A 115,343-nucleotide genomic window follows, 5' to 3' on the forward strand; every position below is an offset into this window, starting at 1 on the left:
ATCTTCATCATATTCGTCAATGACTTTTTCATCATCGATATCCTCATCAAAGTCCTCATCTTCGTCGTCATCATCTCCGTAGGGATCTTGCGCTACCGGACGGGTCTTTTTTGTGCTCCCTTGGTAGTCAGGGAAAACAGCTGGTTCTAAAATCGCCTCGCTGATATCAGCAAAGGCCAGTTCTCCACTTTCGCGTATCATGACAGTGTTCTGTTGTTAAATGGTTTCAATTTTAAACGTACGACCTAAATTATTAAAATATTCCGCTACCCTATTCTCTTTCCTGTCGAAAGATTTCATCAATAATTGACACTACAAAAATAATGATTTGGTAAAATGTAAAAACCTCTTGAAATTGCCAGAGTGAAAAAAAAATCGTCGCGTGCTGCACCGGAATGCCTGCATCGCCGGATAACGATCTGCCCATCTGACTGCAAATGAACGCACTTGACCGTACCTGAACCAGTTTCCCAATCCTAACCCTTTTTATTGAATGTTGAAAAAAATTGTTCTCATGGGACTGCTCGCCTGCGGCCTCATGTGCCGGGGACAGGCAGCCAACGCTGTTCCCGACTCTTCCCTGACGGTCAGGAAAACGACCGACTTCAAAGTAAACGGCGAAGGTACCGCCTCCAACTGGTCAGCCGCGCAATGGTTTAACCTCACCGTTCAGAAAGGCCCCAACCAGTCCACGCCCGGCAAACAGTTTCCTACCCGCGTCAAAATCCTCTATTCCGACAAGGGCATGTACTTCCTGTTCGACTGTAGCGACCAGAAACTAACCTCCACCATCATGGAAGATTTCGGCGCGTTGTTCAAAGAGGATGTGGTGGAAGTGTTTCTCTGGCCTGACACCTCGGTACCCATTTACCTCGAATATGAAGTTTCGCCATTGAATTATGAGCTCGCGATCCTCGTCCCGAACATCAAGGGTCGCGCACAAGGCTGGAAACCCTGGCATTATAACGAGCGCAACCGCGTACAGCACGAAACCAGCGCCCAGGGCGGACAGAAGAAGAGTATGGCAGCCGTAGAAGGCTGGAAAGCCGAGTTCTTCATTCCGTTCGCTTTGATGAACCCCATTGCCAATGCGGCACCTAAGCCGGGCGACAAATGGCGCGGCAATTTCTACCGCATCGACTACGACAGCGAAACAGCCTATTATTCCTGGCAAAAAACCGGGGGCAGCTTCCACGAATTCAACAAATTCGGCACGTTAGTGTTTGAATAACAGCATTATAATCTATCTCAATCTTTTCCTGAATCATGAAACGAACCATTCTTTCATTCATCCTTTTATTGTCGGCTATGGCAGCTTTTGCGCAGAAACCCAAAAAGGAAATACTGTACCTCGGTACCTATACGCAGAAGGGCGAGGGTATTTATGTATATGAATTCGACCGCAGCAACTATTCCTTCAAGGAGTTGCAGGTATTGACGAGCAAAACAAGCCCCTCATTCCTCGAATTCCATCCCAACAAAAAGTATCTCTACGCGGCCAATGAGGGGAATAGCACGGTATCTGCCTATGCCATTGACCAGGCTTCCGGCAAACTGACCGCATTGAATACCCAGCCTGCACAAGGCCGCGGTCCGTGCCACGTCAGCGTTGATCCAAAGGGGCGCTTTATTTACCTGTCGAACTACGGAAGCGGCGACCTGGCGGTATACAAACTGAACCCGGATGGCAGTATTGGTGCATTGGCCGATACCATTCAGGATAAAGGCCGTGCTGATCAGAAGCCGCATATGCACTCGATTATCCCTTCGACGGACGGCAAATACATTTATGCTTCCGACCTCGGCATCGACAAGATTATGGTGTATGCCGTTGATCCGAAGACCGGTAAACTTACTCCTGGCGCCGTACCTTATGCGGAGGTGAAAGCTGGCGACGGTCCACGGCACTTCGCGATCCATCCCAACGGCAACTTCGGCTATTCTGCATGCGAGCTGGCCTCTGTCGTGAATTCTTTTAAGATCGTGAAGGGTAGCGGTGCATTGGTGCCCTTCGAGCGCGTGACCATGCTGCCTTCGGATTTCACGGGTAAAAGCTACGCTGCGGATATTCATTTCTCGCCCGATGGCAAGTTTCTATACGCGTCCAACCGCGGCCACGAAAGCCTGGCCATTTACGCCGTAGACGCCAAAACCGGCAAGCTGACGATAGCGGGCCACGCGGATACCCACGGCAAGCACCCACGCAATTTCCTGATCGACGCGAAGGGTGAATTTGCGATTGTAACCAACCGCGACAACGACAATGCCGTGTTCTTCAAGCGCGACGTGGCAACCGGTCAATTGACTTATACCGGGAAAGAGATCAGCACGCCTACGCCCGTATGCGTGAAGCAACTGTTCCTCAACTAGTTCCCGAACCGACATCGCCTCTTTGAGAAATAGGCGCCAGTAGCTGAAAAAACAATATCGAATAAATTTTTCAGCGATTGGCGCTTATTTTCTAGCAACTTTTTTAATTTTAGAAATCCTAATGCTATTCTTCGTTATTATTTAAAATACACCAAAGAAAATATTATTATTTTGATGTCTGGCACAAAAATTGACTTGTACAGATTCTAAATAAGCTGACATTAGCCGATCACTCCGGACGCCCCGACAAGGTCATTGAATAAAGTTTTGGAATTACCTGATACCCAATTTAGCCACAGTTTATGATGAACGGCCAGGATGATTTGCTTCTTATTTCCCTGATCAAGCAAGGAGATAACCGGGCGCTGGATTGCCTCTTCCGGAAATACTATTACTCACTATGCCGTTTTGCCACTTACCTGAACAATCGTAAGGACCTCGCAGAAGAAATCGTAGCCGATGTGTTTTTCCGGATCTGGGAAAAACGCGACAGCCTGACGGTCGAAAAGAATGTCCGTTCCTACCTCTTCACCGCCACGCGGCACACCTGCATCAACTACATGAAGCAGGAAAAACACATTATGGAAGAGCTCAGCGACGATATTATCGAAGAAACGCCCGGTCCGGACGATGAACTGATGTATCACGAGCTCGAAACCCGCATTACCGACCTCATTAATTATCTCCCGCAAAAAAGAAAAGCGATCTTCCAGCTCAACCGCTTCGAAGGATTTACCTACAACGAAATCGCCGAAATCCTCTCCCTTTCCGCCAAAACAGTAGAAAACCAAATGGGTAAGGCTATCAAACAGCTGAAACTTCTGCAAAAAACCTATCACATTTAAAAAAAATTCTGGAAGGATGGGGGTGCCCCCATTTTTTATTTGTCCTAACGTTAGAAAGCTCTGAATTTGATGTCCGATCACACACCATGGCCCCTTATCGCCAAGTATCTGGCTGGCGAATGCAGCCCGGAAGAAAAACTGGCTATGGAATGGTGGCTTGAAGAATATGATAACCTGCTGTTGTTCCGACAGATAGAAGCAGCGTGGAAGCAGGAAAAAGGACCGGAAAACGATCCGGCATTCAGCCTGGACAACGGGCTTGCGAAGCTGCACGCAAAGATGGCGGAGCAGGAAAGCCGGCCCGAAGAAGAAATTCAGGAGCGACCTCGGTGTTTCAAGCTGAGCTCGTGGATGGCCGCCGCAGGGGTTTTACTTGCAACAGGGCTAGGGTATTTCCTGGTAAGCAGGCAGCATGATTCGCGAAACATCGCCCGCGCGCCCATGGAAACCCGCACCAGCGGCACCAAAGACATTGTGAGCATAGAACTGCCCGACGGGACCCAGGTATGGCTCAACAAAAACAGTAAACTCGAATACCCTAAGGCATTCGACGGGGATGAAAGGCTGGTTTACCTGCAGGGAGAAGCGTTTTTCGAGGTAGTACCTAATCCGGAGAAACCTTTTATCGTGAAGAGTGAGAAGGTGTCGACGAGGGTTTTGGGAACATCGTTCGATGTAAAAGCTTATAAAGGCGATGAAACAGCTTCTGTTTCCGTAGCCACGGGTAAAGTGGAGGTTAGCAAAGAAATCGAGAAGGGTTCGCCCATCCGCATTACACAGCTCACCCCGCAGCAGGAACTGGTAATTAACACAGAAAAAGATGAAACGTATATAGACATCGTCAGCACGTACGACATTGGTGCGTGGCGTAAAGACCAACTTGTTTTCAGGAACAACACATATAGTGAAGTAATCGTCAGACTCGAAGAGCACTACGGTGTAGAAATCACTCTGACGGATAAAAACTTAAACAATTGTCGTGTTATGGCCAACTTCAATGAAGGTGCTACATTAAAGGATGTGCTCAAACTGTTAAGCATTTCGAATTCGTTCCGCTACAACGTTGTGGGTAACCAGGTTACCATTCGCGGCGGCACTTGCAGATAAACCCAAAATAGACATATACAGACCCAGGCTACCTGCCTTCACGCGTAAATATCCATTTACCGATCAGTATTATCATGTGCAGTTTTATATAATCCCTCAATTCCTAATTTAACCTTTTCTACCCAATCGTATGAGCAAATTATTACCAGTACAAAATCACCATGCCGCCAACCGGTATTGGAAGTTATTCGTGCTGATGATCATGACCCTGTCGATCGTCAGACCGGTCTTCGCGGTGAATCCGGGCTCCGTGCAGAGCATCGAGGAAGTAAAGATTTCGCTTTACCTGAAAGATGTTACTTTACAGAAAGCTTTTTTAGCCATTGAGAAAAAAAGTGATTTCAAATTTGTCACCAGCATTGAAAGAATCGACAAAAAGAAACGCATTTCAGTTTCTCTGGAAAGCAGAACTGTGAAAGAGGTATTGGAAACTATATTGGCCGGTACGGGGCTTGGTTATACCCAGATTAACAATAATATCGTAATCAACGACAAACCGGTATCCCGTGCCGCAGTTACCGAAACCCCTGTTTCAACTACGTCAGCCAGAACACTCGCCAAAGAAGTAACCGGAACAATCAAAGACGCCAAAGGCGCAGGTGTTCCCGGTACCAACATCCTTGTAAAGGGAACGACTACAGGTACGACCACCGATATCAACGGCAAGTTTTCGATCAACGTGCCCGACGACAATTCGGTACTCATCATTTCTTCTATCGGTTATACCAGTCAGGAGATCACCGTCGGCGGCCGCTCGGTGATCGACATTGTTTTATTGGACGATGTAAAGCAATTGGGCGAAGTTGTCGTAACTGCGCTTGGTATTGAGAAAGACGCTAAAAGCATGACCTACGCCCAACAGAATGTCGGCGGTGAAGAGCTTACCCGCGTGAAAGATCCCAACATGGTGAACTCACTCGCTGGAAAAGCGGCCGGGGTGGTAATCACAAAAGGGACCGGCGGACCGGGCTCATCTTCCAAAGTGCTTCTCCGCGGTAACAAATCTATCACCGGCAACAACCAGCCTCTGTATGTGATCGACGGTATCCCCATGAACAATGCAAATGGTGCACAAGGAAGCACTCTGTTCGATACGCGAGATGCTGGTGATGCAATTTCAAACCTCAACCCGGAGGATATCGAGAACATTTCGATTCTTAAGGGAGCTTCTGCGGCTGCTTTGTACGGTAGCCAGGCAGCCAACGGGGTAATCCTCGTAACCACCAAAAGAGGCCGGAAAGGACACGCATCAATCAATTTCTCTTCCACTGCCAATTTTGAAAACCCGATTGCATTACCGCAGGTACAAACTTCATACGGACAAGGCTACGGCGGTGTAGCCAATACCGCGGTGAATGACAGCTGGGGACCTAAAATCACTAACGGCAGCGATAAGCACTTGAAAGATTTCTTCGAGACCGGCAAAACTTTTGTAAACAGCCTTTCCATCACCAACGGTAATGACATTGGCCAATTCTATGTATCTTACGCCAATACCAAAGCGAACGGGATTGTTCCGGAAAACGACTATAACCGTCACAACGTAAACCTTCGCGGGACGACACAACTCTTCAACAACAAACTGTCTCTTGACGCATCGGTTAATTATATCGAACAAAAGGTATACAATCGCCCGCAGTCCGGGTTCTATTACAGCCCTATTTTCAGCCTTTACCTGTTTCCAACCGGTGATGATTTTTCAAAATACAGTGGCAACAATTTCGAAAAGTGGGATCCCAACCGTTTGATGAATGTTCAAAACTGGCCATACATTAAAAACGAAGCCAGCTCCAACCAGAACCCATACTGGCTTGCCAAACGCAACCAGACCGATCAGTTCCGGAACCGCACTATTTATGCGTTCTCTGCTAAATGGGCTATCACCGACTGGCTGAACCTGCAAGGACGCGCCACCTACGACAAAGTACAGGACACCTACGAGCTGCGCCAGTACGCGTCATCCGACCCGACACTCGTAGGAAGCAATGGCGGATACCGCAAAAACCTCACCAATACCGACCAGCTTTACTCAGATCTTTTGCTTAGCGGGACCAAAGCATTCGGCAAGGATCTGTTCCTTTCTGCCACTTTGGGTTTCAGCAACACGCAGAATACGTTTTACGACATGAACGTGGGTAACAACGGGGCAACCAACACGCTCTCCTACCCCAATTATTTCTCCGTATATGCATTGCAAAGTCTTACTGGTCAAGGCTTCTTCAATGCTACCGAAAGCTTGCAGAAAAGACTTTCACAGGCCCTTTTCGGGACCGCCACTGTGGGCTACAAGGAGACTTTCTTTGTTGACCTGACGGCAAGAAAGGAATGGTCTTCGACGGTGAACCAATCGTTCTTCTACCCTTCAGTGGGTCTCTCTTATGTGTTGACCGAACATTTAAAACCCAGCGACATTCTGTCATTTGCAAAAGTCCGTGCTTCTTATGCAGAAGTGGGGAATGCATTGCCATTCGGGGTCGCCAACTGGACACCGCCTTATTCATTGTCGAACGACGAAAACGTGAATGGTCGTGGCACGCTACCGTTTTTCAGTGGAACTGATACTACGAGTCTTAAACCGGAGCGCACTCGTTCCTACGAAATCGGTACTGAGTTGCGTTTCTTCAAAGATAAGCTGAGCTTCAACCTCACTTATTACAATGCAACAACCTATGACCAAGTATTTCAGATCCAGGCACCGGCTGGTGCGGGCGCGTCGAACTTCTGGATCAATGGGGGTACCATACGCAACAAAGGTTTCGAGTCAACATTGAGCTACAAGGCAGACCTTGGCGGTGGCCTTAGCTGGACTCCCGCATTAAATTTCTCGCGAAATGTGAACCAGATAAGAGAGCTCAGTAGTTTGCTCAAATCCGACTGGTTTGTTTTGCAGGCCGGCGGAAGTACGAGGATGCTGCAACTGTTCCTGACCCGGCCAGGTATTCCGAACCTCGGCGGACGTGAATACGGTTCATACGGTGATCTTTTTGGGAAAACCTACCAAAGAGATGCAAACGGGAATATCAAATACAATGAGACCACCGGCCTTCCCCTGCTATCAGCCGGAACCGACCAATACCTTGGCAATGCCAACCCCAAGTTTTTGTTGGGTTTCAACAACCAGTTTAAATACAAGAATGCAACGCTTTCATTCCTGGTAGACGGCCGTTTCGGGGGCAAAATCGCTTCCATGACAGAGCAATGGCTGGACTTCAAAGGGCTGTCGAAAAGATCCGGTGAGGCGCGCGACGCAGGAGGCGTAAACGTCAACGGCAAAACGATCCCGGCCGAAACATACTATAACTTCATTTCAGGCAAAGGTGACGTAGCAGCTGCCGCGGAAGAATACATGTTCAGCGCAACAAACGTACGTATGCGCGAGCTCGCGATCGGCTATACATTCCCCAAGGTATCGAAAGCGATCAAGGACATCAGCGTTTCTTTTATCAGCAGAAACTTATTCTTCTTCTATAAAGACGCTCCGTTTGATCCCGAAGTCAGCATTACTACCGCAAACGCTATGCAGGGAATCGAAGGGTTCAGCATTCCTGCAACCCGTTCCTATGGTGTAACAGTTCGTGCAACCTTCTAATAACTATCGTTCTCATGAAATTCTTTGTAGAAAAACATAAATACAGCGTACTGGCCCTCGGATGCCTGCTTTCCGTATCGTCGTGCACAGACTATATGCAAACTCTGAACCAGGATGAAAAGCTCATTACCGATGAGCAGCTCGTTCAGGATGCCAATGAAGGAGGTATCTTGCTCCCCTTGATGATGAACCGCATCGTTGCTACCACTACGGCGGTACAAACCCAGCAAAACCTGCAAGCCGAATCTTACGCAGGTTATCTGGAAACGCCTACGCCCTTCCTGAACAATGAGAACACGACCACCTATTTCATGGTGGACGGGTGGAACAATACTGCCTGGAATACTTCCACTCAGAACGTAATGGACCAGTGGCTCCAAATGTGGAAGAAAGGGTATGAAACCAAATATCCCGACTTATACGCGATCTCGCTGATTATCAAGGTAGCAGCTGCGCACCGCCTGGTAGACACATTCGGTCCTTACCCATACACCAAATATGGCACCGCCGCACAAGTAGCATTTGACTCGGAGGAAGAGGCTTATACTGCATTCTTCGCTGAGCTGGACAAAGCGGTGACGGCGCTCAAAGCAGCCGAAGCAGCTAACCCTAATGCAGACAAAACACGTTTCGCGAAATGGGACAAATCGTCTTTACTCGGCGAATATACCAACTGGATCAAGCTCGCTAACACCTTGCGCCTTCGCCTGGCTATCCGCATTTCAAAAGTAAAACCTGATGTAGCCAAAACCGAAGGCGAAAAAGCAGTCGCAGCTGAAAGCGGTGGCTTGCTTACCGACATAGGGTTCTCCGTCACACCTACTACGACCAACCCATACTACACCATGGCCAATGCTTGGTCAGATACGCGGTTGTCGGCAACCATCGAAACGTTTCTGACCGGTTTCAACGATCCACGCCTTCCGCTTTATGCCGTACCGGCAACCGACAAGGAGGCAGGCGGTAAAATCAAGGGCATTCGTGCCGGTTCCGACCGCCCTGAAAAGAGTCGCTACCAGTTCTATTCACTTCCAAATGTTTCAACCACTTCTCCCGTAAAGCAGGTGGATGTCGCAGAAAGCTATTTCTTGAAAGCCGAAGGCGCGTTACGCGGCTGGAATATGGGTGGTACCGCGCAGAAGTTCTATGAAGACGGTATCCGAACATCGTTCAAAGCAAATGGTGCAAGCGGTGCAGAAGAATATCTGCTAAGCACAGGCACACAGATTGCTTACGTGGATCCTAAAAATACCGCGAACAATCTTCCGCCACAGACCAAAGTGACCGTCAAATGGAGCGATGCCGATAATTTCGAAACAAAGCTCGAAAAGATTATCACACAGAAATGGATTGCGCTCTATCCCGAAGGTACCGAGGCATGGTCGGAGTTTAGAAGAACGGGGTACCCTAAACTTTATCCCGTAGCTGTCACCAAAAACCCTGACCTTCCAGCCGGCACATTCATTAAAAGACTGACTTACCCTTCGGCTGTAACCAATTCCAGCGGTGACGCCGTCAAGGCCGCCGTGGCAACGCACCTTGGCGGAAAAGATAGTGCAGCGACCCCTATCTGGTGGGATGTAGATTAAAGTAGACGAGTAGTAAGAAGTGCCTTCCGAAACAATTTTAACGGAAGGCACTTTCAAAAAACACTCAATCGGAATAAAAAGGCATCGAAACAGGTATTGACCAAAGTTTATTTTTAAATTTTTTAATTATTAAAAAAATAATCCTACAAAACAGAGTATCGGGCCCTATAAAACGCATCCTTGCTCTGCATACTGTCTGAACCTCTTTGTCAAGCCTTTAACCAATCTATTCAGTCCCTTAACCATTATGATAAACCGCAGAGATTTAATCAAGCATCTGTCCACAGTTCCCCTCCTGGGCGGATTCCTGGGCAATGGCACCGCCGAAGCGGCTGGCCTCCTGGCCAAGGCTCCCGTCCGCAACCTTGCCAAAGAACTCGGCATTCGTACTTTTATTAATGCAGCGGGTACCTACACAATGATGACCGGTTCCCTCATGCAGGACGATGTGGTGGCGACGATCCAGGGCGCGGCGAAGGAGTTTATGATGCTAGATGAAGTCCAAACGAAAGTAGGTGAGAAAATCGCCGCTATTACGCATGCCGAATCGGCTGTGGTTACTGCCGGCTGCTTCTCGGCACTGACGCTCGGCCTCGCGGGCGTGCTCACCGGCATGGATCAAAAGAAAGTGGAGGCGCTTCCGCATCTGGAAGGTACCGGAATGAAGTCCGAGGTGATCATTCAGAAGGGCCATAACATCGGTTATTCGCATGCATTGACTAACACCGGCTGTAAAATCGTACAGGTTGAAACTGTGGAAGAGTTACAGAAAGCCATTAATGAAAAGACCGCGTTGATGTGGTTTCTCCATATTCAATCCGATAAAGGGTTGATCAAACACGAACAGTGGATCGAAATCGCCAAAAAGAACGGCATTCCTACCATGATCGACATGGCTGCCGACGTACCGCCAGTTGAGAACCTCTGGCGTTTCAACGACCTGGGCTTCGACCTCGTGTGTGTATCAGGCGGCAAAGCGATGCGCGGGCCGCAAAGCGCGGGTATCCTTATGGGTAAAAAGCAATATATCGATGCAGCCCGCCTCAGCATGCCGCCGCGCGGCTCAACCATCGGACGCGGCATGAAAGTGAATAAAGAAGAGATCCTCGGCATGTACGTCGCGCTCGACAATTTCGTGAAGATGGATCACAAAAAAGAATGGAAAATATGGGAGGACCGCGTCGCGACCATTGAGAACGCTGTAAAAGGCGTGAAAGGTGTCGTTACCGAAGTAACCGTCCCTGAATTAGGTAACCATACCCCCACATTGAAAGTGTCGTGGGATGCCGCCAAAGTGAGCCTGCCTGTGAAAGCATTACAGGAGAGCTTGCGCAAAGGCAACCCGTCGATTGAGGTAATGCCCGGCGAAAACAATTCGCTGACCATTACCACCTGGATGCTCAAACCGGGCGAGGAGAAAATCGTGGCATCCAGACTGAAAGAAGAACTGTCGAAAGCAGTTGTTTAAATATGTACAGTACCATTTAACTCTTCCTAAACCCAAACCTTTTTCAAGAAGTAAAATGCAACACAGGTCCATCCTTTTCACTCTTCTGGCATGTCTGCTTGGTGTGGCTTCTCATGCCCAGACGTACAGCATACTGATCAAAGGCGGCACGGTGATCGACCCGAAGAACAATATCAATCAGGTGATGGATGTCGGTATTTTCGAAGGGAAGATCAAAAAAGTGGCGAAGGATATCGATCCCAAGGAGGCCCGCCAGGTGGTGGATGCCAAAGGGATGTATGTTACACCCGGATTGATCGATATCCATGGACACGTGTTTTTCGGTACCGAGCCAAACCATTACCTCAGCAATGGTTTGGTGGCGTTACCACCCGACGGCTTCACCTTCCGCGTTGGCGTGACAACGATCGTCGACGCGGGCGGTGCCGGCTGGGATTCATTTTCCGAGTTTAAGAATAATGTAATTTTCAATTCTAAAACCCGCGTACTCTCGTTCCTGAACATCGTGGGACAAGGCATGCGCGGCGGTGCATGGGAGCAGGACACCGCCGATATGGACCCGAACCTGGCCGCTGGCGTCGCCATCAGAAACCGAAACGACATAGTCGGTTTCAAGGTGGCCCATTTCCAAGGTAAGGATTGGAAACCGGTGGATAATGCGGTGAAAGCCGGTAAATTAGCCAATATGCCCGTCATGGTGGATTTCGGAGGCAGCACTCCTCCCCTTCCCCTCGAAGAGCTGTTTATGAAGCATCTTCGCCCGGGCGACATTTATACACACGCATACACATTGCTCGAGGGCAATATCAGAGAAACCATTGTGGACGAAGCGACGCAAAAAGTGAAACCGTTCGCAATCGAAGCCCGAAAGAAAGGCATTGTATTCGATGTAGGCTATGGCGGCGCAAGCTTCAACTATTCACAGGCGATCCCGGCGATGAAAGCCGGTTTTTATCCTACTACCATTAGTACCGACCTTCATACCGGTAGCATGAACGGCTCGATGAAGGACATGCTGAGCATTATGTCGAAATTCTATAATATGGGCATGGATTTGCCGGCGATCATCAAAGCCAGCACCTGGGAGCCCGCGAAAGTGATCCACCGCGAACAGCTCGGCCACATTTCCGAAGGCGCCATCGCCGACGTAGCCGTTTTTTCAATGCGAAAAGGGAATTTCGGCTTTTATGACAAAACCGGCTACAAAGTAGAAGGCAAGGAAAAGCTGGAATGCGAACTCACTGTCATGGGCGGAAAAATAGTTTATGATTTGAACGGCATTACGACGCCGATATATTTGAAGTAGTACTTCGGCAGTCGGCTGTCGGCTATCAAACCAAAAAGCCGACTGTCAATAGCCGAAGTTCATAAACTCTCTTAGTTGAACTTTGTTTTTGAAATAGTACTTCGGCTGCCAACCAACGAACAAAAAAAGCCGATTGCCGACAGCCGATTGCCGAAGTCCCTAAACCCCTCTTAATTGACCTATGTTTAAGAAACGCTTGAAACTGTCTGCTTCCCTCCTGATGCTGCTGGCGCTCGGGTTTACGCAGCATTCCGACCGGGATTTGCCGGTGGTTAATACCAAAAATGGTGGCTTGTTTTTGCCGGACGGATTTGAGGCTACGGTGGTAGTCGACAGCCTTCCGGGCCGCGCAAGGCACATTGCCGTGAATGATAATGGGGATATTTATGTGAAAGCACGGTTTGCGGACAAAGGCGAATCCGTTATCGCGCTCCGCGACACCAACAACGACGGACGGGCTGACGTTATCAAACGGTTCGGCGGCGCTGCGAGAGAGCGTGCCTATGGTACCGCGATGCGTATTTATAAGGGTTACCTGTATTTCAGCTCCGAACTGGTTGTGTACCGCTACAAACTCACTCCCGGCAAGCTGGTTCCCGAAAGCCCGGAAGAAGTGATATTGACCGACGATCACCCCCACGGAATGCATGAGCACATTGCGAAGCCGATCACCTTTGACGACAAGGGTTTTATGTACGTGCCTTTCGGTGCGAATTCCAATGCCTGCCAGGAGCAAAACCGTACGCCCGGCTCCAAAGGTATGGACCCGTGCCCGATCCTGGAAGACCACGGCGGCATCTGGAAATTTGATGCGAACAAAACGGGTCAGTTGCAGAAAGACGGTACCAAATTCGCTACCGGCCTGAGAAGTGTCGTGGCATTGGATTGGAATTTCCAGGACAACAATTTATATGCAGTGCAACACGGCCGCGATGACCTTTTGCGCCTTTGGCCGCAGCTCTATAATGGCTGGCAGAGTGCTATGCTGCCGTCCGAGGAGTTTTTAAGAATTAAAGAAGGCACCCACGCAGGCTGGCCCTATTGCTACTGGGACCAGATGCAAGCCAAAAAAGTACTGAACCCGGAATATGGCGGTGACGGTAAAATTGTAGGTCAATGCGACCAGTACGAGAAACCTTTGATCGGTTTCCCTGGTCACTGGGCGCCTAACGACATCCTTTTCTATCAGGGCAATCAATTTCCAGAGCATTATAAAAATGGATCATTCATCGCATTCCACGGCTCTACCAACCGCGCTCCGTATCCGCAGTCGAGCTACTTTATTGGGTTTGTGCCTTTTAAGAATGGTCAGGTAGCAGGCGAATATGAGATTTTTGCAGACGGTTTTGCCGGCCTTGATCCCATCGTGAACGTAAGCGATGCGGTTTACCGCCCGATGGGTATCGCCATGGGTCCCGATGGCTCGATCTACCTCGCCGAAACCGAGAAAGGCAAGATCTGGAAAGTGACCTACAAGGGCAACAAAAAGAAATTCACGAAAACGGCGTTGGCAAAAATGGAGCAACGCAAGACAATGACCCATATCCGCACACCCGATTTTGTGAACGACAACCTGGACAAAGACAAACCCGTTGCAGGCGGAAAAGTTTACAGTGTGTATTGCAGCGCTTGCCACCAACGCAACGGTATGGGCGACTCGCAGCGTTTTCCACCGCTGGGAGGTGCCGAATGGGTTACCGGTGACAAAGAGCGGCTGATTAAGGTGTTGTTGAATGGTTTGGAAGGCCCTATCGAGGTAAAAGGACAAGCCTACAACAACGTAATGCCCCAGCACAGCTTTTTGAAAGACGAGGAAATTTCAGAGGTATTGACCCACATCCGGAGCAATTTCGGAAACAATGCAAGCCCGGTCACAACCGAAGAAGTGGCCAAAGTACGGGCGTCGATCAAGTAAAGAGATATTACGCCATTCATCTTCCAACCCCGTTTAAGCGGATATTACTCTCCGGCAATTGAGTGTTCCTTTGAAGGGGTTGGAGGAAGAATGGCGAAAGTAACTAATTCACCATTTCTGTATATTCATGTTGAAAAACAACATTATAGCCGCAAGCTTTATCATGCTTTCCGGAATAGGCCTCGCGGGGTTTTCTTCCGAGAAGAACACTTTCACACGCAACTCCCAGGAGCCCTGGAAGGCGCCGGCCTGGGCTGACACGCTGAAAAACCCCTACCACGAAGAGCCGCTCACGCTCGCACAAGGCGAAGAATTATTTACCTTATACTGCTCTTCCTGCCACGGCGAAGGCGGTTACGGCGACGGCGCGGCAGGCGGCGCATTGGGCCAGAAACCAGCCAACTTTCACGATACGCTGGTAAAAGCGCAAAGCGATGGCTCACTGTTTTGGAAGATGTCCAACGGCCGCGGTAACATGCCGCCATTCCAGGATGTGTTCACGGCCGAGCAGCGCTGGCAGCTTGTAGCGTACATCCGGCACTTGGGCAAACAAGAGTGATGTAGTACGTCGGCTTTCGGCAGTCGGCTATCAAACCTAAAAAAAGCCGATAGCCGACTGCCGATAGCCAAGTCAAAGTCCCCTAAACCCCATAAAAAACACTATGTTACATTACAGCCGCATTATCAAATCCGGATTCACGTCGGCGCTCGCCCTGGGCATGACGTTCCATGTTTTCGGACAACAGCGGGAGGTCACAACCTCCGTCCCCAAAGCACTTCGCGACGACATTACCATTGAAGAGTACATGAAAGTAGAACCGGAAGCGGTGCGCCTGATTCAGCACCCTATAACCGGCGAAATGTATTACACCACGTTTTTCGGTGATGTGGTTAAAATCGTCATCGAGGATGGCAAACCTGTGAGCAAAAAGCTGTTATCCGTCGAAGATCACGGTATTCCACGTCTGCAAGGAGCGGCTTTCCACGGCAATACCCTCTTTCTCGCCGGAAATGTGAGCGTCAACAACAACAAAGGCAACAAAGGCCGGATGGTCCGCTACGAAATGACGAAGGGTGCCGACAAACCGGAAATGACGGTAGTTTTCAATACAGTCGAATACGGCGCTAACAAAACCACCTTCGACCACGGCTGGAACGCGTTGGAAATCAGTCCGGACGGCAAATACATTTACGTCAATACAGGCGCCCGCACCGACCACGGCGAGGTACAGGACAATGGTGGCGAATATCCCAATGCGCGTGACAACGCACTCACTGCGAATATTTTCCGTTTCCCGATCAACTCCAAAGATCTGTTGCTGTCCACGGATCTCGCCAAGCTGAAAGCCGACGGCTACATCTTTGCGGAAGGCATCAGAAATGCCTACGACATGGCTTTCGACGCAAAAGGCAATCTTTTTGCCGTCTCCAACTCCGGCGACTACGACCATCCCGAGGACATGTTCTGGGTACGAAAGGGCCACCACTACGGTTTCCCCTGGGTAATGGGAGGTATTGAAAATCCACAGCAATTCCCTGATTTCAATCCCGACCCTGAAAAAGACCCTTTCCTGAGCAAGTTTGCATTTGCATTCCTCATGAAATATTTCCACAACGATCCCGACTTTCCGAAACGGCCTGCCGGCGTGAAGTTCTCGCCTTCGGTACAGAACATGGGCCCGGATGCCAACGAGTACCGCGACCGTAAAACCGGTGTGGTCATGGACGGCGACACCACCGGCGTTACGGTGGGCACATTCAACGCGCACTCGTCGCCACTTGGCCTTTTCTTTGATACACATAATGCATTGGGCAAAGAGTTCACCGGTGACGGCTTCGTGATCCGCTATACCGGCGGTCCGCGTAATGGTGTCGTCAACCCGAACCCGCTGCGCCGGTATGGTAAAGACCTGCTGCACCTGGAAATGGTTTATGACAAAAAGACCGACAATTACAAAACCAGAACCACCAGCATTATCAACAACTTCACAGCCCCTACCGATGCCCTCCTGGTTGGTAACACACTGTATGTCATCGAGTACGGAGGCAAACAAGGAGGCAACAAAGCCGGCGGAAGTCTTTGGAAAATAACATTCCCTGCCAATGACAAACTGGTGAAAAAAGCCAAAAAGAAAAACTCGTAATACATCTCGTTCTACATATAACTTTAATTAATCTGTTATGAAATCTGAAAGAAGATCTCTTATCAAAAAACTTTTTGCATCGGTTGCCGGCATCGCGGGCATCGGCGCTGTATCGAAAGTCCAGGCAGCTGTACCAGCGCCGGCCCCTGAAAAAGAAGTGGGCGATGTGGAAATGTATCAGGACGTGCCTCTCTTCTCGGGCCATACCAAGTTCAATAACCTCGTTTTCGTGGCCGGTAAGGGTGCACATTTCGACGGCGATATTACTGCTCACACCAAGCACGTACTCGATGAATTGGAAAAAGAGCTGATCAAAGCAGGTTCTTCGATGGAAAAAGTACTGAAATGCTCCGTATTTCTCCATGACCTGAACGACTACAAAGCCATGAACGAAGCTTACAAAGGCCGTTTCGGCAGCAAACCACCATGCCGCACCACCGTAGCGGTATACGGCGGTGTTCCAGGCGACTCGCTCGTTGAAATCGATTGTATCGCTTACGTCTAGAATGGGGAGAATGGGAGGAGGGAGAAAGGAGGAAAGGGAGAAAGTCATCGTCTTATTTTCTTCCCTTCATCCTTCATCCTCCATTCTCTGTCCTCCCCTTCCTCCTTTTCCTCCTACTTCTTAAAGTAACTATTTCACTCCTATCAATTACTTACCGAATTTTTGACAAACTTTTATTTCGGAATAATACAATTAACCAGGATTAAATTCGCTCACAAAAAATAAAGTCGGACTTATATTTTAGATTATGACGATTTAACGGTTAATTTGTTTAACTGACCCAATAAGAATTGAACAAGAAACAACGCATCGCTGAGGAGAATGAAATTCTTTTAAATCTCTGGCACCAAAGCCAGACCGGGGACAGTCTGGCGTTTTGCCAGCTAGCCGACAAACAATACCGCACACTTTTCAATTACGCCTGCAATTTCACCACTGACAGGGAGTTCATTAAAGACGCGATCCAAGACTTGATGATTCACATCTGGGAAAGGAGACAGAACATCCAAATCCAGTTCGTTACCATTTACTTCCTGCGTGCTTTGCGCAACCAGCTCATGCAGGAATTCCGGCGCCACAATGGCTCTCATCCCTTCCTCGACATCGACGAAGCTCACCAGGTTTCCGACTATCAGACAGTCGAAACCGAAATTGAAAGAAAAGAACTGCTGAACGAAAGCCAGGTCAAAGTGCGGTGCGCCATCGAAGAGCTTCCCCGTCGCCAAAAGGAGGCCGTTTTTCTCAAATATTTCGAAGGAATGGACAACGAGCAGATCGCCGACCTCATGCAGGTAAATCGGCAATCGGTCGCCAACCTTCTTTTTAAAGCGATCACCGCGCTCAAACAGCACATTCATCCGATCAGTAATCTGCTGTTCCTTTGCTTCGCGTTGCAATTCTAGCCGAATTCCCTTCGCTACTCCCGAATCCATTACCAAATTTTTGCGCGATGTTGCGCCTGCATGCAACCGGGCGTTCGTTTAATGCATCCTTCCGGTAACAACCCCTAGCCCATGCAACAAACCTCCGGCCGAACCCTCTGGATCGATTACCTCCGCTCATTTCTGACCGTCCTGGTGGTTGCTCACCACTCCTCTCTTGCCTATACCACCTTTGCGAGCTTTGACAAGGCTGCATACATCCGGTCTACTCACCCGGTGGTCGACACACAGCGCTGGATTGGACTGGACATTTTTGAAAACTTCAACGATGTGTTCTTCATGTCGCTGATGTTCCTCATTGCGGGATTATTCGTCATCAAGAGCATTCAGCGTAAAGGCCCAGGCGCATTTGTCCGCGACAGGTTCTACCGGTTATTTATTCCATTCCTGATCGGTGGTACCATTCTGAACCTTATCGCTCATTACCCTTCCTACATGCTCGCTCACGGGCGCTTGAGCCTGCTCGCATACGTGAAAGATTTCTTCATCGTCGAGCAATGGCCTGTCGGGCCACCGTGGTTTATATGGGTACTGTTTGTGTTCAATATCATATTCGCGTTTATTTACGTGGCTTGCAGATCAAAATTCGGAATCACCAAAAACACGGAACCACGAAGCTACCAACCAGCCTCTCTGGTCCTTTGCGCGTTCCTGCTCACGTTTGCATTGTACGTTCCATTCGCATTCTGGCTGGGGCCTTACACATGGACCGGTTTCGGACCGTTCGATTTCCAAGTCAGCCGTGCTGCTTTGTATTTCGGCTACTTCCTGATAGGAACCTGGCTTGGGCATGTGCATTTCAACGAAACGATGTTCGGCCCTTCTGCTCCGCTCGTCCGTCGCTGGCCGCTCTGGCTTGTCGCGTGCGGACTAGTCTATACGTTACTCACCATCGCGTCGCCATACCTGACCACGCTCGTCAAAACCGGAGTATTCACTGAATTCCAGGGATACCTCATTTATTTCACGATTTACGTTTTGTCCTGCATATTCAGCTGCATTGCCTTCATGACCACATTCCGCGCGTTGGTCAAAAGGCATCACAGAGCCTGGGACTCCCTTTCCGAACATGCCTATCTCATCTACCTGCTGCACTACCCGTTTGTGCTCTGGACGCAGTATGCATTGCTTGACGCACCCTTTTCTGCGTTCGGCAAGTTTCTGATTACATTGCTTGTCGCATTTTTTGGAAGTTGGGCCGTCAGCATCCCTCTGAGGAAAATTACATGGATAGCAAAATACATTTAGAGTCCTGAAAGAAAATCACTGCTTTCTGGAACCAAGGGCACCTCGTCCAAACAAATATCCCAATGAAGTACCCGCAAATGCCAGCGCCTTCAAACCAGCATCGGACCAGAAATGTGCGTCGGCGGGCTTTTTGTATGCGGCAGCCAAACAAGTTCCAAAAATTGCAAGGCCTGAGAGGACGCCAATCAATGCGACGAATGTCTGTGTATTTCGCCCATCGCCGAAGAACCAACCCAGAAAGCCAAGGTCTGTACTTCGCATATCCTTTTCATGCCGATTTTGCTCTTTGGCAATTTCGAATTCCATCTGTCGAGCAGCAAGTTGCTTCTCCCCTAGCTCCACGTCTGTCTGCTCGGCCTTTACAATTCCCCTTTTAGCCTGAATCCTTTTAGACTCCATATTCGAAAGAGATCCGGTTCCTGATCACCGGCACAGATACCACGAACAATTCCGAAAGTTGGGTGGCAGAAAACTCTTCCCAATATTTATTGAGCATAAACCGTGGCACCAACAGATTCGCGGCAAACGTGTTAGCTTCTGCCTCCTTCGGATCGTCCGTACGGACATCACCTCGCATAAGCACTTTATAATCAGAGGATTTCGCCCATTCAGCGTGCAATATTCTATGGCCCAGCTCATGCGCGATCGTGAAAGTCTTCCTCAGGGGATATTCGTCCTTGTTCACGAATATGGTATCCTCCTCGAAATCGTAAAAACCCGATATGTTGTTAAGATCTTTCTCAAATTCGACAACGGAGACCTTTACACCAAGAGCCTTCGCAATGTCCATCGGATTGACGGGCGGCTTCTCCAATCCAAACTGTTGTAATAGACGAATGGCCTCTCCTTTCGCTCTTTGATAGTCCGGCGTCATATAATATCTCATATCAGTTCCTCTACGTAGGTTAACAATTTATTTTCCAGATTTATCTTCGATTTGTTTCATAAAACACAAGTAGGTCCCAGGATTATCAAATTTATGATACCCAAAAAATCAATCAATGAATATTCGGTAGATATCTGTAAACCAACGGCCAGTTGCCAAGATTTTCATCAGCCGCTCCGCATTTTTATTCGCCCTTCCCAAATTTTTCAAAAATTAATTTCCGAAAAGAGAGTATCGGCCCAATGTTCGTGCATCCTTATTAAAATTAGCCATATTATTATTTGCCCAATATGCTTCATTACCGCAATTTTCTTCCGGAGGAACTGGCCGCCGATCCATCTTTCAGACGCTGGGTGTTGTTCAATAACCCTGCCGATGGAGCCCTGTGGACCGAATGGCTCGAAGACAATCCGGACAAACAGGACCTGGTCAATCACGCCCGGAATTTCCTGGTGTCGACGGAAGCGGCATTCGATCGTATTTCGGATGAGGAAGTGGCTAATGAAATTTACAGGCTCTCGCACGCCATTGGGGAGAACCATGCCAAAAAATCATCGATATGGCTGCGTTTCAGACCCAACTGGTACCATATGGCGGCTTCGGTACTGATCCTGATGTTCGCAGGATGGTGGTACAACAAGCAAACCCTTTCCCAAAAGCAGTCCGATCAGTATAAGGTGATTCTGAGCCAGATCAAGGAGCCCTTGATCGAGACGGTGAATTCCGGGAAAGAGGCCAGGCTGGTCATCCTGGAAGACGGCAGCTCGGTGCTCCTGCAACCCGACAGCCGCATTACCTACCCGCGCCGGTTCGAGGGCCGCAAACGGGAAGTGTTCCTGAGAGGGGAAGCGTTCTTTGAAGTGGCTAAGAATCCCGACAAACCTTTCTACGTGTATGCACATACGCTTGCCACGAAAGTACTGGGAACGAGCTTCAAAGTGAGCGCATTCGACGACCAGGAGGTGAAAGTGGTTGTAAAAACGGGCAAAGTATCGGTATTCCCGATGACAAAAGAAGCGATTGCAAGCCAGCATGCCGATGACAAGCTCGGTGGAATGGTGCTGACCCCCAACCAGCAGATCACATTCGCACCCAATGAGTTACGACTCACCAGAAGCCTGATCCCAGACCCCAAGCTCCTGGAATTACCGATACAGAGACAGTCATTCGAATTCAAGGGAACGCCAATCGCCGAAGTGTTTGCGGCCTTGGAAAAATCATACGGTGTGAAGATCGTATTCGATGCGGAAGTGATGCAGAACTGTTACCTCACCGCCTCGCTCTCCGATGAGCCGCTGTTCGAGAAGATCAATCTGATTTGCAGGACGATCGGCGCACAGTATGAACAGCTCGACGCAAGTATCATCATCAACAGCAAAGGATGTTATTGAAAATACCTTTCTCTCAATACTTTATGACAAATTCACCCGTGCCTATGACCCAAAAACACTACTAATTGCTATTCTACCAAAAAGGTCGATGATGCTGCAACACCACCGACCCGATTAATCCCCCGCTTGTGTACGCTTAACAGCATCTGAATGAGGCTGCTGTGGGAATCATTATGCCGAATTTCAACCCGACAAAAATCAAAATTATGTCAAAAAGAGTACAATTTCACCATGCTTTACAGAAAATCATGCGTATTACTCTGTATCAAGCCCTGCTCTCCATCGCGTTCAGCACTTTCGTCCATGCGAACGACGTGCGTGGACAGCGTGTGCTGGAACAAAAAGTGACTTTGCGTTTAGCCAATTCCGAGATTGACAAGGCATTGGAAAAGATCGAGAATGTGACAAAGGTTAAGTTCATGTACAACCCTCAGATCTTCAACAATCAGAAAGTATCCTATAAATTTCAGGACGAATCGTTATCCGAAGTTCTCAGTAAAATTCTGACTCCGTATAAAGTCATTTACGAAGTGGTTCAGGACCGTATTATCCTGCGCCGCGAACAGGCACCTGTTGAAGAAAATACCATTAAGGCATCGCCGAAACGCAACGTTACGGGAACCGTGAAGGATGAAACCGGCGCAGGCCTCCCGGGCGTAAGCGTGCTCGTAAAAGGTACACAAAGAGGAACGTCCAGTGATGCGGAAGGTAAATTTTTCCTGGATATTCCCGACGGCGAGGTTGCAACTGCCGTTCTGGTTTTCAGTTTTGTAGGTTATACTACGCAGGAAGTTACGGTGGGCAGTCAAACCAGCGTGGACGTACAGCTGGCGCCCGAGGCCAAAGCGTTGAACGAGGTAGTTGTAACGGCTTTGGGTATTTCCAAAGAGAAAAAGGCACTTGCCTATGCAGTGACCGAGGTGAAAGGAAGCGAGTTCACACAAGCCCGTGAAAATAACGTTGCGAATGCCTTGACCGGTAAGATTGCGGGCGTTAACGCCACCGGTATGTCGACAGGCCCCGGCGGTTCCAGCCGCATTATCATCCGTGGTAACGGATCTTTGAGCGGTAACAACCAACCTTTGTATGTAATCAATGGTATGCCTATGGACAATAGCGTTCCGGGTGGTGGCAATGCTTCGGATGGTAATGGTAACAACACCGACCGCGGTGATGGTATCGGCGGTATCAACCCCGACGACATCGAGTCGATCAGCGTTTTGAAAGGCGGTCCTGCGGCTGCGCTTTACGGTGCCCGTGCTTCCAACGGTGTGATTTTGATTACCACCAAAAAAGGCCGTGCACAAAAAGGCATCGGCGTGGAATACAATGGCAACTTCTCGGTGGACAACCTTTCGATCATTCCCGACTGGCAATATGAATACGGCCAGGGTGTGGATGGTGTAAAACCGGCAGACAAGGATAAGGCGAAGAGCTCAGGCCGCTTGTCGTACGGTGCGAAAATGGATGGTACGCCGGTAATCCAGTTCGATGGTGTGGAACGTCCCTATTCGCCTCAGAAAAACAACCTGAAAAACTTCTACCGCACGGGAACCAACTACATCAACTCCCTTTCGTTTACGGGAGGTAACGAACACGTGAATTTCCGTTTCGGTCTGAACAACACCAGCTCGAACAGCATTGTCCCCAATTCTTCCTTTACCAGAAGAATCGCGAACCTGAACCTGAATGCATTTCTGGGAAAAAAGTTGAGCATTGAGACGGTTGTTCAGTACAATATCGAGAACGGCCACAACCGTCCGAAAGTTGGTTATGCTGATTACAACCCGCACTGGGCCACTTACCTGGTTGCAAACACCGTGGATATCAGAAGCCTCGCCCCGGGCTACGACGCGGTTACCGGCAAAGAGGTTGAATGGAACCCCGTACCGGCCGCACCGAATCCTTATTTCGTGATCAACAAGTTTGTCAATGAAGATCAGAAAAACCGTTTCCTCGGTCAGGCCAACATTAAATATGACATCCTCGACAACCTGTTCATTAAAGGAAGCGTAAGCCGCGATTACTACAACTTCAACTATGAGTTCGTAGTACCTACCAACAACGCCTACCAGCCGCTGGGGACCTACGAAGCGAAGAAAGTAACCTCGTCGGAAACCAACGGAATGCTGACGCTGAATTACTCCAAGGACTTCTCCGAAGACCTGAACTTCTCCGCATTGGTGGGTGGCAATATGCAAAGAAGCATTTATGACCAGACCGCCTTCAACGGTTCGGAATTCACGATTCCTGGATTTTACAGCTTCACGAACCTCGCAACATCGACCGTGGTGCCTACTTACAACAAAAGCGCCATCAACTCTATCTTCGGATCCGCCGATTTGGGTTACAAAGGCTTTGCGTACCTGACTTTGTCGGGCCGTCAGGACTGGTTCTCGGTGTTGAACAGCAAAAGCAATAGCATTTTCTACCCTGCCGTTGGTGGTTCACTGATCCTCTCCGAAGCTTTCAACCTGCCAACAGTGGTAAGCTTCGCGAAACTACGTGGTTCGTGGGCACAAGTGGGCGGCGCGAATGTACTTCCCTACCAGATCTACCAAAGCTATGCGATGGCAGTAGGTGGCCACAACGGACGTCCGGTTCAGCAGCTATCTTCGGCGGTGGTACCAAACCCCGATCTGAAACCACTTACTTCCACTACCTATGAAGCAGGTATCGAAGCGAAATTCCTGCAAAACCGTCTGGGAATCGATCTTACGCTGTATAACCGCAAGACCACTAACGACATCGTACAAAGCAATATCGCCGCGACCTCGGGTTACACTTCCGCTTTGTTGAATGTGGGTGAGCTGAGCAACAAGGGTATCGAGTTGTTGCTGACAGGAACTGCGGTCAAGCAAAATAATTTCATGTGGGACATCAGCTACAACATGGCTTACAACAAAAGCGAGATCATCAAACTGGCCGATAACCTTCCTTCCCTGAGCATCGGAACGGGCGTAGGCGGTGGTTTGATCAACAACGTAGTGGGCGGTACGTATGGTGAGGTTTGGGGTTACAACAAATTGAAAGATACAAACGGGAATACCGTATTCAACACTGCCAGCGGTTACGCGGTACGTGGTAACCTCGAAAAACTGGGTAATGGTACTCCTCCGCTGACCATGGGTATCACCAACAATTTCAAATACAAAAACTTCTCGCTGAACATCCTCATCGACGGCAAGTTCGGAAGCGTAGTATATTCGAACATGTACCAGTATGCATACCGCTTCGGCTTGCCTAAGGAAACACTTCCCGGCCGTGAAACCGGCCTGACGGTAACCGGTGTAACACCCGAAGGAGCACCTTTCTCCAAAACATGGGAGAAGAAAGACATTGATACTTACTATGACAATGACAAGAACTACACGGGCATTTTCACGTTCAACAACGATTTCGTGAAACTGCGCCAGATTATCTTGAGCTACAACCTGCCCGTCGCGAAAATATTGGGAGGTAAACTGCAATCGGCTTCTGTTTCGATCGTGGGACGTAACCTTGCCTTGCTTTACAAAGACAAGCGCAACAAATATTTCGATCCTGAATCGAGCTATACAAACGGTAATGCGCAAGGGCTGGAAGCATTTGGTGTACCCAGGACCAGAAACATCGGCGTGAACCTGACAGTGAAGTTTTAATCATTCAAAATTACAGTGACGATGAACAAATTCCTGAAACTATCATATATGGCCATGGTGGCCGCCTTCATCTCCTCTTGCGACAATAATTTCGAGGAAATGAATGTAAACCCGAATGCGTCCAGGGATGTCGTGCCCGGCTTCCTGTTTACCCGGGCGCAGCTGACGACCGTGAGCAACAACTATACCGGCGGTGCTTATCTGACGATCGGACAGTCGATGCAGCATTTCGCGACTTACAAGGAGGTGCCTGCGGCAGGTGACAAGTATTTCAATTATACCTACTCAACCGGCAACTGGGCATTGTTTGGCGGCGACCCTGCGACGGCAGGAGCCGTAATCGATCTCGCCCAGGTAATCGACGCGCTGAAAACCTCGCCGGACAATGTAAACAAAATGTCGGTTTCGCGGATATGGAAGGCTTACCTCTACCACCGCCTCACTGATCTTTATGGTGACATCCCATACACGGACGCCGGAAAGGCCCTTACGGACAAAAACTTCACTCCCAAGTATGACACGCAGGCCTTTATCTATGCCGACATGCTCAAAGAGATCGAAGAATCCATTGCCGCATTCGACGCCAGTAAGCCTACCTTCGGCACTGCAGACCTGATTTACGGCGGAAATGTGACGCAATGGAAGAAGTTTGGCTATTCGCTCATGCTGCGCCTCGGTATGCACCTTACCGAAGTGGACCCTGCCATGGCTGAAACCTGGGTAAAGAAAGCGATCGCCGGCGGCGTAATCACCGCTGACGCGGATCTGGCGAAGATCGACTATGTGGACGGCTCCATCACCGCGAGCCGCAATTTCATCTCCGCCGGATTAATGAGCACCGACTACGTATCTCCCGGTGGCGATAACGTAGAAGGCGGCAAGTTTGCAAAAACGCTGATCGACCATCTGAAAACCACAAGCGATCCGCGCCTGAATGTGATTTCAGTGGTATGGACCAAAGCATCCGATAAAGCCCCTTACGTGGCCGACACGGCTACCGCACTGCAAAAAGGGATGCAAAATGCCGCTTTCAACGGCCTGCCTGCCAATTTCGATCAATACTCGGAGCCTAACCCTGCGACGATCTTGAAATACAATGCACCGTTGCTCGTTATGACCCCTGCCGAAATACACCTGTTGCTCGCAGAGGCCAACCTGAGAGGTTGGTACAGCGGCGCTACCGCCGAGGCATCCTACAACGCCGCAGTTACTTCCGGTCTGAAACAATGGGCATTATTTGGCACGGCAGGTATCATCTCCGATGCTAAAATCGCCGCTTACCTGAAAGCGAACCCTTTCAATGCAACCGGAACGACAGCACAGAAAATGGAGCAGATCGGTACGCAGAAATGGGTATCCCTCCTGTTGGAAGACGAATACGAGATCTTCGCCAACTGGCGCCGCACAGGCTATCCCAAGCTGACGCCGACCAACTATCCCGGTAACCTCACCGGCGGCCAGATCCCGACCCGCTTCGTGATCCCCGATACGGAGGAGCAATACAATAAAGAGAATTTTTACGAAGCGCGTACCCGCCAGGGCGGCACCAACACGCTTTCGAGCAAAGTTTGGTGGGATAAATAAGCGGAATTTATGCGCTGTTTGCCTGTGAAGTGAATGACCGATACGGATTGCCGACCAAAATCGGCAGTCCGTATCGCTTTTTAAGCCTGAAATTTTTCGATCCGTGAATGAGGTATTTCAATGCGTTTCCTTGTCTTAACCATAATAGTTCTTTCCTAAACCAAAACCCATGATCAAAAAAGTATTCATTGCCGCCGCCCTCTTCTGTTCTGCCGGTTTTGCCGCACAGGCTCAGAAGTATTCGATCGTCATCAAAGGCGGTCATGTGATTGACCCTAAAAACAATATCAACAGCATTATGGACGTCGCGCTGAAAGGCGACACGGTAATGCTCGTTGCCCAAAACATCGACGCCAGGGAAGGCGTACAGGTAGTGAACGCGAAAGGTCTTTTCGTAACGCCGGGCCTGATCGACATGCACTCGCACAACTTCTTCGGCACCAAAATGGACCAGACTTACAGCAACGGTCCTAATGCCCTCCCACCCGACGGTTTCACCTTCCGCACAGGGGTTACCACGGTGGTGGACGCTGGCTGCGCCGGCTGGAAGTCGTTCCCCGATTTTAAGAAGCAAACCATTGATGCCTCACGCACTCGTGTACTCTCGTTCCTGAACATCGTGGGCGAAGGCATGCGCGGCGGCACGTACGAGCAGAATGTCGAGGACATGGATGCTGCCGCTACTGCCAAAGTCGCGAAAGAATATCCTGAATACATTGTGGGTATTAAACTTGCCCACTTCAACGGTTACAACTGGACGCCTACCGACCGTGCCGTGGAAGCCGGCAAGTTGGCTAACATCCCGGTCATGATCGATTTTGGCGGCAGCCAGCCGGTATTGCCCATCGAAGAGCTTTTCATGAAACACCTCCGCCCCGGCGACATTTTCACGCATTGCTTCGGCCAGCTTGCCAGCCGCGAGCCGATCGTGGACGTGAAAGCCGGTAAAGTGAAGCCATTCGTGTATGAAGCACGCAAAAAAGGCATCATTTTCGATGTGGGTTACGGAGGTATCAGCTTCGCATTCTCGCAGGCGATCCCGGCGATCAAAACCGGTTTTTATCCCAACACTATCAGCACGGACATCCATACCGGCAGTATGAACAATGCCATGAAGGACATGCTGAATGTGATGTCCAAATTCTTAGCCATGGGTATGGATCTGCCGGCGGTGATCAAAGCCAGCACCTGGGCTCCGGCACAAGCCATTCACCGCGAAGAGCTGGGTAATCTTTCGGTCGGTTCACGTGCGGACGTATCCGTATTACGCGTGCTCGACGGCAAGTTCCAGATGAATGACACCGGTACCTTCGGTTTCTTCGATTACACCGGCGCCAAAGTGCAGGGCAAGCAGAAACTGGAAGCCGAAGTGACGATCCGCGCAGGTAAGGTGGTGTACGACCTGAATGGCCTGACCAACCCTATCGTGGTTTCAAAAAGATAATCTGAACGGGAGCTCTGGATGATGTAACCAGACAGGGCCCCGATTGATATTTTACCTAATTTTACCTACTCAGTATATTCCTGCCGCACATTTTCTTGTCTTATGAAACTACCAATTCTCTCTTTAACGACGATCCTGACCCTAACCCTTGGAGGCCTGCAAACCGCGAAGGCGCAGACTATGCCAAAAGAAGAACTGATTTTCCTGACCTCCGAATGGAAAGGTGAACGCTTCCCTGACGGCCGCCCGAAAATCTCCGACGACCTCGTCCGCCGAGCAAAGGACATCAATATCGAAGAAGCCTGGGTAGTGCTCAAAAACGAAGGCTATAACTGCCAGTTTGAAGGCAACTGGAAAATCGTGCACGACGACGTGGTGATCGCCGGCCGTGCACTGACGGCGCAGTTCATGCCTTCACGCCCGGATATCGAAAAGAATATCAAAGACCGCGGTGCCAAACAAGGCCGCATCGGCAATACCAACTCCTGGCCGATCGACATGCTCAGCAAAGGCGACGTATACGTAGCCGACGGTATGGGCAAAATAGTGGAAGGTACGCTGATCGGCGATAACCTGGCCAATTCTATTTTTGCCAAAACCGGCAATGGTGTGGTATTCGACGCCTCCGTGCGCGACCTCGACGGCCTCTCCAAAATCCCCGGTTTCAATGCATTCGTCCGTGATTTCGATCCTTCGTATCTCAAAGACGCGGTGGTCACCGGCATCAATACCCCTATTCGCATCGGCCGCGCGGTAGTACTTCCCGGCGATCTGGTTTTGGCCAAAAAAGAAGGGGTAATCTTCGTCCCGTCGCACATGGTCGAGAAAGTGGTGCAAACCGCCGAATTCATCGCACTGCGTGACAAATTCGGCATTCAAATGCTGAAAGAAGGCAAATACACCCCAGGCCAGATTGACAGCCAATGGACCGACGCTCTGAAAACAGACTTCCTGAAATGGCTCGACAAAAACCCGAACGAAATCCCTATGAAACGTTCGGAGCTCGACGAATACATGAAAAAAAGAACCTGGTAGGCGAGTAACCGGGACTGGTTTTCAGCATTTCCTGTCTGGTGAAACAGACAGGAATTTTCTTTCCCTTTTTCAAAATTGCATTTTAAATACATTAATATGAATATTTACAAGCTCATATCCGCCGTCGCCACGGTTTGCCTGCTGATAGCGCTCTACCTCGCTTTCACGGGGAGCCTCCCTTCGGCCGGCCCCTTCTTCATTGCATTCTTCCTGTCGCTGGCCATCAGTTTCAGGGGATATGAAAAACTAAAAGGTTTCACTTACACCACCGTGATTTTCGCGGCGGTAACCACCGCATTATACTACCCTCAGCATTTCCTCACGGTGGGCGACTTTAAACTTTCAACGCTGATCACTCCACTCATCCAGATCATCATGTTCGGGATGGGTACTTCCATGAGTTTCGGCGACTTTGTGGGGGTGGTTAAAATGCCCAAAGGTGTACTGATCGGCGTAGTGAGCCACTTTATCATCATGCCGACGATCGGTTATACGCTTGCGAACATCAGCGGCTTCCCGCCTGAAATCGCTGCTGGGATCATTCTCATCGGCTGCTCACCGAACGGCATGGCTTCCAATGTGATCTCTTACCTGGCGAAAGCGAACCTGGCTTTGTCCATTACCATTACCGCCATTTCCACCATGCTCGCGCCTATCGTAACGCCGGTCCTCATGAGCATGCTCGCAGGCGCGTTCGTGAAAATCGACACGCTGCATATGATGTGGGATATCATTAAAATGGTGATCATCCCGATCGGCGCCGGGCTTATCTTCAATAAGCTGTTCAGCGGAAAAGTAAAATGGCTGGATGCCGCTATGCCATTGGTATCGATGGGCGGTATCGCGTTCATTATCGTAATCATCACGGCTGCCGGCCGCGACAGCCTGCTTTCCATCGGGCCTGCATTGCTGCTCCTCGTGTTAATCCACAATCTCTCGGGTTACACGCTCGGTTACTGGTCGGGGCGCCTGTTCCGCATGAGTGAGCGCGACTGCCGTACGATTGCCATTGAAGTAGGCATGCAAAATGGCGGTTTGGCTTCCGGTATTGCCAAGGAAATGGGTAAAATGGCCACCGTAGGCCTCGCCCCCGCAATCTTCGGACCACTGATGAACATTACCGGTTCCATCCTCGCCTCCTGGTGGCAAGGCAAACCCACCGGCGATGAAGATACTTATGTAGAAACGGGCAGAGCCCATTAAAATGAACGAGGCGCAGTTATTAGCTGCGCCTCGTTTTTTGTCAAGTGTTGACAGGAGTTGTCATTCGTTGTCAGGTATTGTCAATTTTGTTGGATAAATTCTTAACTAATCCTGACCATTCCTGACCACCCTTGACCATTTCTGACTTCCTCCCTTTCGACCTTCGTCCTTCCTCCCAAAAATATCAATCCTCTTCCAGCAACAGCTGCATATAAACCAAATCCAGCCACTGGTCGAATTTATAAGCTACTTCTTTGAGGTAACCCTTCTCCACAAACCCATATTTCTTGTGAAATTCAATGCTTGCGCGGTTCGAGGCATCAATGCAGCCTATCATCGTATGCAGGCCCGACTCCTTCGCACGTTGGATGAGGCTCCCTAGCAATTTACCACCTACGCCCATGCCACGCGACTTTTCGTCGAGGTAAATGGAATGCTCCACACTGAATTTGTACCCGATTTTCGGACGGAAAATATTATAGGAACCATAACCGATCACTTCGCCTTCCAGCTCTGCCACAATCACCGGCATACCGTCATAGAACATCTGTTCAAACCAGGCTTTTTGTTGTTCCATGGTCCGGGCTTCGTAATCATAAATAGCCGTGGTGTTCAGAATAGCGTGGTTGATAATTTCCAACAGCGAAGGCAGATCCTTAGGAGCGGCACTTCTGATGATCAAATCCATCAAAATAAAGCAGGTCGTTATACAGGTTTCAATATTAGGGTCAAAAATACCTTATTATTTTAAAAAATTTCACGTCTTATCCACGTTCTGTTTTACGTTTTTTTCTAATTCTTTTGAAAATCCTGAATTTCGAATAGCTTTGCCTCAACTTTAGGGGTGTCCCAACATGCGGACTGAGATCATACCCTTTGAACCTGATGCAGCTAGTACTGCCGAAGGGAAAAGCAGGTGTTACTGTGCACGTAGCTCCGTCTATTCTTTCTTCATAGGTCCATCCCTGAGTTTTTTGTATTTAAAACTGAATCAGGAATGGAAATCATCCTAAACGGTCAGACAAAGCAAATAGCCGTCACTTACACGGTAGGGCAACTCGTATCCGAGCTGTTTCCCTCCGGCAAAGGCATCGCAGTAGCCATCAACCAATCGGTAGTCCCGAAATCCGACTGGCCCACGCGCCAATTCTCCCCCAACGACCAGATTACGCTCATTACCGCCACCCAGGGCGGCTAGCATTGCATTGTCCTGTATCCACCATTTAACCAGAAAAACAGCATCATGAAGACAGAAAAAACGCCGGAAACCATCACCCGAGACCCGTTTCCCAATTCGAAGAAAATATATGTGAAAGGGCAAATCCACGACATTTCCGTGGCCATGCGCGAGATTTCACTGAACGATACGCGCATACATGGCGGCCCGCATTCAGGTCGCCTCGGAGCCAGCGAGCCCAATGAGCCGGTAACCGTGTACGACACCAGCGGCCCTTATACCGATCCCAACATTGAAATAGACGTCAAAAAAGGCCTTCCTGCATTACGTGCGGAATGGGTACGCTCGCGCGGGGACGTGGAGGAACTGGAAACGATTTCCTCTGAATACGGCCGGATGCGCCTCGCCGACGCGAAGCTCGACTATTTGCGGTTCGCACATAATGCAAAGCCGTTACGCGCCAAAGCCGGGCAGAACGTTTCTCAGCTGCATTATGCTAAAAAGGGTATTATCACGCCGGAAATGGAATACATCGCCATCCGCGAAAATCAGCGCATTGACGCGCATTTGCAGTCGCTGAATGGTAAAGCTGGCGCACTGGCGCACCAGCACGCCGGACATAGTTTTGGGGCAAATACGCCGAAAAGCCACATTACCGCCGAGTTTGTAAGACAGGAAGTAGCGGCCGGAAGAGCGGTAATCCCTTCGAATATCAACCACCCGGAGAGCGAACCGATGATTATCGGCCGGAATTTTCTGGTGAAAATCAATGCCAATATCGGCAACTCGGCCGTTTCGTCGAGCATTGAAGAAGAGGTCGAAAAAGCCGTCTGGGCATGCCGCTGGGGTGCCGACACCATTATGGACCTGTCCACCGGCAAGAACATCCACGAGACCCGCGAGTGGATCATCCGCAATACGCCGGTGCCCATTGGTACCGTACCTATTTACCAGGCTTTGGAGAAAGTAAATGGCAAAGCCGAAGACCTGACCTGGGAGCTTTTCCGCGATACGCTCATCGAGCAGGCCGAACAGGGTGTGGACTATTTCACAATTCATGCGGGCGTCCTGCTGCGCTACATACCGCTGACTGCCAAACGCATCACCGGCATTGTTTCGCGTGGCGGGTCGATCATGGCGAAATGGTGCCTGGCGCATCACAAAGAAAACTTCCTGTACACGCATTTCGAGGAGATCTGCGAAATCATGAAGGCTTACGATGTGGCATTCTCTTTGGGCGACGGCCTACGCCCCGGCAGCATTGCCGATGCTAACGATGCCGCACAGTTCGCGGAGCTCGAAACGCTGGGCGAATTGACCAAAATCGCCTGGAAGCACGATGTGCAGACGATCATCGAGGGCCCCGGCCACGTACCGATGCATTTGATCAAAGAGAATATGGAGAAGCAGTTGAAACACTGCCATGAAGCGCCATTCTACACATTAGGCCCATTGACAACCGACATCGCGCCCGGTTACGACCACATTACCTCGGCCATCGGCGCGGCCATGATCGGCTGGTTCGGCACGGCTATGCTTTGCTACGTAACCCCGAAGGAGCATTTGGGATTACCCAATAAAAAAGATGTAAAAGACGGTGTGATCACCTACAAAATCGCCGCCCATGCCGCCGACCTCGCCAAAGGCCATCCCGGCGCACAGTACCGCGACAATGCATTGAGTAAAGCCCGCTTCGAGTTCCGCTGGGAAGATCAGTTCAACCTTTCGCTGGACCCCGACACCGCACGTGAGTTTCACGATGAAACGCTTCCGGCCGAAGGGGCCAAGATCGCCCACTTCTGCTCGATGTGTGGTCCGAACTTCTGTTCGATGAAAATCACGCAGGACGTACGCGACTATGCGGAGGAAAACGGACTGATGGCCGAAGACGCCGTGGCCGAAGGCATGCAGCAGAAAGCGCGGGAATTTGCAGAAAAAGGCAGCGAGATTTATCTGTAATGGAGCTCATCGTCATAACTCACCCGGAAATACTGTCCGAAGAAGCCGGTATCGTCAACCGGCTCTTCGCACACGGACTTGCACGCCTGCATGTGCGCAAGCCCAAAGCCACGGAAACCGAGCTGCGAATATGGCTGGAACAGATCGATCCGCAATTCCGAGGACGCATTGCACTGCACCAGCATCATGAGCTTGCCCATGAGTTTGGCATTACCGGGTTGCATTTCACTGAGAAAAACAGGCTGACGCAGAGCGAGGAAACATTGGAAATATTGAAAAGCGATGGATTCACAATCAGCACCTCGACACATGATCCGGAAGAACTTGAAAGACTTTCGCACCGCTTTGATTATGCATTCCTGGGGCCGGTTTTTGATAGTATTTCAAAGGCTGGTTATTCGGCGAAGGTCCCTTCTGATTTCAGATTAAGGAAATATAGTTTTCCGGGCAAAGTCATTGCATTAGGAGGCATTCATGCAGAAAATTTGAGATCTGCATTAAAAATGGGCTTTAATGGAGCAGCAGTGCTTGGCAGCATCTGGCAAAATCCCGACAATGCTGTTGCTCAGTTTGAAAATCTAAAATCATTACAATTATCTCTAAAATCATCTCAGCATCCTTCATCTCAACAATCATCATTTCAGCAGTCATCCTGCATCCCCAGGTTAAAACCCGGGGCAATAGATTTGGCATTGGAGATCGATGTATTTGAACAAAAACAAATCGGCTCAAAAGCAAAAGCAGTCCATTGCCCCGGGTTTCAACCCGGGGATAAGAAGCAAAAGGATGCAGCTGATTTTATAGACAAATTGCATTTTATCTCCAATGAAACCGGTACCATGTCGCATATCGACAGCATTCGCCTGGCTCTGGAAGCGGGCTGCCGGTGGATTCAGTTGCGGGTGAAGAACCGGCCGGAGGAAGAGGTGCTGCCTATTGCCTGGGAAGCTACGCAGTTGTGTGACCGCTATGAGGCGAAGCTTATTATTAATGATTTTCCACGCGTTGCCCTTGCCGTGGAAGCCCATGGGCTGCACCTCGGGCTCACGGACATGCCTATACCCGAGGCGCGCGCATTCGTGGGCGAGAAAATGGTGATCGGTGGCACGGCTAATACCTGGGACGATATTGTTCGCCGGATCGGTGAAGGGGCGGATTACATCGGCCTCGGGCCGTTCCGGTTTACCAATACCAAGCAAAACCTGAGTCCTATTCTGGGCATAGGTGGCTACTCCGCTTTGATGCACCAGATGCGGCAGGCCGGTCATTCCATACCCATTATCGCCATCGGTGGCATTACATCCGACGATATCCGCGGGCTTCGCGAGGCAGGCCTTTATGGTGTGGCAATGTCCGGCGCGTTGATTGCCGCGGACGATCCGCAAAAAACATTTTACCAAATCCAACAAGCATTATGCTGACCATTGCAGATAAAACATTTCAATCCAGGCTCTTCACCGGCACCGGCAAATTCAGTTCGGCAGCAGTAATGGAAGATGCGTTGCTGGCTTCCGGCTCCGAACTGGTGACGGTAGCCCTGCGCCGAGTGGATGTACACGACGCAGGCGACGATATCTTAAGCCACCTGACGCACGATCACATTCATTTGTTACCCAATACCTCCGGCGTGCGCACGGCTAAAGAAGCGGTTTTCGCCGCGCAGCTCGCGCGCGAGGCATTGGAAACCAACTGGCTAAAACTCGAAATTCACCCCGACCCGAAGTACCTCATGCCGGATCCGATCGAGACTCTGAAGGCAACCGAGGAACTCACCAAACTGGGTTTTGTGATCCTGCCTTACATTCACGCCGATCCTGTGCTTTCCAAAAGGCTGGAAGAAGCAGGGGCATCAGCGGTCATGCCGCTCGGCTCGCCGATCGGCAGTAACAAAGGTTTAAAAACCATTGATTTTCTTGAAATTATCATCGAGCAGAGCAAGGTTCCGGTGGTAGTAGACGCGGGTATCGGCGCGCCGTCGGATGCCGCGAAAGCAATGGAGATCGGGGCTGACGCGGTATTGGTTAATACCGCCATTGCGGTGGCCGGGGATCCCGTCGCCATGGCGGAGGCTTTCAAACTCGCCGTGCAATCGGGAAGAATGGCCTATGAAGCCAAATTAGGATCGAAGGGGAGACTGGCAGTGGCCAGCAGCCCGTTAACCGCATTTCTGGATGAGCTTTAAAGAAGAATTTGCCCGGTATTCCTGGGATACGGTTAAGGAGACCATTTATACCAAAACCGCCGCCGACGTGGAACGGGCATTGACCGCTCCCAAAAGAACATTGGACGATTTCATGGCGTTGATTTCCCCTGTCGCTATCGCCTACCTGGAACCGATGGCCAGGTTAAGCCGGCAGCTGACCCGGAAGCGCTTTGGAAATACCATTCAAATGTACGTGCCGCTGTATTTGTCCAATGAGTGTACCAATATATGTACCTACTGCGGGTTTAGTCTGGATAATAAAGTACGCCGGCGAACCTTGACCGACAGTGAAATCCTGCGGGAAGTCGAAGTGATCAAAAATATGGGCTACGAACACGTGCTGCTTGTTACCGGCGAAGCGAACCAGACCGTGCATGTGGAGTATTTTAAAAAGGTATTGAAGCTGATCCGCCCGCATTTCGCGCAGGTATCTATGGAAGTACAGCCGCTCGACCGCGATGAATACAAGAAGCTGATCCCGCTTGGCCTGCATTCGGTACTGGTTTACCAGGAAACCTATCATCAGGAAGATTACCGGAAGCATCATCCGAAAGGTAAAAAAGCCAATTTCAATTACCGGCTCGAAACACCCGACCGGCTCGGCCAGGCAGGTATTCACAAGATGGGCTTGGGGGTATTGATCGGTTTGGAAGACTGGCGCACCGACAGTTTCTTCACCGCCCTGCATTTGAATTACCTTGAAAAAACCTACTGGCAAACGCGGTACAGCCTCTCATTCCCACGCCTGCGACCCTTCTCCGGCGGCCTGGAACCGAAGGTGGAGATGAGTGACCGGGAACTGGTACAACTGATTTGTGCCTACCGGATTTTCAACGAGGAAGTCGAACTGTCGCTCTCCACGCGTGAATCCGAGAAATTCAGGAACCATTGCATTCAGTTGGGTGTAACATCCATCAGCGCCGGCTCCAAAACCAACCCGGGCGGCTACGCAGTCGAGCCGGAATCACTCGAACAATTCGAAATCTCGGACGAGCGAAGCCCTGCTGAGATCGCCCGGATGATCCGCAACGCAGGCTACGAGCCGGTTTGGAAGGATTGGGACGCTTCTTTAATTTTGAATGATTGAATGATTGAATAAAACAAATTCAGTCATTCAGTCATTCAGTCATTCGGTCATTCAATTATTATGTTCACACCCATCGAACGAAAACGCTACGCGCGCCAGATCATCATGCCGGAAATGGGGCTGGAAGGTCAGGAGAAGCTGAGTGCCGGCAAAGTGGCCGTGATAGGCGCAGGCGGGCTCGGCTGCCCGGTCCTGCAATACCTGGTGGCTGCGGGTGTAGGGGAGATCGGTATTATCGACGACGACACTGTGGACCTTACCAACCTGCACCGGCAAATACTGTATTCCGCCGATGATATTGGTAAAAACAAGGCCATTACCGCAGTCGAAAAACTCTCGGTACTCAACCCATTTGTGCACCTTACCGCCTATCCCGATCGGCTGACTGCCGAAAACGCGGCAGATTTACTTCATAGTTATGATCTGGTCATCGACGGTTCCGACAATTTCGAAACCCGTTACCTCGTCAACGATTTTTGTGTGGAATTGAACAAACCCTTTGTTTTCGGCTCTATTCTGCGTTTCGAAGGACAGGTTTCGGTGTTCAACTACCAGGGAGGGCCTACCTACCGGTGCCTTTTTCCCGACGCCGAGGAAGGCGATAATTGTGCGGAAGCGGGGGTAATGGGCGTATTGCCCGGCATTATCGGCACATATATGGCCAATGAGGCGATCAAGATAATGGCAGGCATTGGCGAACCATTGTCAGGCAAATTACTGGTTATCAACACACTTTCAAATACCCAATCCGTCTTTGAGTTTTCTAGATCAGCGTCCGCGGTTCCTGCAAAGTCTCCGGAACCAGCTGTCAAACAACCTGCTGAGGGAAATACACGCGAAATGTCTTACGACGAGTTCGAGGCATTGCGGGAAGCGGATCCCGGACAGATTTTGCTTGTAGATGTACGCGAATATTATGAATTTGAGGCGGATAACTTCGGCGGGGAGAATATCCCGCTCTCCGAAATCCCCGAAAGTATCCAGACATTCCCTTCGGGCAAAAAAGTCGTTTTTTACTGTACTAGCGGCAAACGAAGCTTGCAGGCAGCGAAGCTCCTGACGCAAAGCGGTTACGAAGGACAGAGCTTCTGGGCACAGCACTGGTAATTGATTATGCAAGTCAAACCGACACACCTTCTTTCCGGCGTTGTGCGGCATTTTCTGGTCATAGAAAGTGATACACAATCAGCTATGCGGATCTTTTCGGATGGCAATACAGGGGTGGTGTTCAACTACGGCGACCCGCTTTTTTATCAAAATGAAACGCATTCCGCCCCCGCGCCCCTTCCTGCAAGTTTTTATATGGCCAACTCGATACATACAGGAATGTCTGGGTGGAGGGGAAAATCCGCCTGCTTATCGCGGTCCTGTTTCCGTTCGGAGCGACTGCGTTGTTTAAAATACCTGCACCGGAACTGAGAAATCAAATTGTCGGGTGTGTAGATTGTTTTGGAACCAACGTTGAGTGGATAAGCGATCAAATTGCCGCCTCGCCTGCGATTCATGACAAAATCAGGTTAGCAGAGCATTTTTTGCTAACCCATTTACAAAATCCGGGGCAAAATAGCGCACTGGTAACCAATGCCATTAACATTATCCATTCACAAAATGGCCTAATTTCGGTTGCACAGCTTACCAGGCTGACCGGCGCAGCAGAGCGCCAGCTTCAACGCAAATTTGAAGAGCAGATCGGCATTTCACCGAAACGTTACGCCGGCATCACCCGCATGCAATACGCACTCAGAATGCTGCGAAAAAGGTCCAGCTGTTTATCATTGGCCGGCATTGCCTGCGAAGCGGGCTTCTTCGACCAGGCCCACCTGATCCGCGAAATGAAGAACCTGTCGGGACTTACGCCCGGCCAGTACCTCAGCCCGCAAAACGTCCTGGCTGCGAATTTGATCCGGCTCGTTCATTAGTTTCTGCTGCTTGTCGGGTTTGTACAATACATGCCTTGTCTGTGCATGTACTTTTGGATAAAAAAGACAGCTATGAAACCGATCAAAATCGCAACGGCCCAGTTTGAAAACAAAAGCGGCGACAAAGAGTATAACCTTGGTGTAATTCGTCAGCTCGCCGGCGATGCCTCAAAAGCAGGTGCGCAGGTCATCGCATTTCACGAATGCTCTGTTACCGGCTACACTTTCGCACGAAACCTATCACGGGAGCAACTGCTCGCAATCGCCGAACCGATTCCGGATGGCCCGAGTATTCGCGCTTTGCAAGCCATTGCGGCAGAGCATAACATTGTAGTCCTGGCCGGCCTGTTCGAGAAAGATGCGGATGATAAAATGTACAAGGCCTACGTGTGCGTTGATCAAAACGGCCTCATTGCCAAATACCGCAAGTTGCACCCTTTCATTAACCCGAACCTTACGCCGGGCGATCGATATGTGATTTTCGATTTGTTAGGGTGGAAATGCGGGATACTTATTTGCTACGATAACAACATTATAGAGAATGTAAGGGCCACGAAACTGCTGGGAGCCGACATCATTTTCATGCCGCACGTAACGATGTGTACACCTTCCACCCGCCCGGGTGCGGGGTTTGTAGATCCGGCCCTCTGGCAAAACCGAGAAGCCGACCCAACCTCTCTCCGCCAGGAATTCGACGGGCTCAAAGGCCGCGCCTGGCTCATGAAATGGCTCCCCGCACGCGCCTACGACAATGCTGTGTACGCGATATTCTCCAACCCGATCGGCATGGACGACGACCAGCTCAAAAACGGCTGCTCCATGATCCTCGACCCTTTCGGCGACATCATCGCCGAATGTCGCAAACTCGACAACGACTTCACCATCGCCACACTCACCCCGGAAAAGCTGCAACAAGCCGGTGGGCACCGTTACATACAGGCCCGCCGACCGGAATTATACCGGGATGTGATCGGGCAAGGTCACGTCTCCGAGCAACGCGTGATTTGGCTGTAAAGCCTAAACTCCTTGAATTCGCTCAATGAATTTAGCTAAATTGATTGAATTGAGCCTCGCATTTTGGTCATTTAGCGGGCAAATGAGCCAAACGTACTTACCGGCAATTTTGAGTTTAAGCAAAATTTAATAATCTATCAATTACGTAGATTAAATAGTTTTGCTATTTTTGTAACTCTATATTCCAAAATTCTAAAATTCACGGTAATGCTTGCCAAAGTGCTCTCGCTCAAACTGCCCTCGTCACCGACCTGGTATATCGTTCCGATTGCAGCCATCCTTCTGTTACTGGGGCTTCTCCTGACAAATGGTGTCATCAGCGTCAGCACCGAACAGGTTACAGATTTCCTTACGGGCGATTTCGCATTGTATGTACTGGTAGGTCTGGCAGCACAGCTTGTGGACGGCGCGTTGGGAATGGCTTACGGCGTTACTTCCAACTCGTTTTTGCTGAGCCTTGGCGTCACGCCCGCGGTAAGCAGCGCCAGCGTGCATTTTGCCGAAATGTTCACTACCGGCGCTTCGGCGATCTCGCATTTCCGTTTTAAGAATATCAATAAAAAACTTTTCAAGAGCCTACTCATACCAGGCGTATTAGGCTCAATTACAGGTGCATATATACTGTCGGATGTCATAGACGGCAATGCCATCAAACCGTTCATCGCCTTTTACATGCTGATATTGGGCGTGATTATCATCCGTAAGGCACTGCAAAAAACTTTTATCAAAAATAAAACCAGGCGCATCAGCATGCTCGCAGCGGCGGGAGGCTTTCTGGATTCAATCGGCGGTGGCGGCTGGGGACCCATCGTCACTTCTACCCTGCTCGGACAAGGCCGCGATCCCCGCTACACCATCGGGTCGGTGAATGCCGCAGAATTTGCCGTGGCATTCGCAAGCGGTATTACTTTTATGCTTTTTACAGGGGTTGACAGCTGGAAAGTCGTTCTCGGGTTGATTGTCGGCGGCGTCATGGCCGCTCCTTTCGGCGCCATACTTGTGGGTAAGATCAAACGCAAGCCGCTGATGCTCCTCGTGGGTGTACTGGTAATCGGCCTGAGCATCCGGACTATCCTACTCAGCATTTAACAGACCATTTCCCACCATATCCGACGCATTTTGCCTAGTTTTGTACAAAACAGGCACATTACCATGCTCACCGATTTCGGTTATATACTGCTCTTCATTATCGCCGCGCTGATATTGCTCGGCCTGATGCTCACCATTGCGAAATTCCTCCGCCCGCATAATCCCAACGAAGAGAAGCTGTCTACCTACGAGTCCGGCGAAGAGCCGCTGGGGAATGCCAATATCCAGTTCAATGTCCGGTTCTACGTCGTTGCATTGATTTTCGTACTGTTTGAAGTGGAGTTGCTGTTTCTTTTCCCCTGGTCGGTAGTATTTGGAAGCGAAGAGCTCATCGCGCAAACGAACGGCCAATGGGGCTGGTTTGCCATGGCAGAAATGACCGTTTTCATAGGTATCCTCATTTTCGGCCTCGCCTACGCCTGGGCCAAAGGTTACCTCGACTGGGTCCTGCCCAAGCCGCAGATTCCGGAAGTCAAATCCCCGGTTCCGGCAGATTTGTATGCTAAAGTCAACGAACGGTACAAGAAATAGTACTTCTAGTCGATCCAGTTTTCTAACTTTAGATTGTCTAGATTCTTGAAATCCTTCGTGTTGCGCGTTACCAACGTTAGGCGATGCGCGATAGCTGTGGATCCGATCAGTAGATCAAATTCACCAGTCGGTAAGCCGGCCTGCCGCAAAGCTGCCTTTTGCCGAGCGTATTCGTCAAAGCTCTCCCCTATCAGCAATATGCGGCCGGAAAAAGCAGCACGCAACCAATTCAAATTTTGACGGTTTGCAGGACGACGGTTCATTGCGCTATTTTCCACTCCAAACATCAATTCCAAAATCGTGATTTCTGATAAGTGGCAGGAATTTAGCCCGACTGCTTCGAGCCTGTTAGCAAGACCTTCATGTCCCTTGAACAAGTGAATGCAAATATTAGTATCCAGCAAGTAGCTCATAGGTTTACCTCACGCGAGCGGTCGCTGCGTGCATTGTAGATCATCGATTCCAGCTCCTCGGCGGTCTCCTCTCCCCGCCAACTACCAATAAATTTTTTCATTGCAGCCTCTTGGTCGGTATTCCGCATCGAATAGTCGCCGTGAGTTTCCTTTACCAGCAGGCCCAGCCGCTCGGCCAGCCCTTTTAACAGAGCAAAATCAATATCGCTTTCTGTCTCAATAGTGATTGTATGTGCCATATATCGCTTTTTCAAGAAAAACTCCGTTCCTAAGACCACGGTTCCAATTTACAGAAATCTCCGGGTTGTTCAAAACCCACGCCTTTTGTTATCTTAGATATATAACTTTCTGATAAACAACTCCATAAATTATCGAAAGGAGTGGTTGATTTATCGAATTATATTGACAGTTACTTAAAAAATACCGATTTTTCGGGCTTAGTACCCATTCTGTCATCATCAACAAAATACTATGGAGGCTTTCACAAAGAATTTACACGCCGGGCGTGAACGAAAAGGATTTTCCGTCGCTCAAATGGCGTCATCACTCCAAATGAGCGAAGAACAATATAACGAGCTGGAAAGCGGGCAGGTAGCTCCTTCGGTTGACATCCTTAAACAACTCTCCAAAGTCCTTAACTGCACTGTGCCTGAACTGATCACCGACCGCCCTGTGCAGCAAATCGTTCGCGACATTCCCCTTGGGCAATTTTCGCCCGAGTCGCTGAGCGAAATGGACAAGGATACCTATATTAAAATCCTCGAAAACCAGCTGCGCACGCTGCTCGCCGAGAAAAAAGGGGCCTGACCTAGTGCATTCCGCCCCATTTTTTCATATGCGGACGCGGAAAGAACACAAACCCCAATTGCAGGTAAAGCTGGTTTACCTTTAAACGGGACAGATCATCGACCGTTACATTGTCGCCCTTCCATTTACGCCTTCCAAGAACAGGCTGATGGTAGGTCAGCTTGCCGCTCAGGTACACTTTTTCGTGAATTTTGGGCAGAAAATTCATTTTGTAATCCACCCCGATACCTCCATGCAGATTGATATTGGCGGTATACAGCTTCACGGCCTGGTAAGCCGAGGGGTTGTTCAGCAACTGCTGGGCAGATACGGACGCATTGCTTTTGATATTGAGCCTGTACAACATGAAATCGGCACCTAACGGTATCGTCACGTTCCAGCGCGCATTATTTACGAGTTTGGGTCCGCCGTCGGTGCCAATGCCGAATCCGTTCAGATATGCCTTGCGCGTATCGCGGTCGGAGGTGTAGTTGGTGCTATTCATGACGATAATCCTGGCCTCAGAGAACCACCGCTCCGATTCGGTGCGACGAGCGAGCACGAGATTCCCCATAAAAGATGTGAACGGTTTTACCTGCAGACGGGCAAGCTGGTCGCGCAGGGATTTGTTGTTCGGCAGCATTCCAAGCTCCGCATAAACGGCCATTCCACTTTTGAATATCCTGACGGTGGAGTCCGATTGGGCCGACGCTGCGCCGATACAAAAGGCCGAAAGCAGGAAACAGATGAGTAATTTTCGTTCCATATAGTTGATGGTTTGTGTTTGTTTTGTAACGCCGCCTGAAACGGTTTCTTGCCAAATATGGTTAGTTTTGCAGACGAACAATGTATTTTAAAGCAATATCCGTACCAAAATCCGGCATCTTCAAATATTCATGAGTGAACGAATCAAAACCGGCGACGGCGGTATTATCCTGACCAATGCAGAGGACCTGATGAACTGGGCTCGCCTGTCGTCGCTATGGCCAATGGGCTTCGGTTTGGCGTGCTGCGCGATAGAGATGATGGCAACCTACGCGGCCAACTACGATCTCGAACGCTTCGGTATTATGCCGCGGCCTTCGCCCCGGCAGTCGGACGTGATGATTGTGGCCGGGACGGTTACTTTCAAAATGGCCGACCGTATCCGGCGGCTGTACGAACAAATGCCGGAACCGCGCTATGTGATCTCGATGGGCAGCTGCTCCAACTGCGGTGGCCCTTACTGGGAGCATGGGTACCACGTCGTGAAGGGCGTCGACCGCATTATCCCGGTGGATGTATACGTACCCGGATGCCCGCCCCGGCCCGAGGCGCTTATCGGAGGCTTTATGAAGTTACAGGAAAAAATCCGCGGCAAACAGGAGGCCGTCCCGGGCCTCTTCCTTGAAATGGAAGCCGCAGGGTCACAAGCTGTTTTATCCTAATCCTACCTATGACTTTTCAGGAAATCGTCGATATTATTGCCGCCCAGTTTCCGGAATACGCCATCATGGCCGAAACCAGGAACCTGCAATCTGCGCTGAATGTCCCCGCGCAAGGTATCGCATCCATCTGCCGTTTTTTACATGAAGACGAAAGGCTGTATTTCGACTACCTGGCCTGCATTACAGCCATCGATAACGGTGCCGCAGCCGATACGATGGAACTGATTTATAACCTCACATCCATTCCCTACGGCCGGGACCTGACCCTGAGAACCGTTTTTCCAAGAAATACGACCAAGACGACCTTGCCGTCCGTGCCCACTGTGAGCCACATCTGGCGCACAGCAGACTGGCATGAGCGCGAAGCGTTCGACCTGATGGGCATTACCTTTGAAGGTCACCCGGATCTCCGGCGTATCCTGCTTCCCGAAGACTGGGAAGGCCACCCGCTTCGCAAGGACTACAATGCCCAGGAAAGGTACCATGGCATTTATGTTCGCTACGAAGATGGTAAGGCCCTGGAACCGTCCACTGATCCGGATAGGGCATAGCATATGTTTTGCGTGCATTCGGGCAAATAATCACGCATATTTGGTAGCATGAAAAAGCCTCGTTATTTTTCGTTACTAAATTTTAATGATCACCCGCATGCGCTTCATCATACTGACGGCCCTCTTTCTCGGCTCTTTGCAATCAGCACTCGCAGTCACCGACTCACTTATTATCAAGGGTCGGATCAATAACCTCAACGGACGGCTTTACCGTCAGGCTCCGTTTATCACCTTTTCACGAAACAATATCCTGCAACCCCAATCGGAACTGAGCAAACAGGCCGATTTACAGGCTGACGGGACTTTCCGCGTTTCTCTTCCTATGCTTTTCCCGCAGGAAGAAATTTATATGGATTACGGTGGAAAAGCGTTCACTACTTTTCTCGGATCGCCCGGGACCGTCGAAATTACTTTCGATGGAGATTCTATTGGCAGAGCTAAAAAGCTGTTCTATTTCGCAGGAGCCAATGCAGACGCCAACAATCAATATCCTTTATATCTGGCCGCGGAAAACCAGCGTTTGAACAGCAGCAGGACACTGGGGACCGATTTTTTCAAAACATTTTGGGAGAAAAGCCCGTCCGACGCCCGCTTTATCGCCGAGAGCCGCGGTGAACTGCGGCTCGGATCAGTCAAAGCGGCTACGCAAAGTACAGTAACATCGCCTGTTTTGTATAATTGGGTCAAATCGGTTACGGACGAGGAACAGTTGCAGATTTTGTATGAACACGCATTGAGCAATCAGTATCAGGTCAGCAAGGCGCTGCTCGACAGCCTTAAACGCCTCGACCGGGCACCGTTGACCGGACAGCGGGTGATTTGGGCCAACCGGTTCGGCAACTACGCCGACCAGTTGGTAGAAGGAAAAAAATTCGACAACCCCAGCAGAACCAATTCATTGCCGGTGAAATTAATGGCAGCGCTGATCCGCGACAACTCCAAAAGCCTTTCTGCGGACGACCGCCAGCACCTGAACCAGATCGCATCGAACGGCCTGGCCGAAAAAGGTGAGCTCGATTTCATGAACAAGCTTTTCGCTCGCAATGAAATGGTGTTGAACCTGCTTTTCAACTACGAGCGAGAGAGCCGCATTTACGGGGATTTGTTCGACAGCACCGCCACCGAGTTTCTCAAAGTACGCTACCTCGCCAAAAACCTTTACAAATACACCTATCAGCAGCAGTTGTTACTCAATAAGCACATTCAATCCCGGACCGGCATACCGCAGTTCAGGCAATCGCTCGACGAGATCGTTCAGCTCGAAGTGAAGGACAGCGCAGATATCCGCAAGCTGGTGGATTTCAAAAATGCACGTACCGCACCGGTCGAGGCATTGCCCGGCTATTACCTCAGCGCTTCCAACGACCGCGGTACTTCCTGGTTCAACGGGATTGTCGATGGACTGAAAGGGAAAACAATCTACCTCGTCAAGTGGAATATCGAGGATGCCAAGAGCCGCGAGGAACTGGATTTCATCCCGACGTTGCAAGCCAGGCTGCCGGAAGATATCGTCTTCCTGTTCGTGCACTTTTCAACCGAAAATTATACGGTTTCGGATGCTTTGCTGCGGCAATACATTGTGCGGCACAGGTTAAAAGGCATTCACATGTCGGTAAACGATAGTCAGGCGATGGACCTGCTGTTCCGTCTCAATCCGCTGGATTTCGCGACATTTTCCATTATCCGGCCAAACGGCAAATTCGCCACCAAAAATGCCCCGGCACCAAGCGAAACGGAAAAGACGGCCAAGGCGCTGATCGAGGTCAACAGCCAGTAGTTTTATACCTCGCATTGGTGCGTTTGCGTTAAGAAACAGTTGATTTGGAATCCGGATAGCCCATGTGCAAATATTTGCTGTTGTTTCTGATGCTTTCCTTCTGCGCGTCGGCACAAAACCCCGACAGCCTGGAAGTGCACAGCCGCGACAGTATCCGGTACACCAATCTCAAAGCCCGGATGTCCAAAACCAAGTTCTCGCGGGCGGTTTACCGGCTGCTATTCAGGGATGTGTACAACCAGGGCAAGGTAACCGAGGTCAAGGAGATTGAAACTAACCCGTTCACGCCCTACGAAGGCATGGTAATCCGGAAAATCTACATCCGACAGCTGAATATCCTGGGCGAATCGGTTTATGATACCACCCGGAAAGGCAACCAGCTTGAAAGGTTTTTAAGTAAAAGTGTCCATACCAACACACGGGAAGGTATTATCCGGAAATCTTTCCTGCTGTTTTCGGAGGGCGACGATATCCAGGCGCATGTGCTGAAAGATACCGAACGTCTTTTACGCTCCAACCGGATGTTCGTCGATGCTCGTATCATTGTCATTCCCCGAAAGGATGTGACCTGGATGGCGGACATTATCGTGCTCATTCAGGATTCGTGGTCGCTCAATTTCTCGGGGAGCTTCAGTTCGTTCAATAAATTCGGCATAGGACTTGAAAACATCAACGTGCGGGGAACGACGCATTCCCAGCGAACGGCTATTCGCTGGGATTCGAGGGACTCCGTGCGAAAGTTTCAGTTCCGTGCCATTTACACAGTCCCTTATATTGGTAAAACTTTCATCACTGCCCAAGCCAGCCTGATCTTCGAGCGCGACCTGCAAGAACAATCCATCCGGTTCAACCGCCGGTTTATTACAACCGAGACAAAGTACGCGGGTGCTTTGGAAATAGGTCATTACAATACAAGGCAGATCAAGCGGGAATTGCAATCGAAAGACTCGCTTACCCTCCTGCTGACCGATTACAAATACTACGATTTCTGGATCGGGCGGGCATTCAAATTCCCCTTTCCCGACAGTAAGCTGGCCCAGAACTCCCGGATCGTGACGGCATTCAGGCACAACAAATACAATTACGACGAACGCCCTGAGGTAGCCCCGAATCTCAATAAGAATTACTGGAACCGCACTGCGACGCTCGTCAGCCTGGGCTTCTCCAACCGGAACTATAAGCGCGACGTTTTGATTTACGGCTTCGGACGGACAGAGGACGTTCCGGTGGGTAGCTTGTTCGCGCTCACGATCGGGCGCGAGAACACGGAGTACGGCGCGCGTGGCTACGGCGGCCTTCAATTCGCGACAGGCAAATACCTGCCTCATAACCTGGGCTATTTCTACGGGCTGGCCAATTTGGGCACCTATTCCAAAAACGGTGTGGCCCAGCAGGGGGTTATCAATGGAGAGGTTACCTACATCAGCAATTTGATCCCATTCCGGTACAGCTTTTTCCGGCAGTTTGTCAACATCAGGTTTGCGAAAGGCATCAACAGGGACCCGCTGGATTATCTTAATATCAGCGGCGACAGAGGCATCCGCGGCATTAACAATGACCGGCTGATCGGTACCAAGAAGCTGACCATCGGAACGGAAACCGTATTCTTCTCCGACAAGAGTCTTTTGGGATTCCGTATCGCCTATTTTGTGTTCGCGGATTTAGGTCTCGTCAATGGCGTGCCGCATCTCTGGAAAAGCCCGCTATACCAGGGTTATGGGCTGGGCTTGCGGCTCCGGAACGAAAATCTTACCTTCAACACCCTTCAAATACGCTTCGGGTATTACGTCAATATTCCCGAGCTTTCCTCACCTACCCGTTTTGCTGCTTCGGGCAACGTTCCCCTGCGCCTGCGCGACTTCGACATCTCCGCACCGGCCATTGCGCCGTTTCAGTAGCGAACAAATCACTTCCACAACTATCTGATTACTTGGTCATTAATGATCTGATTTCAAAATTTTACAGTTATTTCAACCCACTTCCTGTCCTTTTTCGGATATGAGAATTAACTTTGTGGAATTTTTGGACGTACCCCTGCTCAAAATCGTCAGGCAACTGCCAAAAGTTGTTCAAGTATTTCCTTCATTTCTACAAATTACCATTTACTGTGCCCAAAAATACGAGTATCAAATCCGTTCTGATTATCGGTTCAGGCCCCATCGTCATCGGTCAAGCGTGCGAGTTTGACTATTCTGGCTCTCAGGCAGCCCGTTCACTACGCGAAGAGGGGATTGAGGTAGTTCTGATCAACTCCAATCCTGCAACCATCATGACTGACCCTATCAGCGCAGATCATGTGTACCTGTTGCCACTCGAAAAAAAGTACATCGTTGAGATTCTGGAAAAACACAAGGCGATGGGCAGGCCCATCGATGCGGTACTTCCCACCATGGGAGGCCAAACGGCGCTGAACCTGGCGATCGATTGCGATAAGGCAGGTATCTGGAAAAAGTATGACGTGGATATTATCGGGGTGGATATCAAAGCGATTGAAACGACCGAGGACCGGGAGAAATTCCGTCTGAAAATGCTCGAACTAGGCGTAAACGTGTGCCAGGGCCGCACAGCCCGCTCTTTCCTCGAAGGAAAAGAAATCGCACAGGAGATCGGCTTCCCGTTGGTAATCCGTCCTTCATTTACCCTCGGGGGTACTGGCGGTGGATTTGTGGAGAAAGAAGAGGATTTCGACAAAGCGCTCAACTACGGCTTGCACGCATCGCCTGTACATGAAGTATTGGTGGAGCAAAGTGTAATGGGCTGGAAAGAATACGAACTTGAATTGCTTCGCGACAGCAAGGGTAACTTCATCATCATCTGTTCGATCGAGAACTTTGACCCGATGGGTGTGCACACCGGCGATAGTATCACCGTGGCACCTGCGATGACACTTCCGGACACATTATACCAGCAAATGCGCGACCTTTCGATCAAAATGATGAATGGTATCGGCAAGTTTGCGGGTGGCTGTAATGTACAGTTCTCGGTGAACCCCGCGGACGACAAGATCATCGCGATCGAAATTAACCCGCGTGTATCCCGTTCATCGGCATTGGCTTCGAAAGCGACGGGTTACCCTATCGCGAAAATTGCCGCGAAAATGGCGATCGGTTACGATCTCGATGAGCTCATCAACCCGATCACCGGCAGCACTTCCGCATTCTTCGAGCCTTCGATCGACTACGTGATCGTGAAAGTTCCGCGCTGGAACTTCGATAAATTCAAAGGCGCCGATCGCTCACTGGGACTTCAGATGAAGTCGGTGGGAGAAGCGATGGGTATCGGACGTAACTTCCAGGAGGCATTGCAAAAGGCTTGTCAATCGCTGGAAATCCGCCGCAACGGCCTGGGCGCCGACGGTCGCGAGCTCCGCGACCAGGAAGCTATCAAGCACAGCCTGGCACATCCGAGCTGGGACCGCCTGTTCCACATTTATGATGCATTCAAAATAGGTCTGTCGTTCAAAACGATCCAGAACCTGACTAAAATAGATGCGTGGTTCCTCCGTCAGATCGAAGAGTTGATCGAACTGGAACACGAAATCGAGAAATACGACCTGGAAGACCTGCCGAAAGAACTCCTTTTGACAGCAAAACAGAAAGGTTACGCCGACCGTCAGATTGCACATTTGCTTGGTACTAAGGAAAGCAAAGTCTACGATCGTCGGAAAGCACTGGGTATCAAGCGTGTATACAAATGCGTTGACACTTGTGCGGCCGAGTTCGAAGCTAAAACGCCTTACTACTACTCTACTTTCAATACCTCCCAGGAATTCCCTGATAACGAGTCGATTGTCAGCAACCGCAAGAAAGTGATGGTACTGGGCTCAGGACCTAACCGTATCGGCCAGGGTATCGAGTTCGACTACTCCTGCGTACACGGGGTACTGGCCGCGAAAGAGGCAGGTTACGAAACGATCATGGTGAACTGTAACCCTGAAACCGTTTCGACCGACCCGGATATTTCCGACAAACTGTACTTCGAACCTGTTTTCTGGGAGCACGTTTTCGACATTATCGAGCACGAAAAACCTGAGGGTGTGATCGTTCAGCTGGGTGGTCAAACTGCCCTGAAAATGGCTGAGAAACTGGAAAAATACGGTGTAAAAATCATCGGTACCGACTTCCATTCCCTCGACTGGGCGGAAGACCGCGGACGGTTCTCGTCACTGCTCGAAGAACTGGGCATTCCTTATCCGAAATTCGGAACCGTACGGACTTCCGACGCTGCCGTTGAACTTTCACGCACGCTGGGCTTCCCGCTGTTGGTTCGTCCAAGCTACGTTTTGGGTGGACAGAGCATGAAAATTGTGATCAACGAGAAGGAGCTGGAACAACATGTGGTGAAAATCCTGCAAGATATTCCGGACAACAACATTCTCCTCGACCACTTCCTCGAAGGCGCATTGGAAGCAGAAGCCGATGCAATCTGCGACGGCGAGGACTCTTACATCATCGGTGTCATGGAGCATATCGAGCCTGCGGGTATCCACTCGGGCGACTCTCACGCTGCATTGCCGCCATTCGACCTTACTGCCGACGAAATCCGTCAGATCGAAGAACATACCCGCAAAATCGCGAAAGCGATGAATGTAAAAGGATTGATTAATGTTCAATTCGCGGTGAAAGACGGCGTCGTGTACGTGATCGAGGCTAACCCTCGCGCTTCCCGCACGGTACCATTCATTTGCAAGGCCTATGAAGAGCCTTATGTGAACTACGCAACCAAGCTGATGCTTGGCGACAAGAAGGTGAAAGACTTCAACTTCAACCCGAAGAAAAACGGCTGGGCGATCAAGATTCCTGTATTCTCATTCAACAAATTCCCGAATGTGAACAAGGAGCTCGGCCCTGAAATGAAATCGACCGGTGAAGCGATTTACTTCATTAAGGACTTGGAAGATGAGTTCTTTCAGAGAATTTATGGCGAAAGAAATCTGTACCTGAGCCGGTAAGAATAACATTTACAAGGTGATCAAGCAGTAAAACACTTTCATACCAAAACAAATAAGCCCGGATCGCTCCGGGCTTATTGCATTATATCTATTTCTATATCTTCTACTTCACTTCTTCATAATCCACATACTCCCCCCCTTTGAACCTCGATGACTCGCCGTTGTTTTGCGGAGCACTGTCAACCCGGATGCCCCCTGGTTTGGTGCGGGCGCGCTCGGCCTGCTGTTGTGCACGGTATGCTTTCTCCTGTTGCTTGATCAGCTGCCTGCCCACAAGCAGGTGGAAAAGGAAGCGCCGAAAAAACGGCACAAATGCGATCAGGAGCAGGAATATGAATAATATATTAAATAGCACTTTCATCTTTCGACAATGTTTTTTACCTCAATCAATAACGTAAACCTAACATAATTAGCACACGAATATAAGGAAAACCGCATGAAAGACGAAACCGCAAACTGAGCGGCGCTATCCGTTTACCAACGGTTGCCTATGCAAGATCGACCGCTTTGCTGTTCTCCACGACGCGTTCGTAATAGGCTTCGTAATGCGGCAGGATCTTCGCCACATCGAATTCGCGAGCCCTTGCCAATGCATTCGCTTTAAAGGTAGGCAGGTTGGCATCGTCGAGAATGTAGGCAGCGTGTTTTACCATGTCTTCTACATCGCCCACGTCGCTCAGGAAGCCGGTTACGCCGTGCACGTTCAGCTCGGGCAAACCACCTGCATTGGAGGTGATGATGGGCACTTCGCAGGCCAATGCTTCCAGGGCAGCCAACCCGAAGCTTTCAGATTCGGAAGGCATCAGAAACAGGTCGGCTACGGAAAGTACCTCTTCGATTGCATCGAGTTTACCCAGGAAACGAACGTCCGAAAGCATATCCAGATCTTTACAAAGGCGTTCGATGCGCATCCGGTCGGGGCCGTCGCCTACGAGGAGCAACTTGCTCGGCAGCAATTTGCGCAGCTTTTCGAAAATCATGATCACATCGTCGATCCTTTTGACCTTCCTGAAATTGGAGGTATGGACGATCAGTTTCTCGTTATTAGGACAAATGGCGAGTTTGAAGTGATCTTTCTTCTGCCTGTTGAAACGGTCGAGGTCGATAAAATTGGGGATTACCTCAATATCCTTGGTGATCTTGAAATGATCGTAGGTATCCTTTCTGAGCGAGTCGGAAACCGCAGTAATACCATCCGACTGGTTGATACTGAACGTTACCACTGGCTCGTACGAAGGATCTTTTCCAACGAGGGTAATGTCGGTGCCGTGCAAGGTGGTGATCACCGGAATATGAATGCCCTGCGCAGCGAGGATCTGCTTTGCAAGGTACGCCGACGACGCGTGCGGGATCGCATAATGTACGTGAAGTAAGTCAAGGCCCGCATTGGCCACTACATGCACCATTTCGCTTGACAGCGCCGACTCGTAAGGCGGGTACTGGAACAATGGATACGCAGGTATATTTACTTCATGATAATAGAGGTTCTCATTAAAAAAGTCCAGTCGTTGAGGCTGGGAATAGGTAATGAAATGAACCTGGTGGCCCGCTTTCGCAAGCGCTTTCCCAAGCTCGGTAGCTACCACACCGCTTCCTCCGAAGGTAGGATAGCATACGATACCAATTTTCATATTAGGTCAGCAAATGGTTGAATGTCCGGTATGAACAACCGTCCGGACAACGGTACAAATTAGCTAACAACAAATGCGCGTTTTTTATCCCACAAATGGATAAAGAAGTGAAGAATTGTCGTTAATGGTATAAAATGAATAATTTTATTGCCTAAACCTTCTTTTTCCAGCGTCAAACTTCATGAATGTGTCGGCCAGACCCAAGATTACAGCGTGGGATTATGTAACCGGGAGTGCGCGTCTTGTGCGCATGACCAACCTCGTCATTGTAGCTCTGACACAGTACCTTACACGCATCCTACTCATCGGTCCGAGGCATGAATGGAAATCGATCGTGTCGGACATTGATATGTTCGTTCTTTCGCTGTCAACGGTTTGCATTGCCGCTGCCGGATACATTATCAACGATTATTTCGACGTCAAGATCGACATCGTCAACAAGCCTGAAAGAGTGGTGGTGGGCCGTTACCTGAAACGCCGCTGGGCTATGGGTGCACACCAGGTCCTGAATGTTGTCGGTGCGATACTGGGCCTGGTGGTCAGCCCGTACGTGTTCATTATCAACGTATTCTCGATCACGTTGCTCTGGTTCTACTCTGAGCGTTACAAGCGGCTGCCGTTCATCGGGAACTTCATTGTTTCGCTGCTCACGGGGCTTACATTGCTCATACTCACCGTGCACTACCCCGCCAACAGGCATTTGGTGTTCATTTACGCGGTATTTTCCTTTTTCATTTCACTGATCCGCGAGGTAGTGAAAGACATGGAAGACATTCGCGGCGATGAAGCGCACGGTTGCCGTACGCTACCGATTATCTGGGGCATCCGCCGGACCAAAACATTCCTCTATTCGGTTATTATCATTTTTGTACTGACGCTCTTCGTCATGGCGCGTGCATTGCAAAACAACTTGCTCACCCTCCTCTTCCTACTGCTCCTGATCCCGATCGCATTGCTCGTGCTTCGCCTGTACCAGGCCGACACGCGTCGTGATTTCAAGGATATCAGCAGCCTTTGCAAGATCATTATGCTGCTCGGGCTGATTACCATGATCTGGACCTGACACACCGATTAATTTAACATTCCATGCCGCTTGATTAACCGGTTGAAAAGTTATATTTGGTCACCCCAAACTAAATCGCTATTACCAATATGAAAAAGTTCATCCTATGGAGCATCGCGTGCATGATGATGCTCAGTCTGAGGGCCTATGCCCAGGAATGCGCCGGTTTTGCCTTTAAAGAAGGAGGAGGATTCGAAATGAACAACTATGACGGCAAAGGCAAGGCGCTCGGCAAGCTCACCTATAAAATTGCCAAAGTAGCCAAAGAAGGCAGCAACACTGTCGCAACGATTGACATGGAATCTTTCAATACGAAAGGTAAATCCGAGCTAAAAAACACTTACCAGATAAAATGCGACGGGAATGTACTCACGCTTGATGCGGCTTCGATGATCAACCAGGAGCAGATGAAATCGTTTCAGAATATGGAAATGAAGTTTACCTACGACAACATCGAGATCCCGTCCAAACTTTCGGTTGGCGACAAGTTGAAAGACGCGGCTGTGAAAGGCGAAGGAAAGTCAGGGCCGATGCCTGTAGTTTTCAATATGTTTATTAAAAACCGCACGGTGGCGGGCCAGGAAAAGCTTACCGTCGCGGCGGGAAGCTATGATGTTTACAAGATCAATTCGGATATGAATATGGAAATGGTGATGGGCTTTCCCGTGAAAATGGAGATGCAAACCGTTTCGTATCGCGCTCCCGGAGTGGTGTGGGACCTGAAAACCGAGACGTACCGCAAGGGGAAACTGATGGGATATAGCGAACTCTCCAAAATCTATTGATATCAGACAACTCTATATTAACATTTCCTTAAAGAACGGCTTCCGGTTCGTCGGCAAGCCGTTCTTTTATAGCTTTGCCCGGATATTTTCCCGAAGAAACTTCTTATCTATTATATATCAACTACGCTTAATAATGAAGAGAATTGCCATTTTTGCCTCCGGTTCGGGGTCCAATGCCGAAAAGATCTGCGAGCATTTCGCGGGCCGCGACGACGTGGATGTGTCGCTGATTTTCACTAACAACCCCATGGCCGGAGTGATCAAAAGGGCACTTAAATTACAGGTTCCGGTTGTGTTTTTTGACCGGAAAACCTTTTACCAAACCGGAAAAATCCCCCAAATCCTCCAAAACGAAGGGATCGACCTCGTTGTACTCGCAGGCTTTATGATGCTTGTACCACCGGTGCTGGTGGAAGCATTTCCCAATAAAATGATCAATATCCACCCGGCATTGTTGCCGAAATACGGCGGAAAAGGTATGTACGGGCATTTCGTTCATGAGGCCGTGGTGAATGCGGGAGATACCGAATCGGGCATTACGATCCATTATGTGAACGAGCATTACGACGAGGGCGACATTATTTTCCAGGCTACGTGCGATGTCGCGCCCGGCGACACGCCCGAGGACGTCGCACGCAAAGTGCACGCACTCGAATATGCGCATTACCCGCGCGTGATCGACGAAATCCTTACAGGAAGATAAGCGCCATGCTGTTCTTCCTGCTAGCGGTTGTTTTTACGGTGATGCTCTACCTGATCATGCGCGCTTATCCGCGCTATCGGGTAGACTCGTTCCACGCCGTGGTTTTTAACTATTACTCCTGCGTGCTTACCGGCCTGGTTCTGACGCCCGACCTAGGCCTGTTCACGAAAGTGCAGTGGGCATCGGAGGGAACGATCCTTACTATGGCACTTGGAGCGATGTTTGTCATAGCATTTATGCTCATCGGGCTTACTGCGCAAAAAGTGAGTGTGACAGCCACGTCGCTGGCAGGTAATATGTCGTTGGTGATCCCGGTGCTGTTCGGGCTTTTTGTTTTCAGGAATAACAACAAGGACTTTACCCCGCTCAACTACCTCGGGCTCGTGCTTGCGCTGGTGGCACTGGCGTTAGGGGCGATCCAGCGTTCGCCCAGATCGTCCGATGCTGCCAATACGGGACAAGCCGCGAAGCAGGCATTATGGATTTTACCGATATTGACATTCTTTGCAACCGGCACCAACAATACACTGATCAACTTCTTGTCCTCCAAGTACTATCCTGCCGGGCAAATCACTGTTTTTATGATCATCGCATGCTTTGGCGCGGTAGTGATCGGCACTTCGATCCTCGTTTACCGCATCATTGCGCATGGTCATTCACTAAAACTCCGCAGCGTCGTCGGCGGGCTTCTACTCGGCGTACCCAACTTTTTATCACTCTATTTCCTTTTACTCGCACTTGCCGCGTTCGGAAATAGCGCAGCTTATGTTTTCCCGATCTATAATATCCTGACCATGCTCGTCTCAGCCCTTGCCGCCTGGGCATTGTACAAGGAGCGCCTCAATACACTGAATAAGTGGGGGCTGATACTTGCAGTGGCGGCCATTGTGCTCATTTCCTACCAGGAACTGAACCTGTAATCCCGCGAGCGCTGTTTACCGATCATGACTGACACCGCCATTCTGCATATTCCCGAGCAAGACAAGCCACTCAACAAGAAACAAAAGGAGTTTAACCTGCTTTCCGACACCATCGAGGCGCTCGACCGCCAGATTGCCGACCTTCGACAGGCGTATGACGAAATGCTGCGGCGAATGCCATCCGACCTGGATCCGCTCGTGCGGGAATACCAGGGCTATCGGGCCGATATTGTCAACCTGTGGGACCGGACCTACGAGGCGGAGCATTTCCGGAAAGCCTATCAAACCAAACTGGCCTTCCTGATTACCGAGAATGCCTACGACCTCATCAAAAACCACGCACTGTCCGAGCTGAAACCTGTTTTTAACAAATACAGCCCGGTGAACATCGACGTATTGCTCGAAGAAGAGCGAATGAGAGAAGTCTCCCGCATCAAAGACCCTGCTTTTTTACTTGAAAGCGAGTATGAACCAGAGCCGGAAGTATCGTTTCACGAACTGCCGGAAGAAGAACAGCAACGCATTAAGGCGGAAAAAAGGGAGCAACGTATGAACCAGCGCACACGGGAAGCGCAGCAGGCAAAGACCACGAAATCGGTGCGGAGCGTCTACATGGAACTCGTAAAAACCTTCCATCCCGATCGGGAAACCGACGAAGCCGAAAAGCTGCGTAAAACTGAGACTATGCAGCGCATTACGAAGGCCTATCAGGCCAACAATCTGCTCGACCTGCTGAAACTGCAAATGGAACTCGAACAAACCGACCGAACCGGCCTTGAAAATCTCAACAAAGATCAACTGAGCTATTACAACAAAATTCTGCGGCAGCAGATAGAAGAGCTGAATCAGCAGAAAATTGCGATCCAGCAGAGGATATCGGCCATTTGCGGCCTCCCCTATCAGCACGCCAATTCCCGGATCACCGTTATTGCGAAATTCAATGCCAATATCAACGAGTTGAAGGCTGAAATCAAGAATATTAAGCGGGTGTACAGGCACTGGCTCGTTCCATCGCAGCTCAAAGCTTATCTCAAACCCTTCCAAATCCCCAATCAGCCGGAAAAAGATTCGGATGAATAGCCGGAAAACGCCCGTTCTTTGCGGGAAACGTATACAATGCGTAGATGTTTTTCCACGATATTCACCATTCGGATAAATGTGATTTTATAAATATGGCTGTACACAATGCTAGTGTTTAGCTGGTTAAGCGAAAGGAGGCGCAAAATGCACCAGTGGCATATAATTTGTGTTTAGCGGGATTGACGCACCCAAACTCACATTTAGATGAAAAATTGCATTTTTTTGCTGCTCGCAGTCGTGTTTTGTAGCTCGCGGGCACAAGCTCAGGAAAACGTTTCCATCGGCCCGCTGGTAGGCTTATCGATTGCCAATTTCCGCGGCGATGTTTCGAACACCGACTGGAAACCCGGATTGACCATTGGCGGCTTCTACAATTACAGCTCCGAATCAGGCTTCGGTTTCAGCGGACAGCTGCTTTTTACACAGCTCGGCGCGCAAATCAACAACAAAACCAATGAAATTAACCTAAACTACATCCAGGCCCCATTATTGGCTACTTTCTTTTTCGGGCGTTACGGCGACCGTTTACGCCCTAAGATTTTTCTTGGTCCCAACCTCAACTTCCTGGTTGGTGCAAGGGATAAGAACGGGAACAACATCAATGGAGATTCCAACAACCGAATTTACGCTCCGTTCGACCTTGGCCTTACCTTTGGCGGTGGATTGAACTACCGCCTGCAAGAGAAGATATGGCTGAATTTCGATGTACGGTATGGCGTAGGGTTGCTCGATGTAACCAGACTCGACAATTCTAAGGTTCGCAACAACAACTGGGGAATCAATGTGGGGCTGAGCTTCCCGCTCGGCACCTACAACAAACATACCGGAAGGCTACGTACGCGCTGACACACTATAATCCATGAACAGAAGGGCATCCAAATTTGAGTGCCCTTCTTTACTTTCCCTACCGGTAAGTTTTAACGCACACTGCCTATGCTTCAAAAGGATTTGCTGAAAATTACCAAATGGGGCCTGGGAACCGCCTTGCTGATCTGGATGATCGGCTGGCTGATGCTGATTCCCGAAGATTTATCTGCCCAAATAGCCGCAATCTCTGCCGAAGCGGTAAAGAATGGCCGTTTAAACGAACAGACGGGCATCTCAACGCCCGTCATTTCATTCTCCGTAGCCGCCATGCGACTTTTCGGGATCAATCAGTTATCGCTGCACATTCCCGGCTTTCTGGCTATCCTTTTCAGCCTTTTTTGTGTTTACCGTTTCACCCGTGCGCTTGCGGGTGCGGAGCCGGCCACCCTTTCCGTGCTGATATTGGGTACGTCGCAAGCCACATTCCTGGTCAATAATGAACTAGGCGATTCCAGTTACCTGGCGGCGTGCTTTGTTTTTGCAATTTGGCAACTCACCGCCTACCTCGAAAACCGAAAAATGATCAGCCTGCTGCTTTCCCTCATCGGTACCGCGGGTTTAGTATGGGTTAAAAATACGTTCCCCGACAGCACCAACGAATGGCCTGTCGACCCACTGTTGACGTTGCTGGTAACATTCTCCCCATGGACGATCTTCTTCATCCTGGCAATGATCGACCTCACCCAGAGGGTTATTTTCCCCGATCAGGGTAAGGACGAAAGGCATCAACTGATTTGCCTTCTCGCAATCATCATGCCTTTTATTTTCAGCTATCTCAACCCATTCAGGGCCACTTTTGACGTGTATATGGCCTATCCCGTAGCAGCGGTGGTTACGGCAATCTATATCATCCGTCGCCTCCAAAATGCCCCGGAAATATTCTCGGGCCTCCTGGCATATGTACACGCTGTGGCCGCATATGCCGCGCTCGCGCTGCTGTTTTGCCTGGTGTGGTTCACATTCCCGGCTGATAATTATTATGGTCTGGTCCATTTCATGGCACTCCTCAGTATCCTTACCTGGCTGATCTTCTTCTCTTCAGTCCGTAACAAGCTCATTGTCGGTTGTGTGGTATTCGCGATCGGGGCTAACATCGTGCTGACTACCTATTTTTATCCTAACATCTACGAGTACCAGGCCCCCGCCAAGCTCGGCATTATCGCCAGGGCCAATGGCGCCTCACAGGAACGGCTGTTCAGTTACCAGGCAGGGACACCTTACAGCCTGCGCTTTTACTCGGGTACGCAGGTGACCGAAATGGATGATTTTGGAAAACTTGTCGGCATGAAGAATTGCCTGGTTTACACGCACCAGAACTTCGTGGGAGAATTCAAAGCCATCCGCCCTGATCTGCAAATCCTGGGAAGCTGCGAGGAATATCCCAGAAGAATCCTCGATTTCCGCTTTCTGGATCCCAATACCAGGGCTTCGTATGTACAATCCAAAGTGTTGATCAAATTGTAAACTAAGCGATAAAAAGAATAGTCATATATTCCTGGTCAATTTCACTTTGAAATACAAAGTACTTTCATATATTTGAATTCAAAAACTTAAACGATCACTTGTCCTATGCAAACTATCAACACCAGATTATCGCCCTGGCATGTCGTTGCCGTCATTTTGCTCGTCCCCCTACTCTTGACATCCCTCGCCTTGTGGCACTGGAAACCGGGGATTTTCGTGCTCACAGCTGCGCTTATACTTGGAGGCACACGTATCGCATACGAACTCATTATTATGAAAAAAATAGGTAACCGCGCCTACCAGCTGGCCTTCGGACTGGCCATTACCGCCGTCCTGCTGCTGGGTTGGATGAACGTAGCCGTCAGAGGTATTCTGGGCGACAATCCTGCCAATATGATGTATTTCGGCGTGTTGCTGGTGGGTATGACGGGCGCGATCATCGCCCGCCTCGACCCAATGGGTATGTCGCACACATTGTCTGCGACGGCATTTGCCATGTTATTAGTACCGCTGGTCGCCTGGCTGATCGGAGTACCTGCATTCGCCAATGGCCTGGCGGCCGTTTTCGCATTACATGCCTGTTTCGCGTGGCTGTTTGCCGGGTCTGCATTGCTATTTCGTCGCGCGGCCCATTCCACGCATGAATAGATAAAACCGGCTGGCATAATGCGTTCATAGCGATTAGCCGTACCTTTGTAGTCTTTTACGAAATGCATTATGACTTTTGAAGATTTAAATCTCTCTAAACCGCTTCTGAAAGCGCTTTCAGAAGCGGGCTATACCACCCCTACCACGATCCAGCACAAGGTCTTTTCGGTTATGATGTCCGGAAAGGATGTATGCGGCATCGCCCAAACCGGTACCGGCAAGACTTTCGCCTATTTGTTACCTACACTCCGGCAGATTGAATATGCCAAAGATCGCCTTCCGCAGCTATTGATCCTCGTGCCTACACGCGAGCTCGTGGTGCAAGTGTTGGAGGAAGTCCGAAAGCTAGCGGCTTACACGACATTGCAAGCCGTGGGCGTGTACGGAGGAGGAAATATCAAAGTGCAAATGGCGGAGCTTCATGAAGGTGCCGATATAGTGGTGGCCACACCGGGCCGCTTGTACGATCTGGCACTGAATGGCTCTTTGAAAAGCAAAAACATTAAAAAGCTGGTGATCGACGAGGTGGATGAAATGCTGAACCTCGGTTTTCGTCCGCAACTGAAAAATATCCTCGATTTGCTGCCTCAACGGCGCCAGAACCTGCTTTTTTCAGCGACCATCACCCAGGAAGTGGAAGCGCTGATGAAGACCTATTTCAATGATCCGGTACGCATTGAAGCCGCCCCGGTGGGTACGCCGCTCGAAAATATCGAGCAGCAGGCATACGAGGTACCTAATTTTTACACCAAAGTAAACTTGCTCGACCTCCTGCTTGACCGGCACGAGGAAATGAATAAAGTCCTGATTTTTGTGGCCACCAAAAAGCTCGCCGACCAGCTCTACGGTCAGCTTGAACTCGGTTATATGAACAAAATCGGGGTGATCCATTCCAACAAGGACCAAAACCACCGCTTCAACACGATCCGACAGTTCCATGCCGGTAATTACCGCATCCTGATCGCAACCGACATTATCGCCCGCGGGCTCGATGTGGCCGAAGTATCGCACGTATTCAATTTCGACATTCCCGAAGTTCCTGAAAACTATATTCACCGGATAGGTCGCACCGGCAGGGCTGACCAGAAAGGTATTGCCATTTCCTTCATTACGGAGCGAGAGAAGCCATTTCAAGAACAGATCGAAGAATTAATGGATTTTGAAATACCTATTCTTCCATTGCCCGAAGGTTTGAAGATTTCGGAGGTACTGACGCCCGACGAAGAGCCCAAAGTTTTCATGAAAAACATCGAGCTGAAACGTCCTAAACGCGAGGATGTCGGCCCGGCATTTCACGAAAAGAAGGCTAAAAATCAGAAGGTTAATATCCGCCGCGATCATGCGAAGGAAAAAATGGCCAAATACGGCCGGCCTATCAAACGTTCGGGCAAAAAACCCAGGAAATAGTCAAGCGCCAGATATTCAAATCATTTTGCAGGATTTCGTGTTGATCCTGCATGAATATCTGGCAAATTTTTCAAAGACTGCGTCCTTTCGTACAGCCGTACCACCGGCAAATTGCGTTCGCATTATTCCTTACCCTACTCGGTGCCATCACCGCACAGGTAAACCCCTGGGTGCTCCGCTATACTGTTGACACGGTGCAATCGATGCTCGACAAGCATTGGGGCATCCTGCAAGGCAAGGAGCTGCTGTTACAAATCACGGCGATACTGTTCGTGAAAGAAATTGTGAATACTTTCATCGTTTTCGGACAGCGGTATTTTGGTGAAAAAATCCGTATTAAAGTCTCCAGCGATCTGGCTCAGAATGCCGTCAACCGCATTCTGACTTACAATCTTGCGTTTTTCAGCGACAACGATAATCAGAAAGGCAAGCTGCAAACCCGCATTGATCGTGGTGCGGAAAGTCTTACAAAACTGATCCAGAACTTTTTTATCGACATTCTGCCATTATTTGCCAATGCGGTTGTCGCGCTGGGCATTATGTTCTCGGCCAATTTCTATGTCGGCTGCATTGCATTGGCCATTCTGCCGGTTTATTTCTGGGTAAGCTACAAGCAGGCCGGTCAGTTGCAGGGCGTTCGCCGCAAATTGAAACGGCAGCGTGAGAACAAAAGCAACGGGCTGATCAACCTGATCGAGTCGGTGATTGTGATCAAATCCTTTGTGCGCGAGAAGCTGGAAGGTGAAAAACAGTATCGGCTACAAATGGAGTTAATGGATTCTCAGCTCAAAACGCGGAAGACTAACTTCACTTACGACGGCATCAAGAGCTTTATCGAGCAAATCGGCGTAGTATTGATCATTATTCTGACGGCCTACCTGGTGCTCGACCAGCAAATGTCCATCGGCGCGATCATGTTCCATATTTTGCTGTTCAATAACGTCTCCGCCCCTATTCGTCAGCTGCACCGCATTTACGACGAGATGAACGACGCACTTACCTATTCCGAAGGCTTCTTCGATATTCTCGACGCGAACGACTCCGTGGAAACAAGTGGCAAAACAGTGAAAGCACAGTTTCACGGCGATTACCAGCTCCGCAACGTTTCATTTGCCTATCCTAATGGAACGAAAGCATTATCAGGTATCGATATGGAGATCAAATCGGGGCAGACCACCGCATTGGTGGGCCTGTCAGGTGCCGGCAAAAGTACGCTCATCAACCTGCTCGTAGGCTTCTATGCACAAGATACGGGCGAGATCCTGCTCGACGGGCAGCCATTGAAATCCTACGACCTGTCCTCACTCCGAAATGCGATTGGTATGGTGCTTCAAAAGAACCACATTTTCAAAGGCTCCATTGCGGAAAACATCTGGTACGGCAAGCCCGACGCCTCTTGGAACGAGCTCGTGGAAGCGTCCAAAAGTGCCTATTTGCATGAACAGATTATGGAACTGCCCGGCGGATATGAAACGGACGCGCAACTGCTTTCGGGAGGCCAGCAGCAACGCATTGCCATTGCGCGCCTTTTTCTCAAAAATCCACCCATTATTTTCCTCGACGAGCCTACCGCCAGTCTCGACGCCATTGCCACCGAGCAGATCAAAAATAGCCTCGACGCGATCAAGAGAAACCGGACGGTCGTCATCATTTCACACAGCCTCGCACAAATTCTCGATTCCGATCAGATTTATGTCATGAAAAAGGGGCAGATCGTCGAATCCGGCAAACATGAGGATTTGTATGAGCAGAATGGTGTTTACAGACAGATTTTTAATGCTTCCGCCCGAAGCCTGAACCTCGGAAAGATGCTCGAAACCATGAGCCGCGACCAGGATTGAAAATTTTTAAAAATATTTTCTGGGATCAGTGATCTAAAGACATCCTTCCAATCGTATGTCGTTTCATACCGAGGAACAATCAATCCAAAACCGTTCAGTACAACGTTCGACGCCGGTGCGGATTTGAAGATACAATTTAATTATTGTGGAGGGTAAGGTAATACATAGAGAGGGTGGCAAATGTCACCCTCTCTTTTTTTGAACATAAAAAAATCCCGGAGTGTGGTCCGGGAGTATGATATTGGAAGAGGTCTATGTGATATTAATGGCTTTCTTTCTCTTTTTCCAGATTGAACAGGTCGTTCAATACGTCGATCAGCGTTTCGGCTTCTCCTCTTTTGCAAGCGGCTTTCAATTGAAGTACCGGCAGTTTGAGTATTTTCTGCATCATGCTGGTGGTAATGCGTTCCACTTTTTCCAGCTCCGATTCAGTGAGGTTCTTCGTAAAGCGCCCCAACTCCTCTTTGCGGATCTGTTCGAGTGCCCCTTTCAGTTTCTGGATTGTCGGAGAAACGATCATCTCGCGGGACCAGTCATTGAATTCCAACACCGCTTCGTTGATGATCTCCTCCACATGCGGAACAGAATCCAGGCGGCGCTGCAATGCTTCGTCGGCTTTCGAGCGAATCGAATCGATCGTGTAAAGCATCACCCCCGGCACTTCTTCCACCTCCGGCGATACGCTGCGTGGTACCGAAAGGTCGATAAAATATTTGAATGACATGCCACGAAGACGCACCATCATTTCCTTCGTGAAGAATGGCTCTTCGCGCTGGATGGACGATACGATAATGTCGGCATTGGAAATTTCGGTTTCAATATCTGCAAAATCCGCTACCCGGAAGCCCAGCTCTGCACCGAGTGCTTCGGCCTTGCTGCGGGTTCTGTTGAGGAGCGTTACTTCCGCATTAGTATTCTGCGAAAGGTTGCGGCACACATCCGTTCCGATCTCGCCCAATCCTACTACGAGAATCTTGGGGTTTGGCATCAGCCCTTCGAGCAATTCTACGGCTGCATAGGAAACAGAAGCAGCGCCATCGCGGAAAAATGTTTCCTGCGCTACGCGTTTGTTAGCAAAAAATATCGTGTGCAGCAGGCGGTGCAAAAACGGCCCGGCCATATTGAGGTCGGCCGACCATTGATATGCATGCTTGATCTGGTTCGGGATCTGCATATCTCCTACCACTTGTGACTGTAAGCCCGTGGCTACGTGGAACAGGTGCTGCACCGCAGCGTCACCTTCCGAAAACTGCTCAAAATAGGCTTTGAAACTTTCTACATCTTCAACCCCTTTTTCGATCAACAAAAGCTTGATAATGTCTTCGTTAAGGTCGTTGGCGGAGGAGTAATATATTTCAGTGCGATTGCAGGTGGAGACGGCAAGAACGTCGGAGATATCGAAAAAATCTTTAAGACGAAGCATCATGCTCTTTGCTTCCGCCTCATTCAATGCAAGCTGTTCCCTGATAGCAAGAGGAGCATTCCGATGTGATAAACTGACTGATTTGAACTGGTTATACATCACTTGGTCTAATTCGATTCACAAAAATACTGTACAAAAATCATAATATAAATGTGGAACTATGACCGTTCACTTATTTAGAAAGCATTTAAATAAAACTGCCATAAGTCATACAAATTTCACCCCTGGAACGGTCGGAAAACATGATCCTCGTCATATTCACAACTGACCCGTGAGGGTGATGAAAAACGGTTGTGAAGCCACTAAGCTTAAATTATTTGCGTTATTTGTAAACTATAACATTAACATCGGGATTATTGTGCCCGACCCGGAATGATCAGCGAAACCCCAAAAGAAAAACCACGTTTCAAGCTGCACCCTGTAGCCATCCTGAACAGCCAGCGCCTGCGCCGTTCGTTGATGGATACTTATGACCAGAAAAGCTTTTATAAATACGTGATCGGGATTATCCTGCTCATTCTGAGTATTGGTTCGTTGTTTTACACCGACAAACTGGTAGAGGAGCTGGAAGAGCGCGAGGAAAGGGAAGTTCAACTTTATGCAGAAGGGCTGCGCTATGTCGTGAACAGCCCGCTTGACGAGAATTTCAACGTGATTTACCAGGTCATCGAGGATGCCGTGAATTTCTACCAGATCCCGGCCATTTACGTGGATGAGAACAACATCCCGAACCCCAACAAGAACATTAAATTCCCTGCCAAGGTTAGTCGCCAGGAGCGCGAACGCATTATCCAGGAAAAGCTGGAAGAAATGAAACTCGAACATCCGCCCATTCCGGTGGAGCTGGGTAAAGGCCGGGCGGGGAAAATCTATTACAGCAACTCGTTTTTGCTTACTCAGCTTCGTTACTACCCATTTTTACAGCTTTCCGTCATGCTCCTGATCGGCTATCTGGCATATCTCGCATTCAGTTCGGCACGGAAAGCCGAACAGAACCGGGTTTGGGTGGGCCTGGCGAAAGAAACGGCCCACCAGTTGGGCACGCCGCTTTCCTCGCTCATGGCCTGGGTGGAGTACTTCCGCAGTGATCCTACGATAGATCCGTCCATTGCCGAAGAAATTGAAAAGGACGTAATACGGCTTGAAATGATCACGACCCGCTTTTCAAACATCGGGTCCATTCCAACCCTCCGGCAGGAGCCTATCGCTGATATTGTGACCCATTTTATCAACTACCTCGAAAAACGGGTTTCTTCCAAAGTAAAATTCGAAGTCCATAACCAGCTTGCCGAAGAGCAAACTACCCTGCTGAACAAGAACCTGTTTGAGTGGGTGATCGAGAATATCTGCAAGAATGCGGTGGATGCGATGAGCGGCGTAGGCGAGATCCACGTTACACTCCAGGCGCCTCCGCGCGCGAAGGAAATCTGGATCGACATTGCCGATACCGGCAAGGGTATGACCAAAGCGCAGGCCAGCAAAATCTTCAATCCCGGTTTCAGCACCAAGAAACGTGGCTGGGGTTTGGGACTAACACTTGCCAAGAGGATTATCGAAAACTACCACGCCGGCAAGCTCTTCGTCAAAAGCTCTGAGGTAGGAAAAGGAACGACATTCAGGATCATCCTGAATGCCGATATTGTGGAAGAATCTTAGATGATTATGGCAGAAGCGGTACTACCACGGTGTCTGTCGTGATCTGGTTGCTGACCCTAAGTGCACGATCGATAATCCTGACTTTGTACTTCACTGTGGTGGGCACGGTGCTACGCGACTTGAGGAAACGGGCATTCAGGTCGAGCTTCCCCTTGATCGGGCCCGCCTTTCCATCCAGTTTCAACCTGGGAAAAAATTTGAATTTATCTCCGTCGAGAATACTTTCGGACCAGGAACCGTTTTTTTGCTTAATCATCGTTATCAACTCGTAGTTACCTTCCAGATTCCAGCCGGGTGCATTCTTATATTGCTTGGTAAAACTCACAGTATCCTGTACTTCCGCATTGGTAGCCCCCAGGTCTCCATCGCCATCTTCAAAATCAATCGTTATGGTTACAACTTCCGTTTCCCCCGACGGAGCACCATTGACACTGTCGATCTGCGTATCCTGTGAAATGCCGTTATAGTAAATCACCGGCGTATCACTGAAATCGGGGATATCGACGCATCTTGCTGATGCAAACGCCAATAGTATGAACAGGGAAACTTGCAGCTTCATATGAGTTCTATTTTTAACTTTGCTTTTTTAGTATCTACGAAAGTAAGAGGATTGGAACTTCAAAACAATAAATCGATTGCCGAAATACGGGCAGGGCTCCGGGAGCAGATCGTGACCTTCGAACCGGCCGATTTTGAGTCGCTTGCGCTCAGGGTTTTCCGCTTTCAGGCTGAGTATAATCCCGTTTACAGGGAATATATCCGGCACCTGGGCGTTGAGCCGGCACGTATCACCGATTTGACCCAAATTCCTTTCCTTCCAATTCAGTTTTTCAAGAATCATCGCGTCGCTACGGGGCAATCTTTCGACGCGTCAGTTATTTTCCAGAGCAGCGGAACAACCGGTCAGACTACCAGCCATCATCATCTTTACGACGAGCCGCTTTACAAAGCAGTTTCCTATCGTATTTTTCAGCATAACTATGGCGATTTGAACCGCTTTCACATCCTGGCACTGCTACCGTCATACCTTGAACGAAACAATTCTTCACTCGTGTATATGATGCAGCATTTTATTGAGGAGAGCGAATCCGAGTATTCGGGCTTTTACCTTAATAACACGGGCGAAATGCTGCATGTGCTACGCCACCTCGCCGACAATCCCGATGGCAAAGGCGTTCTGCTGCTGGGCGTTACGTTCGCATTGCTGGACCTCGCAGAAAGCAGTTTTGACCTTTCATTTTTGCAAAATATCGAACATTTCACGGTTATGGATACAGGAGGGATGAAGGGCCGGCGGAAAGAACTGCTCAGGGAAGAGGTCCACGATATCCTTACCGCCAGCTTCGGCGTGCCGGCAATCCATTCCGAATATGGTATGACCGAACTCCTTTCACAAGGCTACTCGCATGGCGGGGGCTTGTTCGTGCCGGGATACACGATGCGCGTGCTGTTGCGGGACATCAACGATCCGTTTGCGATCAGCGACCACAACCTCGGTTCTTCGAAAACCGGCGGCATCAATGTCATCGACCTGGCCAACCTGGATACATGCTCTTTCATCGAAACCCAGGATCTTGGGCGCTTCGGGGAAAAAGCAGGGACCTTCTACGTCATGGGCCGCTTCGACAACTCGGACATCCGGGGCTGCAATTTAATGGTACTCTGAATCGTTAAAATGACCGTGCTGCGCATAGCCTCGCGGTTACATTTTAATATAAATTTAATCCCTCCGACTACCCTCTAAAATAGCCTGATACAGCCCTGGTACCTATATAGAATCATTCTAACCAACATATGAGTCAGAATATTTCATAAATTAGCAGGCTGTTCAAAATTGCATTTATCGAATGCGGAATTTCACTTTGGATTGTTAACCTATATTAGTATATAAGATGAAAAGACGTGATGCCCTTGGTCGTGTGGCACTATTAATGGGTGGCACACTCTCCGCGCCCACCATGCTGGCTTTTCTGGAAGGCTGTAAATCTTCCACGGAGACCGCCTCTGCAATGACTTTCCCGTTCTCCACGGACCGTAAGGCGCTTGTTTCGGAGGTGGCTGAAATTATCATTCCCAAAACGGACACCCCGGGGGCAAAAGATGCCAAAGTGGGCGAGTTTATTGAAATGATGCTGAAAGACTGCTACGCGGCGAAAGATCAGGAAAGCTTTAACAAGGGCCTGGCAGAGTTGGAGAAAAAGGATTTTCTGAAAGCAAAACCGGAAGAACAAACCAAAATCCTGAAAGAAATGGAAGCCAGCGCGAAAGATGAGCTCGCGAAGGCAGGGGAGGAAAAGAAAAAATATACCGAAGCAGGGAAGGAATACACCGACGCCGGTGTGCCCTTCTTCCGCCTGATGAAAGAGTTGACACTTCTGGGCTACTTCACATCCGAACCGGGCGCTACCCAGGCGCTCGAATACGTTGCCGTTCCGGGTCGTTACGACGGCTGCATCGACCTGAAACCAGGCCAGAAAAACTGGGCAATGTAATCCCAAACAATCATGTAAGGGCCGCCACGGCCATATTCTAAAATTTTTTGAAGCATATTCATCATGAATCTGAACATAAAAGCAACAAAACAAGCCACTTACGACGCAATTGTGGTGGGTTCGGGTATAAGCGGCGGATGGGCCGCAAAAGAACTGACCGAGAAGGGTTTGAAAGTACTGATGCTCGAACGGGGCCGGGACATTAAGCATATTGTAGATTATAAAACTGCTACTCTCGCACCGTGGGAGCTCGAACACCGCGGCAGGGTTACTACCGTGGCGAAAGAGGAATACTGGGCAGGTATCCGTACAGGCTACACTGCCAACGAAGAGCACCGTTACCTCTTCGAAAACGACAAAGAAAATCCTTACCTGGAAACCCGTAAATTCGACTGGATCCGTGCATACCACGTTGGTGGCCGCTCCTTGCTGTGGGGCCGTCAGAGCTACCGTCTCAACCCGGTTGATTTTGAAGCGAATGCCAAAGAAGGCATTGGTGTAGACTGGCCGATCCGTTACGCCGACATCGCACCATGGTATGATTACGTGGAGAAATTCGCGGGTATCAGCGGTGCCAAAGATGGTCTCGACGTACTTCCAGACGGCCATTACCTGCCCCCGATGCAGATGAACTGTGTGGAAAAGCACGTCAAAGGCGAAGTAGAGAAGAAATTTGCCGGCCGCCACATCATCATGGGCCGTGCCGCGCACCTTACGCAGCCGCAAGCATTCCATACCGAGCTCGGCCGCGCGGCGTGCCAATTCCGTAACATGTGTATGCGCGGATGTCCGTATGGCGGCTATTTCAGCACGCAAGCGGCTACATTGCCCGCAGCGCAGAAAACAGGCAACCTCACATTGCTCCCGGATTCGATCGTTTCAGAAGTCATTTTCGATGATAAGCTGAATAAGGCGACCGGTGTACGCGTGATCAACCAGAATACCCTTGAAACCAAGGAGTATTTTGCTAAAATCATCTTCCTGAATGCGTCGGCAATCGCTTCGACGTCGATTATGATGAACTCGAAATCAAAACGCTTCCCGAACGGATTAGGTAACGACAGCGATCAACTAGGCCGTAACATCATGGACCACCACCTGGCTGTCGGTGCGCGAGGAGATGTGGAAGGTTTCGAAGACAAATACTATTTCGGACGCCGCGCGAACGGTATCTATATTCCGCGCTACCGTAACTGGGGCAACGACAAGCGTGATTACGTGCGCGGGTTTGGCTACCAGGGTGGTGCAAGCCGCGAAAGCTGGGGCCGTGGCGTAGGAACCGACGGTTTCGGTGCTGATTTCAAAAAACAAATGTCGCAGCCCGGCGGATGGACGATGAATATCGGTGGTTTCGGTGAAATGATCCCTGACGAGAAAAACCGCTTCACGCTGCACGCCACGGAAAAAGATAAATGGGGGCTTCCGCTAGTCGTTTTTGATGCGGCTTATGGCGAAAACGAGAAGAAAATGCGTCAGGACATGATGAACGATGCTGCTGAAATGCTCGAAGCGGCGGGTCTGAAAAACGTGACGCCGTACAACGACGAATCGAAACACCCGGGTATCGGTATCCACGAAATGGGTACGGCACGCATGGGTAACGACCCTAAAACCTCCGTTCTGAACAAGTACAACCAGGTTTGGGGCGCCGAGAACGTTTATGTTACCGACGGATCGTTCATGACTTCTGCATCCTGCGTGAACCCGTCGCTGACCTACATGGCGATGACCGCGCGTGCAGCCGACCACGCTGTGAAGGAGCTCAAAAAGATGAATGTATAACGGGCGCTGATCCGCATCGCTATAAAAACCTCGCAGGTAAATCCTGTGAGGTTTTTTCTTTTTGGGTGTAACCCTTTCCGCCCATTTATCAGTATTGCCTGTAAAACGTTCCCTAAACCGCATTGCTTTGAAAGAAACCGCTACCCTGCCGCCCCAACGTGTTTCGTCGGTCGACGCCTACCGTGGATTTGTAATGTTCCTCATGATGGCCGAAGTGCTGCGGCTTGGCAAAGTGGCCGAGGCATTTCCTGAAAGTGCATTCTGGGCATTTCTGGATTTCCACCAGAGCCACGTTCCCTGGGTAGGATGCTCACTGCACGACCTGATACAGCCCTCCTTCTCGTTCCTCGTCGGGGTGGCGCTCCCCTATTCTATGGCCAGCCGCGCGAGCAAGAATCAATCGGTGACGATGATGTGGGCACACACGATCCGGCGGTCGCTGGTACTGATATTGCTGGGCATTTTCCTGCGTTCGATGCATTCGGAGCAAACCAACTTTACATTTGAAGATACGTTGACACAAATAGGTCTCGGATACCCCATTCTCTTTGCATTAGGATTCGGTTCAGAAAAGATTCAACGGAACGCTCTGGTCTGGGGGGCATTAGCGGTGATTTTAGTGGGTTATGCAGCCTTCTTTGCATTATATCCGCTTCCGGGCCCCGATTTCGACTGGTCGCAAACCGGTACCACGGCCGACTGGGAACATAACCTCAAAGGCTTCGCAGCGCATTGGAACAAAAATACCAATGCGGCCTGGGCATTCGACCGGTGGTTCCTGAACCTCTTCCCGCGCGAAAAACCGTTCGAGTTCAACCGCGGCGGTTACAGCACGCTAAGCTTCATTCCCACATTGGGAACTATGACATTAGGTTTGATCGCCGGCAAATGGCTCAAATCGGCAACGTCGTCGACGTTGCTGTTAAAACGCTTCCTGATTACAGCCGCAGTGCTTCTGGTACTCGCCCTGGCATTTCATTTCACAGGCCTTAACCCGATCGTGAAGCGCATCTGGACACCCGCCTGGACGCTGTTCAGCGGCGGTTGTGCGTTTTTGCTCCTTTCTGCATTCTATTTTGTGGTGGACGTGAAAGATTTGAAGTCATGGTTTTTCCCACTGATCGTGATCGGTACCAATTCGATTGCTGCATATGTGATCGCCGATGGGCTTGGTAGTTTTATCCGAGAGTCATTCAAAATCCATTTGGGGCAGCATTACGACGCCGTTTTTGGGGAAGGTTATGCTTCGCTCGTGAGTGGGACATTGATCCTTCTGACAGAATGGTTGATCCTCCGGTGGATGTACAAAAAGAAGATTTTCATCAAGATCTGAGCTACGCCCCTATCTTTGGGGTTATTCTCAACTATTTTTCACATGCTGAAACTTCAAGCCGTACACCATATCGCAATCATTTGTTCCGACTATCGAAAGTCGAAACAGTTTTACACAGAGGTACTTGGGTTTACCATCGACCGGGAAGTCTTCCGCAAGGCACGCGACTCCTACAAGCTCGATCTTTCGCTGAATGGTCAGTACATTATCGAATTGTTCTCCTTTCCGTCACCGCCCGCGCGAGTTTCCCGCCCGGAGGCTTGCGGGCTCAGGCACATTGCTTTCAAAGTGGAAAACGTGGAAGAGGCTATCGCCGATTTGAATGCAAAGGGCATTTTTCCGGAACCGGTCCGGATTGACGAGTTTACAGGAAAAAAATTCACGTTCTTCGCAGACCCCGACGATCTGCCCATTGAGTTGTATGAAATTTAACGGATGAGAACAAGATCAGGCAGCTGCCGTGAGACCATAGCTGCGTTGGTTGCCTGATTCCAGTTTGCAAAGCATTTCATAGAATTCCGAAGTGCGCGTAAGGTGCTCGTCCATCAGGCGTTGCGCCTCAGGTTCGCGGTCAAGATAATGCCGGAGCGATTTGTAGAGTTGAATAGTAGCCGCTTCAATCCTTTTGAGGCAGGAAGCTACTTCCTCTCTGCCTTTTGCATTTTCCAGCAGTTGCATGGAGGTATGGGAAGTGAACTGGTTCTGATCTGCCAGCTCCTTATCGGTGAGGAAACACTTGAAATAATCGTATACAGCACGGATTTCTTTCTGAAACAAAACGGCACTGAGATGTCCCTGGCTTAGCACCCGCCTGAACGGGCCCATACCGTCCATTTTCAATGCTTCCAGATACAGGACCTCCCTCTTCTTCTGCTCATTCCATAATGCCCTGATCATCTGAATGAACTCTTTACCTTTGCTCTCCTCCATATGCTGTAAACGTTAAAGCGTTGTAGAAGAAATTCTTAAAAAATTGTACCCGAATTAGTTCCTGATTCGTGATTTACCGGTATTTAAACAGTATTTCCCATTTAAGTCATAAAATCGGTTTAATAAACTTTTTTCAAAATACCAGGTACAAAATCAGCACTGTTTTGTGGGCAAATTTTGCCATAGCTGTCGCCTGTGAAATGGGGAAATGGGGAGCGTGCAAACCACATACCGGAGTGCATTTTTTTGTCCTGACCAGAAAGCCGCTAACTTTGCTGGCTTTACAATATTTGAGCGCTATCGCGGTTTTTATTGAGCAGCGAAAGCCTAATACAAATTTCTGAATATGTCCAAAATCAAATTTCATATTGGTCTCATTACGATTTCTCTTGTCAGCGCGTGTAAAACTACGGCCCCACCGAAGCAAGTAGTAGCCGAAACTCAGCCGCTTCTTGAAATTGGAAAAGAGCAATTCTCCCTCGATGATTACCAGGATTCTTACAATAAAAACAAGTTCGCATCCGATTCGACCAAGGCATTAACCCCGGAAGAATACCTTCCGCTTTATACCGATCTGAAAATCAAAGTACTTCAAGCAAAATCGGAAGGAAAAGATACCACACTCGATTACCGCGAGGAAATAGCCTCCTATCGCGACCAATTGGCAAAAAACCACCTTGTGGATAAAGAATTGGTCGAAAAGCTAACCAACGAGGCCTACAACCGCCTGAAACAGGAAGTGCGGGCGTCGCATATCCTGATCGGTGTCTCTGAGGACGCTTCACCTGCGGACACGCTCGAAGCCTACCGCGCCGCGATTGCCCTCCGCGGCCGCCTCGAAGAAGGTTCGGATTTCGCCGATATGGCTGCCCGCTTCTCCAAAGATCCTGCCGCAAAGACTACCAAGGGCGATTTGGGCTACTTCACGGCTTTCCAGACGCTTTACCCGATCGAAACCGCAGCTTACACATTGCCCGTTGGCAAAATATCACAACCGGTTCGGACAAAAGCGGGTTACCACCTTATTAAAGTCAACGATCGTCGGACCAACCGCGGCATGGTGCGCGTGGCGCATATCATGGTAAAGGTAGATACGGCAGGCACGGCGGCTCAGAAAGAATCGGCCAAAGCCCGGATCGAGGAGGCATATACGCAACTACAAAACGGTACCGAATGGAATACGGTAGTCGATAAGTATTCCGACGACCGCGAATCCAGAAAAAATGGCGGGCTGCTACCGTTGTTTGGCACCGGCCAGATGGTGCCGGAGATCGAAGAGGCCGCATTTGCGCTGACCCGCATACAATCCTACTCGAAACCAGTGCTGACGATGTACGGCTGGCACATTATCCGTCTGGTCGAAAAACGCCCGATTGAAACGCTGGCTAATATGGCACCGTCGCTCCGTAAGAAAGTCGTAACCGATTCGCGCGGCAAGGTGATCGAGCAGGCCAATGCAAAACGGCTGCGCGAGAAATATGCCGTGCAGGAAGCCGCAGATCAGTTGCAGCAGGTTGCAGCATTGGCGGATAGTACATTGCGGGTGGGCAAATGGGATTACCAACGCGCCGTTTCTGCCGATTGGTCGACTGTTACCCTGTTCCGCATTGAACAGCGGCCTTACGACGCATTGTCGTTCCTGAACTACGTGAAACGCAAGCAGGCACCTCGTCCGAAAGACGCCTCTCCGGCGATTGTCTTCCGTCGCTATTACAATGATTACCTCACCGAATCGCTCGTGGAATATGAAAAAGAGCATTTGGAAGAAACCAATCCCGAATTCCGCAGCCTGATGAACGAAATCCGCGAAGGTGTATTGCTTTCGCAAATTATGGAAGAACAGGTTTGGCAGCGCTCGCTCTCAGACTCCACCGGACAGCGTAGTTTTTATGAGCGGAACAAGGCGCGCTATAACTATCCCGAACGCGCATTCGCGACCATCGTAACGGCGAAAGACACGCAAACTTTGAACAGCGTGAAAAAAACCTTAGCTACCAGTCCCTACAAGCTGGAAAGAAAGTCGAAGGAACTGTTATTCCCCGTCAATTCCGCCGAAATCGGCAATCAGCAGCTGGAAGCGCTGAATGACCTTTATATTATCATGGAAAAAAATGCGGATTATGTGGTCGAGATCGCCGGATACCGTTCTGCCGACGAGCCGGAAATCATTTCTTCGACCCGCGCCCGCAATGTTGTGAAATATTTAAATGCACGAAACATCCCAATTCTGCGTATCATAGAAAAAGACTACGGTTCTTTCAGGCAATCGGCCGAGCAAGAGCGCAACCGAAGGGTGGCATTCCAGTTTTACAGCCAGTCGAAAAGCGACGTTGAAAAGGTTTTTAATGCTGACGCCCCGGGCTCGGTGACGATCCGGGAAGGCTATTTTCCAAAGGCAGATCCACTGTTCGCAGGTTTCAAATGGCAGGCGGGCGAGCAGACGGTAACCAGCACCGGCAGCGTCCTGTGGGCGAACATTGCGAAGATTGATCCGCCTCGCCCTAAAACATTCGCGGAGGCGCGTGGAACGGTGATTAACGATTACCAGAAAGAACTCGAAAAACAATGGCTGGCCAGGTTGCAGGAGAAATTCCCGGTTAAAGTCAACGCGCAGGAATTAGAAAAAATTAAGCGTTAGCCGTATTTTAGCATTTATAAATTGAATCTGTTTCATTTTTAGAGTTTAATTCAATAAAACCCGCAATAATCCAAATCAGCATACAAGGAAAATATGAAAGTAAATAAATGGATCGGGGCTCATTTGATAGCCGCTTTCATGCTGCTGATCAGCGTGATAAGCTACGGACAAGGTCAGAAGGGAGTGAGCCTGGACAAGATCATCGCCAGGGTCGACAACCACTACATCCTGAATTCGGAGCTGGAAGACATGTATAACCAGTACAAGGCCGAAGGGCGGCAGGCGCCTGAGAAATGCCAACTGCTGGAATCCCTCATCATCAACAAAATGCTCCTTGCCAAAGCGGAAATTGACTCGGTAACCGTCGAAGACAAGCAAGTGGACGGCGAACTGAATGCGAAGATGAATTACATGATCCAGCGCTTCGGTTCGGAAAAAAACATTGTGGAAGCCTACGGCAAAAGCATTGAAAACCTCAAAAATGAACTTCGTCAGCAGGTAAAGGACCAGAAAATCGTCGAGAAAATGCAGCAGACGATTTCCGGCAATGTTAAAATCACACCGGCGGAAGTACGCAAATTCTTCAACTCTATTCCCAAAGACAGCTTGCCTTACATTCCCTCGGAAGTGGAGGTTGGCCATATCGTCAAAAAAGGAACAGTAACCCGTGAGCAGAAAGAAAAACTGAAACAACAACTGCTGGACCTGAAAGCACGCGCTGAAAAAGGCGAAGACTTTGCCATGCTGGCGCAGATTTATTCGGAGGATTTGGGATCGGCCAAAGTAGGCGGTGACCTGGGCTTTGCCAAGCGCGGAGCAATGGTACCGGAGTTTGAAGGGGCCGCATTGGCACTCAAACCCGGTGAAATGTCGGGTGTGGTTGAATCCCAGTTCGGTTTCCACCTCATCAAACTCCTAGAAACAAGAGGTGCAGAATACCACGCAAGGCACATCCTGCTCCGCCCCGATTACAACAAGGGCACGGATATGACCGCGGCTACCCGCGCGCTCGATAGCCTCCGCACGCTCATTAAAACTGACTCATTGAAATTCGCAAAAGCCGCTTTGGACAACTCCGACGATAAGGAAACTGCCGAATCGGGTGGACTTATACAAGACAGAAGCACCGGACAATCCAAGCTGACGCTCGACGCTTCCATGGACCCGGCGCTCTACTTCGCGATCGATACCATGAAAGTGGGTGATTTGAGTATGCCTATTTCGTACCGGCTTGAAGACGGCAGTAGCGCCATGCGTATCCTTTGGTATAAAAGCAAATCAGAACCGCATACGGCCAACCTGCACGACGACTACGAAAAGATGGCGCAGATTGTACTCAGCAACAAGCGTAACAACGCGCTGGAAGAGTGGTTCAAAAAGGCGCAGGGCGACGTTTACATTAGCATCGAACCCGAATACAGAAATTGCAAAGTACTTGGGCTGGCCGCCAACGCCGACGATTTATAGCGGTAAAACGGCGGTAATCATTGCTTTTAACGAGTGAAAATCTAACCAAACATAACGTGAAGTATTCATCGGACGTAGAAGCTGCCGAAGCTATGAAAGTAGCTTATGATAAAATCCGGAGTGAAATCGGGAATGTGATTATCGGACAGGATGAAGTTGTTAAAAGATTGCTCACCGCCATTTTTTGCCAGGGGCATTGTTTGTTGGTGGGCGTTCCGGGGCTCGCGAAAACGCTTCTGATCCAAACCATCGCTTCTTCACTCGACCTGAACTTCAACCGGATCCAGTTTACGCCCGATTTGATGCCTTCCGATATTCTCGGTTCTGAAACACTCGATCAAAACCGGAATTTCAAATTCATCAAAGGCCCCATTTTCGCGAATATTATCCTTGCCGACGAGATCAACCGGACGCCGCCCAAGACGCAATCGGCGTTGCTGGAAGCGATGCAGGAATATTCGGTAACCATTGCGGGCGCCAAACATCCACTCGATAAGCCGTTTTTCGTACTTGCTACCCAAAACCCGATCGAACAGGAAGGTACCTATCCCCTGCCCGAAGCGCAGCTCGACCGTTTCATGTTTATGATCCAGCTCGATTACCCTTCGTATGCCGAGGAGGTAAATATCGTCAAGAACACTACCAGCGATAACCGGTACCAGGTTAAGAAGGTGATCAGCTCGGAAGAAATCACCGATTTCCAGCACCTGGTACGCCGCGTACCGGTGACCGACCATGTGATTGAATACGCAGTAAAACTGGTACACAAAACGCGTCCGAAGAGCAGTCTGGCTATCAAAGATACCAACGACTACCTCGAATGGGGCGCCGGTCCGCGCGCATCGCAATCGCTCATTCTGGCCGCAAAATGCAATGCATTGCTTTCGGGAAAATATTCGCCGGATATCGAAGATGTGAAAGCCGTTGCATTGCCGGTATTGCGCCACCGCATTATCCGCAATTTCAAGGCCGAGGCAGAAGGTATTTCTGTCGACGATATTATCGGAAGGCTACTTTAAAACCAGTAAGAATTTACTTTTTCAACATTATAAGTTTGTGTCGTTCGCGGATGGCACAAACTTTTGTTTTTTTAAGGCAAACCAATCATTCCACATCATCACAATGACGACCATTCAAGGCAAAAACTTCATAGGGTACGCTCTTTCGTCTGAAGCTGAAAGGCAGTTTATGGCATACGCTCCGGCGGCAGACAACTACCTTCCTGAAACTTTCCACTGTGCGACTATCGAGGAAGTAAATAAAACAATGGTCCTGGCCGAAAAGGCATTCGACAGCTACTCGCAAGTACCGGCAGTTGAGCGCGCAGCCTTTCTGATCGCCATTACCGAAGAAATCCTTGCACTGGGCGACCAACTGATCGAGCGGGCCGGCCAGGAAACGGGATTACCTATTGCCCGACTGCAAGGCGAACGCGCCCGCACAATCAACCAGCTTACCCAGTTTGCGGAACTTCTGCGCGAAGGTTCGTGGGTGGAAGCCTCCATCGACACCGCCCTGCCCGACCGCTCGCCGGTCCCGAAACCCGATATTCGTAAAATGCTGGTACCTGTCGGGCCAGTCATCGTGTTTGGTTCCAGCAACTTTCCATTCGCCTATTCGGTAGCCGGCGTAGATACCGGACCCGCATTGGCGGCGGGTAACCCGGTGATTGTCAAAGCACACCCCGCCCACCCGGGCGTAAGCGACCTCACCGCGCAGGCGATCGTGCGTGCAGCCGAGCGCACAGGTATGCCTGAGGGAACGTTTTCAATGCTGTATGATGATGGATTTGAAGTCGGGACGGCATTGGTGAAGCATCCCTCAAGTAAGGCTGTCGGGTTTACCGGCTCATACCGCGGCGGAATGGCGCTGTACCGACTTGCACAGGAGCGCGAGGAGCCGATTCCGGTTTTTGCTGAAATGGGGAGCGTGAATCCTATCGTGGTTTTGCCTCAATATCTGAAAAACAATGCGGTACAGCTCGGAAAAACACTGGCCAGCTCGGTAAGTCTCGGCGCGGGGCAGTTTTGTACCAATCCGGGATTAGTGTTTATTACAAAATCCGAGGGGCTGGAAGCGTTTCAGGATGCCTATAAAACTGAAATCCTGGGTACGCCTTCGGCCACCATGCTGACAGCAGGGATTTGCAAAACCTATTATAAACTACGCGGGGAGGCATTGGAGCAGCCGGAAGTTTCGGCACTGGCGATTTCCGATATCCATTCGGAGGGTCAAAATCAGGCGGAGGCATCCATTGCATTGGTTTCAGGGAAGAACTTCATTGCTAATCCTAAATTGCACGAAGAAGTTTTTGGACCGTTCTCGCTGCTGATTGTCTGCGAGAATACCGACGAGTTGTACGAGGCAGTCGCGCATTTGAAAGGCCAGCTTACAGCCACATTGATCGCAGAAGAAGCTGAGGTAGCCCGTTATCCTAAAATCGTGCGTCAACTTGCGAAAATATCCGGCCGGTTTATCATGAACGGCGTGCCGACCGGCGTGGAAGTGTGCCCGTCCATTCATCACGGCGGGCCATTCCCGGCCACGGCGGATTCCAAATTCACATCGGTAGGAAGGCACTCGATCCTGCGGTTCGTACGGCCGCAGTCCTTCCAGAACTGGCCGGACGCACTTTTACCTGATGAACTGAAAAACAGTAACCCGCTGCGCATTTTCAGGCTGGTAAATAATGTTCAGACCAAAGAAGCTATTCGTTAAACAGCGATTCGGGATAACCGACTTCCACCAGAAACAAACCTTCTGCCGGGGCCTGTGCTCCGGCATTTTTTCTGTTACGTGAAAGAATTATCTGCTCAAAATCGGCGACTGTCATCTTGTGGCGCCCCACTTCCAGCATTGTTCCCACCAGCGCACGTACCATCCCTCTCAGAAAGCGGTTCGCTTTGACATGAAACACCAGCATTTCACCGGATTCCACCCACCGCGACTCGGTGATGGTGCATCGGAAGTTGCTGACATTCGTGTGGATCTTGCTGAAACTTTCGAAATCATTGTGAACAAGCAGCAATGCAGCAGCTTCATTCATTAGAGCCACGTCGAGGTTTCGCCGCATTAGAGTGGCCAGGTCAGTCAGAAAGGGATTTTTGTGATAGGTAATGCGGTATTCGTACTTCCGGTACGTGGCTGCGAACCTGGAATGTATTTCATCGCTCACGCGGATAATGCGCTGAACCGCTACATCTTTGGGAGTCAATGCATTCAGCTTATAAATCAGCAGGTCGGCGTCAGCAACCGCCTCAGTTAAATCAAAATGGGCAAATTGTTGTTCTGCATGGACACCGGCATCGGTACGGCTGCTGCCGGTTAACTCGACGGGCATTCTCAGCACTTTGCCGAGGGCCTCTTCGAGCACTTGCTGGATGCCCAATGCATTGTTCTGTTTTTGCCAGCCGTTATAGGCCGTGCCACGATAGCTGAATTCTAGGAAATAGCGCATTTTGCAAAATTAAGCCAAACCTCCGGATTTACGATTTCAACGGCCCGGTTGCGGAATTTGCAGGAAGAAGGTTAACTTTGAAAATTGGAAAATTTCATTTTAGTATGATTACGGAAGAGAAAAAAGAAGAGAAAAGCCTGAATTTTATCGAGGAGATTATTGACGCTGACCTGCAATCAGGAAAATATACCCGGATTATTACACGCTTTCCCCCTGAACCTAATGGCTACCTGCACATTGGGCATGCTACGAGCATTTGCCTGAATTTCGGTCTGACCAAGAAATTTCCGGGTTATACCAATCTGCGATTTGACGATACCAATCCGGTGACCGAAGACACCGAATACGTTGAGAATATCAAGAACGACATCCGCTGGCTTGGTTTTGAATGGGAGAATGAGAACTATGCTTCCGATTACTTCGATACCCTATACGGCTATGCAATCAAGCTGATTAATGAAGGTCTGGCTTATGTAGATGACTCTACGTCCGAAGAAATCGCGACGCTGAAAGGAACGCCTACCGAGCCAGGCAAGGACAGCCCCTACCGCAACCGCAGCGTGGAGGAGAACCTTGCACTTTTCGAACAAATGAAAAATGGCGACTTCCCCGACGGAAGCCGTACCCTGCGCGCCAAAATCGACATGGCGCACATCAATATGCTCATGCGCGATCCGATTCTATACCGCATTAAGCACGCGCATCACCACCGTACAGGCAACAAATGGTGCATTTATCCGATGTACGACTTCGCGCACGGGCAAAGTGACGCCATCGAAACCGTTACGCATTCGATCTGTACGCTGGAATTCGCGCCACACCGCGAGCTATACGACTGGCTGATCGAAAAACTGGGTATTTATCCATCACATCAATATGAGTTTGCCCGGCGTAACCTCAATTATACCGTTACCAGCAAACGCAAATTGCTGCAACTGGTGCAGGAAGGACACGTAAGCGGCTGGGACGATCCGCGTATGCCGACCATCAGCGGAATGCGCCGTCGCGGGTACACCGCATTCGCCATCCGCGATTTCTGCGACCGCATTGGCGTTGCGAAACGTGAAAATATGGTAGATGTAGGTTTGCTAGAATTCTGCGTTCGCGAGGATTTGAACAAGCAGGCATTGCGCCGGATGGTGGTGCTCGATCCATTGAAAGTAGTGATTACCAACTTCCCGGAAGGCGTAACCGAAATGTGCCACAGCGAAAACAACCCGGAAGATATTTCAACCGGCAACCGCGAAATTCCGTTCAGCCGTGTGATTTTCATCGAAAAAGAAGATTTCATGGAAGTACCGTCAAAGAAATACTTCCGCCTGGCGCCGGGCAAAATCGTCCGCCTCAAGGGCGCCTACATTATCCAATGTGATGACTTCGTAAAAGACGAAAATGGCGAAATCACCGAGGTGCGCTGCACTTATATTGAAAACAGCAAAAGCGGCCAGGATACGACCGGTATTAATGTGAAAGGGACCTTGCACTGGGTTTCCGCTGCGCACGCCGCGGAAATCGAAGTGCGTTTGTACGACCGCCTGTTCTCCGTGGAAGATCCGTCATCGGAGGATGGTGATTTCAAGGACTACCTCAACCCTGACTCATTGCACGTGATCACCGGCTATGCCGAACCGGCATTGCTGGAAGCGAAAGAAGGCGAATCGTTCCAGTTCCTAAGAAAAGGATACTTTGCCAAAGACCCGGATAGCACCGCCAATAAGCTGGTATTCAACAGAACATCGACCCTGCGCGATAACTGGGCAAAGGCTGGAAATTAATTCTATTTTCCCTATTCCCGATTCCCGTCGACTTAAATCGACGGCCAAGGATTGAGACCCTGCATTTCAAATCTTTTCAAATGATCTCCATAAATTGATCTTCTTGCCGTCGACTTAAGTCGACGGTGGTTGATTGATTGATTCATTTAATTAGATTGCTTACAAATAAACTTGCTTGAAAAGAAGTTTGGATTTATCTTTGTGCAACAATTTCCACGATTCAAATCTTGCTGTCAGTGAATACCCAGAATGAATTGTTCAGTACCGCTAAAGGTTACAGCGTACAGTGTGATTTAACTTCCCGTATTATCCTTCACTTTGGCGATATCAAAGCTCCTTTTAAAATCCTGGATTTTTTGAATTTCCGCCGGTTTATCAACAGCATCGACATTCGCAGCAAAATTTTCGACCTGTCGGACGAATCTGACTATGAGTTCGTTGAGGTGCCCCGCCTTAACATGGGCCACAAAATGACCCTTTGCGAAGTAATCCAATTACGTGAGCTGATAAACGGAACGCACTTCGCGATCGAGCTCAATTCCATGCTTCACGAAATTCTCTTTACAGAACAAGAATTAGTCTAAATTACTCATTCAGACTACATTAGACCGGTTCCAAATTTCTAAAACGATTTGGATTCATGAACTTTCGCATGATATTTGCACTTGTTAATACACGAATAAACAGGCAAAATCATGAAAGACTTACTTAGAGCACGTACTTCCCTTAAAGAGGAAATAGAGATACTTTTGAACAACCAGGTGAAGATGGAAGCTGAGGCTTCCGCTAAATATCTCGCTATGGCTTCATGGTGCGACCGCAACGGTTTCAAGCACAGCGCCAAGTATTTCATGCACCAATCCGACGAAGAACGCACCCACATGCTGAAAATCTTCAACTACCTGATGACAGTAGGCGGCACAGCGATCTCCCCTGAAGTTTCAGGCGTAAAACAGGAATACCCTACCTTCAAAAGCGTATTCGAAACGGCACTTCAAAGCGAAATCGCCGTAACCCAGTCAATCAACCGCATCGTTACAGCTGCACGTAAAGAAGAGGACTACGCGACTGAAAACTTCCTGCAATGGTTCGTGAGTGAGCAGATTGAAGAAGAAGACAATGCACGCCGCGCGATCGAGCTTTTCGATGTAATCGGCGAAGATGGAACAGGTTTGTATGTGATCGACAAGGCGATCGGCAAAATCGGTTCCGAAGAATAATACCAATTTCTTATCTACAAAAATAGCTGCCCGGAAGAGCAGCTATTTTTGTTTTAAACCCTGGTGAAATACTTGCGTTCCCACACTTTGTACCAGTTTCGGTTGGCCGGGTATTTTCGGTGCGCCGCAAAACGGTTCACCATCACAGCCACAAAAAGAAGCACTAAAACACCGCTCAGCACTGGGTTCAAAACATACATATAACCCAGCGCCTTGATCTTTTCCGAACCGATATTTGCAATCAGCGCCGTAGCGCCACCGGGCGGATGCAGGGTTTTGGTCACCTGCATTAAAACAATAGATATCGAAACTGCAAAAGCCGACGAGAGCCATACCTGGTCGGGAATAATTTTGTGCACCGTCACCCCCACGAGCGCGCATAGCACGTGCCCCCCTATGAGGTTGCGCGGTTGCGCGAGCGGACTGTTCACGATCCCATATATGAGTACCGAAGACGCTCCGAAGGAACCGATCAGGAATAGCGAATCAGAATCGGTGAATTGTTTGTCGTTGAGCAGGCCAATGAGACCGATGCCGAGGAATGAACCGATGAAGGTCCAGAAATGGTCTTTGAAATCAATCAGAGTCTCTTTGTAGACGACGTAACGAACCAATCTTGCGTTACGTTTAATCCTTTTTCTCAAAATAGGAAAGCTTTTGGTTGAAGTAGCATTAGAAATAGAACTATAACGGGATCGCGATGGTTCGTAAATTACGGAAAGATTCCAAATTTCCTCGGGTTCCTCTCTCCTAATCCCTTCCAAATATATAAAAAACGACCCAACGCGGACGGATAGAGCCCCCTGGGCGGCCATTAAATTTTGGTACGCCTTTTGTTGGGTTGCGAAATTTAAAATAGTAGTATTGCAATAACACACCGTGACTTGATTCCATGAATTACCTCGACGAGTTCAAAAAATTTATTTCCAGCCATTACCTGTCGACCGGTGTACGCCTAACCCTCGGGACGATCATCCCTAGCCTGATTTTTCATCACTACGGCATGTTGAGCGATTGGATCGCCTTTCCGCTCGGCACACTGCTCATCGGCGGTACCGACAACCCCGGCCCCTACCACAGAAGACGCAATGCCCTGCTCGTCGCTATTGTAACATGCTTTGTCGTAGCCTGCGTCACGGGGTACCTACGGCATTTCCATTTCATTATATTTCTTGAAATCATTGTATTCGGGATGTTTTTCTCGCTCGTCGGTGTATATGGCAACCGCGTGAATAGCATCGGGCTTATTTCGCTGCTCGTTTTTGTATTTAATATTGATGACCACCTCAGCGGCGACATGGTTTTGAGAACCGCTGCGATCTTCTCGGCCGGCGGGATTTGGTACTTCATATTGTTTATGGTTTTACAAAAACTGCTTCCCTACAAGCTCATTCAGCAGCTTTTGGGAGAGAACTTTGTAGAACTGGGCAAACTGCTGTCCATCAAAGCCGATTACTATTTCGCCAATCCCGACTACGATGAGCTGTTCAACCGGATGGTGCACCAGCAAGTGATCCTCCGCGAAAACCACGAAAACCTGCGTGAGATTCTGTTCAAAACCCGGGAAATCGTCACGGAATCGACGACCAAAAGCCGGATATTGATGCTGATGTTTCTCGACAGCATCGATCTTTTCGAAAGGATACTCAATTCGCAGCAAAACTACGCGAACCTGCACCGCGCATTCGACCATACGAAGGTCTTGCGGCTTTTCGGGACGTACATTACCTGGCTTGCTGCCGAAATACAGCAGATCGGCCTGGCGGTGCAGAGCGGTTACGCCTCCCACCCACGCCACGACCTCGACGAGGCGTTCAACAAATGCCAGCGGGCATTCGAGCGCATGCGTGAGCATAAGATGAACCATGATAATATGGAGGATTTCATCATGCTCCGGCAAATCCTCAATAGCTTGCAGGACGTCACCGAGCGCGTGAAAAAGCTGCACCGTGCTACAAAGTATGAAGCGGACGTAAGCAACGACTATAAGCTGACTGTCGAAGCCGAGGATTTTACGCCCAAGCAGGACTACCACCCGCGCATTCTGCTCGATAACCTTTCACTCAAATCGAGCCATTTCCGGCATGCGGTTCGGGTGACGCTGGGGTTGCTGTCAGGATATATTGCGTCGCTCTTTTTCGATGTGGGTCATGGTTACTGGATCTTGCTGACGATCGCCGTAATCCTGAAACCGGCTTTCAGCATTACCAAACAGCGAAACATCCACCGGATCGGCGGCACCATACTGGGCGTAGTCATAGGATTTCTGCTGCTCTACCTGATCCAGGAGAGCACGCCGCTATTCATCCTGATGATGATTTCGATGATACTGGCATACAGTTTCCTAAAAATCAATTACTTCGTGGCATCCACAAGCATTACCTTGTATGTAATCTTGTCGTTCCATTTTCTTAACCCGGAGCATGTGACCAATGTTCTGCAGGACCGCGTGGTGGATACCGTGATCGGCTCGCTGATTGCCTATATTATTTCTTCCTACGTTTTGCCGGTTTGGGAGCATTCGCAGATCAAGCAGTATATGAAAGAGGCGCTGGATGCGAACCGGAAGTATTTTGATATCGTAGCTGCCAAATTCACTGGAAAACAACTGGATATCAACGAATTGAAATTACTAAGAAAGAATGCGATCATTGCGATGGCCAACCTTTCGGACAACTTTCAAAAAATGCTTTCCGAACCCAAGCGCCAGCAGCTCAATATGGAAGAGTATCACCAGTTCGTCGCAACGAGCCATATGCTCACCTCCTACATTGCCTCGCTTTCAACTTACGCACAGACGTTGGAATACCTGGAATTTTCAGTTGAATTTGAAATGATGACCCGGCAAATCGACCGCCAGTTACAGGCTGCGATGGACATTATCGACGGGAAAACCGGTAACAGCCTTGAAATCGTGCGGGAATCTTTACCACAAAACCAGCGGCTACTCGAATTGCTCGCCGATCGCAAGAAACAAATCAAGGAACTGGGGATTGAAAAGGCCGATCAATCTCCGGTGCGCAAAATGTTATCCGATTTGAAAACGATCAATGGGCTGTTCGAGCTGATCAGCACCATTTCAATTGACGAAATCAAGATTCTTCAAAAAATTAAAACTGCGAAAGCTGCTTGACATGCCATCATTATCAGGAACCGAAAGAAAGAATATCGCCCCTGGGCTCTCTGTTTCCATTGTTCTCAAAAAAGATCAACGAAGCGGCAAACTGACGCAGGGCGTTGTGAAAGACATCCTCACGAAGGCGCCCGTGCACACCCATGGTATCAAAGTGCGCCTGGAATCAGGTGAAATTGGAAGAGTAAAGATCGTTGAAACCGAAGATTAGCCCCGGTTTATGTCAAATCCCCGCGTTAACCTGATTATCGGCATCATTAGCATCAGTATTTTCCCGGTGCTGGTGAAATGGGCACCGGTGTCGGGCGTTAGTTCTGCATTTTACCGGATGTTGCTCGGACTGCTGTTCCTGCTGCCTTATGTGTTGTTTCGCAGGAAATTCACATTACCCGGCGGTGCGCTCTGGTTTCCGATCGTGCTCTGCGGGATCATTTTTGCGAGTGACATAGCAGTCTGGAATCTCTCCATTCATTATTCAAATGCCACGCAGGCTACGCTGCTAACAAACCTCTCACCCGTGTGGGTGGGCGTAGGAACGTTTCTGTTTCTGCCCGATAAGCCCGCCCCACGCTTCTGGCTTGGTACACTCGTAGCGCTTATTGGAATGGTCATTCTAATTGGCACCGAGACATTTATGACCATGAAATTTGACCTGGGTTTTGCTTTGGCAATGCTCTCGGGAGTGCTTTACGCATCGTACATGCTCATCAGTAAAACGGTTTTGAACAAAATCGATATTGTCAGCTTTATGACGATCAGTATGGCCGTGTCGAGCATTTATCTTTTTGCCATATGCCTCATTTTCGACCAGCCTGTCTGGCATTTCGAACCGGTAATCTGGAGTGTTTTTGTTGTCCAGGGATTGATTTGCCAGCTCATCGGCTGGCTGACGATCAATGCAGCGATGAAGCAAATGGATGCCAAAAGCGTTTCACTCAGTCTTTTGAGCCAGGCGATTGTTACGGGAGTTTTTGCCTGGATTTTTATTGGAGAGAAAATAACCGTGCAAATGATCAGCGGCGGTGTGGTTATCCTCATCGGCATTGCTATTACGTACACCGGTCGCAAAAAGCCAGCCACTACTCGCGATCAGGATTCGATAGGCAGGTAAATAATGAATGTCGATCCGATGCCTGGCTTGCCGATGGCGTCGATCAGCCCCTTGTGGTTTTCCACAATCTTTTTACAAATCGCCAAACCAATGCCGGTGCCTTCATAAGCCGAGCGGCTGTGTAGCCTTTGGAATACCTGAAAAATGCGGTCTTTATACTGTGGATCAAAGCCAATGCCGTTATCGGCAAATGAAATATACTGATACAAGCGGCCAGCGTCAGCCCCCGCAAGCGGAATAGCAGCGCCCGGCACCTCTCCCGAACGGATCTCGATCACCGGAGTCCTGCCGGGGCCGATGAATTTGAGCGCATTCGCAATCAGGTTCATAAAGAGCTGCTCGAATTGATACACGATCACCTCGCGCACAGGAAGCGCGTCACTCGTAATGACCGCATTCTCGGCCTGAATAAGGTCGCCTAACTGATCTTTTACATTTTGCAACACCTGGTTCAAATCAGCGCTCTCAAGGTGCTTTTCCGCCACATTGGCTCGGGAAAACGCCAGCAAATCGACGATCAGCTGCTGCATACGCGTGGACGACGCCTGCATCCGGTTGAAGTAGTCCTTTCCCCGATCCGAAAGATTGTCCTTCTCGGTTTCGAGAATACGTGTGGCAAATGTCTGGATTTTCCGAAGCGGCTCCTGCAAATCGTGGCTGGCTACGTACGCGAACTGCGCTAGCTCCATGTTCGTGCGCACGAGCTCGTTGTTGACTACCTGAAGCTGTTGGGTACGCTCCTGCACTTTTGTTTCGAGTTGGTCAATAAACAGGCGGCTATCATGAATATCCAGACTCGTCCCCACCCACATTTCGATCGTGCCATCGGCGCCGTGCTGCGGAATCGCGCGGCATTGGTACCACCGGTATTCGCCGTCGGCACGTTTCAGCCGGTGTTCGAAGAGGTATTCGGTGCCCGCCGTGATCGATTCGATCCATAGCCTTACACTTTCGGCCACGTCGTCGGGATGCACGAGAGGCAACCAGCCTTCTTTTTCTATTTCTTCCGCCGAAAATCCGGAATAATCGAGCAGTGACCGGTTGAAATAGGTAATATTCCCTTGAGTATCGGCGGTCCAAACAAACTGCGGCATCGAATCCGCGAGAGTCCTGAATTTACCCTCGCTGGTTTTCAGTGCGAGCTCCGACTCCTTACGGTCCGTAATATCCATCATAGTCCCAAGCATCCGCAGCGGCACATGCCCTTCGTCAAAAAACACTTTTCCCTGCGTCCGTATCCAGTGAACCGACTGGTCCCGGTGGATAACCCGCGCCTCATAATAGTAAATACCGGTTTCGAGCGCAACTTTAAATGCTTTTTCAACAATAGCCTGCCGGTCCTCGGGATGCACCCTGTCGCGCATTTCAGCGTGGGTGAGCACAGTGTCCTCACTATATCCTAAAATAACTGCCAGCCTTCCTGAATGAATGACTTCCCTCGTCTGGATATTCAGATCCCACGTAGCAAGACGCGTTCCGTCGGTGGCGAGCGAAAGTCTGTCGGCAGTCTCGGCGAACTGCTGGCGTAAAGTCACCTTGTCTGTTACGTCGTTCACCGAGGCCATTATGGCGGACACGCTGCCGTCAATTTCAAATATGGGCGCATATTGAAAATCGAGGTAGTGCTTTTTCAAACCACCCGGACCGTCGACATAAACGATCGCCTCATTTTCTCTGTAGATTTTACCACTTTGATATACTTCCTGTAAAAGCGTCAGGAATTTCTGACTCTTCAATTCAGGAAAAACATCGGCGAGCCTTTTCCCTTCGACCTCGTCCAGCCTGCGCCGCCAGATTTTGAGCATGCTTTCATTGGCAATGCTGACCACCAGTTCGGGGCCTTTGAGAATGGCTTTCGCAAACTGCGATTGCGTGACGAGGTTCCGGAATTGATTTTCACTGCGCTGCAAGGCTTGCTTGGACAAGACCTGTTGAGTTACCTCTGTAGCCACGACGATAATCCCGGACGGATGCTCCGGGTCCTCTTCAAAAAGCGGCTGATATACAAAGTTGAAATAGCAACGCTCCGGCTGTCCGAAACGGCGGATCGTCACTTCGAACTCGTTGCCGTGATAGGCAATACCTGTGCGCAAAACACGGAGAAGGATCGGCTCTACGTAATCACGCACTTCGGGAAGCCCAGCAAAAAGGGGTCTCCCAACGAACTCCTGCTCCAGGCGGTCAACGATTTGCAGATAGGCGTCATTGGCCATTTCCACCACGAAGTCCTCCCCGCGCAGGATCATCATTCCCACGGGAGCCTGCTTCACGGTGTTCCAAAACTTGTTTTCGCCCGCATACTCGACCCGACCCACCTGTTCAGGGTGATCTTCGCCATTTTCGGAAATATGCTGATTGAGTTGTTTCGACTTGCCCACCTGCTTTCACGGAAAATATATTTCAAAAATAGGTGGACAAGCCGTGAGAAGTCAATAGTGATAATGGAAGTTTTCTGGCGCGGGTGTCCAGCTGTGCTTGGTCCAGTCGATATCCAGGATTTGTTTGATAGCCTGTTTCAGCTTGGGAAATGACCCTGGTTTGCGAATAAAGAAGTTGGCGCCTTTTTCATGCACCTTCCGTACCATTTCCTCTTGTCCGGTGGTAGAGAAAATTACCACCGGTATGTGCGCCCAGGCTTTGGTTTGCCGGATCAGATCCAGACATTCAAAACCGTTTTTACGGGGCATATTCAGATCCAGAAAAATGACGTCCGGCGGAGGCGGTACCGTTTTCTCCATCAGGTCGATCAGCTCCACCCCGTCGCTCGCCGTCATCAGCTCGGTCGAAGTGCTCACTTCCCTGAGCGCGTCCTCGAACAACAGGCAATCGTCCTCATCGTCGTCGGCCAGGAAAATAGATTTATTTGGTTTTGTGCTCATAACCTGAATTTAAGTATTCATGAAATAACATATACGTTGCTCATACATTCAACCTAAACGAGGTACGGTAGCAATCAATTCCAGAGTAAGGATATACAAGGTAGGAAATAAAAACCGTATAGAAAATTTAATTTACATTAAAACTCGCCTTCCAGGCTCTCTTTCGGCTTCTTCTTCGCCTGATGCAAACGGTAGTTTAAGGTAAGATTAATCTGCCTCAGACGTCCCTGGGAGGTGTTACGGGTGTAGAAGTTGACCCCCTCGGTGATCGACCGGTACTTTCTGGAATTGAAAACATCTACTACGGTGAGCGTCAGTGTGCCATTTCCTCTCAGAATATCTCTCGTCGCGGCCAGGTCGAGCGTTGCCAGTGCTTTCCGGCGGCCTTGCGGGGTTTGCTGCGGTGCTTCATAGTTTCCTCTCAACTGCACATCGGTATTTTTCCAGAGCGTAAAACGCGACATCGTACGGATAAACCAGCTGTATGTATCGCTTTTAAAGTCCTCGTCCACACCGGTTCCGTCGGTAATCGCACGGAAAAAGTTGGCGCTTCCATCGAGTTTCCACCAGGGGTATGGATTAAATGAGCCGGCAAACTCGGCACCGTAGGCATCTTCCGTGCCCAGGTTTTCTGGACGGGTGTAGGAGCTCCCATCGTCCTGCACGGTGCGGATGCTGATAATCTTGCCGTTGGTATGACGGTAGTAGATCGATGACGTCAGCGAGCCTTTGTTCAGGTATTTGATATGACCGAACTCGAATGCATTGGTAAACTCCGGGTTCAGGTCGGGATTGCCGCTCCAATAATTGCGGTTGTCGCTGTAAGTCGCAAACGGACTGAGATCGTTGTATTGCGGCCTGCGGACACGGCGGCTATAACTCAGCTGAAATGCATTCTGTTTGGCAAAATCGTAAGTCACATGCACACTTGGGAAGAGATTGGCATATTTGCGGGCGTTCACCTCGTTGGTGTTTCTTAATGTAGTGGTCACGCCGGTCCATTCCGCCCGAAGACCTCCCTGGTAGGAAAACTTACCGGTTTTATTGCCGACCATACCGTACAATGCATTGATATTCTCTTCATAAAGGAAATCGTTGGTAAGCCCGGGCAACGCTACCCAGCCGCCATCGCTGTTCTGCTGTGTGACGGTGTAATCGTTGGTCATGTCCCGTGAGCTGCTCCTTCCCCCTGCCTCGATCTTGCCGTCTTTTCCGAAAGGATGTACATAATCGGCCTGGAAAAGCAATTGCTTCTCCGTTTCATAGTTCACCGCTCGCTGCAACAACGGCGGAATGCCTGACGGGCTGCCGTCCGGTTTGTATACATTTTCATGGTAATACTGGTCCGAATCCTCCCAGTTGTCGAGGTAACGCACATCGGCGGTAAACTCCTGCCCTTTCCGGTTGAATGTCCGCTTGTACGTTAGTGCATACTCCGAGTTCGGCTCCGTTTCAGTCTCATCCTGGGTCCGGCGCGTGTAGCTCGTCATGTTATTGAGGTTCGACAGGTAATCGCGGTAATTGAGTGTCGAAAATCGCTTTCCCTTGCTGGTACGCCACGTGTAGGCGCCAGTGAGGACGTTTTGGGAATTGAAATAATAGTCGATACCGCCGCGGGCGCTGTTGGCCATACCTTTCAGGTTACTTTTCATATCCCGCTCCATGATGAATGTTGAATCATTGCGGTAAACCTCCTGGTATACGTAATTTTTGCCGGGAGTATTCCGGTACGACATGGTGTAGTTGATGAAGAAATTGAGATTCTTCTTCCGGTAATTCACATTCGCGGCGCCGCCAAAGTTGGTAGGATGGCCCGTAATAATATCGAACGAGCCGTTAATGCCCTCTTTCCGCTCTTTTTTCAAAACAATATTAATCACACCGCCCATACCTTCGGCTTCGTAACGTGCCGATGGATTGGTAATGATTTCCACGCGCTCAATCATGCTGCTCTGCAACTGCGCCAGTCCGCTCGCGCCTTTAATGCTGACCAGACCGGAAGGTTTGCCGTCGATAAGAATGCGCACGTTGCCGCTTCCCCTCAGACTTACATTCCCTTCAACATCCACCGCTACCGAAGGGACATTAGTCAGGATGTCCACCGCAGTACCACCCGCATTTGCCAGGTCTTTCCCAACATTGAATATCTTTTTGTCGAGCGATAATTCCATCGAACTCTTCTCTGCCTGGACAGTCACTTCGTCAAGCGTTTTGGCCGAGGCCGCCACTTTGATCGAGCCCAGGTCCAGCGGAGAATTAGCTGCACTCACTTTTATATTAGTAGTATAATTGGGTTTATAACCGATGAATTCCGACAATGCATAATAGGTACCGGCGGAGATATCTACTATGAACCCACCCGTCTCGTCGGTAATCGCACCGGAGACGAACGAACTGTCGGTTGTCTTGAAGAGCCGGATGCTCGCATAGCCCAGCGGCGCATTGCTTGCGCCGTCGACTATCTTGCCTGTAACCTTTAATTTCCCATTATTTTGCGCCACGGCGGGCATCATTCCCAACATCCCGAGAATCCATGCAAACCCCACAAAACCACGCAACTTCCGCGAACGGAAGCCCTTCTTCAAACTGCTTTTAATAGTCATTCTTATGTTGTAATATTTTCTCAAATGCTTTTAAAAATTGCTACCCATACAAACCGGTTTACCTTCCCGTTTTACTCTACCGTAATGATATATTAAAATGAACTTTCCGCCCGACGTTCCGAGGCTCCGTCGGATTTTTGTACCTTTGCAGTCTTTTTGCAGATCCACACAAAGCCATGAAACACGAAGCATCACAAACTTTAAGATTAGCATTCCCTATTATCATCGGTGAACTGGCCCAAATGGCGCTTCACCTTATCGACAGCGCCATGGTCGGCGCTATCAGCTACAAACAACTGGCCGCGGCCGCGCTGGTCATCAATGCAATGAACATTCCGTTCGTGATCGGGATTGGTATGACGATCTCCGTTTCGCAAATGGTATCCCTCGCCAACGGCCGCCGTGATGCGCAGCAAGTTTCGCATTATTTGTTCAATGGTTTTTGCCTTTGTACCCTCACGGCACTCGCTATTTCCATCACTTTGCTCTTTGGAAAAGATTACCTGCATAACCTCGGACAGGACCCGGAGGTAGTTGAGCTCGCCATTCCGTTTATGCGGCTGATGGGCCTTTCCATTATTCCCATGCTGCTTTTTATGACTTTGAAGCAATTTGCAGACGGACTGGAACACACGCGCACGGCGATGATCTTCTCCCTGGCCGGTATGCCCGTCAATATCTTGCTCAACTGGCTGCTCATTTACGGTAATTGGGGCTTTCCGCGCCTCGAACTGGAAGGGGCAGGCTGGGCGACGCTCATCACCCGCAGCATGATGTTCCTTGCTTTGTTATTTGTGATTTTAAGACATAAAACTTTTGAAAAATACATTGCCGTAGGTCGCAATCAGTGGTATTTCAAATGGAAGACCTGGCGCGAACTACTGCATATCGGCGTGCCGAGCAGCTTGCAGATCGGTATGGAAGCGGGTGCATTCGCCGTATCCGGCATTATCATTGGCACCCTGGGTGCAGTAGCGCAGGCTGCACACCAGATCGCTCTGAGCAGCGCGTCGTTCACATTTATGGTATCGATGGGCCTCGCGCAGGCGGGCTCCATACGCGTGAGCAACGCGCTCGGGCGCGGCGACTGGGCGAAGATTTTTGTAATCGGCAAAAGCACGCTCGTCACCGCGTTGATCTACGGTACATTCTGCGCGATCACCTTCGGCCTTTTGCGGAATCACCTGCCGATGGCGTTCAATGACAATACCGAGGTCGTAACATTGGCTGCATTACTGCTCCTTTTTGCCGCCGTTTTCCAGATTTCGGATAGTACCCAGGCCATCGGCGCAGGTTTGCTGAGGGGCATTAAGGATGTAAAAACGCCCACGATTCTGATCGGGATCGCTTATTGGGTGATTGGTATCCCGGTTGGCTACACGCTTGCATTCCATTTCGATATGGGAGCTTCGGGCATGTGGCTGGGGTTGATTCTGGGCTTGACGATGGCATCGATTTTCCTAATGACCCGCTTTTTCAAAATGACAAGAAGAAATCAGGTTTAGATAAAACTTCGTCAAAATCCGACTTGTTGATAAGGATATAAATGCGAAACTTCGTCATTAATCCAAGTGCGCTTTTTTTAATCAATTCTTATCCACAAAAATCTGATTCAATGGATTTCAATTCCACGTTAAGGAACATCTTTGTTGAAGAAAAGGACATTCCTGCGGAGTACAGCCTGCCATCCCTGATTCACCAGCGCGAGTACCTGTGCAATGGCGAAATGAAGGCCTGGGACGGTCCTTTCCATGAAGTTTTCTCACCGATTGCCGTACAAACCCCGAACGGGCTCGAACGCAAATTGATCGGCAGCTACCCTTTGTGTACCGCTACCGAAGCATCGGAAGCATTGGAAGCAGCTGTAACCGCCTACAACAGCGGCCGCGGCGAATGGCCTACCATGGGCGTAGCCGAACGCATTCACTGCGTCGAGCAGTTTACAGGCCGGATGATCGAGAAAAAAGACATTATTGTCAAGCTCATCATGTGGGAAATCGGTAAGTCATTCGCCGATTCAGTCAAAGAATTCGATCGTACTGTCGAATACATATACGCCACCATCGATTCCCTCAAAAACCTGGATCGCGACTCGTCCGGTTTCCATATTGTCGACGGCATCGCAGCACAGGTAAGACGCTCTCCGCTGGGCGTGGTACTTTGTATGGGGCCATTCAACTACCCGCTTAACGAAACGTTCACCACCCTGATCCCCGCGCTGATCATGGGTAACACGCTGCTGTTCAAACCGCCGAAATTCGGGACGCTGCTGCATTACCCATTGCAGGAAGCTTTCCGCGACTGTTTCCCAAAAGGCGTTGTGAACGTGATTTATGGCCGCGGTAATGCCATCGTTCCGGGATTAATGCAGTCGGGTAAAATCAACGTCCTGACATTGATCGGTTCCAGCAAAGTGGCTAATGAATTGAAGAAATCGCACCCGAAAGTGAACCGTCTTCGGGCAGTACTCGGTCTGGATGCCAAAAATGCGGCGATCGTCACGCCAGAAGCCGATCTCGACCTCGCCGTGAAAGAGATCATCACAGGATCGTTGTCGTTTAACGGTCAGCGTTGTACGGCTCTGAAAATCATATGGGTACACCGCAGCGTAGCCGATACATTCCTCGAAAAATTCAGCGCCGCGGTTGCTGAACTGAAATTCGGGATGCCGTGGGAGAAAGGCGTGGCGCTTACCCCGCTGCCGGAAACCAATAAAATCGAATACCTCAACGACTGCATCGCCGACGCGGAAGCGCATGGTGCGAAAGTGGTTAATGAAAACGGAGGCAAATCAGAAGGCTCGTTCTTCTACCCGGCGGTTGTCTACCCGGTAAACAGTAAAATGAAGCTGTATCACGAAGAGCAATTCGGACCGATCGTGCCCGTGGTACCATTCGATGACCTCGAAGAAACCATTCAGTTCCTGATCGACTCAACCCACGGCCAGCAGGTAAGTATTTTCAGTAACAACGCCGACGAAGTGGCCTCGCTGATCGACCCTCTGGTAAACCAGGTAAGCCGCGTGAACATTAACACCCAATGCCAGCGCGGCCCGGATGTATTCCCTTTCACCGGCCGCAAGGACAGCGCCGAGGGTACCCTATCTGTTCCCGATGCCATCCGCGCCTTCTCGATCCGCTCCCTCGTAGCCTTCAAAATGAACGCCGCGAACAAGCAGTTGATCAACGAAATCGTGCATGAGGATACTTCCAACTTTTTGAGTACTAAGTTTATATTCTAGAGTTTCTGCATTCATTTCAATGCAAGCCGCCCATTCAGGAAACTGGATGGGCTTTTTTTGTACCGGAGGATCATTTGTAATGAAAATAGGGATAGGAGGTTTGTAGAAGTTTGCTTTGGGCTTGTATAAGCACATTATTATATGAATAAAGAAATTTACCCTTTCTATCAGGCCGAAGACAATTCATTGTACTTTTTCATTAGCAAGGGCATTCACGGCGATATTCAAAAAGTTGTTTCGATCAGCAGGATTCCAGACGGCTCAGACTATCCTTCGAAGTCAGCATACAATCTGGGGTTTGGTGATGTCGTAGCAGTTTATGGAGGTTGGTCTCTTGACGATAGCCCCAGAAGCGGGAATGGTGATATGCCCAAAGTTATCGCGACTGTTGCCAGAATTGCGATGGAGTTTTACGGGAGCATCCTGAGTCGCTACTCTCGTTGGAGGGATATATGGACGAAAAATCCACTATGCAAGGTAAAAATCAGCGTAATATTCTCTACCAAAGAGCAATTAACTCGAACTGGTTACAATTATCGGCCGAATTTCGATTCTGGGGAGTCAAGTCAGGAGAAATCGCAGATTATATCGTTGGCAATCAGTATGACAGAATACTGGTCGGCTGCAAATAATTGTTTAACTTTAATACTATCACTGATAATCATGAGCATGGAAAAACACACAACCCAAGAGCATGAAGCTATTTTGGAAGAGCTTCTCAAAGACAAGGACAGAATTATTGAAGCAGTCAAAAATTCGCCTTTTCTGAAAAAGAAAAATGAAAAGGCAGCGGAAGACTTTGCCAAGCTGCCACGACCATTCCCCTGGGAAAAGGAAAAAACAGCAGCGGACTCATAACATATTTATAAGACGATCGGCCACCTCTCAATGGCCGATCGCATGTTGTGCTCTTCACAAATTCGCCTCCGCCAGCGCCCGCTCAATCTCCCCTTTCGGCGTCACGCCGCTTTTCTTCCATACCACCTGGTTACCTCTGTACAGAATCAAAGTAGGTAATGCAGTCACTCCCAGCTCTTTCGTAAGCGTTTTATTTTCATAAGCCTCGATATTAATCACTTTCACGGAGCTCGCTTGCTCGTGTTTGATGGAATCCACGATGGGTGCCAGGCGTTTGCAGGAACCACAATAGCGCGAACCGAAATCGACTAGCACGAGCTTGTCGGATTTCAACGAGGCCTGATAGTCGGCTAGGGTTAGACCAGGGCCAACGGTGGAAACGACCGGTTTGCCCAAACCAATCCATTTGCTCAACCCACCCGGAAGTTCGGTAACGTCTTTGAACCCATTATCACGGAGATCTTTGGCGAGTTTGCCACTACGACCGTTGGCGATGGAGTAAATGAAGGTCGGTTTGCTTTTGTCGAGTTTAGCAATGGCTTTCGAGAAATCGGCTTCATTGGCAACACTGAAACTCGTCGCGCCTTGGAGGTGGTTCTGCGCGTATTCCTCGGGCAAGCGGGCGTCGAGGATCTGGGCATTTTTGCCGGCTTTCGTAAGGCGCGACTCAAATTCCTCGAATGAAACGAGGTCACGTTTTGGAGCACTCTGAGCGCTTGGTGCAGTCTGCGCATGCAACGCGGTATGGACAAGGAGCAGCCACACCACTGCGAACAATGGTTTGAAAGTTTTCATTGAAATTGGTTTTAAAGTGATTACTGCTTTCGGTGGTTGGCCTCGGCTATCGACTTTATCTGGAATTCTTGAAGTTATTCAGCAACACTTTGGCTGCGCGGATATCATAATCGAACATTTCGGCCTTTTGCATCGAGATCTTCTCCGCTTCCGGAATGGCCGGCGCGGCATCTTTTCCCGTAAGATCAAGGACATTTAAGGCTTGCAGGCGGGCATACGGGTTGTCACTTTTCAGCGCGTCGGTTAATGCGGCTACGGCGCCAGGCTTGTCGATACCGGTTACGTACAAAGCTTCGGCGGCTGCAATGCGCACGGCTGGCTCGGGGTCTTTCAATGCTTTTTGTAATGCCTCTTTGCCAGCGCTCGCTTTCAGCACGGTCAGGCCGGTCGCACCCCAGTAGCGCACTGAAGGGTCTGCATCACCCAGTGCCCTAATAAGCGCTTGTGTGTTAGCCGTATTGCGCGACGACGCGAGGTCGGCAGTAGCAATTATTTTTTCAAAATTATACTTACCACTCCGCGCATAATCGTACAAAGGCGTGTTTTTAGCAATCTCATAAATGATGGCCTCCGGAATAAAACCGACATCCTTATAGCTCTTGATCCACCGTTCGTTGGCATTTCGCAACCGTTCCAGTTCTTTCTTGTATTTCGGGTCGCCGGCAAGGTTATGGATATTATGCGGGTCAGTGTCGACGTCAAACAACTCCTCTGCGGGCTTTGGCTCCCAAAATTTGGATTGCACCGCATTTAGTTTGCCAGCTTTGTGAAGGTCTTCCCAGGATTTCACCGAAGGCGCCCGCCAGAGATATTCCAGGTACTGACCGTATATTTTATTGGGCAGATAATTCCGGATGTACCGGAACTTCTTGTCCCGCACCGACCGCGACATATCAATCCGCTCATCCATCCTGCCCCTGAAACCGAATGCATATTGCGGCTCAGGCTTCTGTTGCTTCCCCAAAAACGCACCGCCCTGCATATAATCGGGCACTTTCACATCCACCAGACTGAGTACCGTCGGTGCAAAATCCAGGAAGGTAACCAGTCTGTCAGAGACGCTACCCTGTTTCTGATTGGCCAAATGCGCATATTTCGGCGGCAAATGGACGATCAACGGTACATGCAGGCCCGATTCGTACATGAACCGCTTGCTGCGCGCCAGCACGCCGCCATTATCAGCATAGTAAAACACGATCGTGTTCTCCGCCAAACCTTCGTCTTTCAACTCCTGCAACAGCTTTCCAAACTGCCGATCCATTTCTTCGAGCTTGTCGTAGTATTGCGCCCAATCGTGTTTCAGTTCGGGCGTTGCCGGGTGATAAGGTGGCAACGGCACTTTTTCCGGATCGTGTTTCAATACAGGCAGCGGCTCATGCAGCGAGCTTTCATGCGAGACATTCAGATTGAATACGGCGAAAAACGGCTGTCCCGGTTTGCGGTTTTTATAAGTCGCTTTGCCGCTCGACTCGTCCCACGCATCCAACTGATCCGGCGTGTTGTAATCCTTTTTCGCATTATTAGTGGTGTAGTAGCCGGCCTCGCGCAGGTATTTTGGAAAAAATTTCACGAACGCGGGCGACGGGTAAGTGCTCCGCATATGCTCGGTCCCGAGCGAGGGTGGGTACATACCTGTAATGAGCGTGTTACGCGACGGAGCACACACGGGCGCGGTCGAAAAGGCATTTTTATAACGAATGCTCTCCGTTGCGAATTGGTCCAGATTGGGCGTCGTCGCGAATTGGTCGCCATAACTGCCTAACAGAATGGTATTGTCCTCGCTCACAATCCAGAGGATGTTAGGACGGTCCTGCGCCATGGCCGGGTGTAATGCGATGGTTAATATCGCCAGAAGGAGTTTGTGGGCTAATTTATGCATTTGCATGGTTGTTACATCGCTACGCGATTTTCAAAACACTCGTTTTGTTTCGTTTCTACCAATACTGCGTCGCTACGCGACTTGCGGGCTTTGAAATGCCGTCAGGCATGCAATATTGGTAGCAATCATGTGTTACACGCCCTTCAAAACGCCGTCAGGCATGTAACAACAAATCCAAAATCCTACTTCGCGTTCAAATGTGCCTGCTGCGCCGGTGCGAGGTCGATGGTGACTTTGTTGATTTTACCTGTGAATGCAAAAGGCACCTTATAAGTATCCCCTACCGGTGTCAGATCGTCGAAACCGACATTCACACCTTCATGCAAATACAATGCATCCGAAGTCTTGCCTAGCGTTCCCTCTCCTGCCTTTGCATTATTGACATACAAAGTCACCACTCCACCGCCATTCTGATCATATTGCACGCTGGCTTTCAGTTCCACTTTATCCGCAGGCAATGTCGCATTCACCGAGCTTACCACGTATTTGTTACCATCGCCTACCGCATAAACAAATTGTAGTTTCTGATTTTGAATGAAAAAACTCAAACCGCCCGCCGCACCGCCTCTCGACAGAATCACCCCTTCCGTTTCCACACCCGACAATACCACGTCCGCAACGATCGAGAATGAACGCTTCAATGCGAACGGGCTCGCCACGTCTATGATCGTCGATTGGCCCGGATAAAGCACTACTCTATCCACGCTATTGTAAGCCGTAGGCAGCGTAAACGGCTCCGTACCGTCTTTCAGCGGATATACATTGTATTTCAAAGCCTCGCTATCGAACAATGCTTTCAGTTCCTTTAACTTCGCTGGGTTCGAAGCGGCAAGATCATTGGTTTCATTAAAATCCTCATTCAAGTTATACAGCTCCCAACGGTCTTTTTCAAAATCCTGGCCTTTCACATGCAGGGAACCGGCTTTCCAGCCATCCTTATAAATAGAGCGTGAGCCGCGGATTTCGTAATACTGAACCGTGTGACGGCTTTTCGCACCGGCGTCGTTGAGACTGTATACCAGACTCGTACCTTCTATCGGATCTTGCTTGATGCCGTTCAGCACCGTAGGTGCTTTGATGTTCAGCAGTTCTAATGTGGTCGGTAAAATATCCGAAACATGGCCGTACTGGTTACGAATGCCGCCTTTCTCCTTAATGCCTTTGGGATAAAAAACGATGAGCGGGTTATGCGTGCCGCCTTCCGAATTGGCATCCTGCTTCCAGTGCCGGAACGGCACATTGGTCGCGGCGGCCCAGCCGAGCGGGTAGTTCACTTTTGAAAACTCGGTACCAATCAGGTCGATCTGCTCGATATTCTTTCTCAAACGTTCCTCCTCCGAGATACCGGTTCCAAAGTTGTTTACCGTTCCCACGAACGTCCCCTCCTTGCTGGCGCCATTGTCGCCTACCGATACGATTACGACGGTGTTTTCCAGCTCGCCGGTTTCGCGAATGTGGTTGATCACCCGGCCAATTTCATAGTCCGTGTATTCCAGAAAGCCCGCATAGGTTTCCATAAACCGTGCATAGAGCCTTTTCTCCTCAGCACCCAGCGAGTTCCATTCTTTCACGCCCGGGTTACGCGGCGGAAGTTTGGCTGTCTTTGGAACTACCCCTAGTTTGATCTGATTCGCCAGCACTTGCTCGCGGTACGCATCCCAGCCCGCATCGAACTTGCCTTTGTATTTATCCGACCACTTTTTAGCCACTTGATGCGGCGCATGCCCCGCGCCGGTCGCTACATAGAGAAAAAACGGTTTATCAGGGTTCCCGGATTTCTGGCTGGCAAGGTAACTAATAGCGCGGTCGGCGATCAACTCGTTGAAATGCTTGCCATCCTGCCGGTCCGCCTCGCGGTGCGAGCCTTCCCACAGCTCGGGATGCCACTGGTCGATGCTGCCGCGCGACGGAAACCCATAAAACTGCTCAAAGCCGCGCCCGGTCGGCCAGCGGTTGAATGGCCCCGCCGGTGTTAGGTCCGCCAGCGGGGTAATGTGCCATTTGCCCAGTGCAAAAGTGTTGTACCCATTGTCTTTCAGGATTTCCGCAATGGTACCTTTCTCAAACGGAATAAGCGCATCGTAACCCGGTGTGCCGATGGCGGTTTCAGGGAAAAGCCCCATGTGCGCAGAATGCGGGTTGCGGCCTGTGAGCAGCGATGCACGCGTGGGTGCGCAAATGGCCGTTGTGTGGAAATTGGTAAACCGCAAACCATTGTTAGCCAGGCTGTCCAGCGTAGGTGTGTTGATCAGCCCGCCAAAAGTGCTGATGGCACCATAACCAATGTCGTCCAGCAAAATCCAGACAACATTGGGCGAACCTTTTGCCGCCTTCTTTTGCGCCGGCCACGACTGCTGCGTTTCAGCTAATGTCTTACCAATTTTGCCCTGGTAAGCAGGCGTCGGCGCATATTGTGCCTGTAAGCCACTCGCAGCCAGCACAGCCAGCGCACCGAGCGATAGCTTATTCCATGGACGATATATTTTTCCCATAACAAACTGTTTTTGAATACATTTAAAATCAATATCCAATTCCTATTTGATCGTATTCCAATCCACTATGCCTACTTTCCCGGCCCATTCGAGGTATTCTTTTTCCAACTCCTTCACCTTTTGCGGATAGCGGCTGGCGAGATTGTGAGTTTCACTCCGATCGGTTTTGAGATCGTACAATTCCCACGGCTGGTTTATTTCCGCCACAAGTTTCCAGTCGCCCTTGCGCACCGCGCGGCTACCTTCGTGCTCCCAGAAAATGGTTTTCGGCTGCGTGGCCTGCGGCTTTTGAAATAGTGGGGTTAAAGAGCTCCCTGCGAGTGGGGTAAGCTTTTCCTTCCCCAATGTTTCAGGATACCGGACGCCCGCCAGTTCCAGCAGTGTGGGCATAATGTCGGTAATGTGGCTTACCTGCGTGCTCAATGCATTGCGCTTTATTTTACCCGGAAACCAGGCGATAAACGGCGACGCGATGCCGCCTTCGTGGGTATTCTTTTTGAATAGTTTGAACGGCGTGTTGCTCGCATTGCCCCATGGTGGGTCATAGCTGTCGATCGAATGCACCGAACCAGGCTCCCCATTTTTTGGGGTTACATAACTCCATTCCCGGACGGTATCACCGCTCCCACCATTGTCGGACAGGAAAATCACAAGCGTGTTCCGTTCCCGGCCAATGGCTTTTATTTTGTCAAGCACTTGCCCGATGCATTGGTCCATCCGGTCGATCATGGCGGCGTAAATGGCCATGCGGGTATCCCATTGATCTTTTTCGGCAGCGGATAATGCATTCCACTCTTGCGCTTTTTCATAGCGCGGCGATAGTTTCCATTCTTTTTGAATAATACCCAAAGAAACCAGCTTGTGGTAACGGGCTTCACGCAATGCATCCCAGCCCTGCAAGTACTTCCCCTTGTAGCGGGCAATGTCCTCCGGCAAAGCCTGGATGGGCCAGTGTGGTGCATTGTAGGCCAGGTATAAAAAGAATGGACTGCGCTGGTCCTTTACGCGGTCGATCGACTGGACCGCGAAATCGGTGATAGCTTGTGTGAGATAGCGTGAAGTATCATACCGCTGTATTTCGCGGCCGTTTAATTGAAAGGTAACCGTCCGCCCGTCATTATAAAGTGGCTCCGAGTTAAAATAGCTGCTGCCATTGTTCTGGAGAGTAAACGACTGATCGAACCCGCGGTTCACCGCCCAGGCCGAGGGTACTAGCCCCACGTGCCATTTTCCGGAAACAATCGTGTTATAACCTGCTGTTTTGAGCAGTTGGGCAATGGTAGCGCTGTTTTTATTCAAATATCCCTGGTACGCAGGCGTGCCTTTGTTCTGCACCATGTCACCCACGCCCGCCTGATGCGGGTACAAACCCGTGAGCAGGGCCGCGCGCGAGGGGCAGCATCGACCACTATTGTAAAATTGTGTAATGCGCAGGCCTTCCTGTGCGAGCTTATCCAGGTTGCGGGTATTAATTTCGGAGCCAAAGCTTCCCAGGTCCGAAAACCCCATATCATCGGCCAATATCAGCACTATGTTGGGTTTTTCGGGCTGCTTCTGGGCCAACCCAGGCACCGGCGCAATGGCCGCCAATGCCCAGGTCAGACGAATCCAAAGGGAAGTATTATGATTCATTCAATTCCAACAGATTACAAAATCGGTGTTACTCCCAAAGCGGGTTTTGCTTCAACAGGGCGTTGTTGTCGATCTCCGATTGCGGGATCGGATAGTAGACGTGCTTAGGTGCCGCATTGGTTTTGCCCACTTTCACCTGATTTGCCACAAATGTGCTGTTATAGTTCGCATCGCGCTGACGGATCAGGTCAAACCAGCGCTGGTATTCATAGGTCAATTCCAAACGGCGGTCGAGGTACACCGAGTCGCGGAACTGGTCTTTGGTGAGGCCCGGCGTCAGATCGGGCAGCCCTGCGCGTTTGCGGACTCTGTTCAGCGATTTATACGCTTTAACTGTCGGCCCGTTCGCCTCGTTTTCGGCCTCGGCGTGGATCAGCAGCAGTTCAGCATAGCGGATAATGGGTACGTTGGCCGCCGACTGGTTGGTAACCGCCGTCGAAGCAGGGTCCGCCCATTTGTTCCAGAATGGCGTCGAATCGTTCGGCACCGCTGCGTTCGCGATCGGCAGCGCATATTTACGGCCATTGGACGGACTGGTAAAACTTCTCACGAACGTCACGTCACGGCGCTTGTCGCCCGGCTTGAATAGTTTGTAAATACTGAAAAACTTGTCGTTCCCCTGCGTGTAGTACCGCACCATGTGCGCGTAGTTGCCATTCAGGCCCGGCACACCCGAGAGGATCGAACGCGGCCATTCGTTATTACCCTGCGCCAATGAGTTGGATTTGAACTGCGCCGAGAAAATATGCTCTTTGTTGTTTTTGAATGCGGGCAGGAATACTTCGGCATAGTTGGCGACCAGATCATAACCGTAGTTTCCCGTTCCTCCGTCAGCAGCCGAGAGGGCTTCCTCAGCCTTGTTCACCGCACTCTGGTATTTCGCGCTTACTTTTAAAGGAAGTGATGCTTGGGTCAGGTACACTTTCGCCAAAAGGGCCTTGGCAGCCCCCGCCGTCGCGCGCCCTACGTTAGGCGACGCGTAAGTGGCCGGAAGCACCGCCGCGGCTTCGGTAAGGTCTTTCTCGATCTGCGCGTAAATATCGGCCGAAGGTGATTTGGCAATGGCATAATCAGCCGCATTCACGTATTTCTGGTATTCGAGGATCAGCGGCACGTCGCCGTACAAGCGCACGAGGTTGAAATAATACAATGCGCGCAGGAACTTGGTCTCACCCAGCAGGCGCGTTTTCAATGTTTCATCAAACTGAATGGCCGGTACTTTTTCCAACACCACATTGGCCTTTTTGATCGCGGCATAATGCTGTTGCCACAACTCATAAATGCGCAGGTTGGTCGATGAATGCGCCAACACCGACAGTGAACGTACATCGGGGTTGGTAGCACCGGGTCCCGGATCTTCATCATCGCCGGCCATGTTCATACCCGTATTAAAGAGCGTATTATAAGGCGTCTGAATCGACGAACCGCCCGAATTCAGGAAGAAGTACACCGCATTCACGGCATTCACCGCATCAGCCTGCGTTTTGTAATATTGGTCTTCCGACAAAAATGCTTCGGGCTCTTCTTTCAGAAATTCCTCGCACGACAACGACGCGAATGCCGTAAAACCCCACAGAATATATTTAAATGCTTTCATTTCAATCAATTTTGGAATGGTGGTTATCAAAAAGTGAGGGACAGACCCACCTGGTAGGATTTGTTGTTAGGATACACGCCCTGGTCTACACCCTTGTTGATCAGCGACTGGCCGTTCAAGCTCACTTCGGGATCGAAACCGGTATATTTCGTCCAGGTTTTCGGATTCTGCGCGGACACATACACGCGCAGGTTTTCGATGCTCAGTTTCGAAAGCAGCTCTTTCGGGAACGTGTAGCCGAACGACAAGTTCTTCAAACGGTAGTAGGTCGCGTCTTCGATAAAGCGGTCCGAAATGGTAATAGCTGGATCCTGGTAAGCCGCTTTTACGTCGGTATTGGTGTTGGTCGGTGTCCAGCGGTCGAGCAGTACGGTCGAGCCGTTGACATAACCTGTTCCCAATTCAAGGTTGGCGCGATTGGCATTGTACAATTTACCGCCGAGCGACGCCTGGAAAAAAATAGTCAGGTCAAAACCTTTGTAATTGAATGTGTTGGTGATACCCCCTGTCAATGCAGGTTGGTTCTTGATCACCACGCGGTCGCCCGCCTGTGTGATTACGCCGTCACCATTAATATCCTTATACTTCTGGCCGCCGGGGCTTTTGTTTTGTTGGGGAGTCAGTGGCGCGTCGCCTTCCTGGATAATGCCATCGGTTTTGTACACAATGAACGAACCCAGCGGGTAACCCACTTTCGCGATCGAAGGCGCTGAAATGACCGGAATAATCTGGTCTACACCGTCGCCGAGGCTCAGGATTTTGTTGGTATTTTTAGAAACAATGAAGATCGTGTTCCATTTGAAAGCGCCTTCCGTATTTCTGGAATTAATATACAACTCAACACCCTGGTTAGAAACCGCACCGATATTCTGGTATACCACCGAAGCCTGACCATTATAGAAGTCCGACAGACCGGAAGTACCTGGCACTGTGCGGGTCAGGAGCAAATCCGTGGTCTTCTTGTAATAGTAATCCGCGATAATGTTGATGCGGTTTTTGAACAAACCAAGGTCGATACCAAAGTCTGTCTGGAACGTTTTCTCCCAGCCGAGGTTCGGGTTAGGCACGGTATTCGGGGCAAAACCGGAAACGGTTGTGTTCGAGAAGTTGTAGCGGAAGTAGGCCAGCTGCGAAAGCGACTGGTAAGAAGGGATGTTCTGGTTACCGGTTTGTCCGGCACTCAGACGCAGTTTCAGCAGGCTGATTTTTTTGAAACGCTGGAAGAATTTCTCTTCGTTCACATTCCAGCCGATCGCCGCCGAGGGGAAGTAGCCCCACTTGTTGCCGCTACCGAATTTGGAAGAACCATCCGCACGCAATGTCAGTGTAAACAGGTACCGTTCGTCGAAAATGTAATTGACACGACCGAGGTACGAGGCCAGCGACCACTTGTTCGCCAAAGAACGCGGTGCGACGCTGGTGATACCGGTTGCCAGGTTATTGTATTCAAATGCGTCTGTTGCAAAACCCGCAGCTTCGGCGATAGCGCCTTTACTTTCCGATACTTGCGCCGTGAAACCCGCTACCGCATTGATTTTGTTCTTTTCATTGATCTCTTTGTCATAGCTGATCGTATTCTCATTCAGCCAGTTGCTGGTAAAAATCGAACCCACGGTTGCATCGCCGCTTAGCGCCTGGCCTTCTGCGGTAGTGCTTGGCAAATAACGGTTCTGCTTGTTGCCCACGATGTCGGCACCTACAAGTACTTTGGCTTTCAAACCATCTGCAATCGTATATTCAGCCGAAACATTACCCAGGAAACGGTTGGTAATGGTCTCGTTCAACTGATTGTAAAGCGAGTTAATAGGGTTCTGCAATGCAGATTCGAATGGACTGTTTATGACAAAAGTGCCATTGTCCTGATAAATCGGCAGCGAGGGAGGTGTTTGCAGCAGGTTACCTACAATGGCAGACGGTGCCACATTGGCTTTGGTGTTGCTCGCGTTCAGGCTGGTGAAAATGCGGAGACGGTCGCTGTACTGGTGGTCCAGGTTAATGCGCGCCGAGAAACGGCGGAAATCAGTATTTTGCAGGATACCATTCTGTTTGAAATAGTTACCTGAAATCGCAAGCTTCGTTTTATCCGATCCTGAAAGAATGGAAAGGTTATGGCTCTGGATGGAAGCACTACGAAATGCGGCGTCCTGCCAGTCGGTGCCTGCGCCGGTTGTATCGAGAGAGTAACCTGTGATGGTTGGAATGGCAACGGTTTTACCGGAGTTTGAAGCTGCGTCCTTTCTGAGCTGCCACCATTGCGCAGCATTTAGCAAAGGAATCGTGCGAAGTACTTTCTGTGAGCCGTAGTATGCGTCGTAGTTCACGGAGGACTTATTCTTCGCACCGCTTTTGGTAGTAATAATAACTACCCCGTTCGCACCGCGCGAACCGTAAATAGCTGTCGCAGAAGCGTCCTTCAAAACATCGATATTCTCGATATCAGCGGTATTAATGGAAGAAAGCGGGTTGATTTTCGATCCGTCTGTAACACCGGCATCGGTAAGGCCGTAGTCGTTGTTGACAGGGAAACCATCGATTACGTACAATGGGTCGCTACCGGCGGTAATGGAGTTGTTCCCGCGTATCTGCACGCTCACGCCCCCACCCGGCTGCCCGGACGTCTGCGTCACCACCGCTCCCGCGACCGAACCTTGCAAAAGGCGCTCCACGGAGGCTACCGGCTGACTTTTAATTTCAATAGGAACCGACGCCACCGAGCCGGTGATATCCTTCCGTTTCTGCTCGCCATAACCCACTACAACGACCTCGTCGAGCAGGTTGGCGGTTTTCAGAACGACTTCTACGGCCTCGGTAGGCTGTTCATAAATTTCGATTTCCTGCTGCTGGAAGCCGGTAATGCTGATTTGCAATGTAAACGGAAACTCTTTAGCCGGCGGGATACTGAACTTCCCGTCAATGTCCGTCAAGGCATACTTGGCGGAACCTTTCTCGACCACCGTCGCACCGGGCAATCCCTGCCCCGACTCGTCTTTTACCACGCCCGTAATGGCGTCCTGCGCCGCGGCACGGTAAAAAGCTGTGAATACCAGGCCCGTCAGCAAGAACAGGCGGAATAGATGTTTGATCATTATTTATGGTGAATAAAATGGATACTTGAGGCACAAGAGGGCTCACCTTCATGCATATACGCATGCACAAGCACGTCATGCCTGAGTGGCGCGGATATACGGGAAGTTCATGATCTGCATACGCCTCATATGCCGATCAGCGGGTTACCGAATATTCAGAAAATCTTCAGGGGGTCAACAACAGGAACAGCCCAGGGCTGTGAAACGGGGACAATTAGAAACCACCATCTTCCCCGGAGCCAGCCTTCCAGGCATATATAGCTCCGAAGACCGGACAAAAAGTACATCTTTCGCTTTCATAGGTACGATACGAATTTTGGACAAATGTTTTACCGGACTGGTGGTTAATCGGGCAAAGTCATTTTACATAGTCTATAAATATGATAGACAAAGTAAACTTATTGAAAATTAAAACGCAAGGGTTTTGCAAGAGAAACTTTGAGGGAGCCCGTATTTAGCGTCAGATTATCCGATTCTTACAATTCAAACACCGCCCTGTGCAACTTTCACGCATAAGATCATGGTTGCACTACGTTTGTCGGAATGTAAACGTGGAAAACGGAGCCCACGCCTGGGGTCCCTTCGGCGGTGATGTAACCGTGGTGGTTCTGGGCTATTTTTTTGCAGATCGCGAGGCCGATGCCTGTTCCTTCGTACTCGTTTCTGCCATGCAGTCGCTGGAAAAGGTCGAATATCCGGTTTTCATAACGCTGATCGAACCCAATGCCATTATCGGTAACGCTGATCCGGCAGAAAGTCCCCTGCCCGTCCTCCACTATGTCGTGTCCTATCCTTACTACAGGCCTGCGGTCCGGGCTGCTGTATTTGATGCCATTGCCAATGAGGTTCTGCAAAAGCTGGTGAAACTGGACCGGAATTACAGGCAAAACCGGCATCCGCTGGACTTCTACTACCGCGTCTTTTTCTGTGATCAGTTCTTCCAGGTCACTCTTAACCTCTTCTACGATACTGTTCAGGTCGGTCTCCACGAATTTGAAATTAACCCCGCTGGTTCCGGAATAGCTCAGCAAGGCCTCGATCAGCTTTTGCATCCGCACCGATGCGGCAATAATGCGTGCAAAGTAATCTTTCGTGCTTTCCGAAAAATGCTGGGATTCTTTTTCCATGATCCTGCTGCTGAATGCGCGGATCTTTCGCAATGGCTCCTGCAAGTCGTGCGACGCCACGTAGCTGAACGACGCCAGTTCTTCGTTGTTCCGGCGGAGCTCCATATTCTTCTTATGCAGCGCATCGCTAAGTTCGCTATCCTTGGTCACGTCCTGCAATGCGCCGATCATTAAATGGTTCTCTCCCTCCCGGATGAAATTTCCGCTCAGCCGGAAATGCCTGATATCGCCGTTTTTGGCAATAATCCGGTAGGTATTTTGCACGACTACCTTCGTTTCATAAGCCCTGATACCGTCGCGGATTGCCTGGTGACGGTCTTCGGGATGGAGAAATGACAGAAATTGTTCGAAAGACGGAATAAACTCCTGCGGCTGGTAACCTATGAGCCTGTATAAATTATCGGAACATTCGAGTTCGTTCGTAGTCACATTCCAGGCGTAGCTCCCAATGTTGGCATTCTCTTCCGAATGTTTGAAAATGGAGTTCTGTATCGCCAACTGGCGGTTCAGGTCTTTGAGTTTCAGGTCGGATTTCAGCTCTTCGGATATATTCCTCGTGGTTACGGTCACGCTGTCATTAAGTTTTTCAACTGAAGCTTCGTACCAGATAATATCGCCGTCCTTCCTCAAATCGATCTGATAATGATCCGGCTGCCCTGTTTCAAGACATTTCACCAGCTTTTCAAACACACCATTTCTGAAAATACCGGGATACACCTCCCGGCACGTTTTTCCCGCAATACGCCAATCCTCCGCGGTGCCTCGGGCAAATCTGCCCTCATTGGAATACACAATGCGAAAATCCATGATCCGGCCTTCCGGGTTACGAACTGGCTCATAGGAGGCAATACTGTTGCCCGCTGTGTTCAGGATCGATTGCAAAAACTGCTCTGAGTGCTTCAGCTGACGGGTCCGTTCCTCGACCTGCGTTTCCATCAGCTCCGAAAACATGATCTGGTCATGAATATCCATACAGCCGCCGACATACCCGATAAAAGTACCGGTGGGAGTGTAACGCGGCACGCCTTTGTCCGAAATCCAACGATATTGGCCGTCATGCCTTCGCAGACGGTAATCCATACTGAACTCCTTGCGCGCATCGAAATGGGAAATGTAAATGGCGAGGCATCTTTCCAGGTCTTCAGGATGGACGCCCTCGGCCCACCCGTTTCCGAGCTCCTGCTCCATAGTCCGGCCTGTGAAATCGAGCCAGCCTTTGTTAAAGAAGTAGCAAAGCTTGTCCGGGCCGGAGAGCCAGATCAGTACCGGGGCCGTATCCGCAATCGCGCGAAAACGCCCTTCCATTTCCTGTATATATGCGAGTGTATCGCCCCCGCCGGTGTGACCCAGCCGGGCCTTCTCCAATTCCGCCTCGAGTTCTTCAATGCGTTTTCTCAACGCATCCGTTTCTGCGTTCATATACAGGTTTTCGCCATTTCAATGCCCACCAATTTACGCGGGCAACGGCAGAATATCAACATATCCGATCTTACCGCTTAAAAAGTTTTTGGCATAAACGGCTTTGAAAAAGAGTAGGCAAAATTCTTTTAAGAGTTTTGAGATTCGGAAATTGTTTTAATTTTATACGAATTAATTCTATACATCCAGTATGCAATCCAAGTTCTCCCCTGAATCGCTCGACATGGTCATTGCCGGTATCAATGCAGGGATATGGGATTGGGTTTTTGCGACGGACAAACAGGTTTGGTCTGATCGTTTTTTTGAATTACTCGGCTATCAGCCGGGCGAAGTACCAACTGGTTATAAGGAATTTACCGAAATACTTGTCCATCCAGACGACAAGCAGATCGTCGCCGACGCTATCCGCGAACAGTTTGAAAACAACGTTCCCTACCTGGTCCACGTAAGGCTTAAAACGAAACATAACGGCTACCGCTATTTCGAATGCCGCGGCACGGTACGGTTTGAAGACGGCAAGCCTGAAAGAATGGTCGGCTCGGTGAGTGATATTCATGACGACATTATGCAGCAGGAACAGCCGGGTAAACTGGACGGTGTTTTGCAGGACCTCACACAGCGAAAGATTGTGGAAGAAAAGCTGAGCGTGATATTTCAGTATTCTACCGACGCACATTTGCTGTTGGACGAAAACGGGATCATGGACTGTAACGAGGCGGCAGTAAAAATGCTGAGATGCAAGAACAAAAGCGAGTTGCTCTCTATCCACCCCGCCAGGTTTTCCCCAGAATTCCAGCCTGATGGCCGGCGTTCCTCGGAGAAATCCGTGGAAATGGACCGGCTGGCGTATGAAAACGGATATAATCGCTTCGAATGGATACACCGGCGAATGGACGGCGAAGAATTCCCGGTGGAAGTTACGCTTAATCCGGTGCTGATCAGCAACAAAAAGGTATTGCTGGTGGTGTGGCACGACATTACCCACCGCAAACAGGCCGAAGAGCTGATCCGCCGCAACGAGGCCATGCTCGCCGAATCGCAGCAACTCACGCACAGCGGCAGCTGGGAAGCCGATCTTATCACTGGTCAGAATTACTGGTCTGATGAAGCATTCCGCATTTTTGGCCTCGAACCAGGCAGTACCGGTCCGGAAACCGAGTTGTTTTCCAGTATGATCCACCCCGACGATATGCCATTGTACAAGTCGCATATCCGCGATGCGATCAACCATCTGGCGCCGGCGAGCTTCGACCTTCGCATTGTCCTGCCCGATGGCCGGGTGAAATTCATCCACGCCATCGGAAAACCGTTTACAGATGCAACCGGCAGGGTAACGAAGCTCTACGGCGCAATCATGGACATCGACGAACAGAAGAAGGCAGAACAGGAATTGATCAAAGCCAAGGAACAGGCGGAAATGGCCGCGATCGCCAAATCGCAGTTCCTTTCGACCATGAGCCACGAGATACGGACACCTATGAACGCAGTGATCGGATTCACGCATTTGCTGCTGCAACAGAACCCGAAACCGGAGCAGATGGAATATCTCAACATCCTCAAATTCTCGGCCGAAAACCTGCTGGTGCTGATCAACGACATTCTGGATTTCAGCAAGATAGAAGCCGGAAAGATCGAATTCGAGGAGGTGGATTTTAACGTCCTTTTATTGCTGGAAAATATCCGGTCGGGGATTCTTCAAAAGGCCAACGAAAAGGGCATCTTACTGAAACTGAAAGTGAGCAACGATGTCAATATTACGGTGGTAGGCGATCCTACGCGGCTGGGCCAGATCCTCACCAACCTCGTCAGCAATGCCGTAAAATTCACCGAAAGCGGCAAAGTAACCATTTCAGCGGCCATTGCGGAGCAACGGGACGACCGGGTAACCATCGACTTCCGGGTAGAAGATACCGGCATCGGCATACCGCCCGAAAAACTCGACAATATCTTCGACAGCTTCACCCAGGCCACTTCCGACACGACCCGCAAATACGGCGGCTCGGGCCTGGGCCTGACGATCACCAAACGGCTTCTGGAACTGCAAAACAGCCAGATCCACGTCGAAAGCGAGCCGGGCAGCGGGTCGGCATTCTATTTCAGCCTGTCGTTCCCGATCAGCGAGAAGCATGTTACCGGGCAATCCAATGGAGCGCCGGTCAACCATTTCAACCTAAACGGCATGAGGTTACTTATTGTCGAGGACAACAATATCAACGTCCTGCTGATGAAGAACTTTATGAGACAATGGGATGTGAAATATGATCTCGCCGAAAACGGTTTGATAGCCCTAGAAAAAGTACAGAACAACGACTACGACCTTGTGCTGATGGATCTCCAGATGCCTGAAATGGACGGCTATGAAGCCACACGCCATATCCGTCAGCTACCCGACGAAAAATACCAGCGCTTGCCTATCATCGCATTGACCGCCTCGGCTATGATGGATATTAAGGATATTGCTTTTACAGTGGGGATGAATGACTACATCAGCAAGCCATTCTCGCCGGCGGAACTATATGCGAAGATTGCCGCCTATCGGAAAAAATAGGAGGCCCTTCTCAGTGAATCCGGCCCCTCGAGGACCTTGTTCAAATGGTTGCCACTCATATTGATCTCCGTCCTTCGGTATTGAGAGGGTCGGAAGCGCTGGTATTGAGGGAAATTTTTCTTCTTATTTTCTTCTCCGAACAGCCAGGAATCACAGAATCGTAAAATCAGGCAAATCAGCAGGAGCACAACAGCCCAAACGGGTGATTTCACGCGCTGTGTCATAAACTGGGGTTTAAGTTTTGGCCGGACGTATATATCCTTTCGCCAAATTTTCGACATCCCCGCCGACACCCGGCAATTTATTTACCACCCGGCGGAAAGCGATGAGTAATCGATCTTTTTACGCATTCCCTACTTTACACCTATTCCTTTATCGAAACCGGTTTTTTGCCGCAGGCTATTTAATCGGACGCCGATCAATCATCGCGCGCAACGTTTTGCGGAAAACCCAGCGATATTCCCACCGGAATTAAGGAAATCACACAAAACATTTACACACATGAAACAATTAATCACTCATTTATCGGGCTATTTCAAAACCGCCGCTGCCCCGATGTCGCTGAGTTCGAAAGCATTTACCCGTAGCCCCAAAGTCACATTCGTCATACTGCTGTCGGTTAGCCTGCTGCTGTTGCTACAGTCCCAGTCCTCCCAAGCACAGGCGCCGCAGCAGTTCAGTTTTCAAGGAGTGGCGAGGGATGCGGCTGGGAAGATTGTAGCAAATAAGAGTATTCTCGTGGGATTCAATATCCACCAGGGAAGTGCTAATGGACAAAGTGTATTCAGTGAAACTCACAATACAAATACAAATGCCAACGGTATTTTCACACTGCAAATTGGTTCAATAACAAGCCTGAGTAACATCAATTGGGGTGCAAACTCCTACTTTTTGCAGACGACAATGTATTACGATGGGTTACCTGCTCAAGTCGATTTAGGCACTACCCAACTATTGAGCGTTCCTTATGCAATCAACGCATTGAACGCGAATAAATCGATAACGTCAGATACCGCAGTCGTTGCAAAAAAATGGATTGATAATGAGCCTATAGTACAAACCGGCTACAATGGTGCTGGGGCCACTTTACCGACTCTTCCAGTGGGCAATTTGTTAATCTGGTATCCCCAAAATGCGGCATTTAGGGTGGGAAAAAATGCTGGGAATAAATGGAATCAGGCCTCAATGGGAATTAATTCGTTTGCTACTGGTGAGGGGACCCTTGCATCAGGTGAAAATTCGGCAAGCTTTGGCCAAAATACGGAA

The 115,343-nt window shown here is 49.8% G+C and carries 91 protein-coding genes, 2 pseudogenes and 1 riboswitch (2 of these 94 only partly in view); of the genes and pseudogenes, 69 read left to right on the forward strand and 24 right to left on the reverse strand.

Annotated features, from left to right (window positions below; genetic code table 11):
* Window positions 1–201: the 5' portion of a hypothetical protein gene (locus AC2YIT_RS00885; protein ID WP_223403178.1), read on the reverse strand. The gene continues 87 nt to the left of window position 1, outside the view; only the first 201 of its 288 coding nucleotides appear in the window; it begins with the start codon at window positions 199–201; the stop codon falls past the left edge of the window.
* Between the two features lie 292 nt (window positions 202–493).
* On the opposite strand from AC2YIT_RS00885, the gene AC2YIT_RS00890 reads away from it, so the two are divergent.
* From AC2YIT_RS00890 to AC2YIT_RS00955, 14 genes are all read left to right on the forward strand, one after another.
* Window positions 494–1,231: a carbohydrate-binding family 9-like protein gene (locus AC2YIT_RS00890; RefSeq protein ID WP_487277952.1), complete on the forward strand. Its 738-nt coding sequence runs from the start codon at window positions 494–496 to the stop codon at window positions 1,229–1,231.
* Window positions 1,232–1,266: 35 nt separating this feature from the next.
* Window positions 1,267–2,370 (forward strand): lactonase family protein, encoded by a 1,104-nt coding sequence (locus AC2YIT_RS00895; RefSeq protein ID WP_430843372.1) that lies wholly within the window; start codon window positions 1,267–1,269, stop codon window positions 2,368–2,370.
* A 302-nt stretch (window positions 2,371–2,672) separates the two neighbouring features.
* Window positions 2,673–3,215, forward strand: a complete 543-nt coding sequence (locus tag AC2YIT_RS00900; protein ID WP_430843370.1) for an RNA polymerase sigma factor — start codon at window positions 2,673–2,675, stop codon at window positions 3,213–3,215.
* 69 nt (window positions 3,216–3,284) lie between these two features.
* Window positions 3,285–4,322, forward strand: a complete 1,038-nt coding sequence (locus AC2YIT_RS00905; protein WP_487277953.1) for a FecR domain-containing protein — start codon at window positions 3,285–3,287, stop codon at window positions 4,320–4,322.
* Between the two features lie 130 nt (window positions 4,323–4,452).
* Complete coding sequence (locus tag AC2YIT_RS00910) at window positions 4,453–7,911, forward strand: SusC/RagA family TonB-linked outer membrane protein (RefSeq protein ID WP_487277954.1); 3,459 nt, start codon at window positions 4,453–4,455, stop codon at window positions 7,909–7,911.
* 14 nt (window positions 7,912–7,925) lie between these two features.
* Window positions 7,926–9,500, forward strand: coding sequence for a SusD/RagB family nutrient-binding outer membrane lipoprotein (locus tag AC2YIT_RS00915; protein ID WP_487277955.1), 1,575 nt, complete (start codon window positions 7,926–7,928; stop codon window positions 9,498–9,500).
* A 247-nt stretch (window positions 9,501–9,747) separates the two neighbouring features.
* A complete protein-coding gene (locus AC2YIT_RS00920) occupies window positions 9,748–10,968 on the forward strand; it encodes an aminotransferase class V-fold PLP-dependent enzyme (protein WP_487277956.1) in 1,221 nt (406 codons plus the stop codon).
* A 55-nt stretch (window positions 10,969–11,023) separates the two neighbouring features.
* The gene (locus AC2YIT_RS00925) at window positions 11,024–12,274 is read left to right on the forward strand and encodes an amidohydrolase/deacetylase family metallohydrolase (protein ID WP_430843360.1); all 1,251 of its coding nucleotides are present in this window, start codon (window positions 11,024–11,026) and stop codon (window positions 12,272–12,274) included.
* A 181-nt stretch (window positions 12,275–12,455) separates the two neighbouring features.
* Window positions 12,456–14,189 carry a PQQ-dependent sugar dehydrogenase gene (locus tag AC2YIT_RS00930; protein ID WP_487277957.1) on the forward strand — a complete coding sequence of 578 codons (1,734 nt, stop codon included), beginning with the start codon at window positions 12,456–12,458 and terminating at the stop codon, window positions 14,187–14,189.
* 127 nt (window positions 14,190–14,316) lie between these two features.
* Window positions 14,317–14,748, forward strand: coding sequence for a c-type cytochrome (locus AC2YIT_RS00935; protein WP_430843356.1), 432 nt, complete (start codon window positions 14,317–14,319; stop codon window positions 14,746–14,748).
* Between the two features lie 103 nt (window positions 14,749–14,851).
* Entirely contained in the window at window positions 14,852–16,333 is a 1,482-nt protein-coding gene (locus AC2YIT_RS00940; protein WP_487277958.1) for a PQQ-dependent sugar dehydrogenase, read from the forward strand.
* Between the two features lie 37 nt (window positions 16,334–16,370).
* The gene (locus AC2YIT_RS00945; protein ID WP_106598504.1) at window positions 16,371–16,838 is read left to right on the forward strand and encodes a RidA family protein; all 468 of its coding nucleotides are present in this window, start codon (window positions 16,371–16,373) and stop codon (window positions 16,836–16,838) included.
* Window positions 16,839–17,128: 290 nt separating this feature from the next.
* Window positions 17,129–17,740, forward strand: a complete 612-nt coding sequence (locus AC2YIT_RS00950; protein WP_430843352.1) for an RNA polymerase sigma factor — start codon at window positions 17,129–17,131, stop codon at window positions 17,738–17,740.
* Window positions 17,741–17,851: 111 nt separating this feature from the next.
* Window positions 17,852–19,027, forward strand: coding sequence for an acyltransferase family protein (locus tag AC2YIT_RS00955; protein ID WP_487277959.1), 1,176 nt, complete (start codon window positions 17,852–17,854; stop codon window positions 19,025–19,027).
* Window positions 19,028–19,042: 15 nt separating this feature from the next.
* Here the strand turns inward: AC2YIT_RS00955 and AC2YIT_RS00960 are convergent, their stop codons facing one another.
* Both AC2YIT_RS00960 and AC2YIT_RS00965 read right to left on the reverse strand, forming a co-directional pair.
* A complete protein-coding gene (locus AC2YIT_RS00960) occupies window positions 19,043–19,426 on the reverse strand; it encodes a hypothetical protein (protein WP_430843348.1) in 384 nt (127 codons plus the stop codon).
* Window positions 19,416–19,901 (reverse strand): ImmA/IrrE family metallo-endopeptidase, encoded by a 486-nt coding sequence (locus AC2YIT_RS00965; protein ID WP_487277960.1) that lies wholly within the window; start codon window positions 19,899–19,901, stop codon window positions 19,416–19,418. The genes AC2YIT_RS00960 and AC2YIT_RS00965 overlap by 11 nt, the downstream gene beginning before the upstream one ends.
* Window positions 19,902–20,203: 302 nt before the next feature.
* On the opposite strand from AC2YIT_RS00965, the gene AC2YIT_RS00970 reads away from it, so the two are divergent.
* The 6 genes from AC2YIT_RS00970 (at window position 20,204) to AC2YIT_RS00995 (ending at window position 30,211) form a co-directional block, all read left to right on the forward strand.
* Window positions 20,204–21,304: a FecR family protein gene (locus tag AC2YIT_RS00970; protein ID WP_430843344.1), complete on the forward strand. Its 1,101-nt coding sequence runs from the start codon at window positions 20,204–20,206 to the stop codon at window positions 21,302–21,304.
* A gap of 248 nt (window positions 21,305–21,552) precedes the next feature.
* Window positions 21,553–24,945, forward strand: coding sequence for a SusC/RagA family TonB-linked outer membrane protein (locus tag AC2YIT_RS00975; RefSeq protein WP_487277961.1), 3,393 nt, complete (start codon window positions 21,553–21,555; stop codon window positions 24,943–24,945).
* A 21-nt stretch (window positions 24,946–24,966) separates the two neighbouring features.
* Entirely contained in the window at window positions 24,967–26,529 is a 1,563-nt protein-coding gene (locus AC2YIT_RS00980) for a SusD/RagB family nutrient-binding outer membrane lipoprotein (protein WP_487277962.1), read from the forward strand.
* 169 nt (window positions 26,530–26,698) lie between these two features.
* On the forward strand, window positions 26,699–27,973 hold the full coding sequence (locus AC2YIT_RS00985; protein WP_487277963.1) for an amidohydrolase/deacetylase family metallohydrolase: 1,275 nt from the start codon (window positions 26,699–26,701) through the stop codon (window positions 27,971–27,973).
* A gap of 102 nt (window positions 27,974–28,075) precedes the next feature.
* Window positions 28,076–29,008, forward strand: coding sequence for an RraA family protein (locus AC2YIT_RS00990; protein ID WP_487277964.1), 933 nt, complete (start codon window positions 28,076–28,078; stop codon window positions 29,006–29,008).
* A 96-nt stretch (window positions 29,009–29,104) separates the two neighbouring features.
* Window positions 29,105–30,211 (forward strand): bile acid:sodium symporter family protein, encoded by a 1,107-nt coding sequence (locus AC2YIT_RS00995; RefSeq protein WP_487277965.1) that lies wholly within the window; start codon window positions 29,105–29,107, stop codon window positions 30,209–30,211.
* A gap of 184 nt (window positions 30,212–30,395) precedes the next feature.
* Here AC2YIT_RS00995 and AC2YIT_RS01000 read toward each other — a convergent pair whose 3' ends face one another.
* Window positions 30,396–30,899 carry a GNAT family N-acetyltransferase gene (locus AC2YIT_RS01000; protein ID WP_430843332.1) on the reverse strand — a complete coding sequence of 168 codons (504 nt, stop codon included), beginning with the start codon at window positions 30,897–30,899 and terminating at the stop codon, window positions 30,396–30,398.
* 142 nt (window positions 30,900–31,041) lie between these two features.
* Window positions 31,042–31,137, forward strand: a riboswitch (TPP riboswitch).
* 71 nt (window positions 31,138–31,208) lie between these two features.
* Between AC2YIT_RS01000 and thiS the strand changes: the two genes are divergently transcribed.
* The 12 genes and pseudogenes from thiS (at window position 31,209) to AC2YIT_RS01060 (ending at window position 41,190) form a co-directional block, all read left to right on the forward strand.
* Window positions 31,209–31,409: a sulfur carrier protein ThiS gene (gene thiS, locus AC2YIT_RS01005; protein WP_430843330.1), complete on the forward strand. Its 201-nt coding sequence runs from the start codon at window positions 31,209–31,211 to the stop codon at window positions 31,407–31,409.
* 45 nt (window positions 31,410–31,454) lie between these two features.
* On the forward strand, window positions 31,455–33,347 hold the full coding sequence (gene thiC, locus AC2YIT_RS01010) for a phosphomethylpyrimidine synthase ThiC (protein WP_487277966.1): 1,893 nt from the start codon (window positions 31,455–31,457) through the stop codon (window positions 33,345–33,347).
* On the forward strand, window positions 33,347–34,768 hold the full coding sequence (locus AC2YIT_RS01015) for a thiamine phosphate synthase (protein ID WP_487277967.1): 1,422 nt from the start codon (window positions 33,347–33,349) through the stop codon (window positions 34,766–34,768). The genes thiC and AC2YIT_RS01015 overlap by 1 nt, the downstream gene beginning before the upstream one ends.
* Window positions 34,762–35,529, forward strand: a complete 768-nt coding sequence (locus AC2YIT_RS01020) for a thiazole synthase (protein ID WP_487277968.1) — start codon at window positions 34,762–34,764, stop codon at window positions 35,527–35,529. Before AC2YIT_RS01015 ends, AC2YIT_RS01020 begins: the two co-directional genes overlap by 7 nt.
* Entirely contained in the window at window positions 35,519–36,637 is a 1,119-nt protein-coding gene (gene thiH / locus AC2YIT_RS01025) for a 2-iminoacetate synthase ThiH (protein WP_487277969.1), read from the forward strand. Before AC2YIT_RS01020 ends, thiH begins: the two co-directional genes overlap by 11 nt.
* A gap of 60 nt (window positions 36,638–36,697) precedes the next feature.
* Window positions 36,698–37,744 carry a molybdopterin-synthase adenylyltransferase MoeB gene (gene moeB / locus AC2YIT_RS01030; protein WP_487277970.1) on the forward strand — a complete coding sequence of 349 codons (1,047 nt, stop codon included), beginning with the start codon at window positions 36,698–36,700 and terminating at the stop codon, window positions 37,742–37,744.
* 6 nt (window positions 37,745–37,750) lie between these two features.
* Window positions 37,751–37,879, forward strand: a pseudogene (locus AC2YIT_RS01035) (DUF6597 domain-containing transcriptional factor); the annotation flags it as partial.
* Window positions 37,880–37,935: 56 nt separating this feature from the next.
* Window positions 37,936–38,058: pseudogene (locus AC2YIT_RS01040) on the forward strand (hypothetical protein); the annotation flags it as partial.
* Window positions 38,059–38,169: 111 nt separating this feature from the next.
* Window positions 38,170–38,556: a helix-turn-helix transcriptional regulator gene (locus tag AC2YIT_RS01045; protein ID WP_487277971.1), complete on the forward strand. Its 387-nt coding sequence runs from the start codon at window positions 38,170–38,172 to the stop codon at window positions 38,554–38,556.
* Window positions 38,557–38,628: 72 nt separating this feature from the next.
* Complete coding sequence (locus tag AC2YIT_RS01050) at window positions 38,629–39,570, forward strand: nitrilase family protein (protein WP_430843316.1); 942 nt, start codon at window positions 38,629–38,631, stop codon at window positions 39,568–39,570.
* 207 nt (window positions 39,571–39,777) lie between these two features.
* Window positions 39,778–40,659 carry a sulfite exporter TauE/SafE family protein gene (locus AC2YIT_RS01055; protein ID WP_487277972.1) on the forward strand — a complete coding sequence of 294 codons (882 nt, stop codon included), beginning with the start codon at window positions 39,778–39,780 and terminating at the stop codon, window positions 40,657–40,659.
* Between the two features lie 63 nt (window positions 40,660–40,722).
* Window positions 40,723–41,190: an NADH-quinone oxidoreductase subunit A gene (locus AC2YIT_RS01060; RefSeq protein WP_487277973.1), complete on the forward strand. Its 468-nt coding sequence runs from the start codon at window positions 40,723–40,725 to the stop codon at window positions 41,188–41,190.
* Window positions 41,191–41,195: 5 nt separating this feature from the next.
* On the opposite strand, the gene AC2YIT_RS01065 is transcribed toward AC2YIT_RS01060, so the two are convergent.
* Both AC2YIT_RS01065 and AC2YIT_RS01070 read right to left on the reverse strand, forming a co-directional pair.
* The gene (locus tag AC2YIT_RS01065) at window positions 41,196–41,603 is read right to left on the reverse strand and encodes a PIN domain-containing protein (protein ID WP_487277974.1); all 408 of its coding nucleotides are present in this window, start codon (window positions 41,601–41,603) and stop codon (window positions 41,196–41,198) included.
* Window positions 41,600–41,842, reverse strand: coding sequence for a hypothetical protein (locus tag AC2YIT_RS01070; RefSeq protein WP_430843307.1), 243 nt, complete (start codon window positions 41,840–41,842; stop codon window positions 41,600–41,602). Before AC2YIT_RS01070 ends, AC2YIT_RS01065 begins: the two co-directional genes overlap by 4 nt.
* Window positions 41,843–42,074: 232 nt before the next feature.
* Here AC2YIT_RS01070 and AC2YIT_RS01075 point away from each other — a divergent pair, with 232 nt between their 5' ends.
* Window positions 42,075–42,410, forward strand: a complete 336-nt coding sequence (locus tag AC2YIT_RS01075) for a helix-turn-helix domain-containing protein (protein WP_487277975.1) — start codon at window positions 42,075–42,077, stop codon at window positions 42,408–42,410.
* 1 nt (window position 42,411) lies between these two features.
* Here AC2YIT_RS01075 and AC2YIT_RS01080 read toward each other — a convergent pair whose 3' ends face one another.
* Window positions 42,412–43,155, reverse strand: coding sequence for a hypothetical protein (locus AC2YIT_RS01080; protein ID WP_487277976.1), 744 nt, complete (start codon window positions 43,153–43,155; stop codon window positions 42,412–42,414).
* Window positions 43,156–43,285: 130 nt separating this feature from the next.
* On the opposite strand from AC2YIT_RS01080, the gene nuoB reads away from it, so the two are divergent.
* The 5 genes from nuoB (at window position 43,286) to carB (ending at window position 51,095) form a co-directional block, all read left to right on the forward strand.
* Window positions 43,286–43,816, forward strand: a complete 531-nt coding sequence (gene nuoB, locus AC2YIT_RS01085) for an NADH-quinone oxidoreductase subunit NuoB (RefSeq protein WP_430843301.1) — start codon at window positions 43,286–43,288, stop codon at window positions 43,814–43,816.
* A gap of 8 nt (window positions 43,817–43,824) precedes the next feature.
* Window positions 43,825–44,367, forward strand: coding sequence for an NADH-quinone oxidoreductase subunit C (locus tag AC2YIT_RS01090; protein ID WP_487277977.1), 543 nt, complete (start codon window positions 43,825–43,827; stop codon window positions 44,365–44,367).
* 97 nt (window positions 44,368–44,464) lie between these two features.
* Window positions 44,465–46,144 carry a hypothetical protein gene (locus AC2YIT_RS01095; RefSeq protein WP_430843297.1) on the forward strand — a complete coding sequence of 560 codons (1,680 nt, stop codon included), beginning with the start codon at window positions 44,465–44,467 and terminating at the stop codon, window positions 46,142–46,144.
* Window positions 46,145–46,206: 62 nt separating this feature from the next.
* Window positions 46,207–48,042: a BamA/TamA family outer membrane protein gene (locus AC2YIT_RS01100; protein ID WP_430843295.1), complete on the forward strand. Its 1,836-nt coding sequence runs from the start codon at window positions 46,207–46,209 to the stop codon at window positions 48,040–48,042.
* 209 nt (window positions 48,043–48,251) lie between these two features.
* Window positions 48,252–51,095: a carbamoyl-phosphate synthase large subunit gene (gene carB / locus AC2YIT_RS01105; protein WP_430843293.1), complete on the forward strand. Its 2,844-nt coding sequence runs from the start codon at window positions 48,252–48,254 to the stop codon at window positions 51,093–51,095.
* A 103-nt stretch (window positions 51,096–51,198) separates the two neighbouring features.
* Here carB and AC2YIT_RS01110 read toward each other — a convergent pair whose 3' ends face one another.
* Together AC2YIT_RS01110 and bshA are read right to left on the reverse strand one after the other, a co-directional pair.
* Window positions 51,199–51,456 carry a DUF4834 family protein gene (locus tag AC2YIT_RS01110; RefSeq protein ID WP_430843291.1) on the reverse strand — a complete coding sequence of 86 codons (258 nt, stop codon included), beginning with the start codon at window positions 51,454–51,456 and terminating at the stop codon, window positions 51,199–51,201.
* Between the two features lie 127 nt (window positions 51,457–51,583).
* The gene (bshA, locus tag AC2YIT_RS01115) at window positions 51,584–52,726 is read right to left on the reverse strand and encodes an N-acetyl-alpha-D-glucosaminyl L-malate synthase BshA (protein ID WP_106598535.1); all 1,143 of its coding nucleotides are present in this window, start codon (window positions 52,724–52,726) and stop codon (window positions 51,584–51,586) included.
* 181 nt (window positions 52,727–52,907) lie between these two features.
* Between bshA and AC2YIT_RS01120 the strand changes: the two genes are divergently transcribed.
* The 10 genes from AC2YIT_RS01120 to AC2YIT_RS01165 all read left to right on the forward strand — a co-directional run bounded on the left by AC2YIT_RS01120 (window position 52,908) and on the right by AC2YIT_RS01165 (window position 63,504).
* Window positions 52,908–53,789, forward strand: coding sequence for a geranylgeranylglycerol-phosphate geranylgeranyltransferase (locus AC2YIT_RS01120; protein WP_430843288.1), 882 nt, complete (start codon window positions 52,908–52,910; stop codon window positions 53,787–53,789).
* Window positions 53,790–53,878: 89 nt separating this feature from the next.
* On the forward strand, window positions 53,879–54,574 hold the full coding sequence (locus AC2YIT_RS01125) for a TapB family protein (RefSeq protein ID WP_487277978.1): 696 nt from the start codon (window positions 53,879–53,881) through the stop codon (window positions 54,572–54,574).
* A 133-nt stretch (window positions 54,575–54,707) separates the two neighbouring features.
* Window positions 54,708–55,277 (forward strand): phosphoribosylglycinamide formyltransferase, encoded by a 570-nt coding sequence (purN, locus tag AC2YIT_RS01130; RefSeq protein WP_430843285.1) that lies wholly within the window; start codon window positions 54,708–54,710, stop codon window positions 55,275–55,277.
* A gap of 5 nt (window positions 55,278–55,282) precedes the next feature.
* Complete coding sequence (locus AC2YIT_RS01135) at window positions 55,283–56,197, forward strand: hypothetical protein (protein ID WP_487277979.1); 915 nt, start codon at window positions 55,283–55,285, stop codon at window positions 56,195–56,197.
* A gap of 24 nt (window positions 56,198–56,221) precedes the next feature.
* Window positions 56,222–57,277 (forward strand): hypothetical protein, encoded by a 1,056-nt coding sequence (locus AC2YIT_RS01140; protein WP_487277980.1) that lies wholly within the window; start codon window positions 56,222–56,224, stop codon window positions 57,275–57,277.
* Window positions 57,278–57,481: 204 nt separating this feature from the next.
* Entirely contained in the window at window positions 57,482–58,123 is a 642-nt protein-coding gene (locus tag AC2YIT_RS01145; protein WP_430843279.1) for a porin family protein, read from the forward strand.
* Window positions 58,124–58,210: 87 nt separating this feature from the next.
* Complete coding sequence (locus AC2YIT_RS01150; RefSeq protein WP_487277981.1) at window positions 58,211–59,608, forward strand: ArnT family glycosyltransferase; 1,398 nt, start codon at window positions 58,211–58,213, stop codon at window positions 59,606–59,608.
* A 105-nt stretch (window positions 59,609–59,713) separates the two neighbouring features.
* On the forward strand, window positions 59,714–60,256 hold the full coding sequence (locus AC2YIT_RS01155; protein ID WP_487277982.1) for a hypothetical protein: 543 nt from the start codon (window positions 59,714–59,716) through the stop codon (window positions 60,254–60,256).
* A 69-nt stretch (window positions 60,257–60,325) separates the two neighbouring features.
* Window positions 60,326–61,663 carry a DEAD/DEAH box helicase gene (locus AC2YIT_RS01160; protein ID WP_430843273.1) on the forward strand — a complete coding sequence of 446 codons (1,338 nt, stop codon included), beginning with the start codon at window positions 60,326–60,328 and terminating at the stop codon, window positions 61,661–61,663.
* 50 nt (window positions 61,664–61,713) lie between these two features.
* Window positions 61,714–63,504, forward strand: a complete 1,791-nt coding sequence (locus AC2YIT_RS01165) for an ABC transporter ATP-binding protein (RefSeq protein WP_487277983.1) — start codon at window positions 61,714–61,716, stop codon at window positions 63,502–63,504.
* A gap of 262 nt (window positions 63,505–63,766) precedes the next feature.
* Here the strand turns inward: AC2YIT_RS01165 and hemA are convergent, their stop codons facing one another.
* Window positions 63,767–65,026 (reverse strand): glutamyl-tRNA reductase, encoded by a 1,260-nt coding sequence (gene hemA, locus AC2YIT_RS01170; protein ID WP_430843269.1) that lies wholly within the window; start codon window positions 65,024–65,026, stop codon window positions 63,767–63,769.
* 273 nt (window positions 65,027–65,299) lie between these two features.
* Between hemA and AC2YIT_RS01175 the strand changes: the two genes are divergently transcribed.
* Complete coding sequence (locus tag AC2YIT_RS01175) at window positions 65,300–66,583, forward strand: sensor histidine kinase (protein ID WP_430843267.1); 1,284 nt, start codon at window positions 65,300–65,302, stop codon at window positions 66,581–66,583.
* A gap of 4 nt (window positions 66,584–66,587) precedes the next feature.
* On the opposite strand, the gene AC2YIT_RS01180 is transcribed toward AC2YIT_RS01175, so the two are convergent.
* Window positions 66,588–67,142: a hypothetical protein gene (locus AC2YIT_RS01180; protein ID WP_487277984.1), complete on the reverse strand. Its 555-nt coding sequence runs from the start codon at window positions 67,140–67,142 to the stop codon at window positions 66,588–66,590.
* Between the two features lie 51 nt (window positions 67,143–67,193).
* On the opposite strand from AC2YIT_RS01180, the gene AC2YIT_RS01185 reads away from it, so the two are divergent.
* From AC2YIT_RS01185 to gloA2, 5 genes are all read left to right on the forward strand, one after another.
* Entirely contained in the window at window positions 67,194–68,249 is a 1,056-nt protein-coding gene (locus AC2YIT_RS01185) for a long-chain-fatty-acid--protein ligase (RefSeq protein ID WP_487278481.1), read from the forward strand.
* 226 nt (window positions 68,250–68,475) lie between these two features.
* Window positions 68,476–69,075, forward strand: coding sequence for a gluconate 2-dehydrogenase subunit 3 family protein (locus tag AC2YIT_RS01190; protein ID WP_291194752.1), 600 nt, complete (start codon window positions 68,476–68,478; stop codon window positions 69,073–69,075).
* A 63-nt stretch (window positions 69,076–69,138) separates the two neighbouring features.
* On the forward strand, window positions 69,139–70,857 hold the full coding sequence (locus tag AC2YIT_RS01195) for a GMC family oxidoreductase (RefSeq protein ID WP_430843261.1): 1,719 nt from the start codon (window positions 69,139–69,141) through the stop codon (window positions 70,855–70,857).
* Window positions 70,858–70,984: 127 nt separating this feature from the next.
* Complete coding sequence (locus tag AC2YIT_RS01200; RefSeq protein ID WP_487277985.1) at window positions 70,985–72,190, forward strand: acyltransferase family protein; 1,206 nt, start codon at window positions 70,985–70,987, stop codon at window positions 72,188–72,190.
* 42 nt (window positions 72,191–72,232) lie between these two features.
* Window positions 72,233–72,622, forward strand: coding sequence for an SMU1112c/YaeR family gloxylase I-like metalloprotein (gloA2, locus tag AC2YIT_RS01205; RefSeq protein WP_487277986.1), 390 nt, complete (start codon window positions 72,233–72,235; stop codon window positions 72,620–72,622).
* A 15-nt stretch (window positions 72,623–72,637) separates the two neighbouring features.
* Here the strand turns inward: gloA2 and AC2YIT_RS01210 are convergent, their stop codons facing one another.
* Window positions 72,638–73,120, reverse strand: a complete 483-nt coding sequence (locus tag AC2YIT_RS01210; RefSeq protein WP_430843255.1) for a hypothetical protein — start codon at window positions 73,118–73,120, stop codon at window positions 72,638–72,640.
* Window positions 73,121–73,466: 346 nt separating this feature from the next.
* Here AC2YIT_RS01210 and AC2YIT_RS01215 point away from each other — a divergent pair, with 346 nt between their 5' ends.
* The 4 genes from AC2YIT_RS01215 (at window position 73,467) to AC2YIT_RS01230 (ending at window position 79,943) form a co-directional block, all read left to right on the forward strand.
* The gene (locus AC2YIT_RS01215; protein WP_487277987.1) at window positions 73,467–75,758 is read left to right on the forward strand and encodes a peptidylprolyl isomerase; all 2,292 of its coding nucleotides are present in this window, start codon (window positions 73,467–73,469) and stop codon (window positions 75,756–75,758) included.
* A 93-nt stretch (window positions 75,759–75,851) separates the two neighbouring features.
* The gene (locus tag AC2YIT_RS01220) at window positions 75,852–77,225 is read left to right on the forward strand and encodes a peptidylprolyl isomerase (RefSeq protein WP_487277988.1); all 1,374 of its coding nucleotides are present in this window, start codon (window positions 75,852–75,854) and stop codon (window positions 77,223–77,225) included.
* Between the two features lie 56 nt (window positions 77,226–77,281).
* Window positions 77,282–78,244, forward strand: a complete 963-nt coding sequence (locus AC2YIT_RS01225) for an AAA family ATPase (RefSeq protein WP_487277989.1) — start codon at window positions 77,282–77,284, stop codon at window positions 78,242–78,244.
* 103 nt (window positions 78,245–78,347) lie between these two features.
* Complete coding sequence (locus AC2YIT_RS01230; RefSeq protein WP_487277990.1) at window positions 78,348–79,943, forward strand: aldehyde dehydrogenase (NADP(+)); 1,596 nt, start codon at window positions 78,348–78,350, stop codon at window positions 79,941–79,943.
* Here AC2YIT_RS01230 and truA read toward each other — a convergent pair.
* Window positions 79,933–80,682, reverse strand: coding sequence for a tRNA pseudouridine(38-40) synthase TruA (truA, locus tag AC2YIT_RS01235; RefSeq protein ID WP_430843246.1), 750 nt, complete (start codon window positions 80,680–80,682; stop codon window positions 79,933–79,935). The two genes, AC2YIT_RS01230 and truA, sit on opposite strands and share 11 nt — an antisense overlap.
* A gap of 104 nt (window positions 80,683–80,786) precedes the next feature.
* Between truA and AC2YIT_RS01240 the strand changes: the two genes are divergently transcribed.
* The 3 genes from AC2YIT_RS01240 (at window position 80,787) to AC2YIT_RS01250 (ending at window position 83,677) form a co-directional block, all read left to right on the forward strand.
* Complete coding sequence (locus AC2YIT_RS01240) at window positions 80,787–82,457, forward strand: glutamine--tRNA ligase/YqeY domain fusion protein (RefSeq protein ID WP_487277991.1); 1,671 nt, start codon at window positions 80,787–80,789, stop codon at window positions 82,455–82,457.
* Between the two features lie 236 nt (window positions 82,458–82,693).
* Window positions 82,694–83,041 carry a hypothetical protein gene (locus AC2YIT_RS01245; protein ID WP_487277992.1) on the forward strand — a complete coding sequence of 116 codons (348 nt, stop codon included), beginning with the start codon at window positions 82,694–82,696 and terminating at the stop codon, window positions 83,039–83,041.
* Between the two features lie 111 nt (window positions 83,042–83,152).
* Window positions 83,153–83,677, forward strand: coding sequence for a ferritin (locus tag AC2YIT_RS01250; protein WP_430843240.1), 525 nt, complete (start codon window positions 83,153–83,155; stop codon window positions 83,675–83,677).
* Between the two features lie 53 nt (window positions 83,678–83,730).
* Here the strand turns inward: AC2YIT_RS01250 and AC2YIT_RS01255 are convergent, their stop codons facing one another.
* Window positions 83,731–84,324, reverse strand: a complete 594-nt coding sequence (locus tag AC2YIT_RS01255) for an HPP family protein (protein WP_487278482.1) — start codon at window positions 84,322–84,324, stop codon at window positions 83,731–83,733.
* Window positions 84,325–84,569: 245 nt separating this feature from the next.
* Between AC2YIT_RS01255 and AC2YIT_RS01260 the strand changes: the two genes are divergently transcribed.
* Genes AC2YIT_RS01260 through AC2YIT_RS01270 form a run of 3 tightly spaced genes read left to right on the forward strand, consistent with a single transcriptional unit; the run spans window position 84,570 to window position 87,921 of the window.
* Window positions 84,570–86,810 (forward strand): FUSC family protein, encoded by a 2,241-nt coding sequence (locus AC2YIT_RS01260; RefSeq protein WP_430843238.1) that lies wholly within the window; start codon window positions 84,570–84,572, stop codon window positions 86,808–86,810.
* Between the two features lies 1 nt (window position 86,811).
* A complete protein-coding gene (locus AC2YIT_RS01265; protein ID WP_430843236.1) occupies window positions 86,812–87,021 on the forward strand; it encodes a YwbE family protein in 210 nt (69 codons plus the stop codon).
* Between the two features lie 9 nt (window positions 87,022–87,030).
* The gene (locus tag AC2YIT_RS01270) at window positions 87,031–87,921 is read left to right on the forward strand and encodes a DMT family transporter (RefSeq protein WP_487277993.1); all 891 of its coding nucleotides are present in this window, start codon (window positions 87,031–87,033) and stop codon (window positions 87,919–87,921) included.
* Here AC2YIT_RS01270 and AC2YIT_RS01275 read toward each other — a convergent pair.
* The 3 genes from AC2YIT_RS01275 to AC2YIT_RS01285 form a co-directional block, all read right to left on the reverse strand.
* Window positions 87,900–90,299: a PAS domain-containing sensor histidine kinase gene (locus AC2YIT_RS01275; RefSeq protein ID WP_430843232.1), complete on the reverse strand. Its 2,400-nt coding sequence runs from the start codon at window positions 90,297–90,299 to the stop codon at window positions 87,900–87,902. The two genes, AC2YIT_RS01270 and AC2YIT_RS01275, sit on opposite strands and share 22 nt — an antisense overlap.
* Before the next feature lie 51 nt (window positions 90,300–90,350).
* Window positions 90,351–90,800: a response regulator gene (locus tag AC2YIT_RS01280; protein WP_430843230.1), complete on the reverse strand. Its 450-nt coding sequence runs from the start codon at window positions 90,798–90,800 to the stop codon at window positions 90,351–90,353.
* A 137-nt stretch (window positions 90,801–90,937) separates the two neighbouring features.
* Window positions 90,938–93,403 (reverse strand): TonB-dependent receptor, encoded by a 2,466-nt coding sequence (locus AC2YIT_RS01285; RefSeq protein ID WP_487277994.1) that lies wholly within the window; start codon window positions 93,401–93,403, stop codon window positions 90,938–90,940.
* Between the two features lie 176 nt (window positions 93,404–93,579).
* On the opposite strand from AC2YIT_RS01285, the gene AC2YIT_RS01290 reads away from it, so the two are divergent.
* From AC2YIT_RS01290 to AC2YIT_RS01300, 3 genes are all read left to right on the forward strand, one after another.
* Entirely contained in the window at window positions 93,580–94,908 is a 1,329-nt protein-coding gene (locus AC2YIT_RS01290) for an MATE family efflux transporter (protein ID WP_487277995.1), read from the forward strand.
* 110 nt (window positions 94,909–95,018) lie between these two features.
* On the forward strand, window positions 95,019–96,644 hold the full coding sequence (locus AC2YIT_RS01295; RefSeq protein WP_430843224.1) for an NADP-dependent glyceraldehyde-3-phosphate dehydrogenase: 1,626 nt from the start codon (window positions 95,019–95,021) through the stop codon (window positions 96,642–96,644).
* Window positions 96,645–96,785: 141 nt separating this feature from the next.
* The gene (locus AC2YIT_RS01300) at window positions 96,786–97,502 is read left to right on the forward strand and encodes a DUF6934 family protein (protein ID WP_487277996.1); all 717 of its coding nucleotides are present in this window, start codon (window positions 96,786–96,788) and stop codon (window positions 97,500–97,502) included.
* Window positions 97,503–97,556: 54 nt separating this feature from the next.
* Here the strand turns inward: AC2YIT_RS01300 and AC2YIT_RS01305 are convergent, their stop codons facing one another.
* The 7 genes from AC2YIT_RS01305 to AC2YIT_RS01335 form a co-directional block, all read right to left on the reverse strand.
* Window positions 97,557–98,297, reverse strand: coding sequence for a thioredoxin domain-containing protein (locus tag AC2YIT_RS01305; RefSeq protein WP_487277997.1), 741 nt, complete (start codon window positions 98,295–98,297; stop codon window positions 97,557–97,559).
* A 55-nt stretch (window positions 98,298–98,352) separates the two neighbouring features.
* Entirely contained in the window at window positions 98,353–100,176 is a 1,824-nt protein-coding gene (locus AC2YIT_RS01310; RefSeq protein ID WP_430843218.1) for a sulfatase-like hydrolase/transferase, read from the reverse strand.
* A 182-nt stretch (window positions 100,177–100,358) separates the two neighbouring features.
* Complete coding sequence (locus AC2YIT_RS01315; protein ID WP_487277998.1) at window positions 100,359–102,668, reverse strand: arylsulfatase; 2,310 nt, start codon at window positions 102,666–102,668, stop codon at window positions 100,359–100,361.
* 42 nt (window positions 102,669–102,710) lie between these two features.
* Window positions 102,711–104,300 carry an arylsulfatase gene (locus AC2YIT_RS01320; RefSeq protein WP_487277999.1) on the reverse strand — a complete coding sequence of 530 codons (1,590 nt, stop codon included), beginning with the start codon at window positions 104,298–104,300 and terminating at the stop codon, window positions 102,711–102,713.
* 28 nt (window positions 104,301–104,328) lie between these two features.
* On the reverse strand, window positions 104,329–105,897 hold the full coding sequence (locus tag AC2YIT_RS01325) for a RagB/SusD family nutrient uptake outer membrane protein (RefSeq protein WP_487278000.1): 1,569 nt from the start codon (window positions 105,895–105,897) through the stop codon (window positions 104,329–104,331).
* Window positions 105,898–105,923: 26 nt separating this feature from the next.
* The gene (locus tag AC2YIT_RS01330) at window positions 105,924–108,983 is read right to left on the reverse strand and encodes a SusC/RagA family TonB-linked outer membrane protein (protein WP_487278001.1); all 3,060 of its coding nucleotides are present in this window, start codon (window positions 108,981–108,983) and stop codon (window positions 105,924–105,926) included.
* A 518-nt stretch (window positions 108,984–109,501) separates the two neighbouring features.
* Window positions 109,502–111,529 (reverse strand): PAS domain-containing sensor histidine kinase, encoded by a 2,028-nt coding sequence (locus AC2YIT_RS01335; protein ID WP_487278002.1) that lies wholly within the window; start codon window positions 111,527–111,529, stop codon window positions 109,502–109,504.
* A 190-nt stretch (window positions 111,530–111,719) separates the two neighbouring features.
* On the opposite strand from AC2YIT_RS01335, the gene AC2YIT_RS01340 reads away from it, so the two are divergent.
* Together AC2YIT_RS01340 and AC2YIT_RS01345 are read left to right on the forward strand one after the other, a co-directional pair.
* Window positions 111,720–114,077 carry a PAS domain-containing protein gene (locus AC2YIT_RS01340; RefSeq protein ID WP_430843206.1) on the forward strand — a complete coding sequence of 786 codons (2,358 nt, stop codon included), beginning with the start codon at window positions 111,720–111,722 and terminating at the stop codon, window positions 114,075–114,077.
* A 501-nt stretch (window positions 114,078–114,578) separates the two neighbouring features.
* Window positions 114,579–115,343, forward strand: the 5' end (the start) of a protein-coding gene (locus AC2YIT_RS01345; RefSeq protein ID WP_430843204.1) for a tail fiber domain-containing protein. The gene runs 1,113 nt beyond the window's last position; the window shows 765 of its 1,878 coding nt (coding positions 1–765); its start codon is at window positions 114,579–114,581; the stop codon falls past the right edge of the window.

The sequence above is a fragment of the Dyadobacter sp. SRI_021 genome (assembly GCF_057586235.1).

Excerpts from the sequence above, each read along its gene's own strand:
- AC2YIT_RS00890 (WP_487277952.1), top strand. The coding sequence starts at position 494 with ATGTTGAAAAAAATTGTTCTCATGGGACTGCTCGCCTGCGGCCTCATG.
- AC2YIT_RS00895 (WP_430843372.1), top strand. The coding sequence starts at position 1,267 with ATGAAACGAACCATTCTTTCATTCATCCTTTTATTGTCGGCTATGGCA.
- AC2YIT_RS00900 (WP_430843370.1), top strand. The coding sequence starts at position 2,673 with ATGATGAACGGCCAGGATGATTTGCTTCTTATTTCCCTGATCAAGCAA.
- AC2YIT_RS00905 (WP_487277953.1), top strand. The coding sequence starts at position 3,285 with ATGTCCGATCACACACCATGGCCCCTTATCGCCAAGTATCTGGCTGGC.
- AC2YIT_RS00910 (WP_487277954.1), top strand. The coding sequence starts at position 4,453 with ATGAGCAAATTATTACCAGTACAAAATCACCATGCCGCCAACCGGTAT.
- AC2YIT_RS00915 (WP_487277955.1), top strand. The coding sequence starts at position 7,926 with ATGAAATTCTTTGTAGAAAAACATAAATACAGCGTACTGGCCCTCGGA.
- AC2YIT_RS00920 (WP_487277956.1), top strand. The coding sequence starts at position 9,748 with ATGATAAACCGCAGAGATTTAATCAAGCATCTGTCCACAGTTCCCCTC.
- AC2YIT_RS00925 (WP_430843360.1), top strand. The coding sequence starts at position 11,024 with ATGCAACACAGGTCCATCCTTTTCACTCTTCTGGCATGTCTGCTTGGT.
- AC2YIT_RS00930 (WP_487277957.1), top strand. The coding sequence starts at position 12,456 with ATGTTTAAGAAACGCTTGAAACTGTCTGCTTCCCTCCTGATGCTGCTG.
- AC2YIT_RS00935 (WP_430843356.1), top strand. The coding sequence starts at position 14,317 with ATGTTGAAAAACAACATTATAGCCGCAAGCTTTATCATGCTTTCCGGA.
- AC2YIT_RS00940 (WP_487277958.1), top strand. The coding sequence starts at position 14,852 with ATGTTACATTACAGCCGCATTATCAAATCCGGATTCACGTCGGCGCTC.
- AC2YIT_RS00945 (WP_106598504.1), top strand. The coding sequence starts at position 16,371 with ATGAAATCTGAAAGAAGATCTCTTATCAAAAAACTTTTTGCATCGGTT.
- AC2YIT_RS00955 (WP_487277959.1), top strand. The coding sequence starts at position 17,852 with ATGCAACAAACCTCCGGCCGAACCCTCTGGATCGATTACCTCCGCTCA.
- AC2YIT_RS00960 (WP_430843348.1), bottom strand. The coding sequence starts at position 19,426 with ATGGAGTCTAAAAGGATTCAGGCTAAAAGGGGAATTGTAAAGGCCGAG.
- AC2YIT_RS00965 (WP_487277960.1), bottom strand. The coding sequence starts at position 19,901 with ATGACGCCGGACTATCAAAGAGCGAAAGGAGAGGCCATTCGTCTATTA.
- AC2YIT_RS00970 (WP_430843344.1), top strand. The coding sequence starts at position 20,204 with ATGCTTCATTACCGCAATTTTCTTCCGGAGGAACTGGCCGCCGATCCA.
- AC2YIT_RS00975 (WP_487277961.1), top strand. The coding sequence starts at position 21,553 with ATGCGTATTACTCTGTATCAAGCCCTGCTCTCCATCGCGTTCAGCACT.
- AC2YIT_RS00980 (WP_487277962.1), top strand. The coding sequence starts at position 24,967 with ATGAACAAATTCCTGAAACTATCATATATGGCCATGGTGGCCGCCTTC.
- AC2YIT_RS00985 (WP_487277963.1), top strand. The coding sequence starts at position 26,699 with ATGATCAAAAAAGTATTCATTGCCGCCGCCCTCTTCTGTTCTGCCGGT.
- AC2YIT_RS00990 (WP_487277964.1), top strand. The coding sequence starts at position 28,076 with ATGAAACTACCAATTCTCTCTTTAACGACGATCCTGACCCTAACCCTT.
- AC2YIT_RS00995 (WP_487277965.1), top strand. The coding sequence starts at position 29,105 with ATGAATATTTACAAGCTCATATCCGCCGTCGCCACGGTTTGCCTGCTG.
- AC2YIT_RS01000 (WP_430843332.1), bottom strand. The coding sequence starts at position 30,899 with ATGGATTTGATCATCAGAAGTGCCGCTCCTAAGGATCTGCCTTCGCTG.
- thiS (WP_430843330.1), top strand. The coding sequence starts at position 31,209 with ATGGAAATCATCCTAAACGGTCAGACAAAGCAAATAGCCGTCACTTAC.
- thiC (WP_487277966.1), top strand. The coding sequence starts at position 31,455 with ATGAAGACAGAAAAAACGCCGGAAACCATCACCCGAGACCCGTTTCCC.
- AC2YIT_RS01015 (WP_487277967.1), top strand. The coding sequence starts at position 33,347 with ATGGAGCTCATCGTCATAACTCACCCGGAAATACTGTCCGAAGAAGCC.
- AC2YIT_RS01020 (WP_487277968.1), top strand. The coding sequence starts at position 34,762 with ATGCTGACCATTGCAGATAAAACATTTCAATCCAGGCTCTTCACCGGC.
- thiH (WP_487277969.1), top strand. The coding sequence starts at position 35,519 with ATGAGCTTTAAAGAAGAATTTGCCCGGTATTCCTGGGATACGGTTAAG.
- moeB (WP_487277970.1), top strand. The coding sequence starts at position 36,698 with ATGTTCACACCCATCGAACGAAAACGCTACGCGCGCCAGATCATCATG.
- AC2YIT_RS01050 (WP_430843316.1), top strand. The coding sequence starts at position 38,629 with ATGAAACCGATCAAAATCGCAACGGCCCAGTTTGAAAACAAAAGCGGC.
- AC2YIT_RS01055 (WP_487277972.1), top strand. The coding sequence starts at position 39,778 with ATGCTTGCCAAAGTGCTCTCGCTCAAACTGCCCTCGTCACCGACCTGG.
- AC2YIT_RS01060 (WP_487277973.1), top strand. The coding sequence starts at position 40,723 with ATGCTCACCGATTTCGGTTATATACTGCTCTTCATTATCGCCGCGCTG.
- AC2YIT_RS01065 (WP_487277974.1), bottom strand. The coding sequence starts at position 41,603 with ATGAGCTACTTGCTGGATACTAATATTTGCATTCACTTGTTCAAGGGA.
- AC2YIT_RS01070 (WP_430843307.1), bottom strand. The coding sequence starts at position 41,842 with ATGGCACATACAATCACTATTGAGACAGAAAGCGATATTGATTTTGCT.
- AC2YIT_RS01075 (WP_487277975.1), top strand. The coding sequence starts at position 42,075 with ATGGAGGCTTTCACAAAGAATTTACACGCCGGGCGTGAACGAAAAGGA.
- AC2YIT_RS01080 (WP_487277976.1), bottom strand. The coding sequence starts at position 43,155 with ATGGAACGAAAATTACTCATCTGTTTCCTGCTTTCGGCCTTTTGTATC.
- nuoB (WP_430843301.1), top strand. The coding sequence starts at position 43,286 with ATGAGTGAACGAATCAAAACCGGCGACGGCGGTATTATCCTGACCAAT.
- AC2YIT_RS01090 (WP_487277977.1), top strand. The coding sequence starts at position 43,825 with ATGACTTTTCAGGAAATCGTCGATATTATTGCCGCCCAGTTTCCGGAA.
- AC2YIT_RS01095 (WP_430843297.1), top strand. The coding sequence starts at position 44,465 with ATGCGCTTCATCATACTGACGGCCCTCTTTCTCGGCTCTTTGCAATCA.
- AC2YIT_RS01100 (WP_430843295.1), top strand. The coding sequence starts at position 46,207 with ATGTGCAAATATTTGCTGTTGTTTCTGATGCTTTCCTTCTGCGCGTCG.
- AC2YIT_RS01110 (WP_430843291.1), bottom strand. The coding sequence starts at position 51,456 with ATGAAAGTGCTATTTAATATATTATTCATATTCCTGCTCCTGATCGCA.
- bshA (WP_106598535.1), bottom strand. The coding sequence starts at position 52,726 with ATGAAAATTGGTATCGTATGCTATCCTACCTTCGGAGGAAGCGGTGTG.
- AC2YIT_RS01120 (WP_430843288.1), top strand. The coding sequence starts at position 52,908 with ATGAATGTGTCGGCCAGACCCAAGATTACAGCGTGGGATTATGTAACC.
- AC2YIT_RS01125 (WP_487277978.1), top strand. The coding sequence starts at position 53,879 with ATGAAAAAGTTCATCCTATGGAGCATCGCGTGCATGATGATGCTCAGT.
- purN (WP_430843285.1), top strand. The coding sequence starts at position 54,708 with ATGAAGAGAATTGCCATTTTTGCCTCCGGTTCGGGGTCCAATGCCGAA.
- AC2YIT_RS01135 (WP_487277979.1), top strand. The coding sequence starts at position 55,283 with ATGCTGTTCTTCCTGCTAGCGGTTGTTTTTACGGTGATGCTCTACCTG.
- AC2YIT_RS01140 (WP_487277980.1), top strand. The coding sequence starts at position 56,222 with ATGACTGACACCGCCATTCTGCATATTCCCGAGCAAGACAAGCCACTC.
- AC2YIT_RS01145 (WP_430843279.1), top strand. The coding sequence starts at position 57,482 with ATGAAAAATTGCATTTTTTTGCTGCTCGCAGTCGTGTTTTGTAGCTCG.
- AC2YIT_RS01150 (WP_487277981.1), top strand. The coding sequence starts at position 58,211 with ATGCTTCAAAAGGATTTGCTGAAAATTACCAAATGGGGCCTGGGAACC.
- AC2YIT_RS01155 (WP_487277982.1), top strand. The coding sequence starts at position 59,714 with ATGCAAACTATCAACACCAGATTATCGCCCTGGCATGTCGTTGCCGTC.
- AC2YIT_RS01160 (WP_430843273.1), top strand. The coding sequence starts at position 60,326 with ATGACTTTTGAAGATTTAAATCTCTCTAAACCGCTTCTGAAAGCGCTT.
- AC2YIT_RS01165 (WP_487277983.1), top strand. The coding sequence starts at position 61,714 with ATGAATATCTGGCAAATTTTTCAAAGACTGCGTCCTTTCGTACAGCCG.
- hemA (WP_430843269.1), bottom strand. The coding sequence starts at position 65,026 with ATGTATAACCAGTTCAAATCAGTCAGTTTATCACATCGGAATGCTCCT.
- AC2YIT_RS01175 (WP_430843267.1), top strand. The coding sequence starts at position 65,300 with ATGATCAGCGAAACCCCAAAAGAAAAACCACGTTTCAAGCTGCACCCT.
- AC2YIT_RS01180 (WP_487277984.1), bottom strand. The coding sequence starts at position 67,142 with ATGAAGCTGCAAGTTTCCCTGTTCATACTATTGGCGTTTGCATCAGCA.
- AC2YIT_RS01190 (WP_291194752.1), top strand. The coding sequence starts at position 68,476 with ATGAAAAGACGTGATGCCCTTGGTCGTGTGGCACTATTAATGGGTGGC.
- AC2YIT_RS01195 (WP_430843261.1), top strand. The coding sequence starts at position 69,139 with ATGAATCTGAACATAAAAGCAACAAAACAAGCCACTTACGACGCAATT.
- gloA2 (WP_487277986.1), top strand. The coding sequence starts at position 72,233 with ATGCTGAAACTTCAAGCCGTACACCATATCGCAATCATTTGTTCCGAC.
- AC2YIT_RS01210 (WP_430843255.1), bottom strand. The coding sequence starts at position 73,120 with ATGGAGGAGAGCAAAGGTAAAGAGTTCATTCAGATGATCAGGGCATTA.
- AC2YIT_RS01215 (WP_487277987.1), top strand. The coding sequence starts at position 73,467 with ATGTCCAAAATCAAATTTCATATTGGTCTCATTACGATTTCTCTTGTC.
- AC2YIT_RS01220 (WP_487277988.1), top strand. The coding sequence starts at position 75,852 with ATGAAAGTAAATAAATGGATCGGGGCTCATTTGATAGCCGCTTTCATG.
- AC2YIT_RS01230 (WP_487277990.1), top strand. The coding sequence starts at position 78,348 with ATGACGACCATTCAAGGCAAAAACTTCATAGGGTACGCTCTTTCGTCT.
- truA (WP_430843246.1), bottom strand. The coding sequence starts at position 80,682 with ATGCGCTATTTCCTAGAATTCAGCTATCGTGGCACGGCCTATAACGGC.
- AC2YIT_RS01240 (WP_487277991.1), top strand. The coding sequence starts at position 80,787 with ATGATTACGGAAGAGAAAAAAGAAGAGAAAAGCCTGAATTTTATCGAG.
- AC2YIT_RS01250 (WP_430843240.1), top strand. The coding sequence starts at position 83,153 with ATGAAAGACTTACTTAGAGCACGTACTTCCCTTAAAGAGGAAATAGAG.
- AC2YIT_RS01260 (WP_430843238.1), top strand. The coding sequence starts at position 84,570 with ATGAATTACCTCGACGAGTTCAAAAAATTTATTTCCAGCCATTACCTG.
- AC2YIT_RS01265 (WP_430843236.1), top strand. The coding sequence starts at position 86,812 with ATGCCATCATTATCAGGAACCGAAAGAAAGAATATCGCCCCTGGGCTC.
- AC2YIT_RS01270 (WP_487277993.1), top strand. The coding sequence starts at position 87,031 with ATGTCAAATCCCCGCGTTAACCTGATTATCGGCATCATTAGCATCAGT.
- AC2YIT_RS01280 (WP_430843230.1), bottom strand. The coding sequence starts at position 90,800 with ATGAGCACAAAACCAAATAAATCTATTTTCCTGGCCGACGACGATGAG.
- AC2YIT_RS01285 (WP_487277994.1), bottom strand. The coding sequence starts at position 93,403 with ATGACTATTAAAAGCAGTTTGAAGAAGGGCTTCCGTTCGCGGAAGTTG.
- AC2YIT_RS01290 (WP_487277995.1), top strand. The coding sequence starts at position 93,580 with ATGAAACACGAAGCATCACAAACTTTAAGATTAGCATTCCCTATTATC.
- AC2YIT_RS01295 (WP_430843224.1), top strand. The coding sequence starts at position 95,019 with ATGGATTTCAATTCCACGTTAAGGAACATCTTTGTTGAAGAAAAGGAC.
- AC2YIT_RS01300 (WP_487277996.1), top strand. The coding sequence starts at position 96,786 with ATGAATAAAGAAATTTACCCTTTCTATCAGGCCGAAGACAATTCATTG.
- AC2YIT_RS01305 (WP_487277997.1), bottom strand. The coding sequence starts at position 98,297 with ATGAAAACTTTCAAACCATTGTTCGCAGTGGTGTGGCTGCTCCTTGTC.
- AC2YIT_RS01310 (WP_430843218.1), bottom strand. The coding sequence starts at position 100,176 with ATGCATAAATTAGCCCACAAACTCCTTCTGGCGATATTAACCATCGCA.
- AC2YIT_RS01315 (WP_487277998.1), bottom strand. The coding sequence starts at position 102,668 with ATGGGAAAAATATATCGTCCATGGAATAAGCTATCGCTCGGTGCGCTG.
- AC2YIT_RS01320 (WP_487277999.1), bottom strand. The coding sequence starts at position 104,300 with ATGAATCATAATACTTCCCTTTGGATTCGTCTGACCTGGGCATTGGCG.
- AC2YIT_RS01325 (WP_487278000.1), bottom strand. The coding sequence starts at position 105,897 with ATGAAAGCATTTAAATATATTCTGTGGGGTTTTACGGCATTCGCGTCG.
- AC2YIT_RS01330 (WP_487278001.1), bottom strand. The coding sequence starts at position 108,983 with ATGATCAAACATCTATTCCGCCTGTTCTTGCTGACGGGCCTGGTATTC.
- AC2YIT_RS01335 (WP_487278002.1), bottom strand. The coding sequence starts at position 111,529 with ATGAACGCAGAAACGGATGCGTTGAGAAAACGCATTGAAGAACTCGAG.
- AC2YIT_RS01340 (WP_430843206.1), top strand. The coding sequence starts at position 111,720 with ATGCAATCCAAGTTCTCCCCTGAATCGCTCGACATGGTCATTGCCGGT.